This is a genomic window from Kineococcus haloalkalitolerans, from assembly GCF_050871905.1.
Classification (GTDB): domain Bacteria; phylum Actinomycetota; class Actinomycetes; order Actinomycetales; family Kineococcaceae; genus Kineococcus.
In genome coordinates, this window is sequence record NZ_JBJLSH010000003.1 from 56129 (window position 1) to 171471 (window position 115343).

Below are 115343 nucleotides of genomic sequence, written 5' to 3' on the forward strand. Positions count from 1 at the left end.
CACCTCGTCGGCGGAGGCGGCGATCTCCCGCGCGGTGCCGTCGAGGCGCTCGCTGGCGGCGTCCAGCACGGCGGTGGTGCGGGAGATGTCGCGGACGGTGTCGGCGACCTTGGCCACGAAGCGGTTGAAGGCGGCGGACAGGGCGCCGATCTCGTCGGTGCGCGACTCGTCCATCCGCACGGTCAGGTCGCCGTCGCCGTCGGCGAGCTCGGCCAGGCGGCCGGCCAGCTGCCGCACGGGGCGCACGACGGCGCGGGTCAGCAGCAGGCAGATGACGGCCAGCAGGGCCAGGCCGACGCCCGATCCCGCCAGGGCGACGGTCTTCGCGGTGGTACCGGCCGCGTCGGAGCGCTCGGTGCGCTCGGCGAGCAGCGCCTCCTCCTCGGCGGCCATCGCCCCGGTCAGCTCGCGGATGCCGTCCATGACGACCTTGCCCTGGTCGGTGAGCACGAGCGCGCGGGCGGCCTTGAAGCCCTCGGTGCGGCGCAGGTCGATCGTCTGCTGCATCTCGGCGAACTTGGCGTCCACGAGGGGGCGCAGCTCCTGGACGCGCTCCTGCTGGCCGGCGTTGTCGGCGGTCAGGGAGGCGACCCGGTCGAGCTCCTCGACGGCGGCGCGCTGGCCGGTCGTCCAGGGCTCCAGGTAGCGCTCCTCGCCGGTGACGAGGTAGCCGCGCTGGCCGGTCTCGGCGTCCTTGAGGCTGCCGGTGACGGCGTCCAGGGCGTCGAGGACCTCGTGGGTGTGCGCCACCGACGCCTCGCCGTCCAGCAGCGTGGACGTGGTGGAGAACGACACCGCGCTCAGGCCGACGAGGAAGACGCCCGCCACCCCGAAACCGGCGGCGAGCTTGTGCCCGATGGTCGCGCGCAGCGGCACGGTGGTCTCCTGGTGTCCTCGGCGACGTGCGTCGCGGGACGCACCGCGCGCGTCCTCCGTGTCCCCCATCGGTGGGGCGTGGACGGACCTTGAGGGGGTTCACACGTTTGCGCGCGGAAGAGGAGCGGAACCGTTCCCGCCCGGTGCGCGGACGACGGTCCCGCTCCACCGGGGAGGGTGTCAGGAGGGTCGGCGGTCCGGCAGCAGGTCGGCCAGCAGCGCCTCGACCCGTCCGCGGACCTCGTCGCGCACCTGCCGGACGACCTCGATGCCCTGCCCGGCGGGATCGGTCAGCGCCCAGTCCTCGTAGCGCTTGCCCGGGTAGAACGGGCAGGCGTCGCCGCAGCCCATGGTGATGACGGCGTCGGAGGCCTGCACCGCCTCGGGGGTGAGGACCTTCGGTTGCTCGCCGGTGATGTCGATGCCGACCTCGGCCATGGCCTCGACGGCGACGGGGTTGATCGCCTCGGCGGGCAGCGAGCCCGCGGAGCGGACCTCGACGGCGCCGCCGGACAGGGCGGTCGCGAACCCGGCGGCCATCTGCGACCGCCCGGCGTTGTGCACGCAGACGAAGATGACGCTGGGCCTGGTGGTCTCGGTCACGGGGTCCTCCGGGGAGTTCGGGACGGGGTTCACCGGCCGCCGCCGGAGCGGCCGTGCAGCAGACCGGTCGAGAAGCCGACGCCGACCGGCTGGGGCGCGCTGCTGCCGCAGCAGGAGCCGCTGTCGTCGGAGCCGTCGACCTCGGTGCTGCCGTCGGCGGCCACCGCCGGCGCGGCGGTGGAGCACACGCCGGTCGCGGGCAGGTCCAGCCGCACGTCGGCCGCCGCCCCGGCGTCACCGGCCAGGTGGGCGGCGACGGAGCGGACCTGCTCGTACCCGGTGGCCAGCAGGAACGTCGGGGCGCGGCCGTAGCTCTTCGTCCCGGCGACGAAGAACCCGGGTTCGCCGAGGTGGGCCAGGACGTCGGCGCCGTGCGGGGGCACGGTGCCGCAGGAGTGGAACTCCGGGTCGATCAGCGGCGCCAGGCGGGACGGGGCCTCCACGCCGGGGTCCAGGTCCAGCCGCAGCTCGCGCAGCACCTCCAGGTCGGGGCGGAAACCCGTGGCGGCCGCGACCACGTCGACGACCAGCCGCTCCTCACCGCGGGGGGTCGAGGCCACCACGGTGACCTCGGCGTCACCGGGTTCCAGCGCGCGGACGCCGAACCCGGTGCGCAGGTCGACGCGCCCCGTCTCCACCGCCTCGCGCAGCCGGGCGCCCAGCGCGCCGCGGGCGGGCAGGCCGTCGCGGTCACCGCCGCCGAAGCTGCGCTCGGCGGAACTCCCGCGCACCGCCCAGACGACGCGGGTGCCGGGGGCCTCGTCGGCCAGGGCGACGAGGTGCAGCAGCGTGCTCGTGGCCGAGTGCCCGGCCCCGACGACGAGGACGCGGCGCCCGGCGAAGCGCTCCCGGTCGGTGCCCAGGACGTCGGGCAGCGGCCCGGCGAGGAACGGCGCGGCCTCGGCCTCGCCGGGCGCCGGCAGGCCCGAGACGCCCAGCGGGTTGCGCTGCTCCCAGGTGCCGGAGGCGTCGACCACGGCGCGGGCGTGGTGGTCGGCGAGCGTGCCGTCGCGGTGCCGCACCCGCACGAGGAACGGGCGCTCGTCGCGGCCGAGGCTGTGCGTCTTGTCCATCCCCGCTCGGCTGACGGCCACGACGCGGGCGCCGGTGCGGATCCGCGGCGCGAGCTGCGCGGTGGCCGCCAGCGGCGCCAGGTACCGCTCGACCAGTTCGGCGCCGGTGGGCAGACCCGTGGGCTCCGGGTGCTGCCAGCCGGTCGGTGCCAGCAGCCGGGCGGCGGCGGCGTCGACGTCGTAGCGCCACGGCGAGAACAGGCGGACGTGCCCCCACGCCCGCACCGCGGCGCCGACCTCGTCGCCGGCCTCCAGCACGAGGGGTTCCAGGCCGCGCTCGAGCAGGTGCGCCGCGGCGGCCAGGCCGACGGGCCCGGCGCCGACGACGACGACGGGCAGTTCCGCGCGGCAGGTGGTCATCGGTGCTCCTCCTGGTTCAGCGGACGCGGCCGGTGGGGACGGTGGGGTCGCCGGGGAAGAACCGGCGGGCGGCCCACAGGGAGACGTAGACGAGGCCGACGAGGACGGGCACCTCGATGAGCGGGCCGACGACCCCGGCCAGGGCCTGCCCGGAGGTGACGCCGAAGGTGCCGATGGCCACGGCGATCGCGAGCTCGAAGTTGTTGCCGGCCGCGGTGAACGACAGCGTCGCGGTCTTCGCGTAGGTCATCCCCAGGGCGCGGCCGGTGACGAACGACAGGCCGAACATCAGGACGAAGTAGGCCAGCAGCGGCAGGGCGATGCGGGCGACCGCGCCCGGCTGGGACGTGATGGCGTCGCCCTGCAGCGCGAAGAGCAGCACGATGGTGAACAGCAGCCCGTACAGCGCGACCGGGCCGATCCGCGGCAGGAACCGTTCCTCGTACCAGGCGCGGCCCCTGGCGCGCTCGCCCAGCGTCCGGGTGAGGAAACCCGCCAGCAGGGGGATCCCGAGGAACACCAGGACGGACACGACGATGGCACCGATCGAGAAGTCGGCGCTCGTGGTGGGCAGCCCGAGCCAGCCGGGCAGGACCTGCAGGTAGAACCAGCCGAGGGCGGCGAACGCGAGGACCTGGAACACGGAGTTGATGGCGACCAGCACGGCGGCGGCCTCCCGGTCGCCGCAGGACAGGTCGTTCCAGATGAGGACCATGGCGATGCAGCGGGCCAGGCCGACGATGACGAGGCCGGTGCGGTACTCGGGCTCGTCGGGCAGCAGCAGCCACGCCAGGGCGAACATCAGCGCGGGCCCGGCCACCCAGTTCAGGACCAGGGACGTGATCAGCAGGCGGCGGTCGGAGGTCACGCGACCGGTCTCGGAGTAGCGGACCTTCGCCAGCACCGGGTACATCATCAGCAGCAGCCCGATCGCGATGGGCATGCTGACGTTCCCGACCTCCACCGCGCTGAGCGCCGCGTCCAGGCCGGGCACGAGCCGGCCCAGCAGGAGACCGGCGGCCATCGCCAGGACGATCCACACGGGCAGGAACCGGTCCAGCACCGGCAGCCGCGCCAGCACCGGGGTCTCCGCACCGCGGCGGGGGTTCTCCGCGACCAGGTCGCTCATCGGGTGTTCCCTCTCATCGACGACTGTCGATGAGCAACCGTGGCAGCAGGCGTCGACGGCTGTCAACATCGACACCGGTCGATGCCTGCGGCACACTGGTGCCGTGCCTCCGACGCCCACCTCGACGCTCCCCCTCGTCCCGTCCGCGGAGCTCGCGTGCTGCGCGCCGCTGACGCGCGAACCGCTGGGCGCCGAGGACGCGGTGCGCCTGGCCCGCACGCTCAAGGCGGTCGCCGACCCGGCCCGGCTGCGGCTGCTGTCGCTGGTGTCCGCGCACGAGGGCGGCGAGGCGTGCGTGTGCGACCTCACCGAACCCCTCGGCCTGAGCCAGCCGACCGTCTCGCACCACCTCAAGGTGCTCGTCGACGCCGGGCTGCTGACCCGCGACAAGCGCGGCGTGTGGGCGTACTACGCCGTGGTCCCGCAGGCGCTCGACGCCCTGGCCGCGGTCCTCGCCACACCCGCTGCCCCCGCCCGGCGGTGAACCCCGCCGCCCCGGTGGTCGTCGCGCCGATGACACCCGCCGACCACCCGCAGGTGCGGGCCGTCCACGCCGAGGGCATCGCCACCGGACACGCCACCTTCGAGACCGCGCCCGCCGCGAGCTGGGAGGAGTTCGACGCCGCCAAGCTGCCCGCGCACCGCCTCGTCGCCCGCGCGGTCGGTGCGGACGAGCTGCTGGGCTGGGCCGCCGTGTCGCCGGTCTCCGCCCGCCCCGTCTACGCCGGGGTCGTCGAGCACTCGGTCTACGTCGCGGCCGCCGCCCGCGGGCGCGGCGTCGGCCGCCTCCTGCTGGACGCGCTCGTCGCCTCCACCGAGGCCGCGGGCGTGTGGACGCTGCAGTGCTCGGTGTTCCGCGAGAACACCGCCAGCCTCGCCCTGCACGCCGCCGCCGGGTTCCGCGTCGTCGGCACCCGCGAGCGCATCGCCCGCGCGAGCACCGGCCCCCTGGCCGGCACCTGGCGCGACACCGTCCTGCTCGAGCGGCGCAGCACCACCGCCGGGCGCTGACCCCGCCCCGGAACCCGAGGAGACCGATGACCGCCCCCCGCGTCCTGTTCGTCTGCGTCAAGAACGGCGGCAAGTCCCAGATGGCCGCCGGCCTGATGCGCGCCGCCGTCGCCGCGCACCCCGACCGCCCCGTCGAGGTGTCCTCCGCCGGCACCCGCGCCGGCAGCGACCTCAACGCCCTGTCCGTGGACGTGCTGCGCGAGGTCGGCGTCGACATCGGCGACCAGCGCACCCGGCAGCTCACCGACGACGACGTGCGCGCCGCCGACCTCGTCGTCGTCCTCGGCGACGAGGCCCGCGTGGACCCCGTCGACGGCACCCCGGTCGAGGTGTGGGAGACCGACGAGCCGTCCGCGCGCGGCATCGAGGGCGCCGAGCGCATGCGCCTGGTCCGCGACGACATCGCCGCGCGGGTGGCGCAGCTGCACGGACGCCTGACGGGCTGACGCCCGCTCAGACCGCGGTGCCGGGGCCCTCGCCGCGGTACGGGGCGGCGTCGGCGCGCTGCACGACGGCGTCCAGGGCGGTGCAGCCGGGCAGGGCGACGGCGAACCTCCCCCCGCCCACCCCACCCGCACCCACCCTTCGTGATCTTGCAGGGATTCCCAGCAAGATCACGGTGATCGTGGACGGTGAGGGCCCGACCGTCCGTGATCACCGCGGGGGAGGGGTGCGGGGCGCCCGGTCCGCGACGACGCGGGACCGGTCAGGCTCGCGGACCCCCGGACGCCGCCGACCGCCGTCCCCGGACGCTCGCGCCGGCCAGCGCGACCCCGGCCGTCAGCAGCACCCCGACCGCGGTCTGCCGGTCGGCGCGGGCGTCGGCGCACGCGACGACGACCTCGATCGTCTGGTCGAGGGCACCGCCGGCGGCCAGCGCGGGCCGGCAGCCGAAGTCGGCCAGCGGCAGGGGCGCGGCGCCCAGGACGAGGCCGCCGGCGACCAGCGCACCGGCGGCCAGGCGGAGCGGGAGGGCGTGCACGGGGGACCACCTCCGGGACGGGGCTGGCGACGCTACCGGCTGGGCGCGGACGCCGGTGCGTCCGCGCCCCGGCGGTCAGGACCGCTCGACGTCCCCCGGGGCGTCGACACCCGTCTCCAGCGTGAGCGGCAGCAGGCGCTGCTCGCTGCCGCGCCGCCACTCCACCAGCAGCGCCGTCGCGTCGTCCTGCCACTGCTCGCGCTGGCGCTCGCGCACCGCCTGGCGCAGCCGGCGCAGCGTCTCCGGCGCCGGCTGCCCGCTCGCGGCCTGCTGCTCCAGGAACTCCGCCAGCCCCGCCGTGCCGAGGAACGCGCCGTCCTGGCCCCGCGCCTCGACGAGCCCGTCGGTGTACAGCAGCGCCATGTCCCCCGGCTGCAGGTCCTCCTGCCCGACCGTCACGGACGCGGCGGCGGCCCCGGCGTCGGCGTGGAACGGCCAGCCCATCGGGTAGGTGGGGCGGGCGTGCAGCGCCTTGACGACGCTCGCCTCCCGCAGCAGCAGCGGCGGCGGGTGCCCGGCGTTGACCCACCGCAGCCGCCCGCCCGCCACGTCCAGCTCGGCCAGGACGGCCGTCACGTGCCGCTCGCCGCCGAAGTGCTGCAGCACCGCCCGGTCGATCTCGGCGTAGGTCCGCTCCAGCGACAGCCCGCGGCGCCGGCTGTTGCGGTAGGCGGCCAGCGCGAACGTCGTCAACCCCGCCGCCGCCAGGCCGTGCCCCATCCCGTCGAACACGGCCAGGTGCAGCAGCCCGTCGTCCAACGCGTAGTCGAAGGCGTCCCCGCCGCTGTCGTAGGTGGGTTCCAGCACCGCCGAGACGACCAGGCCGGTCGTCGCGTACGTCAGCGGCGGCAGCATCGAACGCAGCAGCTCCGCGCCCACGCTCATCGGCCGGGTCCGCCGCACGAGCTCGAACACGTCGCCGTAGGCGTCCTTGGCGACGACCGTCTGCGCCGTCAGGTGCCCGTAGCGCTCGCACGCCGCCAGCACCGCCGTGCTCACCCGCCCGTCCGCGGTGGGCAGGGTCATCTCCAGCACGCCGAGCCGGTCGGTGCCGTCCAGCAGCGGCACCCACACCCGGCGCCACCCGCTGGGGGCGGCGCCGTCCCCGGGTTCCGGCTCGCCGGTGAGGATCGCGGCGCTGGTGTAGGCCCGCCCGGCCATCGACGCCTCGACGGGCTGGCGGGAGCGGTCCGGGGACCCGTCGGCGGGCACGGGCACCAGGTGCTCCTCGTCGTGGTCGACGAGGTACGTCACGACCGAGCGCGCTCCCAGCGCCGCCGACGCCTCCTCGGCGACCACCGTCGCCAGCTCCGACGGTGCGCACAGGTGGGCACGGCGCAGCAGCCCGCCGAACAGGCGGGCTGCTGCGAGGTCGACGTCGTCAGGCGGCGGCACCCGTCGATCATCCCCCGGCCGGAGGGTGGGACGGTCCACGGCGGTGTCGCACCCGCGGCGCAGACTGGTGCTGTGGACACGCGGGCGGTGCGGCGCGTCGAGCGGCGCCCGGACGCGGTGGTCGACCCGGAGGCGTGGCCGGCGACCGTGCCCGCCGTCGCGCACCTGCTCGCGCACGGCCTCGACCTGCCCGCGGGGGTGACGTTCCTCGTCGGGGAGAACGGCGCCGGCAAGTCGACCGTCGTGGAGGCCGTCGCCGAGCTGCTCGGCATCCCGCCCGAGGGCGGGTCCACCGCCCACCGCGCCGGCGCCGACCGCGGCCGCGGGTCCGACCGCTCCGGGCTGGCCGGGCTGCTGCGCGTGGTCCGCGGCGCCGGAGGCCGGCACGGCCGGCAGGGGTTCTTCCTGCGGGCCGAGACCGCCCACCGGTTCGTCACCTACCTGGAGGACGCCGGCGCCCGCGGCGACGGCCCGCCCGCCCCGCACCCGCTGCACCGCCTCAGCCACGGCGAGCAGTTCACCGAGGTGCTCGCCACGCAGCGGTGGACGGGCGCGGCCAGGGTCGTGCTCCTGGACGAACCGGAGTCGGCGATGTCGTTCCAGAACCACCTGGCGCTCGCGGGCACCCTGGCCGCGATGGCGCGGCGCGGGACGCAGGTGCTGTGCGCGACGCACTCGCCGCTGCTGACCGCGGTCCCCGGGGCGCTCGTGCTGCAGCTCGACGACGACGGGATCCACCGCGCGGAGTGGGAGGACCTCGACGTCGTGCACCACTGGCGGTTCTTCCTCGACGCGCCCGAGCGGTACCTGCGCCACGTGTTGCCGCCGGCTCAAGGTGCCCCCGACGAGGGCCGATGAGCAGGGGTGCTCAACCGTCTGCGCGACCTGCGCGTGTCCACCAAGCTGTTCGCCGGGTTCGGCGTCGTCTGCCTGCTGCTGGCCGTCGTCGTGGGGACGGGCATCGCCCGCCTGCAGAGCTCGCAGGCCAACCTCGAGTCCCTGTCCACCGACGGGGTCGCCTCGGTCGAGGCGGTCGGGGAGGTCAAGGCGGCCTTCCTGCAGGTGAGGCTGGACATCACCAGCGCCGCGCTCGCACCGGACGCGGAGTCGACCGCGGAGCAGCTGGACCGTCTCGCCGAGCACGACCAGGCGTACGACACCGCGTGGACGAGCTACCTGGGGGCTTCACCGTCGGCCTCCGCGGCCGAGCTCGGTGAGGTGGAGGACCTGCTGCAGGAGTACCGGACGAGCCGTGAGGCGCTGGTCGCCGCGGCGCAGGCCGGCGACACGGCTGCCTACATCGGTGCCCGTGACGCGACGGTGGCGCCGCTCGCCACCCGGCTCGCCGACCGGATCGACGCGATCAGGGACATCGAGGTCCAGGACGCCGCCGAGATCTCCGACGAGGGCTCGCACGACTTCCGCACCGCGGTGACGCTGCTGCTGGTGGTTGGTGCGGCCGCGCTGGCGTTCGCGGTCGTCGTGGCTGTGGCCATCTCCCGCTCGGTGGCCCGTCCCCTGGCCCGCACCCTGCACGTGGTCGAGGGCCTGGCCGCCGGCCGCCTGGACCAGCGGGTGGGCTACCAGGCCGAGGACGAGGTCGGCCAGCTGGCCGCCGCGGTGGACGCCACGATGGACAAGCTGACGTCCACGATGCGCCGCATCGCCGGTGCCTCCACCACCCTGGCCGCCTCCAGCGAGGAGCTGTCGGCGGTGGCCACCCAGCTGTCCTCCGGCGCGGAGGAGTCGGCCACCCAGTCCCAGGTCGTCTCCGCGGCCACGGAGGAGATCAGCGCGAACATCGGGACCGTGGCCGCCGCGGGGGAGCAGATGACGTCGGCGATCCGTGAGATCGCCACCTCCACCTCCGAGGCCTCCTCCACCGCGGCCTCCGCCGTCAGCGCCGCGACCAGCGCGGGGCAGACCCTGGAGCGCCTGTCCGCGTCCTCCCGCGAGATCGGGGACGTGGTCAAGCTGATCACCTCCATCGCCGAGCAGACCAACCTGCTGGCGCTGAACGCGACCATCGAGGCCGCCCGCGCCGGGGACGCCGGCAAGGGCTTCGCCGTGGTCGCCGGGGAGGTCAAGGAGCTGGCGCAGCAGACCGCGCGGGCCACCGAGGAGATCGTGGCGCGGGTGAACGCCACCCAAGCCGACGCCTCCGCGGCGGCCGGGGCGATCAGCGAGATCACCGAGGTGATCGCCCGCATCGACGGCCTGCAGGCCACGATCGCCGCGGCGGTGGAGGAGCAGTCGGCGACCACGAGCGAGATGGTCCGCAACGTCACCGAGGTCTCCACCGGCAGCCAGGAGATCGCCACGAACATCTCCGGGATCGCCGCCAGCGCGGACCAGACGACCTCGGGGGCCACGCAGACCGCGCAGACGGCTGGGGAGGTCTCGCGGGCCGCGGCGGAGCTGAACGACCTGGTGGCCTCCTTCACCCTGCCCCGCTGAGCCCTGCCCCGCTGAGCCCTGCCACCTCCGGCACCACCGCACCCCTCCCCGTGATCTTGCAGGGTTTCCCAGCAAGATCACGGGGAGCACGGGCGGGTGACGTCTCACCCGTCCGTGACCACGGTGGGGGGAGGGGGGCTGGGGCGGGAGGGGCGGGAACAGCGGTGCCGGGGACCGGGGTTGCTCCCGGCGTGGACACGCCGACGGCGGACGAGCGCCGCACCCGCCTGCTGCACCTGCTGACGACGACGCGGAACGGGGTGCTGACCACGCTCAAGCGCGACGGCCGCCCCCAGTTGTCGAACATCACGTACGTCTTCGACCCGGCGCGCGAGCTGGTGCGCATCTCGGTGACCGCCGACCGCGCCAAGTCCCGCAACCTCGAGCGCGACCCGCGTGCGAGCCTGCACGTGACGTCCGGCGACTTCTGGTCGTGGACGGTCGTGGAGGGCCACGCGGAGCTGTCCCCGGTCGCGGAGCGCGAGGACGACGAGGCCGTCGCCGAGCTCGTCGAGCTGTACCGCGCGATCGCGGGCGAGCACCCCGACTGGGACGACTACCGGCGGGCGATGGTCGCCGACCGCCGCCGCGTGGTGCGCCTGCCCGTCGCCCACGCGTACGGGCAGCTGCCGGCCTGAGCGCGCCTCACGTCCCGCAGAACGTGATGTGCGGGCCGGCGCCGGCCGGCGCGGGCTGCGCGTAGCGCTCCAGACCGGGACGCTCGGTGAACGGGGAGCTCACCACGTCCAGCAGCCGCTCGAACGGGCCGAGGTCCCCCGCGGTCGCGGCGTCCAGGGCCTCCTCGACGAGGTGGTTGCGCGGCACGTACACCGGGTTGGCGCGCTCGGCGACGGCCGCGTCCGGGCCCAGCGCCCGCCAGCGCTCCAGCCACCCGTCGAGGGCCGCCGCGTCGGGCACCAGCAGCCGCAGGGCGCTCTCGTCGCCGCGGGCGGCGGGGCCGAGCGCCCGGAAGCTGCCGGTGAGGTCGGCGCCAGCGGCGCGCAGCAGCTCGAACAGGTCGGCGGCCAGCGTCCCGGCGGTGGCGAGGTCGACGTCCTCGCGCAGCCCGAGCTTGGTGCGCGCCCCGGCCGACCAGGCGGTGCCGTAGCGCGCGCCGAAGCCGTCGAGGACGCCGACGGCCAGCCGGACGGCCTCCTCCTCGTCGTCGGCGAACAGCGGCAGCAGCGCCTCCGCCAGCCGGGCGAGGTTCCACTGCACGGCGACGGGCTGGTTGCCGTAGGCGTAGCGGCCGCCGTGGTCGATGGAGCTGTAGACGGTGGCGGGGTCGTAGGCGTCGAGGAACGCGCAGGGCCCGTAGTCGATCGTCTCCCCGGACAGGGTCGTGTTGTCGGTGTTGAGCACCCCGTGGACGAACCCGACGAGCATCCACCGCGCCACCAGCTCGGCCTGGGCGGCCACGACCGCCTCGAACAGCGCCAGGTGGGGGTGCTCGGCGTCCGCCGCGGCGGGGTGGTGGCGGGCGATCGCGTGGTCGGCGACCCGGCGCAGCAGGTCGGCGTCCCCGGTGGCGCGGGCGTACTGGACGCTGCCCACCCGCAGGTGCGACGCGGCGGTGCGGGCGAGGACCGCGCCCGGCAGCGGCACCTCCCGCTGCACGGTGGCGCCGGTCGCGACGACGGCCAGCGACCGCGTCGTGGGGATGCCGAGGGCGTGCACGGCGCGGCTGACGAGGTGCTCGCGCAGCATCGGGCCGACGGCGGCCAGCCCGTCGCCGCCGCGGGAGAACGGTGTGCGCCCGGACCCCTTCAAGTGCAGGTCGCGCAGCCGGCCGCGGGCGTCGGTGAGCTCCCCGACGAGGAGCGCGCGCCCGTCGCCGAGGCGCGGGACGAAGGAGCCGAACTGGTGGCCCGCGTAGGCCTGCGCCACCGGGGTCGCGCCCTCGGGCACCGCCCGGCCCACCAGCAGCTGCAGGCCCTCGGGGCCGCGCAGCCAGGAGGGGTCCAGGCCCAGCTCGGCGGCCAGGTCCTCGTCGAGGACGAGCAGCCGCGGGTCGGGCACCTCGGTGCCCTGCCAGGGGACGGCCATCTCGGGCAGCTCGCGGGCGAACCGGTCGGAGAAGGCGGTGGTCGGCGGGGGTGCGACGCTCACCTCCTCGAGGCTACGTCGCGGTCAGCCGGGCGGCGAACCCGCGCGGGACGACCAGGGGGGCGGCGGAGGCAACCTCGCGGGCCCGCGCGACGTCTCCCGGGAGGAGCCGGCGACAGGAGGAGCGGTGGAGGGGTCGTTCGAGGAGTTCGTCACCGCCTGGGGCGGGCGGCTCCTGCGGACCGCGGTCCTGCTCACGGGCGACCGCGCCGAGGCCGAGGACCTGCTGCAGGACGTCCTGGAGCGCCTGTACCCGCGCTGGCGGACGGTGCAGGACCCGCCGGCGTACGTGCGCACCGCCATGTCGCGGGCCGTCACCGACCGGTGGCGGTGGCGGGGCCGGCGACCGCGGCAGGTGCCGCTGGCCGACCACCATGACGTCGCCGTCGGCGACGGGACGGCCCACCGGGCGCAGCGCGAGGACCTGCTGGCGCACCTGCGCCGGCTGCCACCGCGGCAGCGCGCGGTGATCGTGCTGCGCTACTACGAGGACTGGTCGGAGGAGCGCATCGCGGAGGAGCTGGACGTCTCGCGGGGCACGGTCAAGAGCCAGGCGTCCAAGGGGCTCGCACGGCTGCGGGAGCTGGTCGGGGAGGCCCAGGAGAGGCGCGAGGGGGAGATGAGCAGGTGAGCGGGACGTTCGAGCAGCGGCTGCGGCAGGACCTGGCGGCGGCCGTGGAGGAGGTCCGGGCACCGGACGGGCTGGCGCCCGCGGTGCTGCGCGGCGGTCGGCGTCGGCTGCGGCGCCGGCGCGCCCTGGTGACGGCCCCCGTCGCCGTGGCCGCGGTGGGGGCGGTGGTCGCGGGTGCCGCGGGCGGCTGGGACGGGCGCGGCGACGGCCTCGTGGCGGCGCCCGCGCCGTCGACGTCGTCCACGTCGTCCGGGGGGCCCACCGGGGAGCCGGTGCCCGGTGACCGCGCCGAGCGCGCGGCGGGCGTCGCGGCGGCCGCCGAGCGGCTGACCCGGCAGCAGGAGGACCAGCTGCGCGAGCAGTCGGTGCGGGAGCTGACGGCGAGCGGCGACGACGAGCTGGCCGCCTGGTTCGGCGCCGGCTACGTCTACGACGACGCCGTGCGGCTGGGGGAGGTCTGGAGCGTGGACGCCGCGGAGGCGAAGGTCCTCGGCGGTGAGGACCTGCTGGCCGGCCGGACGCTGCCGGTGAGCCCGAGCGGGGAACTGCCGCGCACCTCCCCCGGCTGGGAGCTCAACGCGTTCACCGCGTGCGGGTACTCGCCCGCCGACGCGGAGGACCTGGCCGCGCAGTGGGACCTCGACACGTGGGACGCGCAGGTGGAGGCGGGCCGCCGCCTGCTGGCCGGGGAAGTCCTGCCCGTGTCCTCCCCGCGCCCGTGCGCGTGAACCTGCGCGGGCCCGCTGCCGCGCCGGGCAACCCCACCGGGCCGCGCGACGTCTCCCGGGGCATGAGCGATCAGCGAGCACGGAACTCCTCGTCTCCGGACCGGTCCCCGGCCGGCCGCCGCGCGCGGGCCCTCACCACGACCCTGCTGGTGGGCGGTGCCGTCCTGGCCGGCGGCAGCGCGTGGGCCGCCTCGGCCGGCACCCCCGCGACCGTCCCCGCACCGGCCGTCGAACCCGTCGCGGAACCCGTCGCGGTCGACGAGGCGGCGCTCGGCGCGTTCTTCGCCGCCGGGTACACCTACGACGACGCGGTCGCGCTGGGCGAGGCCTGGCACGTGGACAGCTTCGAGGCGAAGGTCGCCGCGGGGGAGGTGCTGCTCGCCGGGGACGAGCTGCCGATCGCCCCCGGCAGCGCCGCCCCGGCTCCGGGGTCGGAGCCGACGGGGGAGCACGCCGCCGTGGACGCGTTCTTCTCGGCCGGGTACACGTACGACGACGCGGTGGCGCTGGGCGCGGAGTGGGAGGTCGAACCCTACGAGGCGAAGGTCGCCGCGGGGGAGGTGCTGCTCGCCGGGGACGAGCTGCCGTTCGCCCCCGGCAGCGCCGCCCCGGCCCCGGGTTCCCCGTCGCTGGAGGAGTCCGCGGCCGTGGACGCGTTCTTCGCCGCCGGGTACACGTACGACGACGCGGTGGCGCTGGGCGCGGAGTGGGAGGTCGAACCCTACGAGGCGAAGGTCGCCGCGGGGCTGCGGCTGCTCTCCGGCGGCGACCTGCCCGCGCCCGGGGCCACCTCCTGACGGGCTCGCCCGTGGCCGGACGGTCGCGGTGAAACCGTTGCCGCGCGCCGGTTTCGAGGTCGAGCTGCTGGCTCCCGCGGGGTCCAGCCGGCTCGACCTCGCCCGCGACCTGGCCGCCCGCGCGGGCGGCGGCGTCCACCGCGTGTTCCACGTCGACACCGAGGGTTCCGCGGTCCCCGGGGTGCGGGCGTTCTGGAACCTCACCCCGGGTTTCGAGGTGCGGGGGAGTTCCGGGGAGCTCGTGTGCACGCTGGTCGACGACAGCACCATCGTCGACGACCTGGACGCCGGCGCGGCGCCGCGCCCCGGCTGGTACCGGGTCGTCAGCGACGACGCGCGCCTGCTGCGCCTGGTGCAGCGCCACGCCGACCCGGCGGAGGGGATCGGGTCGGTGCTGGACGGCGCCGCGGCGCTGTTCGGGACGCGGGTGCGGCGGGTCGGCGACGTGCACCGCCTCGACGACGCGGCCGGCGCGAGCGTGGCGATGGCCGCTCCGCTGCCGGGGGAGCGGGAACGGCCCTGCGAGGTGATCACCCCGCCGCTGGCCGCCGACCACGCCGCGGCGCTGGAGGCGCTGCTGGCACCGGCCCGCGCGGCGGGTTTCACGGTGCCCGCCGAGGCCGCCGTCCACGTCCACCTGGACGCGGCGCCGTTCCGCGACGTCGCCGCGTTCCGCCACGTCGTGCGGTTGTTCGGCGAGCACCGCGAACAGCTGCGGCGGACGTTCGGCACGAACCCGCGCTGCCGCAGGCTCGCTCCGCTGCCGCCGGACCTGGCGGAACTGGTTCGCCGCGACTGGCCGGACTGGCCGTCGCTGCGCGCGGCGGCCGCCCGCACCGCCGTGACGAAGTTCAGCGACGTGAACCTCACGCGGGTGCTGGGTCTGCGCCCCGGCCCGGACACCCTGGAGGTGCGGGTGCTGGCGGGTTCCGCCGACGGCGCCGCGATCGCGGAGGCGTTCGCGGAACTGGTGCGGTTGCTGGCGGCCCCGGCCGGCTGACGCGGCCGGGACCGCCGGGGTTCAGCCGGCGTCCTCCTGCAGGGCGACCACCGCGCGCACCACCCGGGCCCAGGCGAGGAGGGACACCGCGCAGGCGGCGAACGCCAGCAGGTGCAGGACGGCTCCGGCGGTCGGGAACCCCGCACCGGTGAACGGGGCGGTCACCTGCGAGGCGGCGTTCGCCAGGACGTGACCGGCCAGCCACGTCGCCCACCAGACGGCCAGCGGCGGCCGCGGCGCCGCGCGCCCGGGCGAGCCGGCCGCCGAGGCGCCCGCGGTGTCGCGCACCACCTGGTACGGGAACCAGAAGGACACCACGGGGACGAGCCAGCCCCACCACACCCACGCGCGACCGCGGACGTGGTGGTGCGCCGGCGACAGTTCCTCCGCGTTGCGGCGCGCGCGCCCCAGCCACAGGCACGTCACGACGAAGGAGACCACCCACGCGAGCCCCGTCAGACCGGTGGCGACGTCGTAGGTGCTCGGGAACCGCGCCGCGTCGTACCCGGGGGCGGTGAGCGCCGCGAACCCCTCGCCCAGGGTGACGACCGCCGCGACGGCGAGCGCGGCCGTGCCCAGGGCCCGCACGGGGCGCAGGCGCACCGGCGCCGGGGGCGGGCGCTCACCGGGCGGAGGCCCGAGGCCGCGGTCGCCGGGTCCGCCCGGTGCGGCGGGCAGGGTCCACGGGTCGTCCTGCGGTGCTCCGCTCACCGGGCGTCAGCCCCGCGCCGCCAGCAGCTGCCGCATCTCCTCGATCTCGGCGGTCTGCGAGGTGCCGATCTGCTCGGCCAGCGCGAGCGCCTGCGGGTTCGTGCCCTCCCGCAGCTGCGTCTCGGCCATCTCCACCGCGCCCTCGTGGTGCTCGACCATCATCTCCAGGAACATCCGGTCGAACTCGGCGCCGGTGGCCTCGCGCAGCTGCGTCATCTGCTCCGGGGTCGTCATCCCCGGCATCGAGGAGTGGTCCCCGTGCGCGCCGTGCGGGTCGGTGCCGCCCATCTCGGCGCCCCACGCCTGCAGCCAGCCGCGCATCAGCTCCATCTCCGGCTGCTGCGCCGCCTCGATGCGGGAGGCGAGGTCCAGGACCTCGGGGTCCTCGGTGCTGCCGGGTGCCAGCTGGGCCATCTCGACCGCGCCCTCGTGGTGCACGAGCATCGCCTGGGCGAACTCGACGTCCGCCTCGCTGTGCTCGGCGTCCACGGTCGCACCGCCGCCGGGCTGCTCGGTGGGGACCTCGGCCGGGGCCGCGGCCGGGGGTGCGGTGTCCGCGCTGTCGTCCCCGCAGGCGGCGACGCCCAGGCCGAGGACGGCGGCCGCGGCGACGGCGGCCAGGCGGGCGGGGGTGGGACGGGTGGGCACGGGCGCCTCCGTGGTGCGTCTCGGGTGTCCGGCTCGAGCACCCACCGTAGGCACGGGTCGTGCTCGGGCGCCCGTCGGCGGCGCCCGACCCGGCCCGCGCGGCAGGGCGCTCCGCGGTCCCGGGTCGGGGCCGGTCCCGCCGGTCTCAGCCGGCGTCGAACGGGGTGTCGCTGCCCCACACGCCCACGGACCAGCGCACGCCCTCGCCGGCCAGCACCCACAGCCGGGTGGGTTCCTGCTGCAGCCCATCGGCGGGGAACGTGTTCGTGACACCGCCGGAGTCCTCGGGCCCGCCGCACCCGCCGCGGAACTGCTGCTCGAAGACGAACCGCTCGTCGCCCAGGCCGACGGTGACCTCATCGGGGTCCTCCCCCTCCTCGCGGTCCCCGGCGTCGCGGCAGGACAGCCCCATCGTCAGGGTGGGGTGGTCGCCGGTGCCGGGCAGGTCGAGGACGGTGAACCCGGTGCCGCTCCCGTCCAGCAGTGCGGTGGCGCCGACGACCGGGGCCGGGGCCAGGCCGGGGTTCTCCTGCCAGTAGGCGACCAGGGACGTCTCGCCCTGCGCCGGCGGTGCTGCCGGGTCCTCGGCCCCGGTGGAGGTGCAGGAGGTGGCGCCCAGCAGGGCGAGGGCGCCGAGGACGGTGGCGGTGCGGTGGGCTCTCACCGGTCTCCTGCCTCGGGGTCGGACGGCCGTCCTGCCCCCTGCCCGCGCGGTGGGAGGCTGTCCCGGTGGGACTCATCGGGGTGACGGGCGCGACGGGCGGGATCGGCGGGCGGGTGGCGCGGCGGCTGACCGCGGCGGGGGTGGCGCAGCGCCTGGTGGTGCGCGACCCGGCGCGGGCGCCGGACCTGCCGGCGGACGTGCGGGTGGCGGAGTACGGCGACGCCGAGGCGCTGCGGCACGCGTTCGACGGGGTGGACGTGCTGCTGCTCGTCTCGGCCTCCGAGGACGCCGACCGGGTCGCGCTGCACCGCGCGGCGGTGGGGGCGGCGGCCGCGGCGGGCGTGCGCCGCGTCGTCTACACCTCGTTCCAGTCCGCGGCGCCGGACTGCACGTTCACCTTCGGCCGCGACCACGCCGCCACGGAGGAGCTGCTGGCGGCGAGCCGCCTGGAGACGACGGTGCTGCGGAACTCCTTCTACCTGGACGTGCTGCCGGAGTTCGTCACGGACGGCGCGCTGCGCGGGCCGGCCGGGGAGGGCCGGGTCGCGGCGGTCGCCCGCGACGACGTGGCCGACGTGGCGGTCGCGGCGCTGCTGGACGAGGAGCACTCCGGCCGCACCTACGACGTGACGGGCCCGCAGGCGCTGACGCTGGCCGAGGTCGCCGCGGAGATCACCCGCGCCACCGGCGAGGAGGTGACGTACGTGCAGGAGACGGTCGAGGAGGCGTACGCCTCGCGGGCGTCCTCGGGCGCGCCGCGCTGGGAGGTGGACGGCTGGGTGAGCACGTACACCGCGATCGCGAACGGCGAGCTGGAGGCCGTCTCGGACGTGGTGCCGCGGCTGACGGGCCGCCCGGCGACGAGCCTGCGGGAGCTCCTGGCGCGCCGCTGACACCGGCCGTCCGGGTCCGGACGCGACGGCGCCCCGCACCGGGGGACGGTACGGGGCGCCGGGCGGGGTTCAGGCGGTCAGACCGCGGGTGGGGCGCAGCAGCTTGAAGAGGAGCATGACGCTGGCGCACACGGTGAGGAACGCGAGCGCGTTCCAGCCGGCGGTGAGCACGACGCGCTGGGCCTCGACGCTGGCCTGGGTCAGCCACCACCAGGCGCCCACGGAGCTGACGATCGTCGTGCCGGCGAAGGCGGCGATGAGGGCACCGGAGCCGCTGCCGCCCTTGCCGCTCTCGGCGGCGGCCTGCGCGGCCCACAGGTCGCGGCGCTTGCCGAGCAGGTGGGTCACCCACGCCTTGGTCGTGTTCCAGCCGGAGAACCACAGCCACAGCTCACCGGGCAGCCAGGTGACGGCGAACAGGTAGTCGGCGCGCGTGCGGTGCGGGGACAGGTGCGCCATCTTCAGCTGGTACAGGGCGGCCAGGACGGTGGGGGTGATCCACCACCACGACCACACGAACTGCGAGACCGACAGGGACGCGGCGAGCAGGAACACGAACGCCAGGCGCATGAGCACGTTGAGGGCCAGGCCGATGTGCTGCAGCCAGAACGGCAGCGTCCGCTTGGACAGCGGCATCGTCGTCATGAGGGCGATGAGTCCGGCGTTCCACTTCGAGCGCTGCCCGGACAGGGCGCGCAGGGTGGGCATGGCGCCGACCTGGGCGCGGGCGGTGGTGGACATGACGGTGGTCCAGCCGAGCTCCTGCAGCTCCAGGCCGAGCTGCGCGTCCTCGGTCGCGGTCTCGTTCGTCCACGGCGCCGGGCGGCGGTGGTGGCGGACGACCTCGTCGATCGCGGTGAACCGGAACGCGGAGCACTGGCCGCCGACGATGGTGGTGCGCCGGCCCTTCTGGTTGGCGAGCATCTGGAACTGGGTGAAGTCCATCTTCTGCGCGCGCACCAGCTGGCGGTTGAACCAGCCGCCGGTGCCCTCGGCGAAGTGGTACTTGGCGGAGACGGCGGCGGCGCTGGGCGTCTTGAGCAGCTCGGCCTCGAGGTCGGCGAGGCAGCTGGGGGACAGGGCCACGTCGGCGTCCATGCTCACCATGACGTCGAAGGCGCCGCCGGCGAGGAACTCCTGGTAGCCGGCGGCGAGGGCGCCGACCTTGGCGTCGGTGTTGCCGGAGGTCTCGACGACCTTGACGCCCCGGTAGCGGCGGGCGATCTCGACGGTCGCGTCGGTGCAGTTGTCGGCGATGACGACGACCAGGTCGGGGGTGCGGGTCTGCGCCATGACCGAGTCGAGGCAGGCGGTGATGTCCGCCTCCTCGTTGTGCGCGGGGACCAGGACGGCCATGCGGGCGGTGCGCCGGGTGGCGGGGCGGTAGCGCAGCCGGTGGATGGTGACCTCGACGATGCGCCGCGCGGCCTGCGCCCGGGTGCTGACGGTGTCGGCGATGCGGTCGGTCAGCGGCTGACGGGGCTGGGGGACGAACGCCCGGGGGACGATCTCGCCCTCGATGACACGGGGGGCGGGCTGCACGAGCAGGGGGGCCAGTTCTGTGGTCGCCATGGTGGTGCGCTACCTCCGGTGATGGTGTGGACCGACACCAGTGACGTTAGGTAGCCGAATGATCCGCCGGGAGGCGCGTTGAGCCGCACGAGACAACTCTCCGCAGTCGGTTCCTCCGCTCAGCGCCGCTTCCACCACGAGGAGTGACGAGTCATCACGCGACGGTCAGTGGCGAACGGGTGACGGGGAGTTCCCGAGACGCACCCGGGAACCCGCTCGTAGGGTCGGCGCGTGCCCCGCCCGGACTCCGCCCACGACCCTGCCCCCGACCTCGCCGACGACCTGCACCGCCTGCACGGCGCCCCCTACGCCCGGTACCGGTCGCTGAGCGCCACCTACCCGCTGACGCCGGGCACGACGGTGCGGCTGCTGCGCGCGCAGGCCGACCCGTTCGCCCCGCCCAGCCGCCTGGAGGTGCGGGTGGACGCCGCCGCGAGCGGGCTGGCCGCGGTGGGCCTGGGCACCGAGCCGCGCCGGCGCGCCACGGCCTCGTTCCTGGCGCGCGCCGCGGCCCGGCACGGGCGCACGTTCCGCGTCGACGCCGGCGGGCAGGAGGTGCTGCAGCGCACCAGCTGCGAGGTCGCCGCCGACGGCGCCGTCGTCCTGCGCTGCGGCTACCACCTGCCCGGACCGCGGCGGCGGATCGACGGGCGCACCGCCGCGCGCGAGCTGACCGCCGAGCTGCCCGACCTGGTCGCCGCCAGCCTGCTGCTCGCCGCCCACGACGCGGCGGAGGTCACGGCGTTCGCCGACGCGGTGGAGGACGCCGGCGCCCTGCGCGCCGCCCTGGAGCCGAGGGGCCTGGTGGCGTTCGTCGCCGACGGCGCCGTCCTGCCCCGCCGCAGCGGCGTCGACGACCGCCCGGCCCTGGACGCCGTCCCGTTCACCTCCCCGGACACCGTGCGCGTCGCCGTCGACCTGCCGCACCGCGGCCGCACCACCGGTGCGGGCGTGGCCGCCGGGGTCACCGTCGTCGTCGGCGGCGGGTTCCACGGCAAGTCCACGCTGCTGCGCGCCCTGGAGGCCGGGGTCCACGACCACGTGCCCGGTGACGGCCGCGAGCTCGTCGTCACCCGCGCGGACGCCGCCGCGGTGCGCGCCGAGGACGGGCGCGCGGTGACCCGCGTGGACGTGGGCGCCTTCGTCACGGGCCTGCCCGGCGGGCTGGACCCCCGCGACTTCAGCACCCCCGACGCCTCCGGGTCGACGTCGCAGGCCGCGGCGGTCGTGGAGGCGCTGGAGGCGGGCAGTCGGCTGCTGCTGGTGGACGAGGACACGGCGGCGACGAACCTCATGGTCCGCGACGCGCGCATGCAGGCCCTGGTCGCCAAGTCCGCCGAGCCGCTGAACCCGTTCGTCGACCTGGTGCGTTCCCTGCACGCCGACCACGGCGTCTCGACGGTCATCGTCGTGGGCGCCTCGGGCGACTTCCTCGACGTGGCCGACCGGGTCCTGGCGATGCGGGAGTTCGTCTGCGCCGACGTGACCGACCGCGCCCGCGAGGTGGCGCGCACGCCCACCGGCCGGGTCGCGGAGGCCGGGTCGTTCCCCGTGGTGCGCCACCGGGTGCCGGACCCGCGCTCGGTGGACGCCACCGCCCGCGGCCGGCGCCGCGTCGGCGCCCGCGGCACCGACACCCTCCTGCTGGGCGAGCACGAGGTCGACGTGCGCGCGGTGCGCCAGTTCACCGACGCCGCGCAGGTCACCGGCGCCGGGCACGCCCTGGCGCGGATGGTCTCCGCCGGCCACCTGGACGGGCGGAGGACCCTGGCGCGGGCGCTGGACCTGCTGGAGGCCGACCTGGCCGCCGACCCGCCGTTCGGCTGGCTGGAGGGCGCCACCGCCGACGTGGCGGTGCCCCGCCGGCACGAGGTGGCCGCGGCCCTGGACCGGCTGCGGGCCCTGCGGGTGCGCGCGGTGGGCTGAGCCCTCACCCGGACGGCGGCGCAGCCGGGCGCGCCCCTGGCGCGGGCGGGTGAAACCGCCCGCCCGACCGGCGCGCCGCCTCCACCTCGGTGCTCCGCGCGCCGAGAGCAGGGACGTGCACGTGCGGCCCCCGGCGACCCCCGCCCCCGTGGTGCCGCGCGCCCTGGCCGCGGTGCTGCTGGCGGGTGCCCTGGCCGCGGTCGGCGCCCTCGCGCCCGGGCTGGACGCCCGGGTCGCCGGCGCCCTGCTGTTCGTCGTCCAGGGCACGGCGTGGGCGCAGCTGCGCCGCACCGCGCTGCTGCGGCCCGCCGAGCGGCACGTGTGGGGGTGGATCGCCGGCGGTGCCGGCGTCCTGGCCGCCGGTGCGCTGCTCGGTCTGACCGGGGACCTGCTGGACGCCGCGCCGGGCGCGGGAGGCGCCGCGGCGTGGCTGCACCTGGCGCCGCGGCTGTCGGCGCTGGCGGCCGTCCCGTTCCTCTACCAGGGCCTGGTGCGCTGGAACCCGCTGCGCACCTACACCTCCGACGCGGGCGACTGGGTCAACGGGATGAGCGCCGTCCTGACGCTGACGGCCGTGGGGGTCCTCGTCGTCCGCTGGGCGGGCACCGCGCAGGTGGCCTGGACGCTGCCGCAGCTGCTGGCGTGGACGGGCCTGGCCGCCGGGCTCGCGGTGCTCGTGGGCACCGCGGTGACGGTCGCGAGCGTCGGCGGCCTGCAGCGCGACCCGCGCACCTGGGCCGTCACGGCCGTCCTGCTGGCCCTGACCGGCGTGGTGCTGGTGGTGGGGTCGCGCTACCCGCTGGGCGGCACGCCGCTGCAGGTGGCGTGGGCGCTGGCCGGGCTGGCACTGGCGGTGACCGGCGTGACCGGGCAGCGCGTCACCCCGGTGCCGGCGCGGGCGGAGGTGCCCACGGCCGGCGCCATCGCCGTCCTGTTCGCCGCGATCGCCGTCCTGGTGCTGACGGGCTTCGCCCCCGCGAGCGGGGTGACCCCCACGGTGCTGGCGGGCCTGGCCGTGCTGGGGGTCGCGCTGCGGGTGGGGCACCTCGTGCACGAGACGACCCTGCTGGCCGAGACCCGCCACCTGGCGCTGACCGACGACCTGACGGGCGTGCCGAACCGCCGCGCCCTCGTGCAGCGGCTGGAGGACCTGGACCGCCGGTCCGGGACCGCGCTCCTGGTCGCCGACGTGGACCGCTTCAAGGAGGTCAACGACCGCTGGGGCCACCAGCGCGGCGACGAGCTGCTGCGCCTGGTCGTGGCCGCCGCGCGCGAGGCCCTGCCCCGCCGGGGTGTGCTGGCCCGCCTGGGCGGGGACGAGTTCGCCGTCCTGCTGCCGGGGCTGGGCGACGCGGCGGCCGTCGCGGTGGCGCAGCGGGTCCGCGAGGCCGTCCTGCAGCGCATCGCGCTGGCCGGCGGGCGCTACGACGTGGCGTCCGGCGTGGGCCTCAGCGTCGGCGTCGCCACCGCGGGGCCGGGTCCGCTGGACGCCGACGAGCTGCTGCGCCGCGCCGACGCGGCCATGTACAGCGTCAAGACGCGCTCGGGCCCGTCCGCGGCCAGCGGCGTGGAGCTGTTCGACCGGGCCGTGGACGAGCGGCTGCGCGACCGCGCCGCCCTGCTGGCCGACCTGCGCGTCCTGCTCGACCCGGCGCCCGGCGGGCGGGACGTGGGCGAGCTGGTCGTCGTCTACCAGCCGCAGGTCACCGTCCCGGACGCCGTCGTCGTGGGCGTGGAGGCGCTGGTGCGCTGGCGCCACCCGCAGCGCGGGACGCTGCCGCCGCCGGCGTTCCTGGACCTGGTGGAGGAGCACGGGCTGATGGACGCCCTGACCCGCGCCGTGCTGACCGCGGCCGTGCGCGACGCCGCCGGCTGGTCGGTGGACGGGCGGCCGCTGCGGGTGTCGGTGAACCTGTCGGCGTCCACGCTGGCCTCGCCGGGCCTGCTGGACCTCGTCGACGGGGTGCTGGCCGCCTCGGGGTTCGACCCGGCCCGCCTGGTGCTGGAGGTGACCGAGACGGCCCTCATGGCCGACCCGGAGCTGGCGCTCGCCGTCGCGCACGGGCTGACCGCGCGCGGGGTGCAGCTGAGCATCGACGACTACGGCACGGGCTACTCCTCGCTGGCGTACCTGACGGACCTGCCCGCCGCGGAGCTGAAGCTGGACCGCGCGTTCACCACGCGCCTGCTCTCGGAGCCGCGCACCACCCAGGTGGTGCACGCCACCGTGGAGCTGGCGCACCGGCTGGGCCTGCGCGTGGTGGTCGAGGGCACCGAGGACGCGGCGACGTTCGACCGCCTCTACGTGCTGGGCGCCGACGAGTCGCAGGGCTGGCTGCACGGGCGGCCCGTGCCCGCTGCGGAGTTCAGCCGACTGCTGGGTCGTCCGGAGCCCGCGTCCCCGTCGTCGGCGTCCCGCGTCCCGCCCGCTCGGCCAGCAGGTCGCGGATCTCGGTGAGCAGCAGCACGTCCTCGCCGGGGGCCTTCGGCTCCTCCACGGCGCCGGCCTTGCGCAGCGCCAGCAGCCGGTTCATCGGCGTGACGATGAGGAAGTAGACGACCGCGGCGATGACGAGGAAGTTGAGGACCGCGCCGACGACCGTGCCGAACTGCAGGCCGACGCGGGTGCCGTCCTCCAGGGTGCGCAGGGTCAGCACCCACGTGCCGTCGAGGTCGGGCGCGCCGCCGACGGCGGCGATGAGCGGGTTGACCAGCCCCTCGACGACGGCGGTGACGACGGCGGTGAAGGCCGTGCCGATGACGACGGCGACGGCGAGGTCGATGACGTTGCCCCGCAGGACGAAGTCCCGGAAACCCTTGACGAGCGACACGGCGGCCCCCTGCTCGAGCGGTCGGTGGTGATCGCGAGCCTAGGGCCGGGGGGCGCCCGCGGCGAGAGCCCGCGGTGGGAGCCCCGGCCGGGGGGGGCCGCGCGCCGGTCCCGGCCGGGCGGGGCATGCTGCGCGGGTGAGCGACGCGCCGCTGGACCTCGCCGTCGTCGGCCTCGGGGCGGCGGGGGCGTCGCTGGCGCACCGGCTGGCGGGCACCGGCGCCCGGTTCGCGGTGTGGGAGGCCCCGGCCTCCTCGGCGGCGCGCACGCAGGAGCGCACGTGGTGCACGTGGGGGCCGGGCGCGGGCCCGGACGCCGGGCCGGGTCCGTTCGGGCCGCTGGTGGCGGCGCGCTGGTCGCGGCTGCGGGTGATCGCCCCCGGTGGGGCGGTGCTGCACCTGGACCTGGGCGGCTGGCGCTACCGGATGCTGCGCTCGACCGACGTGGAGCGCGCGGTCCGCGCGCGGCTGGCGGCGGCCGGGGTGCCGCTCGTGGAGGCCGTCGTGGACGAGCTGGTGCCCGCGCCGGGCGGGGTCCGGGTGGGGGCCGGCGGGCCGCTGGCCCGCGCGGTGCTGGACACGCGGCCGGTGCCGCTGCCGCGGGCGCCGGGCACCACGACGCTGCTGCAGCACTTCCTGGGGCACCGGGTGCGCGCGGCGCGGCCGGTGTTCGACCCGGGGGCGGTGACGCTGATGGACTTCCGCGTCCCGCAGCCGGCGGGCGGGGTGGCGTTCGGCTACGTGCTGCCGACCTCCGAGCGCGAGGCGCTCGTGGAGTACACGGAGTTCTCCGCCGACCTGCTCACCGGGGCGCAGTACCGCGAGCGGCTGGACGCGTGGACGGAGCGGGCGGGGTTCGGCGCCCTGGAGGTGCTGGGCACCGAGCGCGGGGTCATCCCGATGACCGACGCCCCGTTCCCGGCCTCGGACGTGCCGGGGGTGGTGCGCTTCGGCGCGGCGGCGGGGGCGGTGCGCCCCTCGACGGGGTACGCGTTCAGCGTCCTGCAGCGGCAGGCGGACGCGCTCGCGGCCCGGGTGGCGGCCGGGGCGCCGCCGGTGCCGCCGCGCCCGCACGGGCGCCGGCACCTGCTGATGGACGCGGTGCTGCTGGCGGGGATCGCCTCGGGCTGGCTGGACGGCGCCGCGGTGCTGTGGCGGTTGTTCGAGCGCAACCCCGTGCAGCGGGTGCTGGGGTTCCTGGACGGCGCGACGGGACCCGCGGACGACGTGCGCCTCATGGCGTCGTCGCCGCGGGTCCCGATGCTGGCGGCGGTGGCGGAGCTGGGCCGCCGGCGCGCGCGGGGCGCCCTCGAGCGCTGAGCCGGGTGCCGCTCAGGAGTTGAGGACGGCCTCGACGTCGAGCTGCAGGTCGACCTCGTTGGCGACGACGAGGCCGCCGTTGTCGAGGCGGGCGTCGAACTCCAGGCCGAAGTCGCGGCGGTTGATCCGGCCGGTGGCGGAGAACCCGATCCGGGTGCCGCCGTAGGCGTCCGGGCCGAGGCCGGAGACCTCGACGGTGAGGACGACGGGGCGGGTGACGCCCTTGAGGGTCAGGTCGCCGGACAGGCGGAAGTCCTCGCCGTCGTGGGTGAGGCCGGTGGAGGTGAAGACGGCCTCGGGGAACTCCTCGGCGGAGAAGAAGTCGTTCGTGCGCAGGTGGGCGTCGCGCTGCTCGTTGAAGGTGGTGACGCTCGTGACGTCGATGGTGGCGCGCACGGTGGAGGCGGCGGCGTCCTCGGCGGTGACGAGCTCGCCGGCCACGGCGCCGAAGCGGCCGCGGACCTTGCTGACGGCCATGTGCCGCACGGTGAAGGACACCTCGGAGTGCGAGGCGTCGATGGTCCAGGTGCCGGCGCGCCAGCCGGGGACGGCGGGCAGGGCGGGCGTGGCGGGGGCGGTGGGCTCCAGCACGGCGGTGCCCGCGGCACCGGTGGCGGGGGCGGTGGTGTTCTTGCTGCGGCCGAACCAGGACACGGGGACCTCCGGGGAGAAGTGCTTGCAGCTTCAAGTGCTGACCTGACGGTACAGGTAAACAACTTGAAGCTGCAAGCATTCCCCGGGGCCCACCCGTCCGGCCCTGGCCCGCTCTCAGCCCCGGCTCACACCACCGTGCCCCGCTCGAAGAACCACGCCACCACCAGCGCCCCCGGGTCCACGACCCCGCGGGCCGCCTCCCCGACGTAGCTGGCCCGGCCCCGCGTCGCGCGCGAGGCCTGCGTGCCGCGCACCCCGTCCGCCGCCGCCCGGTACGCCGCGCTCAGCGCCGAGACCGCCGGCACGCCCGCGTGCGCCGCGTCCTCCAGCGCCCGCGCCGCCGGCTCCATCGCGTCGACCATCGTCTTGTCGCCCGGCTGCGCCCCGCCCAGGCGCTGCACGCAGTCCAGGCCCTCGCGGGCCGCGCGCGCCAGGTCCTGCGCGCCCGCGGTCTCCCCGCACGCGCGCGCGAACTCGCGGAACCACATGCCCAGCAGCGGCCCGCTCGTCCCGCCCGTGTCGAGGAACCCCAGCGACACCGCCTCGAACACCCCGCCCGCGGTGTACGGGCGGCCCTGGCGGATCCGCTCGTCGGCGCCGCGCACCGCCGCGCTGAGGTTGTGCCCGAAGTCGCCGTCGCCGGCCAGCCGGTCCAGCTCCGTCAGCTCGTCGGCGCGCGAGCGCACCTGCTCGGAGAACCCGCGCCACCAGGCCCGCGTCCGCCGCCCGTCCAGGTCCGCCGTGCGCGGCCCGCGCAGCGGCTCGACCTCACGGCCGTCCTCCAGCAGCGCCAGCCGGTCCGGCTCGCGCGTCGAGGTGCCCGTCGAGGTCCGCGCGGGGGCGCCGCTGCGCTCGTCCACCGCCCTCACCTCGTCCAGGCCGGGGTGCGCACGGGGGCGTCCCACAGGCGCACGAGCTCGTCGTCGGCCGGTACCAGGGCCACCGACAACCCGGCCGTGTCGAGGGCCGTGACGGGGGAACCCAGGTAGGAGCGGGCGACGCTGACACCGCGCCGGTCGAGCACGCGGACCACCTCCCGGTAGGCGAGGGACAGTTCGAGGGGGTGCGTGGAGCCGAGGCCGTCGACGACGAGCAGCACCGCGTCGCCGCGGGAGACCTCCACCGCTTCCGCGACGGGCCCGACCAGCTGCTCGACGAGCTCGGCGGCGGGGGCGAACGGGCGCCGGTCGACGCCGCGCTCACCGTGGATGCCGACGCCGAACTCCACCTCGTCCGGCGGCAGGTCGAACGACGGCCAGCGCTCCCCGGGGTGCGTGGGAGCGCTCAGAGCCAGCGACAGGCTGCGCGCGCGGGCCGCCACGCGCCGGCCCAGCGCGGCGACGTCGACCAGCGGCGCACCGGCCTCGGCCGCTGCGCCGCAGACCTTCTCGACGACGAGGACGGCTGTCGTGCCGCGCCGGCCCGGGCCGGAGTCCAGCCCCGTCACCGCCGGGTCGGTGGCCAGGTCGTCGGCGACGAGCACCTGCTCGACGTCGACGCCGTCGTCGTGGGCGATCTCGGCGGCGATCCGGAAGTTCAGGACGTCGCCGGTGTAGTTCTTCACCACGTGCACGACCCCCGCGCCGGTGTGCGCGGCGCGCGTGGCGGCCGCCACCTGCAGCGCCGTGGGACTCGTGAACACCCGCCCCGGCACCGCCGCGTCGAGCATCCCGACGCCGACGAAACCCGTGTGCAGCGGTTCGTGCCCGGCGCCCCCGCCGGCCACGAGCGCCACCTTGCCGGGCCGCCGCCCCGCCGGGGCGCGCAGCAGGAAGTCCGGGTCGGAGCTGAGGGAGACGAGGTCGCGGTGGGCGAGGGCGAAACCCTCCAGCGCCTCGTGGACGAAGCTGTCGCGGTCGTTGAGGAACTGCCGGCGACCGGGCACGTCGCGCGGCGGGCTGCGGTGCGTGCTGGTGACGCTCACGGGCGGACCCCCTCGCGGTCGGGGCGCTGCTCGTCCTCGGGCAGCGGACCGAGCGTGGCACGCGGCGCCCGCGCCCGCACGTCCACCGGCGCTCGCCCGCGCGTAGCCTCGGCGGGGTGGCGGTGCGGCTGGTGACGATCGGGGCGCAGCACTGGCGCGAGCTGCGCGACCTGCGCCTGCGGATGCTCGCCGACACCCCCCACGCCTTCGGCGACCGCCTCGAGCGCGCCGCCGCCTACGGCGACGCGGAGTGGCGCGCGCGGGCCGCCCGCTGGCAGGCGCCGGGCAGCCACGCCACCGCCGCGACCGAGCTGGCGACGGGCCGCTGGGTCGGGATGGTCGGCACCGTCGTCCAGGACGACGGCCGCCTGTTCGTGGTGTCGGTGTTCGTGGACCCCGCCCACCGCGGCCGCGCCGCCGGCACCGCGGACGCCCTCCTGGACGCCGAGCTCGAGCGCGCCCGGGAGCGCGGCTGGTCGCGGGTGCACCTGCACGTGCACGAGGACAACGAGCGGGCGCGGCGCTGGTACGCCCGGCGCGGCTTCACCGAGACGGGGGCGCGCGTGCCCTACCTGCTGGACGTCTCGCGGGAGGAGGTCGAGATGGTCCTCAACCTCACCGCTCACTCACAGTGATTGTCCAGCTCCGAACTTTGTCCTCAAGGGTGCCGTGACCTGCGCCGATGCTCGGGTTGTCAGTCACCCAGCGTCGCAGACAGCGACCGGAACGCCGGAGGAGTCCCTCGTGTCCACGCCCCGCGCCCTCACCGCCCTCATCGTCAGCGGGGCCCTGCTCACGGGCGCCGCCGCCCTCGCCCCCGCCGCCTCCGCGGCCACCAGCACCAAGACGACCGTCAAGGTCGTCACCAAGACCACGACGAGCACCACCGGGCACCTGCGCGTGTCCACCACCGGCCACCTGCGCTGAGGCGCCCGTCCCGGCCCGTCGCGGACCGGGACGCGCGCGGTCCAGCCGCGGGCTCAGCTGCCGGGGGTCAGCCCCGGGTCAGCAGGAAGTCCCGCAGCCCCGCCAGGTCGTCCGTGTTGACGTGGTCCACGCCCGCGGCCAGCAGCTCGGTCCACACCGCCTCGCGCGCGGGGCCGGGCTCGTCGGGCGTCGCCCAGAACCGCACGGCGCGGCCGTCCGCGTGGGCGGTGGCGGTGAGCTGCTGCAGCCGGGCGCGCTCGGCGGCGGGCATCTCGCCCTCCCCGGTCCACGTGAAGAGGTTCGTCCAGTTCTCGCTCAGCAGGGGCATGAAGTCCGGGTCGGCGCCGCTGCCCAGGTCGCCGGAGCGGCCGTCGTAGCCGGCCCACCGCACGGGCTGGCGGGCCATCAGGTCGACGGGCCGGTTGCCGGAGACGACGGCCGTCACGGCACCGGGACGCGCGTCGTAGCCGTCCTCGCCGACGCGGAACTCCGTGAGCAGCTGCGGGTAGCCGGACAGCACCTCGTGCAGGCGCAGGTACGTCGGGACCGCGAGCGTCTTGACGTCGACCAGCAGCTGCAGCGGCTCGTCGTGGCCGGGGTGGACGCTCCCGCCGTTCGCGGCCACCCGCTCGGCCAGCGGGTCCAGGTACAGCGACTGCAGCGTGCGGCTGCGGTCCAGGTCGACGGCGTCGTGCGCCACGAGCAGCTCCCCGTCGACGAGCCACACGTCGGCCTCGACGCTGGTGAACCCGTGGTCGAGGGCGTCCAGCAGCGGCCGCTCGTGCTCGTAGTCGTTGTGGGCGTGCGCCTGCGGCAGCGCCACCGCGGCGGCCGGGGCGCCGACCGCGGCCGGCGGATCCGCCGGCGCGGTCGCGGCCAGGGCCGGAGCGGCGGTCAGGGGCAGGACGAGGGCGCCCACGAGGGCGCCCAGCGCGCGGGGGGTCCAGCGGTTGACCATGTCGGGTGTCCTCCGGTCGGGTGGTCGGGGACGCCGATGCTGGGGGGACCCGGTGACGCGCCGTTGAACGACCGGCGGACACCGTGCGCCGGGCCGGTGATCCTCTCCGCGGAAGACGTACGACGCTCAACCAGGTGGCCCGCGGCGGCGCACACTGGACGGCGGCCCGGTCGCAGGTCGTGACGCCGGACCGAGGCGACGAACCGTCCACCAGGAGCCCCCGTGCCGCACCACTCCCTCCCCGCCGCGCCGCTGACGTTCGAGCGGGCGTGCGCCCAGGTGCTCGACCACCTGCAGCGCACCGTGCCCCTGGGCTACTGGGCGATCACCCGCTTCGACGGTGAGCGGCAGGTCTACCTGCAGGTGCGCGACACCGCCTACGGCACCGCTCCGGGCGGCTCGCACCCGTGGGAGGACTCGCTGTGCCGCCGCATGGTCGAGGGCGCGCCGCGGGTGGCTCCCGACGTCGCGGCCGTCCCCGGCTACGCGGACGCGCCCGTGACGCGCGCCTTCCCGATCGGCGCCTACGTCGGCGTCCCGCTGCAGGACGTCGACGGCGGCCTGTTCGGCACCGTCTGCGGCCTGGACCCGTCCGCGCGCGGTGCGGAGCTGGAGCAGCACCGGCCGCTGGTCGAGCTCCTGGCCGCTCTCCTGACGGGTCTGCTCCGTGCGGAGCGGGGCGAGCGCCGGACCGCTGAGCTGACCCGCTGGGCGCTGGAGGGCAGCGCGGGACGACCCCTCAGCCGCATCGCCAACCGCCGCGGCTGGTTCGACTTCCTCGCCGAGGCCGACGCCCACCACCGCGCGCACGGCGACCCGGCCCGCGTCGTCGTCTTCGCGCTGGGCGACGGCGACCGCGTCCCCGGGCGGCCGACCCCGGCCGCCCACGAGCGCCTCGTGCGCCGCGCCGCGGACCTGCTGCGCCGCGAGGTGCGCGAGCACGACTTCGTCGCCGACCTCGGCGGCGGCCAGCTCGGCCTGGTCCTGACCCGGGTGGCCCCGGCCGTGGCCGAGCTGACCGTCCGCCGCGTGCACCGGGCGCTTCTGGCCGGGGGTTTCCGGGCCGCGTGCGGTTCGGCGCAGTACTCCCTCGCGGAGGGGTTCGCCGCCGCCTGGGCCCGGGCGGAGGCCGCGGCGCTCCTGGACGCCGCGGTGGTCCCCGGCGCCGCCTGAGCGCGGACGGGACCGGGTGGGGGACCGGATGGGGGACCGGTGGGGGGGGCGGGCGAGCTGCGGACCGCCGCGCCGCGAAACTTTCGGGTCGTTGACCGCAAATGTCGGGACCCCCTAGCGTGGGCCGCGCCCGGCACGCGTCACCGCGACGACCCCCTGCCGGGTCCGACCGCCGACCCGGAGGACGCTGATGTCCCTGCCCGCTCCGCCCCTGAACGACCACCAGTGGCAGGACCCCGCCCTCCCGCTGTCCGAGCGCATCGAGAAGCTGCTCGCGGCGATGACGCTGGAGGAGAAGCTCGGCCAGCTCGGCAGCGTCTGGCTGCGCGACGCCGACGGCGCCAACGTGGCCCCCGGCCAGGACGAGTTCACCGTCGGCGCCACCTACGAGAACATCGCCCGCGACGGCCTGGGGCACCTGACCCGCACCTTCGGCACCCGCCCGGTCGAGCCCGCCGAGGGCGTCGCCCTGCTGCGCGAGCACCAGCGCTTCCTGCGCACCCGCACCCGCCTGGGCGTGCCCGCCATCGCCCACGAGGAGTGCCTGGCCGGGCTGACCGCCTTCCGGGCCACCATCCACCCCGTGCCGCTGGCCTGGGCCGCCGCCTTCGACGCCGAGATCGTGCGCGAGATGGCCGCCGCCGTCGGCGCCGACATGGCCGCCCTCGGCGTGCACCAGGGCCTGGCGCCCGTCCTGGACGTCGTGCGCGACTACCGCTGGGGCCGCGTGGAGGAGACCCTCGGCGAGGACCCGCACCTGGTCGCCGAGCTGGCCACCGCCTACGTCGCCGGGCTGGAGTCCGCCGGCGTCGTCGCCACCCTCAAGCACTTCGCCGGGTACTCCGCCTCCCGCGGCGCCCGCAACCACGGCCCCGTCTCGATGGGCCGGCGCGAGCTGCTCGACGTGGTCCTGCCCCCGTTCGAGCGCGCCCTGCGCGACGGCGGCGCCCGCTCCGTCATGCACTCCTACTCCGACGTGGACGGCGTGCCCTCCGCGGCCGACGAGTGGCTGCTGACCGACCTGCTGCGCGGGGAGTGGGGCTTCGAGGGCGTCGTCGTCTCCGACTACTGGGGCGTGCCGTTCCTGCAGCGCTCGCACGGCGTGGCCGCCACCGAGGGCGAGGCCGCGGCGCTCGCGCTGCGCGCCGGCGTGGACGTGGAGCTGCCGCAGACGGAGTCCTACGGCGAGCCGCTGGCCGAGCTGGTGCGCTCCGGCGCCGTCGACGAGGCCCTCGTCGACCGCGCGGTGCGCCGCGTGCTGCGCCAGAAGGGCGAGCTGGGCCTGCTCGACGCGCACGTCGAGGACGAGCCGCCCGCGGTCGTGCCGGACCTGGACGCCCCCGACCGCCGCGACATCGCCCGCCGCATCGCCGAGCGCTCGGTCGTGCTGCTGCGCAACGAGTCCGGCACCCTGCCGCTGGCGCAGGAGGTGCGCCGCATCGCCCTCGTCGGGCCGGCCGCGCACGACGCCTCGACGTTCTTCGGCTGCTACTCCTTCCCCAACCACGTGCTCAAGGAGCGCCCCGAGCTCGGCCTGGGCGTCGAGGCGCCCACGCTGCTCGACGCGCTGCGCGCCGAGCTGCCGGGCGCGGAGGTCGAGCACGTCGCCGGCTGCACCGTGCGCGGGGACGACCGCAGCGGGTTCGCCGCCGCGCAGGAGGCCGCCGCGCGCGCCGACCTGGTCGTCCTGGCCGTCGGCGACGAGGCCGGGCTGTTCGGCGCCGGCACCTCCGGCGAGGGCTGCGACGTGGAGGACCTGCGCCTGCCCGGCGTCCAGGCCGACCTGGTGGCCGCGGTGCAGGAGGCCGCGCAGCGCGCCGGGACGCCCAGCGTCCTCGTCGTCGTCTCCGGCCGCCCCTACGCGCTGGGCGCGGCCGCCGACGCCGCGGGCGCCGTCCTGCAGGCGTTCATGCCCGGCGAGGAGGGCGGGCCCGCGCTGGCCGGCGTCCTGTCCGGGCGCGTGGCCCCCTCCGGGCGCCTGCCCGTGCAGGTGCCCGCGCCGGACGCCCCGCACCCGGGCACCTACCTGCAGCCCAAGCTCGGCACGGACGCCGCGGGCGTCAGCTCGCTGCGCAGCGAGCCGGCGTTCTGCTTCGGCCACGGCCTGACCTACACGGAGTTCTCCTACGGCGACCTGCAGCTGGGCGCCGAGGAGGTGCCCGTGGACGGGGCGGTCACCGTCTCCCTGACGGTGACGAACACCGGCGGGCGCGCCGGCACCGCCGTCCCGCAGCTGTACCTGTCCGACCCCGTGGCCACCGTCGTGCGCCCGGTGCGCTGGCTGACCGGGTTCACCCGCGTCGACCTCGAGCCCGGGCAGTCGCGCCGCGTGACGTTCACCGTGCACGCCGACCGCACGGCCCTCGTGGACGCGCGCTACCGCCGCGTCGTCGAGCCCGGCCGGATCGACGTCCACGCGGGCGCCTCGGCCGGCGACACCCCGCTGACCGCCTCCTTCACCCTCGTCGGGGCCGCCCGCGTCGTCGGGCACGAGCGGGTGATGGACACTCCCGTGGAGGTGTCGTGACCGCTGGCCACCTCGGCCAGCGCGTCGCGCGGGAGGAGGTGGTCGCCGTGCCGCGCATGACGATCGCCCAGCTCGCCGAGGCCGCGGGGGTGTCGGTGCCCACCGTCAGCAAGGTCCTCAACGGCCGCAAGGACGTCTCGCCCGGCACGCGGGCCCGGATCGAGCAGCTGATCTCCGAGCACGGCTACCAGCGCCGGCGCACGGGGGCCCGCTCCGGGCCGCGGCTGCTGGACCTGGTGTTCAACTCCCTGGGCAACCCGTGGGCGCTGCAGGTGGTGCGGGGGGTGGAGGGGGCCGCCTCGGCGCAGGGCGTCGAGGTGGTCCTGTCCGAGTGCAGCGTCGGGCGCACCCCGCGCCAGGAGTGGCTGGACAGCGTCCTGGCCCGCCGGCCCACCGGCGTCATCATGGTGTTCTCCGACCTGGACCCCGACCAGCGCACGCAGCTGGAGGCGCGCGGCATCCCCTACGTCGTCGTGGACCCCGCGGGCGACGACGAGGGGGGTGCCCCCTCGATCGGGTCGGCGAACTTCGACGGCGGCCTGATGGCCACCCGGCACCTCGTGGAGCTGGGTCACCGGCGGATCGCCGTGGTCGGCGGCCCGCGGGACACCGTGCCCAGCCGCGCGCGCGTCGCCGGGCACCGCGACGCCCTGGCCCACGCGGGGCTGGGCGCCGACCTCGTGCGCTGGGGCGACTTCTCCGTCGAGAGCGGTCACGCCCACGGCCGGGAGCTGCTGTCGCGCCCGGACCGCCCGAGCGCCGTGTTCGCCGGCAACGACCTGCAGGCGATCGGCGTGTACCGGGCCGCGCACGAGCTGGGCCTGTCGGTGCCGCACGACCTCTCGGTCGTCGGCTACGACGACCTGCCGGTGGCCGACTGGATCATCCCGGGCCTGACGACCGTGCACCAGCCGCTGCTGGAGATGGCCGACGCCGCCACCAAGCTCGTGCTCGCCCTGGCCGAGGGCGAGCAGCCGCCCGTCCTGCGCATGGACCTGGCCGTGCACCTGGTCGTGCGCGGCAGCACCAGCGCCCCCGCGCGTCCCTGACGCGCCCGCGCGGGCGCGCTCGAACCCCCGCGCGCCCCGAACGCCCCGCGCGCCCCGAACGCCCACCCACCCCGACCGGGAGGTCACCCCGTGCCGACCCCGCAGCCCTGGTTCCCCGACACCCACCCCTGCTGGCTGCCCGCCGCGCGCGGGCGGCACCTGGCCGCCGCCCGCGTCGAGGTCGACGGCGGCGGGCCGGCCGGCGCGACGGTGCTGGAGGAGGTGGCCTCCCTGCGCGCCGAGCTCGGCCTGGGCGAGCCCGCCGCCGGCGCGCCCCGCTGGCTGTTCACCACGCGGGGAGCCCCGGACGGTCTGCGGCCCGGGGGTTTCGCCGTCCACCACGACGGCGCGGACCGGGTGGTGCGCGCCCCGGACGGCGCCGGCCTGCTGCACGGGTTCTACCGCGCGATCGTCGTGCCGGACGTCCTGGACGGCACCGTGGAGGACCCGGCGGTGGACCTGCGGATGCTCGACTCGTGGGACAACATGACCGCCGACGGGCCGATGGGCAGCGTCGAGCGCGGCTACGCGGGCGACTCGATCCTGTTCCGCGACGGGCGCGTGGTGCAGGACCTCACGCGCGTGCGGGGGTTCCTGCGGCTGATGGCCTCCGTCGGCCTGAACGCCTGGGCCCTGAACAACGTCAACGTGCACGACGCCGAGCGCGGGCTGGTCGACGAGCACCTGCCCGACGTGGTGCGCGTGGCGGACCTGGCGCGCGCGCACGGCGTGCGGGTGTGGCTCAGCGTCGACTTCAGCTCCCCGATCTCGCTCGGCGGCCTGGACGTCGCCGACCCGCTGGACGAGCGCGTCGCGGCGTTCTGGCGCGAGACCGCCGACCGCCTGTACCGGGCGGTGCCCGACCTGGGCGGGTTCCTCGTCAAGGCCGACTCCGAGGGCCGCCCCGGTCCGCACTCGTACGGCCGCGACCACGCCGACGGCGCGAACGTGCTGGCCCGCGCGCTGGCCCCGCACGGCGGCACGGTGCTGTGGCGCTGCTTCGTCTACGACCACCGCCAGGACTGGCGCGACCGCAGCACCGACCGCGCCCGCGCCGCGCACGACCACTTCGTCCCGCTGGACGGCCGCTTCGACGACAACGTCGTGCTGCAGGTGAAGAACGGGCCGATGGACTTCCAGGTGCGCGAGCCGGTGTCCCCGCTGCTGGGGGCGCTGCAGCGCACGACGACGGCCGTGGAGTTCCAGGCCACGCAGGAGTACACGGGCCAGCAGCGGCACGTGTGCTACCTGGCGCCGCAGTGGTCGGAGGTCCTGCGCTTCGACTTCGGCGAGGGCACGAGCGAGCCGCGCACCGTCGCCGACCGCGCGCGCGGCGGCGTGGTGGCGGTCTCGAACGTGGGCGACTCCTGGTGCTGGACGGGCCACCCGCTGGCGCAGGCGAACCTGTACGCGTTCGGCCGGCTGGCGTGGGACCCGCGGCTGGACCCCGACGCCCTGCTCCTGGAGTGGTCGCGCGCCACCTTCGGCGACGACGAGGAGCTGCTGGCGGGCGTGCACGACGTCGTGGCCGGCTCCTGGCGCACGTACGAGGACTACACGGCGCCGCTGGGGGTGGGCTGGATGGTCAGCCCGCACCACCACTACGGCCCGGACGTGGAGGGCTACGAGTACTCCGCGTGGGGCACCTACCACTTCGCCGACCGCGACGGCGTGGGCGTGGACCGCACGGTGGCCACGGGCACGGGGTACGCGGGGCAGTACCCGCCGGTGTGGGCGGCCCGCTACGAGGACCTCGCGACGTGCCCGGAGGAGCTGCTGCTGTTCTTCCACCACGTCGGCTACGGGCACCGCCTGTCCACGGGGGAGACGCTGGTGCAGCGCGTCTACGACACGCACTTCGCGGGCGTGGAGGACGTGCGCCGCCGGGCGGCGCGCTGGGAGGAGGTCGCCGGCCGCGTGGACGAGCGGACGGCGCAGGAGGTGCGCGCGCGGCTGGCCGAGCAGGTGCGCTCGGCCCAGGAGTGGTGCGACCGCATCACGACCTACTTCCGGCGCGCCAGCGGCGTGCCCGACGCGCAGGGCCGCCGCATCTACTGACAGCCCGCCTCTGACAGCTCGCAGCGGGCCACCCGGGAGCACGGGTGGCCCGCTGTCGCGCGTCCGCGCCCTGCGGGCGTGCCCGTCCAGCACCGGGTGTGCGGACGCTCAACCACTGTCCAGCGCTCTGGACAGTGTCTTGACGTGTCCGTGGCGGGGTGCCTAGAGTCCCCGCCTAGAAAGTGTCGATGCCGACACCGAAACTTTCGAGCGACTCACAGGGAGGTGAGGACGTTGGCGGTGCACGCCCCGACCGGCCAGCCACCCGGCCAGGCGCCCGTCCCCGCGGTGGGCGTACCCCCGAAGGGCTCCGGAGCCCCGCGCCCCACGTGGCGGCGCGCCATCGCCCGGGACTGGCGGCTGTACTCGCTGCTGCTGCTGCCCGTGGCGTGGTTCGTGGTCTTCAAGTACCTGCCCATGCTCGGCAACGTCATCGCCTTCCGGCGGTTCGTGCCCGGCGGCAGCGTCTTCGGCGAGGAGTGGGTCGGGCTGGACTACGTCCAGCTCTTCATCAACGACCCGACCTTCTGGAACGTCTTCCAGAACACGCTGGTCCTCGGCACCCTGACGCTCCTCATCGGCTTCCCGCTGCCGATCGTCTTCGCGCTGCTGCTCAACGAGCTGCGCAGCAAGAAGTTCAAGAAGTTCGTCCAGACGGCGTCCTACCTGCCGCACTTCATGTCGATCGTCATCATCGCCGGCATGGTGCTGCAGTTCGTCTCCCTGCGCGGCACCGCCAACCAGGTCATCGGCCTCTTCGACGCCGGCCCGATCCCCTTCATCCAGGACCCGGACTGGTTCCGCACCATCTACGTCGCCTCCGACGTGTGGCAGACGATGGGCTGGGGCGCGATCCTCTACCTCGCCGCCCTGACGACCATCGACGAGTCGCTGTACGAGGCCGCGCGCATCGACGGCGCCAACCGCTGGAAGCAGACCTGGCACATCACCCTGCCGGGCCTCGCACCCACGATCATCGTGCTGCTCGTCCTGAACATCGGCACGTTCCTGTCCATCGGGTTCGAGAAGGTCCTCCTCCTCTACAACCCCCTCACCTACCCCACGGCGGACGTCATCAGCACCTACCTGTACCGGGTCGGGCTGGAGTCGAACAGCTTCAGCTACGCCACGGCCATCGGCCTGTTCGAGTCGCTGATCGGCCTGTTCCTCGTCCTGTCGGCGAACGCCCTGTCGCGCCGCATCGTCGGATCGAGCCTGTGGTGAGCGCGCCGACGGTCGACCTCAGCGACGTCCGCGCGGCCCCGGCGTCCACCATCAAGGACTCCCGCGGCTATCGCGCCTTCCGGGTCCTCAACGTCGTCGTCCTGTCCCTCGTGGTCGTGGTGACGATGTACCCGTTCCTCAACATCCTCGCCCAGTCCCTGTCGGACGAGACGGCGATCAACGCGGGACGGGTCAACGTCGTCCCGCGCGGCTTCAACCTCGACACGTACGAGGTGGTGATGGGCGACCGCGCCTTCTGGCGGGGGTACGCCAACACGGTGCTCTACACCGTCGTCGGCACCGCCATCTCCATGTTCCTGACGACGTGCTTCGCCTACGCCGTCAGCCGCAAGCACCTCAAGGGCCGCACGTTCTTCATCACGTTCGCCGTCTTCACGATGTTCTTCAACGGCGGCCTCATCCCCAACTACGTGCTCGTCACCTCGCTGGGGCTGAACAACACCCTGTGGGCGATCGTGCTGCCCAACGCGGTCAGCGTCTTCAACCTGCTGGTCATGAAGACGTTCTTCGAGGCCATGCCCGAGGAGCTGGAGGAGGCCGCCGCCATGGACGGCCTGAACACCTACGGCATCCTGCTGCGCATCGTCCTGCCGCTGAGCAAGGCCGTCCTGGCCACCATGACGCTCTTCTACGCCGTGACCCACTGGAACGCCTGGTTCCAGGCGTTCCTGTACCTGGACCGCGCGGACATGTTCCCCGTGACCATCTACCTGCGGAACATGATCGCCGGCGTCACGACGGCGACCTCCATGGAAGCCAGCACCGAGAGCGCCGGGCAGGTCGCCGCGAACATCCAGTCGGTGACCATGGTCCTGACGGTCCTGCCGATCGTCATGGTCTACCCCTTCATCCAGAAGTACTTCGTGTCGGGCGTGATGCTCGGCTCCGTCAAGCAGTGATCCCCGCACCCGGCACCAGCACCCGTTCGACGACGAACCGGAGGACCCCCGTGAGCACCGAGAACACCACCCTCCCCGGCCTGCGCCCCACCCGCCGCCAGACCCTGCTGGGCCTGGCCGCCGCCGGCAGCGTCGGCGCGCTGGCCGCCTGCGGCGGCGGCGACGCCGGTGAGGACGTCAGCGACAAGACCAGGGGCGCGATGGACGGCTACGACGTCGGCCAGACGTTCCGCGCGACCGAGCCGCTGACCTTCACCACCCTGTTCAGCGACCACCCGAACTACCCGTACAACCCCGACTGGCTGTTCTGGTCGGCGCTGGCCGAGACGACCAACGTCTCGCTGGAGGCCACCATCGTCCCGATGAGCGACTACGAGCAGAAGCGCAGCCTCGTCGTCAGCGCCGGTGACGCCCCGGTCATCATCCCCAAGACCTACCCCGGCCAGGAGGCGCCGTTCGTCGCCTCCGGCGTCGTCCTCGCCGTCAGCGACTACACCGACCTCATGCCGCACTACCGGCAGAAGGTCCAGGACTGGCAGATGGAACCGGAGCTGGAGACGCTCCTGCAGGAGGACGGCAAGTACTACGTCCTGCCCGGCTTCCACGAGAACCTGTGGCCCGACTACACGATCCTCATGCGCACCGACCTGCTGGAGGAGAACGGCATCCCCGAGCCCACCACGTGGGACGAGTTCGCCGACGCGCTGCGGGGCCTCAAGGCGGCCTACCCGGACGTGATCCCCTTCTCCGACCGCTACGAGGGTCTGAACTTCCTCAACCAGGTCAGCACCGGCTACGGCACCGTGTCCGGGTGGGGCTACGGCGAGGGCCTGGTCCACGACGGCGACACCTTCCGGTTCGCGGCCGCCACCCCCGCGCACGAGGACTTCGTCGCCTACCTCAACGGCCTGGTGGCCGAGGGGCTCATGGACCCGGAGAGCTTCACCCAGACCGACGACCAGGCCACCCAGAAGCTGTACACCGGCCAGTCGTTCGCCATCAGCGGCAACTCCCAGGACCCGCCGAAGCACCGCCTGGCGATGGACTCCAGCCTCGGCGCCGGCAACTACGACATCCGCAAGATCGTCCTGCCGGCCGGCCCGGCGGGGAACGTCGTCGGCGGCACCCGCCTGGAGAACGGCATCATGATCTCCGCGGCGGCTGCCGAGCGCGACGACTTCCAGGCGCTCATGCAGTTCGTCGACTGGCTCTGGTACAGCGACGAGGGCCGCGAGTTCGCCAAGTGGGGCGTCGAGGGCACCACCTACACCGAGGAGCCCGACGGCCGCCGCGTGCTGATGCCGGAGGTCAGCTACCTGGACCTCAACCCGGGCGGCACGAAGGACCTGCAGACCGAGTTCGGCTTCATGGGCGGCAACTTCTCCTACGGCGGTACGACCGACCTCATCCGGTCGATGATGAGCCCGGAGGAGATCACCTGGCAGGAGGCCATGGCGTCCAAGGAACAGGTCGAGCCGCTGCCGCCGCACCCCTACAGCGCCACCGAGCGCGAGCAGGTCACCCTGCTGGCCACGCCGCTGAAGGACTACGTCGCCCAGGGCGAGCTGCAGTTCGCGCTCGGCCAGCGCGACGTGGCGCAGTACGACGCCTTCGTGCAGGAGCTCGAGGGTCGCGGCATGAGCCGCTACCTGGACCTGGTGAACCAGGCCGCGCAGGACGCCTGACGTGGACGGGGGTGCGCGCCGGCAGTTCGGTTCCGGGTGGCTGTTCCGCGCCTGCGAGCGGGTCTGGGCCACGGTCGTCCTGCAGCTCTGGACGACCGCCGCCCTGGTGCCGTCGGGGCTGGTGGCCGCCGCCCTGGTGCCGGACGTCTCCAACGCGCCCCTGTACGCGCTGGCCGCCGTGCCCGTCGGGCCGGCGCTGGCCGCCGCGCTGCACTGCGGCACCCTCCTGACCGCCGGGGACGACCCGGCGGTCGGGAGGGAGTTCCGCCGCCGCTGGTGGTCCGACGCCCGCGACGTCCTCGCCTTCTGGGTGCCGGCCGTCGCCGTCGTCACCGCCCTGCTGGCCGGGCGGGCGCTGGACCCCACCGGCGGCACCGGCCCGCTCGGGCTCGTCGTCGCCGCGGGTGTCGTCCTGTGGGCGGCGGTGATGCTCGTGCTGGTCACCGCCTTCAGCTTCCGCACCCGCGACGCGGCCCGCCTCGCCGTCCACGTCGCCGTCCGCTTCCCCGGCCTGACCCTCGTCCTGCTGGCCGTCGGCGCCGTCCTGGTCACCGTCAGCGTCACCGTCGGCTCCTGGGCCGCGGTCGGCCTGCTGGCCGTCGCCGCTCAGGTCGTCGCCGTCGCCGCCGGGCCCGCCCGCCGGGCCGTCCGCGCCGAGCACACCGAGAACACCGAACCCGTCGTCCCCGCTGGAGCCTGACCCACCGTGACCCGCCCTGCACCGAAGATCCGCTACGGCGGCGACTACAACCCGGAGCAGTGGCCGGAGGAGGTGTGGGCGCAGGACCTGGCCCTGTTCGACCGGGCCGGCGTCGACACCCTCACCGTCGGCGTCTTCGACTGGGCGCTGCTGCAGCCGGCACCGGACCGGTACGACTTCGAGCGCTTCGACCGGATCATGGGGATGCTGCGCGACGCCGGCAAGGACGTCGTCCTGGCCACCGCGACCGGCGCGCAGCCGCCGTGGCTGGCGCGCGCCCACCCGGACGTCACCCGCGTCGACTTCCACGGCCGGCGCCACCTGTACGGGCAGCGGCACAACCACTGCCCGAACTCCCCGTCCTTCCGGCGGTACGCCGTCGCGCTGGCGGAGCGGATCGCCCAGCGCTACGGCGACTGGGACAACGTCGTCGCCTGGCACGTCGGCAACGAGTACGGCGGCGAGGGCGGCGCCTGCTACTGCGAGCACTGCGCCGCCGCGTTCCGCGTCTGGCTGCGCGAGCGGTACGGCACGCTGGAGCGGCTCAACGAGGCGTGGAACGCGACGTTCTGGTCGCACACCTTCACCGACTTCGAGGAGGTGGTGCCGCCCAGCGCGATCAGCGAGCACTGGAACGGTCCCGACCACACGGCCTTCCAGGGCATCACCCTCGACTACCGCCGCTTCACGACCGACAGCATGATCGCCTCCTACCTCGCCGAGAAGGAGGCCGTCGAGCGGCACAGCAGCGGCAAGCCCGTCACCACGAACATGATGGGCCTGTTCCGCCCGCTGGACTACCACCGCTGGGCGCCGCACCTGGACTTCGCCTCCTGGGACAACTACCCGCCCGACGCCCGCTCGCAGGACCGCGTCGCCCTGGCCCACGACCTGATGAGGGGCCTCAAGGGCGGCGACCCGTTCTGGGTCATGGAGCAGACCCCCAGCGTCACCGCCTCCCGCGGCGTCAACCCCGTCAAGCGGCCCGGCGTGATGCGGCTGTGGAGCTGGCAGGCCGTCGCCCACGGCGCCGACGCCGTCCTGTTCTTCCAGTGGCGGCAGAACCGCGGCGCGTCGGAGAAGTACCACGGCGCGGTCCTGGACCACTCCGGCCGCGACGACACCCGCGTCTTCCGCGAGGTCGCCGCCCTCGGCGCCGAGCTCGAGGCCCTGCGCGGGGAGATCACCGGCGCCCGCGCCGACCACCGCGTCGCGCTGCTGTTCGACTGGGACAGCTGGTGGGCCGTGGAGATGTCCGACGGCCCCTCGCGGCTGGTGAAGTACGTCGACGTGGTGCGCCGCTGGTACGCCGCGCTGCAGGCCGCCGGTGCGGGCGTCGACGTCGTGCCCGTGGACACCGACCTGACGGGCTACGACGTCGTCGTCGCCCCGCTGCTGCACGTCGTCGAGGGCGATCTGCCCGCGCGGCTGGAGGGGTTCGTCCGCCGCGGTGGCCGGCTGCTCACCGGGTACCTGTCCGGGCGCAACGACGAGGACGACAACGCGCCCCTGGCCGACGTGCCGGGGTTCCTCGCGGACCTGCTCGGCGTACGGGTGCTGGAGACCGACGCGCTGCCGGCCGAGGAGCGCAACGGGGTCGCCGTCGACGGCCGCGAGCCCCTGGACTCCTCGCTGGTGTTCGAGGTGCTGCAGGCGCGCGGAGCGGAGGTCGTCGGCACCTACACCTCCGACTTCTACGCCGGCACGCCGGCGCTGACGCGGAACGCCGTCGGCGAGGGGTCCGCCTGGTACGTCGCCACCGACCTCGACGCCGACGGCTGCAGCTGGGTCGTCGCGCAGGTGCTGCGCGAGGCGGGCGTGACCTGCCCCTACGGCGGGGTCCCCGGACTGGAAGCCGTCGAACGGCACCGCCACGACGCCCGCTACCTGTTCCTGCTGAACCACGGCAGCGGCTCCGTGGAGGTCGTCGCCGACCGCGACGGGCTGTCCCTGCTGGACGGCCGCGCCGTGCGGGCCGGCGCTACCCTCGCGCTCGCGCCGGCGGACGTCGTCGTCGTGAGGTCCGAACCCCTGCTGCGAGACGGAGAGGTGCGCTGATGGCGTTCGTGGACATGCCGCTGGACCGGCTGCGGGAGTACGCCCCGCCGCGGGAGGAACCGGACGGCTTCGACGAGTTCTGGCGCTCCACCCTCGCCGACGCCCGCACCCGGCCCGCGGAGCTGACCGGCGAGCGCGTCGAGACGGGCCTGCGCACCGTCGACGTCCACGACGTCCGGTTCCCCGGGTTCGCGGGCCAGCCGATCGCCGGCTGGCTGCTCGTGCCCCGCGGCACGCGGGAACCCACCCCCGCCGTCGTGCAGTACATCGGCTACGGCGGCGGCCGCGGCGAACCGTGGATCAACCTGGTCCCCTCCGCGGCCGGGTACGTGCACCTGGTGATGGACAGCCGCGGGCAGGGTGGCGGCGGGCAGCACCGCGCCGTCACCCCCGACCTGGACGTCGACGGCACCGGACCCTCCACCCCCGGTTTCCTCACCCGCGGGGTCGAGGCGCCGGAGAAGCACTACCTGCGGCGCCTCGTCACCGACGCCGTGCGCGCCGTCGACGCCGTGCGCACCCACCCGCTCGTGGACCCGGCGCGCGTGGCCGTCATCGGCGGCAGCCAGGGCGGCGGCCTCGCGCTGGCCGTCGCCGGTCTGGCCGACGACCTGGCCGGCGTCGTCGCCGACGTGCCGTTCCTGTGCCACTACCGCCGCGCCAGCGAGATCACCGACGCCCAGCCGTACGCCGAGATCGCCCGGTACCTGTCCGGCGACCGCGAGCGCGTCGAGCAGGTGTTCCGCACCCTGTCGCACTTCGACGGCGTGAACTTCGCCGCGCGCGCCGGCGCGCCCGCCTGGTTCACCACGGGGTTGATGGACGCGACCTGCCCGCCGTCCACCGTGTTCGCCGCGCACCACCACTACGCCGGGCCCAAGCAGATCGAGGTCTACCCGTACAACGGGCACGAGGGCGGCGGCACCCAGGGCGTCGCCCGGACGCTGGCCGCGCTGGCGGAGTGCCTGGGGACGGCGGTCCCGGCCCCGCGGGCGGGGTGAGCCGCCAGGTGTGAACCAGTCCTGCGCTCATCGCGCGACACGCCGGTACGGGGACCTCCCGCACCGGCGTGCCGCGCGATGAGCGCAGGACTGGTTCACGCGGCCGTTCACCCGGACGGGCTACAGGCGGCTCCGGCACCGGCCGAGGGACAGGGGGTCAGCGCCCCCGGACCCGAGGACCGCCCCGATGAGCCCCGCCCGCCCCGCCGCCCGTCCCACCCGCACCCGCCGCGCGCTCGCGGTCGCCGCGCTCGTCGCCGCGGGAGCGCTCAGCGCGGGCACGGCGGTCGACGCGCGGCCCGCCGCGGCGTCGGCGACGGCGCTGACCGGTGACGGCGCGGCCGCCGCCCGCACGATCGACCTCGTCAACGACGCCCGCGCCGCCGAGGGCCTGGCGCCGCTGGGGCAGTCGCCGGAGACCGACCGCGTGGCGACCGACTGGGCGTTCCGGATGGCCGCCGCCGGGCGGCTGGAGCACAACCCCGACCTCGGCCGGCAGCTGACCGGCTGGTCGCTGGTCGCCGAGAACGTGGGCGTGGGCGCGGACGCCGAGCAGCTCGACGCCGCCTTCCACGCCTCGCCCGGCCACCGCGCCAACCTGCTGCGCGAGGACGTCACCCAGCTCGGCGTCGGCGCCGTCCGCGGCGGCGACGGGCGCCTGTGGGTCGTGCAGGTGTTCCGGCTCCCCGCGGGCGTCGTCGCCCCGCCGCGCGGCGCCGCTCCGGCGCCCGAGCCCGCCCCGGCCCCCGAGCCCGTCGCCGCCGCGCCCGCCGCCTGGGCCCCCGCCCCCGCCCTGCGCCGCGCGACCCGCGAGGTGGCCGCCGAGCGCTGACGGCAGCGTCTCGGGATCACTCCCGCGGACGCTCAACCTCCTGCACCTGTGCGTCGATGCACGCACGGTGACGACGAGGAGCGCGTGGAGGCGCCTGGGGGGCCGCCCGGTGTGGCAGCACCTGGCCGCCCTCGTCGTCGTGCCCCTGCTCGCGACCAGCGCCGTCGCCACCACCACCGTCGCCGACCGGGTCGGTGAGCTGCGCGCGACCGGTGAGGCCGTCGCGCTCATGCGCGCCGGCGCCGAGCTGGACGAGCTGCGCCGCGCCGTGGACGGCGAGCTGCTGCCGACGCTGACGCGCAGCGCCACCCGGGACCCGTCCTCCTTCGACATCGGCGCGTTCGGGGAGGAGCGCGGGCCGCTGAACCGGCAGGCCGAGAAGGAGGTGCGCTCGACGCGGGAGGCGACCGACCGCGTCCTGGCCGCCGTGCCCACCACCTCGGCCGCCTCCGTCACCGCCCGGCTGACGCAGGTGAAGCTGGCGACCGCCCGCTCGGCGGCCGACCAGGGCACCGCCAGCACGGCGGCCCTGGCCGACCGCTACCTGGAGCTGTCGGAGTGGCTGTCGGAGGTCGAGGACCGGCTGCTGGCCCGCACGACCGCGGCGGGCCTGAGCGAGGACAGCGCCCTGGCCGTCAGCGACGTCGTCGTCGTCGCCGGCCTCACCCAGCACGCCAGCCGCGCCCTGCCGACGACGTTCACGGCGCGCGTGCTCTCCGGCGACGAGCAGGTGCAGGTGCGTCGCCGCGCCGAGTACGCCATCGGCGCCTACGAGACGATGATCTCCGGGGTGCCGCCCCTGTCGGGGGCGGAGCAGCGCGTGGCCTGGTCGGAGGCCACGAGCAGCCCGCAGGCGCGGCAGCTGGCCGAGGCGCTGCACCGGGAGTCGCTCGTGCCGGGCTCGCTGAGCGGCCCGGAGCTGCTGCGCCTGCGCAGCGCCAGCAGCGCGCGCGACCGCGACCTGTCCGCCCTGCTGGGCGAGGCCGTCGACACCGCCGAGGCCGCCATCGAGGCCGAGCGCACCGCCGCCGCCCGGCGCGTGAGCACGACCGTCGTGCTGTGCCTGCTCGTCCTGGCGGGGGCGCTGGCCGCGGCGCTGGCGCAGGGGCGCTGGCTGTCCCGGTCGCTGCGGCGGCTGGCCGACGCGGCGAGCCGGGTCGGGGAGGGGCAGCTGGTCGACGTCCCGCGCGGCGGCCCGCGCGAGGTGCGGACGGCGGCCGCCACCCTGGCCGGGGCGGCGGCCGGGCTGCAGCAGGTGCGCGAGCAGGCCGACGCCCTCGCCCGCGGCGACCTGGCCGGGGCCGTGCGGGACGAACCGGCCCCCGGCCCGCTCGGGGAGGTCGTCCACACCTCCGTGCAGCAGCTCGTGCGCGCGGTGCAGCAGCGCGAGCAGCTGCAGGGCGAGCTGGCCCACCAGGCCGCCCACGACGCCCTGACGGGCCTGCCCAACCGGGCGGCGACGGTCCGGCTGCTGCAGGCGGCGCTGCACCGCTCGGCGCGCCGCGGCACCCCGGCCGGCCTGCTGTTCATCGACCTCGACGGGTTCAAGGCCGTCAACGACACCGCCGGGCACGCCGCCGGCGACGAGGTGCTGCGCGCGGTGGCCGCCCGCCTGCGCGAGGTGGTGCGCTGCGGCGACGTGGTGGGCCGGCTCGGCGGCGACGAGTTCGTCGTCGTCGCCGAGGACGTCGGGGACGTCGGCGGGCTCGTGGAGCTCGGCCACCGCGTCATCGCCGCGGTCAGCCGCCCCGTGCCCCTGCCGGCCGGATCCGGCACCGGCACCGCGAGGGTCGGCGCGTCCGTCGGCGTGGCCGTCAGCCGCGACGGCGCCGCCGGCGACGACGCCGGCGACGCCCTGCTCGCCGAGGCCGACACCGCCGTGTACCGGGCCAAGGCCCGCGGCCGCGGCCGCGTGGAGGTCTTCGACGACGACCTGCGGGCGGAGCTGGCCGCCCGCAGCGACCTGGAGGACGCGCTGCGCGCGGGCCTGGCGCGCGGTGAGCTGTCCCTGCACTACCAGCCGGTCGTCGCCGTCGCCGACGGGCGGCTGCTGGGGTACGAGGCGCTCGCGCGCTGGGACCGCCCCGGTGTCGGGCGCGTCCCCCCGGACGTGTTCGTGGCCGCCGCGGAGGCGTCGTCGCTGGTGTGCGACCTGGGCCGGTGGGTGCTGCGGGAGGCGACGGCGCAGCTGGCGCGCTGGCGCGCCGACCGGCCCGCCTCCTGGGGCGGGGCCGAGCCGACGGTGGCGGTCAACGTCTCCGGCCGCCACCTGGTGGACCCGCGGCTGCTCGACGACGTCGACGCCGCGCTGGCCGTGTCGGGCCTGCCGCCGTCCGCGCTCGTCCTGGAGATCACCGAGACGGTGCTCGTGGACGGCCCGCTGGCCCTGGAGCACCTGCGGGCGCTGCGCGCGCGGGGCGTGGAGGTGTCGATCGACGACTTCGGCACCGGGTGGACGTCGATCGGCCAGCTGTCCACGACCCCCGCGGACACGCTGAAGGTGGACCGCAGCTTCACGGCCTCCGACGACCCGGGCTGCCGGGACCTGGTGGCCCTCGTCGTGCACGCCGCGCACACGTTCGGGCTGCGCGTGGTGGCCGAGGGCGTGGAGGAGCCGGAGCAGCTGGCGTGGCTGCGCTCGCTGGGCTGCGACGCGGCGCAGGGGTACCTGTTCTCCCGCCCGCTGCCGGCGGCGGACGTGGTGGAGGTGGTGTCCGCGTCGTGGCGGTCCGCCTCACTGGTAGGAGACGAACACCGGTGACGGGTCGACGGCCACCGTCTGCTCGGGGGTGAACGTGGGGCGGTCCTCGTCGAGGAAGTTCTTCCACCCCCACCGCAGGTCCGGCGACGCGCCGGCGGTGAGGTTCTCGTAGGTGGCCCGCTTCAGCTCGGGCGTGCCGTGGCCGTCGGCGTGGACGAGGACGACGAGCTCGTCGCGGCCGGTGTCCACCAGCGGCCGGTCGCGCACCATCGAGGTGCGGAACTGGTGCAGCAGCAGGACCTTCTGCGGCAGGTCGTGGCGGCGGACCAGGTCCGCCAGCCAGTCCCCGACGCGGTTGACCTCCTCGGCGCTCACGGACCCGATCTGCTCCAGGTGCACCTGCCCGGGGGCGAGCCGCCACTCGGGGTCGAGGGCGAGCCCCACGTGCGGGCGCCGCAGCAGCGACTCGTAGCGCTGCGCCTGGGTGAGGAAGTCGGCCCGTCCCGGCTGCAGGTCCAGGAGCACCGCGATGCCCGCCGCCTCCGCCGCGTCCACCCACGGCTCCAGCTCGGCGGGGTCGGTCTCGAGGGAGTGGTCGCCGTCCGCGCCCGGTTCGCCGGAGGCGATCGTCGTGATGACCTCCAGCGCCGGCACGGGCGGCAGGCCGTCCAGCCCCTCGTAGCGGGCGGCGTTCTCGCGGGCGCGGTCGAGGGTCGCCTCCATCGACTGCTCGCCCAGCACGCCGAGGCTGGGGGCCCCCGGGTGGCCGTAGAGGGCGACCAGGCGGCGGTCCGCCAGGGGCAGCTGCCCGCCGCCGGGCACCTGCACCCCGGTGCGGGCGACCGCGACGCGGTGCTGGAGCACCTCGGGCGGCCCGAACGCCGGGCCGAGAGCCACGACGTGCCCGGCGCCCGCCGCGTGCAGGGCCTCCACGGCGGCGGGGTGGGCCCGCGGGTCGCCGCCGGGCACGACGACGACGCGGGCGCCGAGAGCCTCCGCGGACGCGGCGGCGGGACGGTCCGGCGGTGCCCCGGTCGTCAGCACGACGACGTCCCGGGCAGGTCCGTCCGAGGTGTCGGGTGCCCGTCCCGGCGCCTCGGCGTCCTCGACGTCGGGGGCGCCGGGCCCGGTGAACTCCTGCTCCGCCCAGGTGCGGGCCGCCTGCCCGACCGTGAGCACGGTGCCCGCCCCGAGGCGGCGGACCTCCGCGGCCGCGGCCGGTCCGGGCAGCAGCAGCGGGACACCGTCCTGCGCCGCGACGGTGGCGGCTCCCAGCACGGAGCGGGGGTCGTCGGCGGTGACGACCACGCTGCCGCTGCGCTGGAGCAGGTGCTCGCTGAGCGCGGCGGCGAGGTCGGCGGGCTGGACGGCGTCGAGCACCGCGGTCGGGCCTGCCACCGCTGCGGCGACGGCCCCGCCCGGCGCGGGGGAGGCGGAGCCGGCAGCCGGACCGCGCGACCCCTCCGTCCCGGCCGGGGTCCCGCCGGACCCCGGTACCGAGCACGAGGTCACCGCGGCCACGAGCAGGCAGGCGACCGCGGTGGTGGCGCGCGCGCGGAACGGGTTCTCCCGGGGCTGGGTCGGCACGGCGCTCGAGCCTGGCACACCGCGCGTGCGCGGGCCCGTGGAGCGCGGCCTCAGCCCCCGACGAACGGCGCGATCCGCACGCCCGCGGCGGTCAGCTCCTCGCGCACCCGCCGGGCGATGGCGACCGCGCCGGGGGTGTCGCCGTGCACGCAGATCGAGGCGGCGTCGACGGCGACGACGCTGCCGTCGACGGCCTCGACCTCCCCGGCCGTGGCCATCCGCACGCAGCGGCGGGCGATCTCGTCGGCGTCGTGCAGGACCGCGCCCGGCTCGCGGCGCGACACCAGGGTGCCGGCGGGGGTGTACGCGCGGTCGGCGAACGCCTCGGTGCGCGTGGTCAGCCCCGCCTCGCCGGCCAGCGCGAGGAACCGGGACCCCGGCAGCCCGAGGACGGGCAGCGCGGGGTCCCACAGCCGCACGGCCTCGACGACGGCGGCGGCCTGCTCCTCGTGGTGGACGATCGCGTTGTACAGCGCGCCGTGCGGCTTCAGGTAGGCGACGCGGGTGCCGGCGACGCGGGCGAACGCCGCCAGCGCGCCGAGCTGGTACAGCACGTCGTTGGTCAGCTCGGCCGGGTCGGCGTCGATGAACCGCCGCCCGAAACCGGGCAGGTCCCGGTAGCCGACCTGGGCGCCGACGACGACGCCGCGCGCGGCGGCCAGCTCGCACGTGCGGCGCAGCACCGTCGGGTCGCCGGCGTGGAACCCGCAGGCGACGTTGGCGCTGGTGACCACGCCCAGCAGCGCCTCGTCGTCGCCGAGCGTCCAGCGGCTGAAGCTCTCCCCGAGGTCCGAGTTCAGGTCCACGCAGGGTCCGGCGGTGGCGTCGGGGGTGGCGTCGGGGGTGGCGTGGGGGGTGGTCACGGTCAGCTCCACAGGGTCGGCAGGGTGGCCAGCGAGCGGTACGCCAGGTACAGGGCGACGAGCCAGGCGAGCAGGCCGGCGGTGACCAGCCAGCGCGGGTAGCGGTACCCGCCCAGCAGGTCGCGCCGGCGCAGCGCCACCCACAGGACGACGACGAGGCCCAGCGGCAGGACGACGCCGTTGAAGGCGCCGGCGAACACCAGCAGCTGCGCGGGGGCGGCGCCGGCGACGACGAAGAACCCGGCGCACACCACGATGAACGCCACCGTCAGCAGGTTCCGCGTGCGCACGGACGTGCGGGAGGTGGTGAGGAAGCTGACCGACGTGTACGAGGCGCCGATGACGGAGGTGAGGGCCGCCGCCCACAGCACCACGCCGAACACCCGCAGCCCCGCCTCGCCCGCCGCCGCCTCGAACGCGGTGGCCGCGGGGTTCTCCGTCGCGAGCGACACCCCGCCCGCGACGACGCCGAGGATCGCCAGGAACAGCACGGCGCGCATGACGGCCGTGATGACGATGCCGGTCACCGAGCTGCGGGTGATGGCGCCGACGTTCTCCGGGCCGGTGGTGCCGGAGTCCAGCAGGCGGTGCGCGCCGGCGTAGGTGATGTACCCGCCGACGGTGCCGCCGATGATGGTGGTGATGGCCAGAGCGTCGACCTGCTCGGGCAGCACGACGTTGCGCAGCGCCTCGCCCACGGGCGGGCGCGAGACGACCGCGACGTACGTCGTCATGGCGATCATCACCAGGCCGAGCACGACGACGATGCGGTCCAGCGCGGCGCCGGCGGCGCGGCTGAGGAAGATGCCGATGGCCAGCACGGCGGAGATCCCGGCGCCCCAGCGCGGGTCCAGGCCGACCATCGCGTTCAGCCCCAGCCCGGCGCCGGCGACGTTCCCGACGTTGAACACCAGACCGCCGAGGACGACGAGGCCCGTCAGCGCCCACCCGACACCGGGCAGGACCCGGTTGCCGAGCTCCTGCGCGCGCATCCCCGAGACGCCGATGACGCGCCACACGTTCAGCTGCAGCGCGATGTCGACGAGGATGCTGACGACGATGGCGAAGGCGAACGCGGCGCCCAGCTGCGCGGTGAACGTCGTCGTCTGGGTGATGAACCCCGGGCCGATGGCGCTGGTCGCCATGAGGAACATGGCACCCAGCAGCGTGCGGCGCGTGCGGCGCCGCTGGTCGACGGCGCTCTCGGTGCTCGCGGTACCGCCCGCGCTCCCGCCGCTCCCGCCGGTCCCGCCGGCAGGGTCCGCCGGGGTGCTCACGAGGGGTTCCCGGGCCGGTCGGCGCGCACGGCGGCACCGGCGGCGGTGACGAGCGCGACGGTCTGGTCGACGACGGCGGCGCGGTCGGCCTCGAACGCCGGGTCGGTCAGGACGGACTCGTCGGCGGGGTACTCCAGCGCCGAGACGTGCAGGTGCCCGCCGGGCACGTCCCACGCCTGCAGGCCGATCCGCAGCCGGTTCGAGCGGTACATGCTCTCGTTGGACAGGTAGCTGCCGCCGGGGCCGGAACCGGCGGTGCTGCCCGGCGAGGGGTCGTCGGCGCACACCAGCGCGGTCGGGTCGGGCCAGGTGCCGGCCGGCCACTCGCAGATCCCGTCGTTCAGCTGCACGGGCCACGGCCCGGTGCCCGCGGCGATCATCGCCTCGTACGGCAGGGTCGTCTCGATCCACTCGGGCGAGTCGAACGGCTGCGGCCAGTGCGAGGGCCGCGAGACGGGCCCGAACTGCTGGTTGCGGTTGTTGTCCGGGGAGCCGCCTCGGGCGTTGGCCGCCCACTGCTCCACGTCCATCCGGCCGCGGCCGGTCTGGCTGATCGTCATGATCATGTCGGCGCGCTCCTCGCCGGTGCGCAGCACCGGGCCGAACGCGTCCTCGACGACGCCCTGGTCGAAGTCGGTGTAGTTCACGGGCAGGACGACGGCCTCGACGGTCACCGGGCCCGCGGGGGTGTCGATCGTGCGCCCGTCCAGCTGCAGCGCGCTGGCCCCGGAGGGGTTGGAGTTCCGCAGGCTGGAGTCCAGGCTGTAGGTGTCGAAACCGCTGATGACCACGCGGGTCGCGTCCGGTTCCTCCTGCGACCAGCCCACCGAGGAGATCCCGCGGCTCGTGCGGTCCAGCAGGTGCAGCAGGCCCTGCCGCTGCAGGGGGTTCTCGATCCAGTCGGCGTCCAGCGAGCGCACCGCGGCGCTCATCGCCGTGCGGGCCCAGTACAGGGGCCGGTCGTCGTAGCGGTCGATCGTGCCGGACCCGCCGCGGCCCTGGGCGCGGGCGACGGCGGTGTCCCACAGCTCCTGCCCGGAGGCGCGGACGAGGTCGGTGGCCTCCTGCGCGCTGCCGGCGGCGCACAGGCGCTCGGCGAAGCTCGCGACGAGGCCGTCGAACCCGGCGGCGCGGACGAACCGCTGGGAGGCCGGCTCACCGCCGCCGGGCAGGGGCAGGCCGAGCCGGGACTCCTCGACGGTGAGCACCGCGGCGGGGTTCGCGCACGGCGAGACCGGCGCGGGGTCCGGCGGGGAGGCGGGGGAGGCGCTGGGCGCGGCGGCGGAGGGGGCGGCCAGGCCCCCGGCGACGAGGGCGGTGGCGCAGGCGCCGAGGACGGCGGCGCGACGGCGGGGGGAGCGGGGAAGGGCCACGACGACCTCACCAAGGGGTCTCGGGGGGAGTGGACGGGCGCCGACGCTAGCCAGTTGTTGAACGACCTGGCAACGGTTCCGGCGTTGCAGCTATGTTTCGCCGGTGGCCGCCCGACCCCGAGACGACGCCGACCGGTTGCAGGGGCGGCTGAGCCGCGCGGGTCGCGCGCTGGCCGGCGGCGGGGGCGCGGACCGGGTCGCCGAGGCGCTGCGCGACCTGGTGGCCGACGGCGCGCTCGTGCCCGGCACGCGCCTGCCGGAGGACGCGACCAGCGCCTCGCTGGGCGTCTCGCGCAACACGCTGCGCGAGGCGTTCCGCCTGCTGGCCCGCGAGGGCCTGCTGCAGCACGAGCTGCACCGCGGGGTGTCCGTGCGGACCCTGTCGGCCGCCGACGTGGCCGACCTGTACCGCTTCCGCCGCGTGCTGGAGTTCGCGGCGATCGACGGCCCGCACGGTCCGCTTGCGCTGCAACGGGTCCGCGCCGCCGTCGAGGACGGCCGGGCCGCCGGGCGGGCGGGGGACTGGGACGGCGTGGCCAGCGCCAACAGCCGCTTCCACTCCGCCGTGGTCGCGCTGGCCGGCAGTCCGCGGATGGACGAGAGCATGCGCCACCTGCTGGCCGAGCTGCGGCTGGCGTTCGCCGCCGCGGGCGACCCGCGCCCCTTCCACGAGCCGTACCTGGAGGACAACGCGCGCCTGGCCGAGCACCTGGAGGCGGGCGAGCGCGGCCGGGCCGGTCGGTTGCTGGCCGCCTACCTGGACCGGGCGGAGGCGCAGCTGCTCGCCGCGCACGGCTGACCGGGGGCGCCCGCCACCCGGTCGCGGGGGGCAGACAGATCGTTGAACGATCCCTACAGTGCTGCCTCCAGAGCGCGCACGAGACGACCGGAGCGACGGAGGCCCCGTGACCGGCACACGGCGAACGACCCCCGCGGGCACCCCGCCCGCCGCCGCCCGCGCTGCCTTCCGCGCCGGCACGGCGGTCCCCACGGCCGGCTGGTCGCCCGGGTTCACGCAGACGAACCTCGTCGCGGTCCCGCGCGCGTGGGCGTGGGACGTCCTGCTCTTCACCCAGCGCAACCCGCGCTCGTGCCCCGTCCTCGACGTCACCGAGCCCGGTGCGACGACGACGCCGCTCGCGCCCGGCGCGGACCTGCGCACCGACCTGCCCCGGTACCGCGTGTGGCGCGACGGGCAGCTCGCCGGCGAGCCCACCGACGTGCGCGAGCACTGGCGCGAGGACCTCGTGGCCTTCTCGATCGGCTGCAGCTTCACGTTCGAGACGGCGCTGGCCGCCGCCGGCGTCCCGCTGCGGCACGTCGAGCAGGGCCGCAACGTGCCCATGTACGTGACAGACCGACCCTGCCGGCCCGCCGGACGCGTGCACGGCCCTCTCGTCGTGTCGATGCGCCCGGTGCCCGCGCACCTGGTCCCCACGGCCGTCGAGGTCACCGCCCGGCTGCCCGCCGTCCACGGCGCCCCCGTCCACGTCGGCGACCCGGGCGCGCTGCTGGCCGGGTCGCTGGACGTCCCCGACTTCGGCGACGCGGTGGCGTTCGAACCCGGCGACGTGCCGGTGTTCTGGGCGTGCGGGGTCACGCCGCAGGCGGCCGTGATGGCCTCCGGGGTGCCGTTCGCCATCACCCACGCCCCGGGGCACATGCTCGTCACCGACGTGCCCGACAGCGCCCACCAGCTCGGGTCCCCGACGTGACCGCCGACGTGAGCGCCCCCCGCCTGCTGCCCGCCGGCGACCGCGCCTGGCTGCTGGAGGCCGCCGACGACGCCGGCGCCCGGCGTGCGCCCCGCTTCGCGCGCCAGCTCGCCGAGGACCCGCCCGGCGGCGTCGAGGACGTCCTGCCCGCCGCCCGCACCGTGCTCGTCACCCTGCTGCCCGGCGCCGACGCGACCGCCGTCGCCCGCGAGGTGCTGCGCCGCTGGGCCTCCCCGCCCGCCGGTGACGACGCCGCGTCCGCCGCGTCCGCCGACGTGGTCACCGTGCCCGTGCGCTACGACGGCGAGGACCTCGCCGACGTCGCGGCCCTGCTGGGCACCACCCCCGAGGACGTCGTCGCCCGGCACACCGGCACGACGTGGGAGTGCGCGTTCGTCGGGTTCGCGCCGGGTTTCGGCTACCTGCGCAGCCCCGACGGGCGCCTGGCGGTGCCGCGCCGCGCGCAGTCGCGCACCGCCGTGCCCGCCGGGGCGGTCGCCCTCGCCGACGGGTACAGCGCCGTCTACCCGCGCCGCTCGCCCGGCGGCTGGCAGGTCATCGGCACCACCGCGGCCGTCCTGTGGGACGTCGACGCCGACCCGCCCGCGCTGCTGCGGCCGGGCACCGCCGTCCGGTTCGTGCGCCAGGAGGACGCGTGAGCGCGCTGGAGGTGCTGGCGCCCGGCCCGCTGACCACCGTGCAGGACCGCGGTCGCGCCGGGGCGTTCCGCTACGGCGTGGGCGTGGCCGGCGCCGCCGACCGCGCCGCGCTCGCGCTGGCGAACCGCCTGGTCGCGAACCCGCCGGAGCGGGCCGGGCTGGAGGTGCTCCTCGGCGGGCTGGAGGTCCGCACCGAGGCCCCCCTCGTCGTGGCGGTCACCGGCGCGCCCGTCCCCGTGACCGTCGACGCCCGCCCCGCCCCGCACAGCAGCGTCCTGGTGCTGGACGCCGGGCAGGTCCTGCGGCTGGGGCAGGCGCCGGCCGGCCTGCGCGCCTACGTGGCCGTGCGCGGCGGGGTGGCCGTCGAGCCCGTCCTCGGTTCGCGCAGCCGCGACACCCTCGCCGGCCTCGGTCCCGAACCCCTCGCCGCCGGCGACCGGCTGCCCGTCGGTCCGGCCCCGGCCGGCCGCCCGCGCCTGCGCACCGCCCCCGTGGCCGGGCCCGCCACGGGGACCGTCGCCGTGGGCGTCGTCCCCGGCCCGCGCCACGACTGGTTCACCGACCCGGGCGTCCTGTTCACCGGTACGTGGACCGTCACCCCCGCCTCCGACCGCGTGGGCCTGCGCCTGGAGCGCCCCGCCGGCCAGCCCGGCCTGCAGCGGCGGCGCGAGGAGGAACTGCCCTCCGAGGGCGTCGCCGTCGGTTCCCTGCAGGTGCCGCCCAGCGGGCAGCCCGTGCTGTTCGGGCCCGACCACCCCGTCACCGGCGGCTACCCCGTCGTCGGGGTCGTCCGCGACGCCGACGTCGACCGCCTCGCGCAGGTCCGCCCCGGGCAGTCCCTGCGCTTCCGCCCCGTCCCCGCCCCGGAGGTCCCCGCGCCGTGAGCACGACCGAGAACCCCGCCCCGGACACCGGGCCCGGCGCCGTCCGGGAGTTCGCCGCCGCCCTGTTCGACGACGGCGCCGCCACACCCGCCACGCCCGTCGCGGACGGCTCGGCGGGCGGGTGGGGCGCCGTCGACGGCCGCGACGTGTGCCTGGCGGTGCTGGGCGAGGACCCCGGCGGGCGGGTGCTCGCCCTGGCCGCCCGCACCGGCCGGCCGCTGGTCACCGTCGTCCCCGACGGCGCGGCGGTGGACGCGCGCGCGCTCGGGGAGATCGCCCGCGCCGGTGTCGCCCTGTCCGGGGTCGTGCCGCAGGTCGCCGTCGTCCTCGGCGCCGCCGACGGGGCCGCCGCGCTCCTGCTGCCGCTGGCCGACGTCGTCGTCGCCGTCCGCGGCGCCCGGTCGGCGCTCGCGGATCCCGCTGCGGCGCAGGTGGTCACCGGCGTCGCGCGGGAGGCCGACGACCTCGGCGGCACCGACCTGCACGCGGCCGCGACGGGCCGCTTCGCGCACGTGGCCGACGACCCGGCCGCGGCGGGGGAGTTCGTCCGCGACCTGCTGGCGCACCTGCCGAGCAACAACCGCGCCACCGCCCCCCGCCTGCCCGGTGCGGTCCCCGACCCGTCGGAGGAGGACCCCGACCTCGCGGCCCTGCTGCCGGAGGACGCCGGCGCGCCGTACGACGTGCGGGACGTCGTGGCCCGCCTGGCCGACGAGCCGGAGGAGGGGGCGCCGGCGTTCCTGGAGCTGCGCGCCGCCCACGCCCCGCACCTGGTGACGGGCCTGACCCGCCTGGACGGCCGCAGCCTCGGCGTCGTCGCGCCGCAGCCGGCCGTGCGCGGCGGCGCCCTGGACGCGGCGGCCGCCGCCAAGGCCGCCCGGTTCGTGCGCTGGTGCGACGCGTTCGGGCTGCCCGTGCTGACGCTCGTCGACACCGCCGGCGCCGTGCCCGCCGGCGAGGACGATCCGGACGCGCCGACGTTCGCGCTGGCGCAGCTGCTGTACGCGTGCGCGGAGGCCACGACGCCGCTGCTCACCGTCGTCACCGGCCGCGCGCACGGGCCCGCCCGCACGGCGCTGGCCTCCCGGTACGCCGGCGCCGACCTCGTGCTGGCCTGGCCGCGCGCGCTGGTCGCCGACCGCGACGAGGTCGCCTCCGCGGCAGGTGCCGGGGACGAGGAGTGGACCGCCGCCCTGCGGGCCGCGCGCGAGGACGCCGGCCCCGCTCGCGCGGCCGGGCGGGGCGAGCTGGACGGCGTCGTCGAACCGGCCGCCACCCGCGCCCGGCTGGCCGCGTCGCTGCGCCTGCTGGAGCGGGTCACCGGCTCGCAGCCGGCCCGTCGGCACGGGAACCTGCCCCTGTGAGCGGCTGGCGCGTCACCGGGCACCCCACCCCCGGCGAGCTCGCCGCGGTGGTCGCGGCCGTCGACGCGCTGCGCGCCGCGTCCCGCACGGCCGCACCGGAGGCCCGCCCCGCGCACCGCGACGGCTGGGGCGCCCCGGCCGACCTGCTGCGCGCCCCGTTCCCGCCCGCCGACCTCGAGGAGGACCCGCGGTGACCACCCGCATCGAGAAGGTGCTCGTCGCCAACCGCGGCGAGATCGCCCTGCGCGTGCTGCGCGGCGCCCGCGACGCCGGCATCGCCGGGGTCGCCGTCTACGCCGACCCGGACGCGGACTCCCCGCACGTGGCCGCCGCCGACGAGGCGTTCGCCCTCGGCGGCAGCACGGCCGCCGAGACGTACCTGGACGCCGGCAAGCTGCTCGACGTCGCCCGCCGCGCCGGCGCCGACGCCGTCCACCCCGGGTACGGGTTCCTGTCCGAGAACGCGGAGTTCGCGCAGGCCGTCCTCGACGCCGGGCTGACGTGGGTCGGCCCGCCGCCGGAGGCGATCCGCCTGCTGGGCGACAAGGTGTCCGCCCGCCGCCTCGCCCGCGAGACCGGCGCGCCGCTCGTGCCCGGCACCGCCGAACCCGTCGCCGACGTCGAGGAGGTCCTCGCGTTCGCCCGCGAGCACGGCCTGCCCGTCGCGGTGAAGGCCGCCCACGGCGGCGGCGGCCGCGGGCTGAAGGTGGCCCGCACCCTGGAGGAGGTGCCCGAGCTGTTCGCCTCCGCGACCCGCGAGGCGGTCGCCGCGTTCGGGCGCGGGGAGTGCTTCGTGGAGCGCTGGCTGGACCGCCCCCGGCACGTCGAGGCGCAGGTCCTGGCCGACGACCACGGGAACGTCGCCGTCGTCGGAACCCGCGACTGCTCGCTGCAGCGGCGGTTCCAGAAGCTCGTCGAGGAGGCCCCCGCCCCGTTCCTCACCGACGAGCAGCGCGAGCGCATCACCACCGCCGCCCGCGAGGTGTGCCGGGCCGCCGGCTACCGCGGCGCCGGGACGGTGGAGTTCCTCGTCGGCGAGGACGGCACGACGACGTTCCTGGAGGTGAACACCCGCCTGCAGGTCGAGCACCCCGTCACCGAGGAGGCGTACGGCGTCGACCTCGTCGCCGAGCAGTTCCGCATCGCGCAGGGGCACCCGCTGTCCGTGGTCGACGACCCGGAACCCCGCGCCCACGCGGTCGAGTTCCGGCTCAACGCCGAGGACCCGGCGCGCGGTTTCCTGCCCGCGCCCGGCACCGTGACCCGCTGGGACCCGCCCGGTGGACCGGGCGTGCGCGTGGACTCGGGCGTGCGGCGCGGGAACCCCGTCGGCGGGGGTTTCGACTCCCTGCTGGCCAAGCTCGTCGTCACCGGCGCCACCCGCGAGCAGGCGCTGGCCCGCGCGCGCCGGGCGCTGGCGGAGTTCGAGGTCGAGGGCGTGCCGACCGTCCTGCCGTTCCACCGCGCCGTCGTCGACGACCCGGCGTTCACCGCGGCCGACGGGGAGTTCACCGTCCACACGCGGTGGATCGAGACGGAGTGGGCCGGGCGCGAGGGCGGCGAGGCGCAGGAGCCCGTCGCGCCCGAGCCGGCGGGCCAGCGGCGCACCCTCGTGCTGGAGGTCGACGGCCGCCGCGTCACCGTCACCCTGCCCGCCGACGAGCTGGCCGCGCCCGCCGCGGCGCCCCGCACCCGCCGGCGCTCGTCCAGCGGTGCCGCGGGGACGGACGCGGAGCCCGGCGCGGTGCCCGCACCGATGGACGGCACCGTCGTGCGCGTCGCCGTCGAGGAGGGCGCGGACGTGCAGCGGGGTGACCTGCTCGTCGTGCTGGAGGCGATGAAGATGGAGAACCCCGTCACCGCCCCCCGCGCCGGGACGGTGCGCGCCGTGCGGGTCGAGGCCGGGGCCGCCGTCGCCCAGGGCGCGCCGCTGCTCGTCCTGGAGTGAGCCCCGCGGCGGGTCGCGCGCTCGTCGGGGTGCGGTCCCGGGCCGCGTCGCCGCTAGCGTCGCCGCCATGGGGAACAGGAGCGCTCGAGCGCTCAGGACGGTGCGTCGCAGGATGTACCGCGAGCTGGACCGCGGTGGTGCGGCCCTGGTGCTGGGCGTGCTCGCCTCGGTGCCCGTCACGCGCGCCGTCGAGGTCGACCTCCCCTCGCCCACCGTCGAGCGCCTCGTCTTCCCCATGGTGGCCCTCGGCGGCTACCAGGCGGTGTACGTCCTGCTCACCGTCCTCGTCTACCGCGGGCTGGCCGGGCCGGTGCTGCTCGACGCGGCCCGCTCGCTCCCCGGGCGCAGCTCCGCGCGGGGTTCGCTGGCCGGCACCCAGCCGGGTGCGGGCGTCGCCGTGGCGGCGGGCCTCGTCGGGCTCGTCGCCGCGGGAGCGCTCCTGCCCCAGGCGGTCCGCTCCGAGGACCTCGCCTCGTCGGTGTTCACCCTCGTCCTGGGGCTCGTGCTCGTCGTCAGCGCCTGGGCGGCGATGACGACGACGTACGCCGTCGACTACGCGCGCCGGCACCTGCACGCCGACGGTGGCGGCGGTCTCAGCTTCCCGGACGAGCCGGCGCCGGGAGGGGCGCGCGGCGCGCGGGGACCCGACGTCCCGGGCGGCGGCCGCGCGTTCTCGGACTACGTGTACCTGGCCGTCGCGGTGTCGACGTCGTTCGGCTCGACCGACGTCGTCGTCACCTCGCCCGCCGTGCGGCGCACGGTCTCCGGGCACGCCGTGGTCGCCTTCGCCTTCAACACGATCATCATCACGCTGGCCGTCGGAGCGGTCGCGACGCTCGCCGGCTGAGGGCCTCGCCCGGGTCGCAGCCCTGGCGCGAAGGACCGCTGAGCGCTGGTGCAGCGCTCCTCCGGGGGAACCCGACCGCCCCGTGCCCGGACGGGCGCCGGGGCAGGCGGTGGGTCACCCCGCGCGGGTGGGAGTCCCGGCGGTGATGCTTGCACTCGGAGCAAGCTTGCACTGAGTGCATACTGATCGGGTGAGCGATCCCCCCGACCGTCGTGCCGCGGCGAAGGCCCGTCACCGCGCGGCCATCCTGGCCGCGGCCAAGGACCTGCTGGAGGAGCGCGGACCCGCCGGGCTGTCCGCCGACGACCTCGCCGCGCGCGCCGACGTGGCGCGGCGCACGCTGTTCAACCACTTCTCCTCCCTGGAGGAGGTCGTGGTGGCCTGCCTGGAGGCCGAGCTCAACGCGGCGATCACCTCCGTCGAGGTCGCCGCGCGCGCCACCGTCCCCCTCGGGGACCCCCTGGACGACCTCGAGGCCTCCCTGCGGGGCGCCGACCTCCTGGGGGTGGTCGTGCGCCTGGCGCGCATGACCACGGGGCCGGACGGCGCGGACCACCAGGAGCGGCTCCAGCAGCGGGCGATGCGGCACGTGGCCGACCCGATGGCCCGCCAGCTGCGGGAGCGCCACCCGCAGCTGGGCGACCTCGACGCCGTGCTGCTGACCACCACCGTCCTCAACGGCGTGTCCGTGCTCGCCGCGGCCTGGCTCCAGGAGACCGGCGGCGGGCTCGGGGACGCCGGGCGCCGGCGCTGGGACGAGCTCCTCGACCACCTCTTCACCAGTCTGCGGCGCGGTTTCGCGGCCCCGCAGCGCACCGCCCGCACGACCTCCCCCTCGACGGAAGGCGCCTGAGATGGCCCGATTCCTCCACCGGCTCGGACGGGCCGCCGCCCACCGGCCGCGCACCGTGATCGGCGTGTGGCTGCTGCTGCTCGCCCTCGGCGTCACCGGTCTCCTCACCCTCGGCGGGACGCTGTCCTCGCAGGTGAGCCTGCCCGGCACCGCCACCGCCCGGGTCGCCGACCAGCTGGCCGAGGAGTTCCCCGACGCCAGCGGCGGCAGCGGCACCGTGGTCTTCCACGCCGAGGACGGCGCCCCGCTGACCGGCGAGCAGCGCGCCGCCATCAGCGACCTGCTGGCCCAGGTGGCCGAGCAGGACGGCGTCAGCGGCACCGTCGACCCGTTCGCGACGGAGGCGCAGCGCCAGCAGCAGGCCGACCAGCTCGCCGGCGCCCAGCAGCAGATCGACGCCGCGCGCGCCCAGCTCGACGCCGCACCGGTCCCGCTGGTCGCCGAGCGCGCGCAGCTCGAGGCGCAGGCGGAGCAGGTCGACCTCGGCACGCGGTTGCTGGAGGCCGCCGAGGGCGTGCGCCAGGTCTCGGCCGACGGCAGCACCGCCCTCGGCGTCGTCCAGTTCACCGAGCCGGTCCAGGAGGTGGCGGCCGAGGTCAAGGAGGCCGTGACCGCCGAGCTCGAGGACGCCGCGATTCCCGGCGTGCAGGTGGAGCTGTCCAACGAGCTCGTGCAGACGACGCCGGAGATCTTCGGCCCCGGTGAGGCGCTCGGCCTGCTGGTCGCCGCGATCGCGCTGGTCGTCGTCCTGCGCACCCTGCTGGGCGCCGTCGTGCCCCTGGTCTCGGCCGTCGTCGGCGTCGGTGTCGGCGTCACCGCGGCGCTGTCGCTGTCCGGGGTCGTCGACATGCTCTCGATCACCCCGGTGCTGGGCGTCATGCTCGGCCTGGCCGTGGGCATCGACTACTCGCTCTTCATCATCAACCGGCACCGGGCGCAGCTGCGCGGCGGGACGGGCCTGGTCGACTCGATCGCCCTGGCCACCGGCACCTCGGGCAACGCCGTCGTCTTCGCCGGCCTCACCGTGGTCATCGCCCTCGCCGCGCTCAACGTCACGGGCATCGGCTTCCTCGGCCTCATGGGCACCGTCGGCGCCCTCTGCGTGCTGGTCGCCGTCGCGATGGCGGTGACGTTCACCCCGGCCGTGCTGTCCGTGCTGGGGCTGCGGGTGCTGAACCGGCGCGAGCGCGAGCACCGCGACGGCCCGCCCAAGCACCGGGCCTCCCCGAGCACGGCAGCGAGGCGCGGCGCCGGGTTCCTCGCGGGGCCGGCGAGCACCGCGCGGGCGGCGCTGACCCTGGTGGTGGGCGTGGTCGTGCTCGGCGTCGTCGCCGCCCCGGCGCTGTCGATGCGGCTCGGCCTGCCCGACGGTTCCGCCGAGGCGCGCGAGTCCACGCAGTACCAGGCGTTCGACCTGACTGCCCGGTACTTCGGGGAGGGCGCCAACGGGCCGCTGCTGGTGGTCGCCGACCTGGCCGAGCCGGTGGGTGAGGCCGACCAGCTCGCGGAGCAGGTCAGCGTCGTCGAGTCCGTCGCCGCCCAGCCCGACGTCGCCGCCGTCGCGCCCATCGGCTTCTCCGCCGACGGGCGCCTGCTGGCCCTCCAGGTGGTGCCCGAGGAGGGGCCGACCAGCGTCTCCACCGAGCAGCTGGTCCGCGACCTGCGCGACCTGACCCCGCTGGAGACCACCACGGGCGAGGCGACGGTCGGGGTCGCCGGCAGCGCCAGCGGCAACATCGACGTCTCCGAGCAGCTGGCCGACGCCCTGCCGGGTTACCTCGCCCTCGTCGTCGGCCTGTCCCTGCTGATCCTCGTGGTGGTGTTCCGGTCCCTGCTGGTGCCGCTGACGGCGACCCTCGGGTTCGTCCTGTCGCTGTTCGCCACCTTCGGCGCCATCACCGCGGTGTTCCAGTGGGGTTGGCTCAGCAGCGTCTTCGGCGTCAGCACGCCCGGCCCCGTGCTGAGCTTCCTGCCCACCATCGTCGTCGGGATCCTGTTCGGCCTGGCGATGGACTACCAGCTGTTCCTCGTCTCGGGGATGCGCGAGGCGTACGCGCACGGGCAGCCGGCGCGCGAGGCCGTCACCACCGGGCTGCGGGCCGGCCGCCGGGTCGTCGTCGCCGCCGCGATCATCATGGTGTCGGTGTTCAGCGGGTTCATCGGCTCGGACTCGGTGATCATCCGTTCCGTGGGCTTCGGGCTGGCGTTCGGCGTCCTCGCCGACGCCTTCGTGGTCCGGCTGCTGCTGATCCCCGCGGTGATGCACCTGCTGGGCCGCTCGGCGTGGTGGCTGCCGCGCTGGCTGGACCGGCTGCTGCCGGACGTGGACGTGGAGGGGGCTTCGCTGGAGCGCGCCCTCGCCCGCGCGGGCACGGCGGGCGAGCCGTCCTCGTCGGGGCGTGGCGACGAGGAGGCCGTCACCGGCGGCCGGTGACCCGGCGCTCCCGTGATCGGGAGTCGCCGTCGGCGGTGGTCGCACCGACTGGGTCACGAGCGTGAGGTGCGACCCGCTCACGCCGGGGGTCTCCTGCCGCGCGCGGAGAGGTCGGCGGCCGACCGGCCCGTCCACGTCGCCGACGCGTGGACGGGCCGGTCCTGGACCGGTCAGGTGGCGTCGCTCGGCAGCTGGTCGACCAGGGCGGCCAGCTGCTCGGGTGCCTCCAGGTGGGCCAGGTGCCCCTGTCCGGGCAGTTCGTGGACCTGGGCGGCGGGGACCAGACGTGCGACGTCCGCGAAGGAGGTCTCGTACGGCGCACGCCCGCGGTCGAGCCCGCCGACGACCAGGTCCACCCGGGCCGCCCGCGTCGCCAGCTGCGCCGGCTGCGGCGCCTCGTCGATGGCCAGGGTCTCGGCGTAGGCGGCAGCTCCCACGCGTCGCAACTGCTGCCAGGTGGCCCGATCGGCGCGCAGACGCGCGACGACGTCCGGGCTGGTGCCGGCGACCTGCTCGAGGGCGACGGTGACGGCGGCGTCCAGATCGCCGGCCTCGTGGGCGCGGCGCAGGTCCGGCAGGGCCGTGGCGCCGAAGGGCGCGGTGACCGGTTCGTAGGCGATGAGGTGGGCGACGTCCAGCGTGCTCGCCAGGTGCAGGGCGATCAGGCCGCCGTAGCTCCACCCGAACACCGCGCGCACGTCGCTGAAGGTGCGCAGGACCGCTGCGAGGTCCGCGACCTCGGTGGTCAGGCCGTACTCGTCGGTGAGCGGGCCCGAGGGTGCCCGGCCTCGCCGGTTGACGACGGCGACGGTCGGCCACCGCGTCAGGTGGCGCGCCACCGAGGCCCAGGCGGCGGCGTCGGCCATGGCGCCGGGGACCACGACGACGGCGGGCCCGTCGTCGTGACCGTGCACGTCGATGCTCAGCCAGCTGCCGTCGACGCCGACTCTTTTCTGGATCGGTTGCTCCACAACCCTGATTCTGGGGCGTGCGCTCTAGAATCGTCAACATGACCGCCGCGAAGGGCACGACGACACCGCAGGGGCCCGCCGGGCGACCGGCCGGCCGGCCTCGGGCCTTCGACCGCGACGACGCCGTGCGCCGGGCCGCGTGCCTGTTCTGGAAGCACGGCTTCTCCGGCACCTCCACCCGGGCGTTGAGCCAGGCCCTGGGGATCTCCGGCTCCAGCCTGTACGCCGCCTTCGGCAGCAAGGGCGAGCTGTTCGACGAAGCGGTGCGCACCTACGCGCTGCGCTACAGCGCGGTCTACGAGCGGGCCGTGGCCGAGCCGTCCATCGCCGGCGTGCTCGAGCGGGTGCTCGTGGAGTCCGTGGAGGAGTTCACCCGCGTCCAGGACGGCCACCCGGGGTGCCTGACCAGCAGCGCGGTGATGGCCGACACCTCCACCACGCTGGACGTGCGCACCTACGTCGCCGACCTGCGGCGGGTCGACGAGGCGAGGTTGCGGGCGCGCATCGAGCGGGCCGTGGCCGAAGGCGAGCTCTCGACCACGGCCGATCCGACCGTGCTGGCGGCTCTCGTGCAGACGCTGTGGCAGGGGCTCTCGGCCCGCGCCGAGCTCGGGGCAGGCCGTGATGAGCTGATCGCGGTGGCGGAGCTCGCGCTGACGTCCATCGCTCCTGGCGGTCGCGGGCCTGCCCGCCCCTAGGGGGCACCACGTCTCCGACCGCGGACTCGAGGAGTGCCCGTGACCCGTCCACCTGTCGAGCCGGTCGGCGACGACCGCGCGAGCAGGAGTTCTCCTGCGTCCGGGAAGGCACCGGGTCCCGACGCCCTGCGGCACGTGCGCTGGCTGGGCGGGGGCAGCGGCGCGGGGAAGTCGACCACGGCCCGACGCCTGGCCGCGCGGTACGGCCTGCGCCGGTACGGCACCGACGAGTCGATGGCCGACCACGTCCGGCGCTGCCCGCCGCAGCGCTGTCCGGCCCTGCACGCGTTCGCGGCGATGGACCGCGACGAGCGCTGGGTCCACCGCGGTCCCGAGGTGATGCTCGAGACGTTCGGGTGGTTCCGCGGCGAGGCGTTCGACCTCCTGGTGGACGACCTGCTCGCGCTGCCGGCGGACCGGCCCGTGCTGGTGGAGGGTCTCCGCGTGCTGCCGGACCTCGTCGCGCCGCTGCTCAGCGGTGCGCGGCAGGCGGTGTGGCTGCTGCCGACCCCGCGGTTCCGGCGGGCGGCGTTCACCTCCCGCGGTGGTCTGTGGGACATCGCCGGGCGGACGTCCGACCCGCCGCGCGCGCTGGCGAACCTGCTGGAGCGCGACCGCCTGTTCACCGACCGGTTGCGCGGGGACGTCGCGCGCCTCGAGCTGGGGTCCGTGGAGGTCGACGTGGGCCTGGGCGAGGACGAGCTGGAGGAGCGGGTCGCCGCGGCGCTCGGGCTGCCGGACGCCGCGACGGGGTGAACCCGGCCCGTCAGGCGAGGACCTGCGAACCGACCACGGACAGCAGCTGCAGCTTCTCGTGGCTCTCGCTGCCGGGGACGGCCGTGTAGACGAGCAGGCGGTGCGACTGCTCGGGGTCCAGCAGCGTCTGGCAGTGCAGTTCCAGCGCCCCGACCTCGGGGTGCACGAAGTGCTTCAGCTCGCCGGGGCGCAACCCGACCTCGTGGGTCTCCCACAGTCGCCGCAGCTCCTCGCTGCGCGTCAGCGCCAGTTCCGCCAGCCGCGCCGCGCGCGAACCCGGTCCGCGCAGCGCGACCACCTGGCGCAGGTGCGAGGCGTACAGCCGCGACAGGTACGCGTGGTCCTCGGGCCGGTACCGCGCCCGGCTGGCCGGGTCGGCGAACCACCGGTAACCCAGGCTGCGCTCCGGGCCGGTGTACCGGGTGGCGTCCCCGGTCAGCGCCACCCCCAGCGGGGTCTGCCGCAGCGTCTCGCCCAGCTCGGTGACCACCTCGGCGGGCGTGTCGGTCAGCCGGTCGAGGATGCGCAGCAGGCCGGGGCTGACGTGCTCGCTGGCCGCGCCGCGCGCCGGCGGCTGGTGCCCGGCGAGGCGGAACAGGTGGTCGCGCTCGTCCAGCGACAGGTGCAGGCCCTGCGCGATGGACGCGATCATCTGCTCCGACGGCTGCGGCCCGCGCTCGCGCTCCAGCCGCGCGTAGTAGTCGGTCGACATGTGGCACAGCGCCGCGACCTCCTCGCGGCGCAGCCCGGCCGTCCGGCGCCGCTGCCCGCGCGGCAGACCGACGTCCTCGGGCTGCACGGCCTGCCGGCGGTGGCGCAGGAACCCCGCCAGTCCCGCTCTGTCGATCACCGGACCACTCCCTCTCGATGGGTCCCGTCGTTCCTACCTCGCTGCCGTGCCCGGGAGCCACGGCCCGCCGATCCCCCCTTGCGGGCGCGCGTGGCGCGACGAGGGGACCGCTCAGGCACGGACCGGCAGGTCCTGGTTGCGGCCGGTGGACCGGGGTGAGGCTGGCGGCACGTCCCCACCGAGGAGGAACCGTGACCCACCCCGCACCCCCCGTGGACCACCGGCCCGGGCGCACCGGCCACAGCGCGACGGCCCGCCGGCTGCTCGGGATGCCGGAGCCCGAGGCGGCGTCCACCACCCGCACCGCCGGGCGCACCGCCCTCGACCGCGTCGGCGGGCCCGTCGGCCTGGCGGTGGCCGCGTCCCCGACGGTCGCGTTCGTGGCCGTCGACGCCACCGCCGGGCTCGTCCCGGCGTTGGCCGCCCTCGGCGTCACCGCGGTGGCCGCCGGCGCGGTGCGCGTGGCCCGCCGGGAACCCACCGGTGCCGCCGTCGCCGGTCTCGTCGTCGCCGCGGTCTGCGCGGGGTCGGCGGCGCTGGCGGGGGAGGCGCGCGCCTTCTTCCTGCCGACGATGCTGCTGCCGGTCGTGTTCGTCATCGCGTACGCGGTCACGTTCGCGCTGCGCCGGCCGCTGATGGGGCTGATGGTCAACCCGCTGGCCAGCGGCCCGCGGGACTGGCAGGGCCGTCCCGCCCTGCGCCGCGTCTACACCGTCAGCTCCGCGGTCGGGCTGACCCTGGCCACGGCGAACCTCGCCGTCCGGGTCGTGTTCTACGTCGCCGACCAGCCCACCACCCTGGGCGCGCTGCAGGTCGGTGTCCCCGTCCTGTTCGCCGTCCACTTCGCGGTCACGCTCGTGGCCGCGCGCCGGGCGGCGAACCCGTCGCCCGTCCTCGCCACCCGCTGAGAACCCACCACCGGAGGATCGTCATGTCCCGCACGCCCCACCTGGAACTGCCCGACCTGTCCGGCCGCCGCGCCCTCGTCACCGGCGCCAGCGACGGCATCGGCGCCGGCATCGCGCGCCGCCTCGCCGCCGCCGGCGCCGAGGTCCTGGTGCCGGTGCGCAACCGCGCCAAGGGCGAGGTGGCCGCCGCGCGGATCCGCTCCGCGCACCCCGGCGCCCGCGTCTCGGTGCACGACCTGGACCTGTCGTCGCTGCGGTCGGTGGCCGCGCTGGGCGCCGAGCTGCGCGCCGAGGGCGAGCCGCTGCACCTGCTCATCGGCAACGCCGGCGTCATGCGCCCGCCGGAGCGCCAGACCACCCTCGACGGTTTCGAGCTGCAGTTCGGCACCAACCACCTCGGGCACGTCGCGCTCGTGGCGCACCTGCTGCCCCTGCTCATCGCCGGCCGCGCCCGCGTCACCTCGCAGATCAGCGTCGCCGCCCGCGCCGGGCAGGTGAACTGGCGCGACCTGAACTGGGAGTCCTCCTACGACGGCATGCGCGCCTACAGCCAGTCGAAGATCGCCTACGGGCTCTTCGGGCTGGAGCTCGACCGGCGCAGCAGGGCCGCCGGCTGGGGCATCACGAGCAACCTGTCCCACCCCGGGGTCGCACCGACGAACCTGCTGTCCGCCCGCCCGGAGATGGGCCGCGACCGCGACACCCCGCAGATCGCCGTCATCCGCCGGCTCTCCCGCGCGGGGGTCGTGGTGGGGACGGTGGACAGCGCTCAACTGCCGGCGCTGTACGCGGCCACGCACCCGGGGGCCCGCGGCGGCGCGCTGTACGGGCCGGAGGGGTTCGGGAACCTCGGCGGCGGCCCGGCGGAGCACCGGCTGTTCCGGCCGCTGCGCGACGCCGAGGAGGCCGAGCGGGTGTGGCGGGTCTCGCAGGAGCTGGCGGGGTTCTCCTTCGCCGAGGCGGCGGCGGTGTGAGGACCGCACGCCCGGACGGGGCGGGACCGCTGCGGAGGAACCGCGGCGGTCCCGTCCCGCGTCACCGGACCGGCAGCTCCCGCGTCAGCTCCCACAGGCCGTACCGCACGACGTAGGAGTACTCGTCGTGCCGCCAGGCCGGCACGAACCGGTACGAGGACGGCGACAACCCCGCCGCCGTGACCGCCGCCAGCTGCGCGGTCACGTCGTAGCAGTGCATGTCGACCCCCGGCAGCCCGTCCTCGGAGAACGGGCGGCGGGAGCTCCCGGGACCGGTGCGGTCCTCGACGACCCCCACCAGCAGCCGCGCACCGGGCGCGCTCGCCGCGGCGAGGTGCCCCAGCGTCGCACCCAGGTCGCGGCAGAACTCCAGGCAGCCCACGGCGACGACCACGTCGAAGCGCCCCCAGTCCCGGGGCAGCGGGTCGTGGAAGTCGTGCCGCTCGTAGCGTCCGGCGGGACGCCCGGCGCGCGCCGCGTCGAGCATCCGCGGTGAGACGTCGACGCCGGTGACCTCCACGTCCGGGGCGAGGTCCCGCGTCAGCTGCCCCGGCCCGCAACCCACGTCCAGCACCCGGCACTCCGGCGTCACGGCGCGCAGCAGGAAGTCCGCGACGAGGGGGCCGTAGTGCTCCAGGGAACGCCACCCCGGCACGTAGTGCGGGGCGAAGTCGTCGTAGTAGCGCGCGACGTCCGCCGCCTCCCGCGGGTTCAACCGGTCGGCTCCAGCAGCAGGACGGGGATCTGCCGGGGCGCGGCCTTGACCTCGTACTCGGCGAAACCCGGGGAGGCGGCCTTCTGCCGCTCCCACACGGCGCTGCGCTCCTCGTCGTGCAGCTCGCGCACCCGCACCGCGACGGTGTCCGTGCCGACCTCGACGGTCGTCTCGGGGTTCGCGAGGAGGTTGTGGTACCAGTCGGGGTTGGTCGGCGCGCCGGCCTTGGAGGCGAAGACGGCGTAGGCGCCGTCGACCGGCTGGTAGACCATCGGGCTGACCCGCTCCGCGCCGCTCCTGCGGCCGCGGTGGTGCACGAGGACCATCGGCGCTCCCTCGAACGGCCCCCCGACCCGGCCCTCGTTCTGGCGGAACTCCTCGATGATCCTGGTGTTCCAGTCGTTCACCCTGGCCGTGTCCCGCACGAGGTCCTCCGAGCGCTCGCTCACCGCTGCCTCCCGTCCGCGGCCCGGGCGCTCCGGGCGGCGGGAGCCAGCCTGCCCCGAGGCACGGCCCCGGTCCAGACGGTGCCCGGGGACACCGTCAGCGGCCGATCGCGTCCAGCTCGGCGAGGTCCTCGCTGGACAGCTCCGTGCCTGCGCCGGCGATGTTCTCGTGTAGGTGCGCGACCGACGACGTGCCCGGGATGAGCAGGACGTTGGGCGAGCGCTGCAGCAGCCAGGCCAGGGCCACCGCGGCGGGCCGCACCCGGTGCCGGTCCGCCACGCGGGACAGGGCCGCGGACTGCAGCGGCGTGAACCCCCCGAGGGGGAAGAACGGCACGTACGCGATCCCGTCGCGGGCCAGGTCGTCGACGAGGTCGTCGTCGTGGCGCACGGCGAGGTTGTACAGGTTCTGCACGGCGACGACCGGGGCGGTGCCGCGGGCCTCGGCGACCTGCTCGGCGGTGACGTTGCTGACGCCCAGGTGCCGCACGAGGCCGTCGCGCTGCAGCTCCGCCAGGACCCCGAACGCCTCCGCGATCGAGCCCGGCTGCGGCCCGGTGGCGTCGCCCGCGCGCAGGTGCACGAGGTCCAGGGCGTCCACCCCGAGGACGTCGAGGTTCTCGCGCACCTGCCGGCGCAGGTCCTCCGGGCGCCGGGCCGTGGGCCAGCCCCCCTGCGCGTCGCGGTCGGCGCCGACCTTCGTGGCGATGACGAGGTCCTGCGGGTACGGGTGCAGGGCCTCGCGCAGCAGCGCGTTGACGACGTGCGGGCCGTAGGCGCCGCTGGTGTCGACGTGGGTGGTGCCGGCGTCCACGGCGGCGCGCAGGACCGCCAGCGCGCCGTCGCGGTCGGCCGGCGGGCCCATCACGCCGGGTCCGGCCAGCTGCATGGCGCCGTAGCCGAAGCGGGTGACCTCCCGGTCGCCCAGGAGCCAGGTTCCGCCGGGCAGCGCGGTGGTGGTGTTCACGGTGGGGACCTCCCTGGTGGGTTCTCGCGTCTTTGGCGCCCGGGGGCGCCGTGGGAGACACTGGCACCGCTGCTCTCCGACGGGAAGCAGGCACCTGGAAGTGCGTAGGGCACCGGGACGTGGGGAGCGGGACGTGGCGACGACGACGGCGGCCCAGCGCAGGGCGCGGGCGAAGACGGACCACGACGCGTTCCTGGCGGTGTGCCCGAGCCGGCAGTTGCTGGACCGCGTCGCGGACAAGTGGGTCACCCTCGTGCTGTGCGCGCTGGCCGGCGACGCGGCGGCGCAGGAGGGTTCCGGCCCCCGGCCGCTGCGGTACTCGCAGCTGGCGCGGCTGCTGGCCGGGGTCAGCCAGAAGATGCTCACGCAGACGCTGCGGAACCTCGAGCGCGACGGCCTGGTGACCCGCACCGTCGAGGCGACCGTACCCGCCACCGTGACCTACGAGCTCACCGCTCTCGGGCTGTCCCTGCACGCGGTGGTCCGCCACCTGCGGGAGTGGGCGCAGGAGAACATGGACGCCGTCGCCGCCCACCGCGAGGCCCACGACGCGGCGACCGCCTGAGGACGCCGGTCCGCCCCGTCACCGCGGTCCGGCCGTCACGGCAGGTCGTCCAGGAACCCCGCCGCCGCGGCCACGACCGCCCGCAGGGCCCGCGCGGTCGCCGCGGCGTCGCCGGGGACCTCGACCGAGTGGTCGGCGCCCTCCACCTCCAGCACGCGCCGGCCCGAACGCCGGGCGGCGTCGCCGTCCCAGTGCGGGTCGGCCGAACCACCGACCAGCAGCGCGGGCGCGGCGGACCGGGCGGCCCCGCGCACCCCGGGTTCGCGGAGCAGGGGGGTGAGCCAGACGCCGGGGAGGCCGCGCTCGACGGCTGCCGGCAGGAGCCGCGTGCTCAGCGACTTCGCGACCACGAGGTGCGTCCGCGCGCGCACCCCGTCGAGCAGGTCCGGGGCCAGACCGAGGAGTTCCTGCGGGGTCGGCGGCGTGGTCCAGCGCACCGTCCGGACCGTCCAGCCGCGCTGGCGCAGCAGCAGGCGCAGGTGGTGCAGCAGCGGCCCGTCGCACGTGTACCCGCGTCCGGGCAGCACGGTGGCGGTGCGCTCACCGCCCTCGTGGACGTCGACCACGACGTGTGCCACCGCTCCTCCTCCGCAGGGACGCGAACCCTACGCGGAGCGGCTCCCGCCGGCTCAGTCGTGGGAGCGTGCGGGGGTGGTGCCCGACGAACCCCTCGACCTGGCCGCCGTGCGGCACGCCTACGACACCGTCGCCCGCGACTACGCCACCCACCTGCCGGACGTGCGGGCCGAGGCGCCGCTGGAGCTGGCGGTGCTCGACGCCTTCGCCGCGGCGGTGACGGCGGGGTCCACGGCCGGTGCCGCGCCCGTCCTGGACGCCGGCTGCGGCACCGGCCGCATCACGCGCTACCTGGCCGAGCGGGGGTGCGCCGTGGAGGGCGTGGACCTGTCGCCGGGCATGGTCGCCGAGGCGCGCCGCCACCACCCGGGTCACCGCTTCACCGTGGGGACGCTGACGGACCTGCCGCACCCGCCGGGCGGCTTCGCGGGCGTGGTCCTCTGGTACTCGGTCATCCACACCCGGCCCGAGGAGCACCCGCGCGTCTTCGCGGAGGTCGCGCGGGTGCTGCGCCCCGGCGGGTACGTCGTCGTCGCGTTCCAGGCCGGTGAGGGGGTCCGCGACGTCTCGGCGGCCTACCGCCGGTTCGGGCACGACGTCCACCTGGAGCGGTACCTCGTGACGGCGGACGAGGTCGCCGCCGGTTTGCGGGACGCCGGTCTGCGGGAGGAGTGCCGGCTGGTGCGGCGGCCGCGCGGTGCCGAGCAGGACGACCAGGCGGTCGTGCTGGCCCGGGCGGTGTGAGCGCCGCGACGGGAGCGGAACCGTCCTCGACGCGCAGCCGGACGACGGTTCCGCTCCCGTCCAGGGCTCAGGCCGTGCGGGTGGTGACGATCCCCCCGTCCACCGCGATCTCCGCGCCGTGGACGTACGCGGACTCCTCCGACAGCAGCCACGCCACCGCGGCGGCGACCTCCTCGGGCCGGCCCGGGCGGCCGCCGGCCGTCCCGGCGGTCATCGCCTCGACGACGTCGGCGGCGGCGTCGTTGACCGGCGTGCGGGTCGCACCGGGGGAGACGGTGTTCACCCGCACCCCGCGCGGGCCGAACTCCGCCGCCCAGCTGCGGCCGAGCTGAACCTCCGCGGCCTTGGTCGCCGCGTACAGCCCGGCGAACGGGTGCCCGACGTGCGCCATCCAGGAGCCGACGACGACGACCGCGCCGCGTCCCCGCTCGGCCATCGCGGGCACCAGCGCGGCGGTCAGGACGTGCGGGGCGCGCACGTTCACCGCGAGCGCCGTCTCCAGGTCCGCGTCGCTGAGGTCCGGGGTGCCGACGGCGGGGCACACGGCGGCGTTGTGCACGAGGGCGTCCAGGCGCCCGCCGGCGGCCTCGACGGCGGCGCGGGCGAACTCCCGCAGCTCCTCCGGCGACGCGGACAGGTCGGAGGGCGCGAAGGCGGCGCGCCCGCCGGCGGCCTCGACCTCCTCGACGACGCCCTTGCCGCGCAGCGCGTCGCGTCCGGTGACGACGACGTGCCAGCCGGCGGCGGCGAGGACGCGGGCGGTGGCGGCGCCGATCCCGCTGGTGGAACCGGTGACGAGGACGGTGGGCCGCCCGGTGGTGGTGCCGGTGGTCTCGGTGGTGGTCATGGCGACCAGTGCAGCCCCCGCCGCCCGCGCCCACCAGGACGCGCCCAGCCGGGGCGCGGCGTGACCTGGTTCCGTCCCGCGGCCCGCTCCTACGCTGGTCCGGTGCCCGTCGACCGTTCCGCCCTGGGGGCGTTCCTGCGCTCGCGGCGCGACCGCCTGACCCCCGCGCAGGCCGGCATCGCGCCCTTCCCCGGACCGCGCCGGGTGCCCGGGCTGCGCAAGGAGGAGCTGGCCGTGCTGGCCGGGCTGAGCCCGGACCACTACAGCCGCCTGGAGCAGGGCCGCCAGCACACCGTCACCGAGGAGGTCGTCGAAGCGCTCAGCCGCGCGCTGCAGCTCGACGACGTCGAGCGCGCCCACCTGCGCGACCTGGCCGCCCCCTCCTCGCGCCGGCGCTGGGCCGGTCCCGAGGCCCCTCAGCGCCCCGACCCGGGGATGCTGCGGCTGCTGGACACCCTCGGCCACGTCCCGGCGCTGCTGCTGGGGCGGCGCTCGGAGGTCCTGGCGCGCAACACGCTGCTGGCCGAGGTGCTGGGGTTCCCCGCGGAACCGGGCTCCAACCTCGCGCGCTGGCTGTTCCTGGACCCCGCTGCGCGGTCGCGGCTGGCGAACTGGGCCGAGTTCGCCCCCGCCGCCGTCGGGGCGCTGCGCTACGAGGTGGGCCGCCACCCCGACGACCGCCGCCTGGCCGCCCTCGTGGACGAGCTGCGCCGCGCCGACCCCGACCTCGCCCGCTGGTGGGACGACCAGCGCGTCGCCTTCCGCACCTCGCTGACCAAGCACGTCGCGCACCCCGTGGCGGGCCCGCTGACCTTCGGCATCGAGACCGTGATCAGCCCGCTCGACCCCGAGCAGCACCTGGTCGTCTACACCGTCGAACCCGACTCGCCCACGGCGCGGGTGCTGCCGCTGCTGGCCGGGTGGGCCGCCACGCCGGAGCGCGCGGGCTGAGGGTCCGCCGGCGAGGGGGGCGGCGCCCGCGGACCCTTGTCACCCCGCGCCGCGGTCGCCATCCTGGCCGTCGACCGCACCAGCGAGGGCCGCACCGACGCGGGAGGCACCGCATGTCGCACGAGCGCACCCCCCACCGTGAGACCGGCCACCTGCCCGGGGCGACGGCTCCCGGCGCGCCGTGCGGGGTCACCGCGGCCGGCGACGTCGCGACCGTCGGCAGCAGCGCCGTGGTCGGCAGCGCCGCCACCGCTGCGAGCGCGGCGGCGGTGGGCAGCGCGGCCACCGCGGCGTCGGCCGCCGTCGTCGGCAGCGCGGCCACCGCCGCCAGCGCGGGCGTCGGGATGAGCGCCGCGGTCGCCGCGAGCGCCGCGGTCGTCGGCAGCGCGGGTGTGGCGCTCAGCCTCGGTGTCGTCGGCAGCGCCGGTGTCGTCGCCGGGATCGCCAACGTCGGCTGCGTCGCGTGCGTGGCGTGCGTCGGGTGCACCGACTGCGTGGGGTGCGTCGGGTGCATCGGCTGCTCGGGCCTGCGCGGGGCCGTGGGCGCCGTCGGCGTGCGGCGCTAGGCCTTGTCTGGTGGATCACAGCGGTGGTGATGTCCACTGCTGGTCATGAGTCCGTCGGAGGTGCTCACGGATCCGGCGTGGGCTCGGATCGAGGCGCTGCTGCCGTCGGTGGCGCCGCGTCGGGGTGGGCGCCGGCGCAGCCACCGACAGGTGATCGAAGCGGTGGCCTGGAAGTACCGCACCGGCTCCCCGTGGCGGGAGCTGCCTGAGCGGTTCGGGCCGTGGCAGACCGCCTGTGCCCGCCTGGCGCGCTGGACCGCGGACGGGACGTGGCAGCGACTGCTGGAAGCGGCACAGGCGGACGCCGATGCCGCCGGGGAGCTGGACCGGCTGGTCGCGGTCGGCCGCTCCCGCGGCGGATCGACCACCAAGACCCACCTGGCCGTCGACGGCCACGGTCGGCCACTGGCGGTCGTGCTGACGGCAGGCGACGTCGACGACACGACCGTGCTGCCCGCTCTGGTCGAGCAGATCCACGTCGCCCGCCAGGGCCGGGGCCGTCCCCGAACCCGCCCAGAGCAGGTGGTCGGCGACAAGGGCTGCAGCTCCCGCGCCGACCGCCGCTACCTGGCCGGACGAGGCACCGCCGTCACGATCCCCGAACGCGACGACCAACTGGCCAACCGCGCCGCCCGCGGCGCGGACGGCGGGCGCCCCTGTGCCTTCGACACAGCGATCCACCGGCGCCGCAACGTCGTCGAGCGCTGCTTCAACCGCTTGGAGCAGTGGCGAGGACTGGCCACTCGCTACGACGAGCACGCCCATCACCACCGCGCCGGACTGCTGCTGGCCTCGTCTCTGCTCTGGCTGCAGCAGAGATCCACCAGACATCTCCTAGAGGCGCGCCACGCGATCGGCTTGCGGGCCCCGGTCGCTCTGACGCACCGTGTACCGGACTCGGTCGCCCTGCTGCAGCGGTTCCGACCCTGCGACCACGGACACGTGGACGAACAGGTCGTCACCTCCGGCGTCCGGGGTGATGAACCCGAATCCGCGCTCGCCGTCGTAACGTGCGACGACGCCCTCACCGGCGCGTGCAGGCACGCCCCGTGACCCCGGCTCTCTCCTCCTGGTGTGTGCCGGCCCGGCCGGTGCCGGCTGTCGCGGTGGCGGTGCGGGCTCGGCCCCTCGGACGAGCTGCACGTCGCGGGCCTGCGGGCCCTTGTCACCGCTGACCACCGCGTACGCCACGCGGTCGCCCTCGGTCAACCAGGTCAGCCCCTCGGCCAGGGATCGGGCGTGGACGAAGACGTCCCCGGCGCCGGAGTCGGGGGCGATGAAGCCGAAGCCCTTGTCCTCGTCGTACCAGGAGACGGTGCCGTCCGCCCCGTCGGCACCGCCGGCCCCGACGGGCAGGCCGGCCCCCGGCCCCAGCGGGACCACGTGCGCCGCCTGCGGGCCGCGCTCGCCCTCGACGACGACGAAGGCCACCCGCTGCCCCTCGGTGACCACGCCGCCCGTGACGATGGCAGAGCTGTGCACGAAGATGTCGGGGCCTCCGCCGTCCGGCGAGGCGAACCCGTACCCCTTGGTCGGCTCGTACCAGTTGACCGTGCCGAGCAGGCCCACGGCGCCGCCGGCGGTCGTCTCGGAGGTGACGCGGACGCGCAGCGCCTGGGGACCGCGGTCGTTCTCGCCGGCCTCGAACTCGACGGTCTGGCCCTCGCGGAGCACCTTCGACCCTCCGTCCTCGACGATCGAGGAGGCGTGCACGAACACGTCCGGTGAGCCGTCCTCGGGCGCGAGGAAGCCGAACCCCCGTTCAGCGTCGAACCAGCGGACGGTCGCGTGCGGCATGGGAAGCTCCAGGTCGGAAGAGCGGGCGATGCTCTCAGTCTCGCTGACGGCGTCGGGGCCCGGGACCACCGGGACCGGCCACCGGTCAGCCCACGGTCAGGGCGTCGCAGGCGCGAGGAGGCGCGTGGCGGTCGCGAACGACCCGGACGCCGCCTCGTCCGCGCCGGCCCGCGAGCGCACCTCGTCCGGGACCACTCGTCACGGGCACAGTGATCGTCGTGAGCCCAGGTGTGCTGGCCGTCGAGCGACGCTCCGGAAGACCTACGACTCTCCGACCGACACCGACAGGCCCGTGATCTCCCAGTGACGAGGACGTGCTCGTGCTCGAGCTCGCCGGCCGCCCCGCCCGACCACACGGGCTCACGTCGGCCGATCGACCGCCCCGTGCCCCGTCATGACTTCCGCCGCGCCGCCGCCGCCCTCACCGAGCCCATCGCCGCTGACAGGGACCGTCCCCATGACCTACCAGACACGGCCCAGGGCGGTCAGCCGCGCCCGCGGCCCGGGGCCCAGGTGCGCACCTGGCCCTCGTGCAGGTCCGCGACCCACTCCCAGCCCGGTTCGGGCCGCAGGACGCGGGGGTCGTCGGTCGGGCGCCCGTCCCGCAGGGCCCGCACGTACGCCAGGTCCGCGGCGAGCCGGGCGCGCAGCTCCCGCGCGTCGCCCACCGAGCCGTGACCGGGCACCACCACGTCGGCCTCGCCGGCGACGTCCGCCAGCCGCTGCAGCCCGGTGAGGTGGTCCGCCAGCGGGTCGCTCCCCTCGCGCGGGTCGTCGAGCATCGGCACGAAGACGTCCGAGAGCATGTCACCGGCGACGAGGACCCGAGCCCGCTCGACCAGCAGCGCGGCGTGCCCCGGCGCGTGGGCGGGGTGCTCGAGGACGCGGACGCGCGGGCCGTCCCAGGGGACCTCGACGGCATCGGCGGGCAGGGCGGTGACCAGGCCGAACAGCTCCACGGGGGTCTCGTCGGCGATCTCGGGCGGCAGGCCCTGGACGAAGGTGTCCCGCCAGTCCGGTGCGGAGCGCAGCTGCTGCAGGGAGGCGGCGCAGCGCGCGGTGCCGTACCGGGGAGCGTCGCCGAGCCCGGGGTGCCACAGCGCGTGGTCCCAGTCCGGGTGCGTCGCGAACCCGGCCACCACCGCGTCGCCGAGGTCGCGCAGGTCGCTCGTCAGGCGCTCCAGCTCGGCGCGCGTGACGCCGGGGTCGACGAGCAGCGCGCCGGAGGGTCCCCGCACGACGACGGTGTTGTTCCGCAGCAGCTCGCTGCGGTGGACCAGGACGCCGTCGGCGACCTCGGTCAGCACGGGAGTTCCCCGGTGCTCGCGCGGTGGCCGCGCCGGTGCGGGTCCTCGATCACGTCCTCGCCCTCCTCCGCCGGGGCACCCACCGGACGGGTGTCGACGTCCTCCAGACCGCGGGGACGCCGAGGACTCACCGGTGACCGGAGTCCGGCGTGTCGGCACCACGACGACCACGCACGAGCGCCCGGGTCCCCGCCGGGGCCCGGGCGCTCGCCGGTCAGGGGTGCGGGATCAGGACTCCGCGCCGTCCTGCTCCTCGCGGCCGCTGCCGCGGCCCTGGTCGAGGACGTCGGTGCCCGGGCCGCCGACGAGCACGTCGTCGCCGTTCTCGCCGACCAGGCGGTCGTCGCCGAACCCGCCCAGCAGGACGTCGTTCCCGTTGCCGCCGGAGACCGTGTCGTTCCCGGCGCCGCCGCAGATCACGTCGTCGCCGTTGCCGCCGGTGATGACGTCGTTCCCGCCCAGGCCCATGATGACGTCGCGGCCGTTGGTGCCGGTGAGCACGTCGTCGCCGGCGGTGCCGCGGATCGTGGGCACCAGGCCCTGGCAGCGCTCGTCGAGGTCGATGCCGAACACGACCGGGTCGTGGTCGCTGGAGCGGTAGGGGTTCGCCGCGTACAGGGCCGGGTCACCGGCGTACTGGTAGGCGAAGGACTCCACCGAGTTGATGTTCCAGTGGGTCGCGTCCGTCACCTTCGCGGTCAGCTCGGCGCTGGCCAGCGCGTGGTCCAGCGAACCGGACAGCGCGTCGAAGACGTAGCTGTAGCGGCCCTCGTCGAACCGGGCGCCCAGGTCGGTCAGCCCCGCGCGGGTGCGCAGCACCTCGATCGGGTCCTCCTGCGTGTAGGCGTTGAAGTCGCCCAGCGCCACCACGTCCGGGTCGCCGGTGCTCTCGCGCAGCCGGGCGACGAAACCGGCCAGCGACTCGGCCTGTCGGACGCGGTCGCCGTTGAAGGAACCCTGGCCGGTGTCGGCGTTGTCGCCCGTGCCGGTGCCGCCCTTGGACTTGAAGTGGTTCGCCACCACGGTGAACGCGTCGCCGTCCTTGACGAACGTCTGAGCGATCGGCTCGCGGGCGTTCGACCAGACGCTCTCGTCGACCAGGCCGACCGGCGCGCCCACCGGCTGCACGACGTCGCGCCGGTAGATGACGGCGTTGCGGATGACGTCGCGGGGGACGCCGTACAGCTCCCGCGGCATCGGCGAGTACGCCCACTGCTCGGACCCGGCGGCGGCGTTCAGCCGGCGCACCAGGTCGGCCAGCGCGGTGTCGGCGTTCCCCGGCGTCAGGCCGCTGGAGTCGGTGTCCTCGATCTCCATGAGGGTCACGACGTCCGCGCCCAGCGCCCGGATCGCCGGCACGATCTTGCCGGCCTGCTCCTCGAGCTCGGCCTGGTTCGGCGCACCCCGCCCGGCACCGCCGAAGGTGAGGAAGTAGTTCAGCACGTTGAACGCGCCGACCCGCACGTCACCGCCGACGGCCTCGGGAGCCCGCGGCCGGGTGTCCTGCGCGGCGAAGACGCCGGCGGCGGTGCCGTCCGCCGGCTGCAGGCGCCAGGCGTCGAACCCGTAGCCGAGCACCAGCGGCTCGGTGAACGTCACCTCGTCGCCGACGCGCACCGGGGTGCTGGGGCTCAGGTACGGGCGGTTCGTGACGGAGGTGCGGGAGCTGACGGCGTCGTCCAGGACGATGCTGCGCAGCGCGTTCTCCGCGGCGATCGCCTGCGCGCCGGCGCCGGGGCGGGCCAGCTCGGTGGGCTGGACCAGCACGCCGCCGGCGGACAGGGTCAGCTCGCCGAAGCTCGTCAGGTCGTAGACCTCGCTGACCGTCAGGCGGTCGGCGGGGGCGACGAGCATCCCCTCCAGGCGCTCGCGGGCGGCGTCGTCGGCGGGCAGGTCCAGCACGGCGGGCGCGGGCAGGTCCGACGCGCTGCCCTCGGCGACGACCGTGACGCCGGCGGGCGCGGAGACCTGCGTCTGGCCGCCGAACTCCTGGACCTGGCCGGTGACGGTGACGGTGTCGCCGAGGTCGACGGCGGCGGGGCTGAAGACGAAGACGCCGTCGGAGGTGGCGGGGTCGCCGTCGCCGTCGGGGTCCTGCAGGTAGAAACCGGACAGGCCCGGGACGTCGCCGACGACGACGCCGGTCACGGTGACCCGCTGCCCGGCCAGCGGGCTGGTCGCCCCGGTGCCCTGCACCGCGCCGATCTCGACGGGGTCCGCCGGCGCCGGCGGCTGCGGGTCGGGCTCGGCGGGGGCGGCGGAGTTCACGGTGCCGCGGCTGGCGGGGGCGGGGCCGGACCACACCAGCGCGTCGGCGGCGGCGTCGTAGGTGCGCTGCAGCGACTGCCCGGCGGGCTCGTTGCCCGCCTCCGACACGCCGATGTCGGTGCTGGCGAGGCCGGAGGCCGGGCCGTTGGTGGCGGTGAAGACGCCCTCGTAGGACAGGAACTCCAGCACCTCGGTGCCGCGCACCAGGGCGATGCCGTCCGGGGCGCCGTTCTGGATGCCGGCGGCGGGACCGTCGACGGTCACCACCTGCGCCGCGCCGCCGGCGGTGGCCTCCGGCAGGGGCAGGGTCGCGTAGGACGCGCCGCCGCTGCCGTTGTAGAGCACGACCGACAACCCGGCCGAGCTGGTGCCGGCGGGCAGCTCGACCTCGACGAACTCGTCGACGTCGGCGCCGGCGTTGTCGTAGTGGACCTCGGAGACGAAGGGGACGGTCGGCGCGGCCGCCGAGGCGACGGGCAGGCCGAGCGCGGTGAACGCGGTACCGGCGACGCCGAGGGCGACGCAGCCGCCGGTCAGGCGCGTCGCACGGGGACGACTGGGCACGGGGATCCTTCCGGAAGGACACGGGGGTTCACAGACGGTAACCCGGTCCGGTGGGTGCTCGACGCCGTCGGGAGCCGTCCCCGGGTTAACTCCTGATGACGTCCCGGTGCTGGGGTGAGAGCGCGGTCACTCGGCGCGCGAACCGTTCCCGGAACCCCCCGGCGGGTGCGAGGATCCGCCCCGACAGCACCGCCGTCCCCCGGAGAGACATGCACCCCGCACCCGCGCGCCGCGGCGCGCTCGCCCTCGTCCTGGCCGCCACCCTCGCCGCGGCCCCCGCGACCGCCGTCGCCGCGCCCGGCCCGAAGGCGCCGAAGCCCGACTTCACCCTGACGATCCTGCACGCCAACGACCTCGAGTCGTCCCTGCTGCCCGTGACGGGCACCGACGGCAGCACCTACGGCGGGGCCGACCGCTTCGTGGCGCTGGTCAAGCGCGAGCAGCGCGCCGCCGTCACGGGCGCCCCCGGCCCCGGCCAGGCCGGCAAGCGCGGCGTGCTGACCGTCTCGGCCGGCGACAACTTCCTGCCCGGCCCGCAGCTCGCCGCCAGCGACGACCCCTCGCGGCCGGTCTACGACGCCACGGCGTTCAGCGCCGCCGGGTTCGACGTCTCGATCCTCGGCAACCACGACTTCGACCAGAACCCCGACTTCCTCGCCCGCTGGCTGGGCGACGTCTCCTCCGGCACGACGTTCGTCGCCGGCAACCTCGGGTTCGACGCCGAGCCGCGGCTGCTCGCCGAGGTCCGCGACGGCACGATCGTGCAGACGCACGTCGAGGAGATCAAGGGCGAGCGCGTCGGGATCATCGGCCTGACCACCCCCGAGCTGCCGCGCCTGAGCAGCTCGCGCGGCGTCACCGTGGACCCGGACCTGGCGCGGATCGCCAACGCGCAGGCCGCCTCCTACGCCGCCGCCGGCGTGGACAAGGTCGTGCTCGTCTCGCACCTGCAGGACATCGACAACGAGGTGGCTCTCGCCGGGCAGCTGCGCGGCGTGGACGTCGTCGTCGGCGGCGGCGGGCACGAACTGCTCGCCGACCCCGCCGACCCGCGCGTCGCCAACGGCGTCACCCCCTACGGGCCGTACCCGCTGACCCCCACCGACGCCGACGGGCGCGTCGTGCCGGTCGTGACGACGAACGCCCTGTACTCCTATGTCGGCCGGCTCGTCGTGAACTTCGACGACCGCGGCGACGTCTTGTCCGTCGACGAGGTGGCCTCGCGGCCGATCCCGGTCGTCGCGCAGGGCACCGACGCCGTCGCGCCCGACGCGCAGGTGACCCGGCAGGTCGTGCAGCCGGTGCAGCAGTACGTCGCCGACCTCGGCCGGCGCGTCGTGGCGACCTCGGAGGTCCCGCTGAACGGCGTGCGCAACGACGTGCGCAGCCGTGAGACGAACCTGGGGAACCTCGCCACGGACGCGGTGCTGGCCGCCGCGCGCCGCGAGGCCGCCGCGGCCGGGGTGACCGCGCCCGTGGTCGCCCTGCAGAACGGCGGCGGCATCCGCAACGCCTCCGTGCTGCCCGCCGGGAACCTGACGGCCCTGGACACCTACACGGTGCTGCCCTTCGCGAACTTCGTGGGCGTGGCCCCGGCCATGCCGGTCAGCACGTTCGTTGCCGGGGTGGAGCACGGACTGTCCGGCCAGGTGAGCGGTGGGGTGCTCCAGCCGGCCGGGTCGTTCGCGCAGGCGGCCGGCTACCGCGTCAGCTACGACCCGGCCCAGCCGGCCGGCTCGCGCGTCGTCGACCTCGTCCTCGACGACGGCACCGCCCTGGTGCGCGGCGGGGAGCCCACCGGCGCCCTGGAAACCCTGTCCGTGGCGACGATCGACTTCCTGCTGCGCGGCGGCGACGGCTACCCCTTCGACGGCGTCGCCTTCAGCGTGCTGCCGGTGACCTACCAGCAGGCGCTGGCGACCTACCTCACCGGTGAGCTCGGCGGGCGGGTCACCGCCGCCGACTACCCGGTGGGCGGCGAGGGGCGCATCACGGCCGTCTCCTGACCGCTGCGCGGGAGCGGAGCGGGACCGTCGTCGCCCGACGTGGCGGCGACGGTCCTGCTCCGCTCCTCGCGCGCGGCTCCTTCCTCGACCGGACCGGTCAGCGGACCCGGTCGGCAGCGGCGTCCACGAGCGTCTGCGCGCGCCGCAGCGCAGTGGTGCAGTTCGCGCGGGAGACGTCGCTCAGCCCGTAGTGCCCGGCGTCCTTCAGGTCGAGGACGTCGCGCAGCGCACGGGCGAGAGCCGCGTCGCCCGTCACCTCCTGCAGCAGCCCGATGGCCTGGCGGTGGTCCTGCCCGCGTGAACGGATGCCGGCTGCAGCGCAGCAGATGGCGTCCGCGGCGGCGATGGCGGCCAGCACCGCGTTGCCGGTCGCCACGGTCGCGGCCTCCGCCAGGTCCTCGGACTGCACGAGGAGGGCGGCTTCGAGGTACAGCTGCGCCTGCTGGCGCCGGTGCGCGCGTCCGCCGCGGTGCACGCGCTGGTGCGCACGGTCCGCCCGCTCACTCGTCGGCTCCGGCGCGCAGCAGTTCCCGCAGCGGAGGGCCGACGATGACCCGCCCGTCGGCGCGCAGGCTCGCCACGAGCGGCTCCTCGTCGCGGACCGCCTGCGCCAGCTGCCCGCTGGTGAGGTGGACGAACTGCACCGGGTTCCCCGTCAGCGCTTCGACCGCACGACCGGTGCGGTGCACCTGCTGCCCCCCACGGGCCGTCGAGGTCGACGCCGTCGTCGTGCACGACGAGCAGGTCCACGTCGCTGTCCGGACCGGCCTGGCCGCGGGCCCAGGAACCGAAGAGGACGACCGCCCGCGGACCGGGGGACCACTGGCCGAGGAGGGCGGTGAGGTGCCGTTCGACGCTGTCGGCCGCCGCGACCGCCTCCTGCACCGGACCGGCGAGGACGTGCTCGCGGTTGAGGCGGTAGAGCACGGCGGAGCCGGTGTCCTCGGCCAGCAGGAGTCCGTGGGCGACGAGCCGGTGCAGGCACGAGCGGGTGCGGGCGTAGGAGCGCCCGCTGAGGCGGGCGACCGTCGCCCCGTTGAGGGGGCGGTGGGAGCGGGTCAGCACCGCCAGGACGTCGGCGTCCACCGTCGGGGCGATCGTGCGGAGCGGGTTGCTGCCGTCCACAACTCTCCTATCGTCATAGCGATACGTCTATCGCTATGACGATAGGACCCACTGCGCTCGATCGGCGACTCCGACGCCCGTCCTCAGCCCTGACCGCGCAGGCGCTCCATCTCGCGCCGATCGCGCTTGGTGGGACGCCCGGCCCCGCGGTCGCGGGAACCGAACGCGCCGAAGAACTCGTCCTTCGGCGGGGGAGGGGGCGAGTTGTCCACGTAGGCCTGCTGCGCGAGCGGGGCGCCCACCCGCTTGGACAGCGGCTGCACGACCTCGAAGACCTTCTCGTACCCCTCCGCCCGCACCCGGACCTCGTCGCCGACGGACACCTTCGTGGCGGGTTTGGCCCGCTCGCCGTTGACGCGCACGTGCCCCGCCTTGACGGCCGCGGCCGCGAGCGAGCGCGTCTTGTACAGGCGCACCGCCCACGTCCACTGGTCGATCCTCGTCACCGCGGCGCCGCCCTCACGACCCCGAGAGCACCCCGTCCACGAGCTCCTGCGCCTCGTGCTGCACGCGGCGCAGGTGGTCGGCGCCCGCGAAGGACTCGGCGTAGATCTTGTAGACGTCCTCCGTGCCGGAGGGGCGGGCGGCGAACCAGGCGTTCTCCGTGACGACCTTCAGGCCGCCGATCGCCGCGCCGTTGCCCGGTGCCTCGGTGAGCTTCGCGGTGATGGGTTCCCCCGCGAGGGTCTCGGCGCTCACCTGCTCCGGCGACAGCTTCGACAGGACGGCCTTCTGCTCGCGCGTGGCGGGAGCGTCGCTGCGCACGTACTGCGGGCGCCCGAACCGCTCCACCAGGTCGCCGTAGTGCTCGCTGGGCGTGCGGCCCGTCACCGCGAGGACCTCCGAGGCCAGCAGCGCGAGGACGATCCCGTCCTTGTCGGTGCTCCACACCGACCCGTCGCGGCGCAGGAACGAGGCGCCCGCGCTCTCCTCGCCGCCGAACCCGACGGAGGCGTCGAGCAGGCCCGGCACGAAGTGCTTGAACCCGACGGGGACCTCCAGCAGCCGGCGGCCCAGCGACTCCGCGACCCGGTCGATCATCGAGCTGGACACCAGCGTCTTGCCGATCGCCGCGTCCTGCGGCCACCCGTCGCGGTGGGAGAACAGGTACTGGATCGCCACCGCCAGGTAGTGGTTCGGGTTCATCAGGCCGTAGTCGGGGGTGACGATGCCGTGCCGGTCGGCGTCGGCGTCGTTGCCGGTGGCGATCTGGAACTCCGAGCGGCGGTCGATGAGCGAGTGCATCGCCGCGGGGGAGGAGCAGTCCATGCGGATCTTGCCGTCGTGGTCCAGCGTCATGAACCGCCACGTCGGGTCCACCAGCGGGTTGACGACCGTCAGGTCCAGGCCGTGGCGCTCGGCGACCTCGCCCCAGTAGGCGACGCTCGCCCCGCCCAGCGGGTCCGCGCCGATCCGCACGCCCGCGCGCTTCACCGCGTCCAGGTCGAGCACCGAGGGCAGGTCGTCGACGTAGGTGCCGAGGAAGTCGTACCCGCCGGCGGCGGCGCGGGCCCGCGCGAACGGCACCCGCCGCACGCCCTCCAGGCCCTGCTCCAGGTACTCGTTGGCGCGGGCGGCGATCCAGCCCGTGGCGTCGGAGTCGGCCGGGCCGCCGTTCGGCGGGTTGTACTTGAACCCGCCGTCGCGCGGCGGGTTGTGCGAGGGGGTGACGACGATGCCGTCGGCGGTGCCGCCGCCGCGGTTGGCGGTGAGGATCGCGTGCGAGACCGCCGGGGTGGGGGTGTACCCGTCGCGGTCGTCGACCAGGACCGTCACGTCGTTGGCCGCCAGGACCTCCAGCGCCGACACCCACGCCGGCTCCGAGAGGGCGTGCGTGTCGCGGCCCAGGAACAGCGGACCGTCGTACCCCTGCTCGCGGCGGTGGTCCACGATCGCCTGCGTCGTGGCCAGGATGTGGTGCTCGTTGAACGCCCCGTCCAGGCTGGACCCGCGGTGGCCGGAGGTGCCGAAGGCGACCCGCTGGCCGACGTCGGAGGGGTCCGGCGTCGTCGCGTAGTAGGCGGTCACGACGTGGGCGACGTCGATGAGGTCGCCGGGCTCGGCGTGCTGTCCTGCGCGGGGGTGCGTCATGGGTCCTCTCCCGGGCCGTGCTGCTCGGTGCTGCTCGGTGCTGCTCGCTGCTCTGCGTCGTGCGTGCGGGCCATGCTCCACCCGCGGGCGCCAGCCTGCCAGGGGCGGCGGGGGTCGCGCGCGGACGGGACGCGCCGGGACCTCAGGCGGCCCGGCGCACGTGGGCGATCCAGTGCCCCAGCGCCGCCGCCACCACGAGCAGCAGCGCCGCGGCCCCCAGCCCCGCGGCGATGTGCCAGCGCAGCAGCGCCGCGCCCGCCGCGGCGCCCGCCCCGATGAGCACGACGGCTCCCAGCCGGCGCTTCCACCCGGTGCTGTCGCCGCCGGCCAGCCGCGAGTCGGCGGCCAGCCCCGTCAGCGTCGAGGTCACCACGACCGTCGTGACGTCCTTGACGGCCAGCCGGCGCGCCACCGCGGCCTGCGCGCCCATCAGCAGCCCCAGCACGCCCGTCACCGCCAGCGGCCCGGCCGGCGGGGTGGTGCCGACCTCCACGGGCACCTCGTCGCCCAGCGCGGCCGTCCAGCCCGCCAGTCCGGCCAGCCCCGCGCCGATGAGCAGGAAGAGCACCGTGGAGGCCGTCGTCCACCCGACCGCCGCCCGGCGCAGCACGCGCCCGGCCAGCGCCGCGCCCACCAGGAAGCCCACCAGCGCCAGCACCGGGCCGAGCACCGGCAGGTCGTCCGCGCCCACCAGCGCCATCCCGAGGATCACGACGTTGCCCGTCATGTTCGCGGTGAACACCCGGTCCAGACCGAGGTACCCGACGGCGTCGACGATGCCGGTGGAGAACGTCAGGACGAGCATCAGCGCCAGGTGGCGGGGGGCGGCGCGGCGGCGCGGGCGCGCGGGGCTCGCCCCGGCGGGGTCCTCGGCGGCGCCGGGCCCGGCGGGGGTGACGGCGGGTTCGCGGGGGGCGTCGGGCACGCGGGTCCTCCCGGTCGGGGAAAGAAACACCAGGGAAACATTCCCAGCGTACGGTTCCCGTGATTGTATACGTTCCGTTCGTCCGACCGCCCTCCCTGGAGGCTCGTGATGACCGCTCGCGCCGCACCGCCGCACCGCCCGACCGCCGCGCTCGCCCCCCTCGCGGGCGTCGCCGCCGCCCTCCTGCTCGCCGGCTGCGTCCCCGTCCAGACCGCGCAGCCCACCCCCGAGCGCACCGACGTCACCGGCGTCGCGATCGGCGACCGCGCCGTCGCCGAGGGCGGGGACCTCGTCATGGCCCTGTCGGCCGAACCCGACCGCCTGGACCCGACGACCTCCTCCTCGCTCTACACCCGCTACGTCATGCAGACCGTGTGCGAGAAGCTGTACGACATCGACGCGCAGGGGGACCTCGTGCCGATGCTCGCCGCGGAACTGCCGCGGGTCTCCGACGACGGCCTCACCGTCACGATCCCCGTGCGCACCGACCCGGTGTTCGCCGACGGCACCCCGTTCGACGCCGCCGCCGTCGTCACCACCCTCGAGCGGCACCTCACGCTGGAGGGTTCCTCGCGGCGCACCGAGCTCGGGCCCGTCGCCGACGTCAGCGCGCCCGACGAGTCCACCGTCGTCGTCACCTACGAGACGCCGTTCTCCCCGCTCACCGCCGCCCTCGCCGACCGCGCCGGGATGGTCATGTCCCCCACCGCGCTCGCCGAGCGCGGCGAGGACTTCGGCGACGCGCCCGTGTGCGTGGGACCGATGAAGTTCGCCGAGCGGGTCCCGCAGACCTCCATCACCGTCGAGCGCGACCCGCTGTACTACGCGGCCGACGAGGTCCACCTCGACAGCATCACCTATCGGATCATGACGGACGCGAACATCCGCGCCGCCAACCTGCGCTCGGGCGACGTGCAGGTCGCCGACACCCTGTCCCCGCAGGACGTCGACGCCCTCGTGCAGGAGGACGGCATCGGCCTGCTGCAGACCGGTTCCTTCGGGTACCAGGCCGTGACGTTCAACGTCGGCAACACCGACGGCGCGGGCCAGCCGCCCGGACGCATCGACACCCCGCTGGCCACCGACCCGCGCGTGCGGGAGGCGTTCTCCCTCGCCGTGGACCGCGAGGCGCTCGTGGACTCGGTGTTCAACGACTGGTACGAACCCGCCTGCTCGTTCCTGTCGCCCGACAGCGTCTACGCCACTCCGGCCAGTTCCGCCTGCCCGCCGCACGACCCGGCGCGCGCCCGCGAACTGCTCGCCGAGGCGGGCGTCGAGGTGCCGTACCGGATCGAGGTGCAGGTCTCCAACACCGCCGACTCGCTGCGGCTCCTGCAGGCGCTGCAGGCCAGCGTCCGCGACGGCGGGTTCGACGTCGTCGTGCGGCCCGTGGAGTACTCCACGCTGCTGGACGTGCAGACGCGCGGCGACTTCGAGGCCGTCCAGCTGGGCTGGTCCGGCCGCGTCGACCCGCACGGGAACTCCGCCAGCTTCCTGGCCACCGGCGGCAGCAACAACTACTCCGGCTGGTCGAACCCGGAGGCCGACGACCTCGTCGCGCGCGCCGCGCGGGAGACCGACCCGGCCCTGCGCGCCCAGCTGTACGGCCGGCTCGTGGAGGTCGTGCAGGCCGAGGACCCGATCGTCTACCTGTACCGGGTGCGCAGCCTCACCGGGTACACCGAGGACGTCGCCGGCGTCGAGACGTACGCGGACGGCGTCGTGCGCCTGGGCCGCGCCGCGTTCCTCGCGGACGGGGGTGAGTGAGCCGTGGGCCGCTACCTGCTGACCCGGTTGTGGCACAGCGCCCTGACGCTCGTGCTCGCCTCGATCGTCGTGTTCGCCGCCGCCCGGGCGCTGCCCGGCGACCCCGCCCTGGCCGTCGCCGGGGAGGAGGCCGACGCCGAGACCCTGGCCGCCGTGCGCGCCGACCTGGGCCTGGACCAGCCGCTGTGGGTGCAGTACGCGCGGTTCGCGCGCGGCCTGCTCTCCGGCGACCTGGGCACCTCGGTGCGCACCGGGACGCCCGTCACGGAGCTCATCGCCACGACGCTGCCCGTCACGCTGTGGCTGGCGACGTACGCGGTCGCGGTGGCCGTCGTGGTGGGGCTGGCCCTGGGCGTCCTCGCCGCGGTGCGCCGCGGCACGTGGGTGGACCAGGCCGTCGGCGGCGTCTCGCTGCTGGGGCTGTCGGTGCCCTCGTTCTGGATCGGCCTGCTGGCGATCCTCTACCTGGCCGTCGGCCTCGGCTGGTTCCCGGCCTCCGGGTACGTGTCGCCGGCCGAGGACCCGCTGCGGGCCCTGCACCACCTGACGCTGCCGGCGCTCATCCTGGGCGCCACCACCGCGGCCGTCGTCACCCGCCAGACGCGGGCGTCCACGCTGCAGCAGCTCGGCGCCGACCACGTGCGCACCGCCCGCGCCAAGGGGGCGCCGCGCTCGGCGGTCCTGCTGCGGTTCGCGCTGCGCAACTCCCTCGTCGTCGTGGTGACCCTCGTGGGCCTGCAGCTGGGCGGGCTGGTCTCCGGCGCCGTCGTCACCGAGCGGATCTTCGGCCTGCCCGGTTTCGGCAAGCTCACGCTGGACGCGGTGTTCAGCCGCGACTACCCCGTCATCCAGGCCGTCGTCCTCGTCGTGACGGTCGCGTACATCCTCATCAACCTCGTGGTCGACGTCCTCTACACGGTCCTCGACCCCCGGATCCGCGTCGCGGGAGGCACCCGGTGACCGACGTCCAGACCGCCCCCGGCACCCCCGCCCCCGGCGCGGCGGCGCCCGCCGACCTCGGCTCCAGCCGCGGCCTCGTCCTGCGCCGCCTGCTGCGCAGCCGCACCGGCGTCGTCGGCGGCGCCCTGCTGCTGCTCGTCGTGGCCGCCGCGGCCCTCGCGCCGTGGACCTCCCCGTACCCGCCCGCCGAGGTGCACTTCGACACCCCGTTCCAGCAGTGGCGCACCACGGGGTTCTGGCTGGGCACCGACGACCTCGGCCGCGACGTGCTCTCGCGGATCCTGCACGGCACGCGCGTCTCGCTGCTCGTGGGCCTGCTCGCCGTCGCCCTCGCCGTCGTCGTCGGCACCCCGCTGGGGCTGCTGGCCGGCTGGTGGCGGCCGCTGGACGCCGTGGTGTCCCGGCTGACCGACCTGACGCTCGCGTTCCCGTTCCTCATCATCGCCGTCGGCCTGGCGGCGGTCCGCGGGGCGAGCCTGTCCAACGCGGCCATCGCCCTCGGGATCGCGCACGTGCCGCAGGTCGTGCGCGTCGTGCGGGCGGAGACGCTGCGCCTGCGGGGCGCCGAGTACGTGCTGGCGGCCCGCTGCCTGGACGCCTCGGGCCCGCGGATCCTCGCCACCCACGTCCTGCCGAACGCCGTGCCGTCGATCGTCGTGCAGGCCACGCTGATCATGCCCGCGGTGGTCATCGGCGAGGCGCTGCTGTCGTTCCTCGGCCTGGGCATCCAGCCGCCCACCCCGAGCCTGGGCATCATGCTCAGCGACGCCCAGCAGTACCTGTACCGCGCACCCACCGCGGCCCTGTTCCCCGGCCTGGCGATCCTGCTCGTCTGCCTGGCCTTCAACCTCTTCGGCGACGCCCTGCGCGACGCCTGCGACCCCGGAGGCACCCGGTGAGCCCCTTCACGCCCCCGCCCGCGCACACCACGCGGCCCACCCTGCGCGGCACGTTCGGGATGACCGCCTCCACGCACTGGCTGGCCAGCGCCACCGGGCAGTCCGTCCTGGAGCGCGGCGGCAACGCCTTCGACGCCGCCGTCGCGGCCGCGTTCGTCCTGCACGTCGTCGAACCCCACCTCAACGGCCCCGGCGGCGACATGACCGCCGTGTTCGCCACGGCCGCCGACCCGCGGCCCGTCGTCCTCGACGGGCAGGGACCGGCGCCGCGCCGGGCGACGATCGAGCACTACCGCGCCGAGGGCCTGGACAGCGTCCCCGGCGCCGGCGGGCTGGCCGCCGCCGTGCCCGGCGCCGTCGACGCGTGGCTGCTGCTGCTGCGCGAGCACGGCACCTGGGAGGTCGCCGACGTCGTCGCCCCCGCGATCGGCTACGCCCGCGACGGGCACCCCGTCGTCGGCCGCGTCGGCACCACCATCGCCTCCGTCGCCGACCTGTTCACCGAGCACTGGCCCACCTCGGCGGAGCTGTGGATGCCGGGCGGGCGGGTCCCGCGCGCCGGGGAGCTCGTGCGCAACCCCGCCTGGGCGCGCACCCTGGAACGCCTCGTCGCCGCCGGCGACGGCGCCGGCGACCGCGTCGCGCGCATCGAGGCGTTCCGCCGCGAGTGGCGCACCGGCGTGGCCCGCGAGGCCGTGGAGTTCCTGCGCGCACCGCACCGGCACTCCTCCGGCACCGACCACGCCGCCGTCCTCGACGCCGACGACTGGGAGGCCTTCTCCGCCTCGTTCCAGCCCGCCTGGACCGTGGAGTTCCGCGGTACGACCGTCGCCAAGACCGGCCCCTTCGGGCAGGGACCCGTGCTGCTGCAGGCGCTGCGGATCCTCGACGGGTTCGACGACGCCGACCTCGACCCCTCCACCGCGCGCGGCGCGCACGTCGTCCTGGAGGCCCTCAAGCTCGCGCTGGCCGACCGCGACGCCCACTACGGCTCGCGCGCCGACGAGGACGTGCTGCGCGTCCTGCTGTCCGAGGAGTACGCCGCGCAGCGCCGCGCGCTGATCGGGGAGGACGCCTCGCACGAGTTCCGCCCCGGCCGCGTCGGCGGCGCCGAGCCGTTCACGCCGCCGCTGCGCACCGAGGCCCCCGCGGCCGTCGGCGTCGGGGAACCCACCGTCGGCGAGCCCACCGTCGAGGCCAGCGGCACCACCCGCGGCGACACCTGCCACGTCGACGTCGTCGACCGCTGGGGCAACGTCGTGTCCGCCACCCCCTCCGGCGGCTGGCTGCAGAGCTCCCCGGTCGTGCCCCCGCTGGGGTTCTGCCTCGGCTCGCGCCTGCAGATGACGTGGCTGGACGAGGACTCCCCGTCCGCGCTGCGGCCCGGCGAGCGCCCCCGCACGACCCTCACGCCCACCCTGCTGCTGCGCGACGGCGAACCCGTCGAGGCGCTGGGTTCCCCCGGCGGCGACCAGCAGGACCAGTGGCAGCTGCTGTACCTGCTGCGCCGCCTCGTCGGCGGGTACGAGCCCCAGCAGGCCATCGACGCGCCGGCCCTGCACACCACCTCCATGCCCGGCTCGTTCTGGCCGCGCACCTGGACGCCCGGCGGCGCCGTCGTCGAGGACCGCCTCGGCGAGGACGTCGTCGCCGACCTGGAGCGCCGCGGCCACCGCGTGACGCGCGCCGGGGACTGGACGCTCGGCCGCCTCTCGTGCGCCGGGCGCGACCCCGCCACCGGGGTGCTGCACGCCGCCGCGAACCCGCGCGGCGCCCAGGGCTACGCGGTGGGGCGGTGAACCCCGTGGAGAACCCCGTGGAGAGTTCGACCGCTCCCACCGACGAGCTGCTGCGCGTGCGCGACCTGCGCGTCGGGTACCGCACCGGCGCCGGCACCACCGAGGTCCTGCACGGCGTCGACCTCACCGTGCGCCGCGGGCACCGCGTCGCCGTCGTCGGCGCCTCCGGCTCCGGCAAGTCCACCACCGCCACCGCCGTGCTCGGCCTGCTGCCCGGCAACGGCCGCGTCACCGGCGGCACCGTCGTCCTGGCCGGCGAGGACGTCACCGACGCCCTCGTGCGCGGCGACGACCGGCGCCTGCGGCGGCTGCGCGGGCGGCGCGTCGGGCTCGTGCCGCAGGACCCGATGTCCAACCTCAACCCGTCGGCCCGGGTGGGCCGGCAGGTCGCCGAGACCCTGGAGTTCCACGGCCTGGCCCGCGGCGCGGCCGCCCGCGAGCGCGCCGTGCGGCTGCTGGAGGAGGCCGGCATCCCCGACGCGGCCCGGCGGGCGGGGCAGTACCCGCACGAGTTCTCCGGCGGCATGCGCCAGCGCGTCCTCATCGCGATCGCGCTCGCGGCCGAACCCGACCTGCTGGTCGCCGACGAACCGACCTCCGCGCTCGACGTGACGGTGCAGCGGCAGATCCTCGACCACCTCGAGGCGCTCACCGCCGCCCGCGGCACGTCGCTGCTGCTCATCACCCACGACCTGGGCCTGGCCGCCGACCGCTGCGACGACGTGGTCGTCGTGTCCGAGGGCCGCGTCGTGGAGACCGGCCCGGCCCGCGAGGTGCTGCGCGCCCCGCAGCACGACTACTCCCGCGCCCTCGTCGCGGCCTCCCCGGCCGGCGCCGTCGCCGCCCCGCCCCGCCCGCTGCCGGCGGGCGAGCCGCGCGAGGTGCTGCGCGTGGACGGCCTCGTCAAGGAGTACCGGGTGCGCGGGCAGCGCGAGGTCGTGCGCGCCGTCGACGGCGTCTCCTTCTCCGTGGCCGCCGGCACGACCACCGCCGTCGTCGGGGAGTCCGGCTCCGGCAAGACCACCACCGCGCGGCTCGTCCTCGGTCTGGAGGACCCCACCTCCGGCACGGTCCTGATCGGCGGGGAGTCCCTGACCGGCGCCGGCCGGCAGCGCCGGCGCGAGGTGCGCCGCGGCCTGCAGCCGGTGTTCCAGGACCCCTACGGCTCCCTGGACCCCACCAAGACCGTCGAGCGCCTCGTCGACGAGCCCCTGCGCGTGTTCGGGGTCGGCGACGCCGCCTCGCGCCGCGCCCGCGTCGCCGAGCTGCTGGACCACGTCGCCCTGTCCCGCGCGCTGGCCCAGCGCCGCCCCGCCGAGCTGTCCGGCGGGCAGCGCCAGCGCGTCGCCGTCGCCCGCGCCCTCGCGCTGGACCCGCAGCTCGTCGTGTGCGACGAGGCCGTCTCCGCCCTCGACGTCCTCGTGCAGCGGCAGGTGCTGCAGCTGCTGGACCGCCTGCAGCGCGAGCTCGGCCTGGCGTACCTGTTCATCACCCACGACCTGGCCGTCGCCCGCGAGATCGCCCACGACGTGCTCGTCATGCGTCGCGGGCGGGTCGTCGAGCAGGGCAGGATCGACGCCGTGTTCGACGACCCCCAGCACGAGTACACCGCCGACCTGCTCTCCGCCATCCCCGGACGGGCCGCGGCGTAGGGCGGCGGGCGTGGGTGCGTCCGCCGAGCGCGTCACCGCCGCGCTGCGCCGCGACGTCCTCGCCGGGGACCTGCCCCCCGGCGCGCGGCTGACCGAGGCCAGCCTCGTCGAGCGCTACGGCACCTCCCGGGTGCCCGTGCGCGAGGCGCTGCGGGCGCTGGCGGGGGAGGGGTTCGTCGAGCTGCGGCCCAACGCCGGCGCGCGGGTGGCCGACGTGCCCGTGGACGACCTGGCCGACCTGTACGCCGTCCGCGTCGTCGTCGAGGAGATCACCGCCGGCCGCTGCGCCCGGCGGGTCGCCGACGGCGACGCGGACGGCGTGGTCGAGGAGCTCACCGCGATCGTCGACGCCGGGTTCGCCGCGCTCGCCGACGGCCGCGCCGCCGACGGCGCCGAGCTGAACACCCGCTTCCACGACGCCGTCGCCCGGCTCTCGCGCTCGGCGAGCATGGCGATGGTGCTGCGCCGGGTCGCCGAGCGCATCCAGTGGGCGTACGCCACGACCGTGCCGCAGCAGGGGCAACGCGCGTGGACCGAGCACCGCCGGATCGTGACCGCCATCGCGAGCGGCGACCAGGCGGGCGCGGCGGACCTCATGCGCCGGCACGTGGAGAACTCCCGCCGCGCGTTCCGGCCCGCGCACCGGTGCTGACGCGCGGCGAGCTCGTCGCCCGGCTGCGCGCGGCCGGGTGCGTGCTGGCCGAGCGGGAGGCCGACCTGCTGCTCGCCGAGGGCCGCGGCCGGCGGTGGCTGGCGGACGCGGTCGCCGCGCGGGCCGGCGGGACGCCGCTGGAGCAGGTCCTCGGCTGGGCGGGGTTCGCCGGGCACCGCTGGCGCGTGCGGCCCGGCGTGTTCGTGCCGCGCCGGCGCTCCGAGCGGCTCGTCGCGGTGGCGCTCGGGCTGCCGCGCCCGGCCCTGGCCGTCGACGTGTGCTGCGGCAGCGGGGCCCTCGGCGGGGCGCTGGCCCGCGCGCTGGCCGGCTCACCCGGCCCGCCGCTGGAGCTGCGCGCCTGCGACGTGGACCCGGTGGCCGTCGCCTGCGCGCGCGAGAACCTCACCGCGCTCGCCGGCCCGCGCCTGAGCGTCGGCGTGCACCGCGGCGACCTCCTGGACGCCCTGCCCGCGCGGCTGCGCGGTCGCGTGGACCTGCTGCTGGCCGTCGTGCCCTACGTGCCGCGCGACGCCGTCGCGCTGCTGCCGCCGGAGTTCCGCGACCACGAACCGCGCCGCGCCCTCGACGGCGGCCCCGACGGCCTGGACGTCCTGCGCCGCCTGGCCGGGCAGGCCCCCTCGTGGCTCGCGCCCGGCGGTCACCTCGTCACCGAGGTCGGCGCCCCGCAGGCGCCCGCCGCTACCGCCGTCCTGCGCGGCGCGGGGCTGGCCGTCCGCACCGAGCCCGCGGCGGGTCCGGCCGACCCGGACGACCCGGACGACCCGGACGACCCCGTCCTCGTCGCCACCGTCCCCTCCCCGCCGTGATCTCGCTGGGAATCCCTGCAAGATCACGGCAGGGGTGGGGGAGGGGCGGTCAGGAGGGGCGGGGCGCGAACCACACGGTCTTGCCGGGGCCCGCGCCCGGCGGCGGCTCCCGCACGCCCCAGTCGCGCGAGACCGCCTCCACCACGCGCAGGCCCCGGCCCGTCGTCGCCGCCGACCCGTGCCGGCGCACCCGCACCGGGGCGGGGGAGGAGTCGGTGACCTCCACGCGCAGCGACCCGCCGGCCGGCGCGCGCACGGCGACGGTGAACCGCGTGCGCGCGTGCAGCACCGCGTTCGTCACCACCTCCGACACCGCCAGCTCCGCGGCGTCCTCCAGCTCCTGCGCCCCCACCTCCCGCAGCACCCCGCGCAGCCAGCGGCGCGCCGCGCCCACCGACGCCGGCAGCGGCTCCAGCACCAGCGGCTCCGCGACCGGCTCGCCGCCGTCGGTGGCCGGGCTCGCCGGTGCCGCCGCCGGGAGCCGCTCCTCCAGCGCCGCGCCCGCGCCCCCGGCCCACGGCCGCGCCGGTCCGCCGGCCAGCTGGTCGAGGACCTGCCCGAACAGCCAGTCGCGGAACGCGACCAGCTCCCGGTCCGCCGGCAGGGCCAGCAGGTGCGTGGACCGGCAGAACTCGTCCGCCTCCCGCAGCACCGCCAGCAGCCGCCGCACCCACGGCGCCGACGCCGTCGTCGTCGCGTACTCGGCGTCGAAGAACTCCTCGCCCGCCGCCAGCGCGTCGTCCATCGCCCGCGCCCGCTGCTCCCGGTACGGCGCCCAGGTGGTGTCCAGCTCGGCGGCCACCTCCAGCAGCCGCGCCGGCAGCGTGCCCGCGCTGGCGCGGGCCTCGCTGATGCGCACGAGGGCGAACTCCCGCAGCAGCCCCTCCACGTGCCGGTCCAGGCGCGCGCGGGTGCGCAGGGGCAGACGCAGCAGGCGCACCCGCGCGTCCACCGGCGTCGCCGCCCGCTCGTCCACCGGCCCAGCTCACCACAGCTGGGGCTCCCACGACCCCCCACGGACCGTGGCACGATGCGCGTCGGCCTCGACGTCGCGGCCGTCCGACGCCCCGCCCCCCACGCCCCCGAGGACGCTCGATGGCCCCGCGCACCCCCACGTCCACCCGGCAGTCCCGCCCGCGCTCCGCGGTCGACCGCTACTTCAGGATCAGCGAGCGCGGCTCCACCGTCGCCCGCGAGGTCCGCGGCGGCCTCGCCACGTTCTTCACGATGGCCTACATCATCGTGCTCAACCCGCTGATCATCGGGACGCAGCCCGACGGCACCGGCGGCTTCCTCGGGGGCGGTGACGCGCCCGCCCTCGCGGCCGTCGCCGCCGCCACCGCCCTCGTCGCGGGCGTCGCCACGATCCTCATGGGCGTCGTGGCCAACTACCCCCTGGCGCTCGCGACGGGCCTGGGCCTCAACGCGTTCGTCACCTTCGGCATCGCCTCGCTGCCCGGCATGACGTGGGCCGACGCGATGGGCGTCGTCGTCATCGAGGGGCTCATCCTCCTCGTGCTCGTCCTCACCGGGTTCCGCGAGGCCGTCTTCCACGCCGTGCCCGCCCAGCTGAAGACGGCCATCAGCGTCGGCATCGGGCTGTTCATCACGATCATCGGCCTGGTCAACGGCGGCATCGTCCGCTCCGGCGCCGGCACCCCGCTCGAGCTCGGCATCGGCGGCTTCCTCGCCGGCTGGCCCACCCTCGTCTTCGTCGCCGGCCTGCTGCTCATCGTCGTCCTCATGGCCCGCAAGGTCCGCGGCGCGATCCTGGCCGGCATCGCGGTCGCCACCGTGCTCGCCGTCGTCGTGGAGGCCGTCGCCCGGCTGGGTGCGCGCACGAACGCCGACGGCACGGTCCGCGACGAGCGCGCCTGGGGGCTCAACGTGCCCGCGCTGCCCGAGACGTGGATCAGCGTCCCCGACTTCACCACCCTCGGTCAGTTCAACCTGCTCGGCTCCTTCGAGGCCGTCGGCCTCGTCACGGTCGTGCTCCTCGTCTTCACGCTCCTGCTGGCCGACTTCTTCGACACGATGGGCACGATGGTCGCCATCGGCAAGGAGGGCGACCTGCTCGACGAGGACGGCAACCCGCCGGCCACCCGGCGCATCCTCGTCGTGGACTCCCTGGCCTCCGCGGCCGGCGGCGCGGCCGGTGTCTCCAGCAACACCAGCTTCATCGAGTCGGCCACCGGGGTCGGCGAGGGCGCCCGCACCGGCCTGGCCAGCGTCGTGACCGGGGTGGCGTTCCTGCTCGCCACGTTCCTCGCGCCCGTCGTCGCGATCGTGCCCTACGAGGCGGCGACCCCCGCCCTCGTCGTCGTCGGGTTCCTCATGATGACCCAGGTCGGCGGCATCGACTGGAGCGACTTCGAGATCGCGCTGCCGGCCTTCCTCACCATCGTCCTCATGCCGTTCGCGTACTCCATCAGCGCCGGCATCGGCGCCGGGTTCGTCGCCTACACGGTGCTGAAGGTGGCGCGCGGCAAGGCCCGCGAGGTGCACCCGCTCATGTGGGTCGTCGCCGGCCTCTTCGTCGTCTACTTCGCCATCGACCCGTTCCGCGAGCTCGTCGGCGCCTGAGGACGGGCCGGACGAGTCCGGGGAGGGGTGCAACGCGGCGGTGGGTCCACGGCGTCGTCCCGGTGTGCGCACCTCCTCCCCGCCCGCGGACCTCGCGGCGACCGACCCGGCCGCCGCGCCGGCGTCCGCGTGGCCGCCGGGAACGCCGCCGGGGACCCGGGTGCGCCCGGGGCCGGGCGCCGGGGGAGCAGGAGGGGACTCCCCCGCCGCCGGGCCGGACCCGGGCGGCGACGGCCTGGCCGAGCTCGTCGCCCGCGAGGGACCGCGCCTCGTGCGGCTGGCCCGCGCCCTGCTGCGCGACCCGCACCAGGCCGAGGACGTCGTGCAGGACGTCCTCGCGCGCGCCGTCGTCAAGCGCGACCGGCTCGCCGAGGTCGACGACCCCACCGCCTACCTGCACCGGATGCTCGTCAACGCCGTCACCTCCTGGCGCCGGCGCGCGTTCCGCCGCCACGAGCAGGCCGCCGACCCGGTCGCGCTGCCCGAGGACCCCGGCGCCGCGCGCGCTCCCGACACCGCCGAGCGGCACGCCGAGCGCGAGCGCTGCCTGGCCCTGCTGCGCCGGCTGCCCGACCGCCAGCGCGTCGTCCTCGTCCTGCGCCTGTACGAGGACCTGCCCGACGAGGAGATCGCCGCGCTGCTCGGCTGCACGACCGGCACGGTGCGCAGCAACGCCCACCGCGGCCTGGCCTCGCTGCGCCGGTTCCTCGCCGAGGAGGACGACCGTGGCTGACGAGCGCGACCCGGCCGCCCTGCTGCGCGAGGCCCTGCGCGCCGGGGACGGCGCCCGCGTCGACACCGCCGCTCTCGTGGACGGCACCCGTCGCCGCACCCGCGCCCGGCGCCGGCGCCGCCGCGCCGGTCAGGTGCTGCTGGCCGCCGCCGTCGTGGCCGTCGTGCCCGCGCTCGGCTCCCTGCTGCCGGACTCCTCGACCACCACGACGCGCGTGGCCACGGCCCCGCCCGAGGAACCCGCCCCGGCACCGACGGTCCCCGCGACCCCCACCGACGAGCCGCCCGGGCCGACGGCCGCGCCCGAGGACCCCGCCGACGTCGCCTACGACGTGCCCGACCTGCCCGGGGTGGCCGCCGTCCTCGGCGAGGACCACGCGCTGTTCAGCGACCTCGGCCAGTACGCCGCCACGGCCGTCGTCGAGGGGCAGATGTGCAACCAGGGCCTGACGGGGAACGCCGAGCAGGTCGCCGGCCGCTGGACCACCTGGCTGCCGGAGGGGGACACGTCCGGCGCCCGCGGCGTCGACGTCGTCGTCACCGGCTGGGTGGCCGGCAGCGGCCCGGCCGCCTTCGCCGACGTCGTCGAGGACAGCGGGGAGTGCCGGTGGCTGGACCCGCAGGAGCCGTTCGCGCTGACCGCCCCCGCGGGCGGGGAGGACGCCTGGGACGAGGCGTGGGCCGCGCGGTCGCGCGCACCCGGTGCGGAGGTCGTCTCCGGCGTCGCCCGCACCGGTGACCTCCTCGTCGGCGTGACGGTCCGCTCACCCGGGGAGGGCGGCGAGGCCGACGTGGCCGCCCTGCTGGCCGCCGCCGTCGCCGACCTGCGCGCCGCCGGACTGCCCGCCGCCCGCTGACCCGCCGCCGCGCCGGGGGAGCCGCGGGCGGCTCGTAGAGTCCTCGCGTGTCCGGAACGCTCGTCGCCGCCGTCTGCCTGCTGTCCCTGGCGATGGGCGTGTGGGCCGTCGCCCTCACCGCCCTCGACCGCCGCGTCGGACGCGCCTCGCTCGTCGCCCTCGCCGTCACCGAGCTGTCGGTGCTGGTCATGGTCGTGGCCGGGTTCGTCGACGTGGCCCGCGGCGCGCGGCCGGCGGACCTGGCCACCTCGATCGCCTACCTCGTCGTCGCGCCGTTCATGCTGCCCGCCGGCGCGTTCTGGGCGATGGCCGACAGGTCCCGGCCCAGCACCCTGGTGCTGGCCGTCGCCTGCCTGGCCGTCATCGTCCTCAGCTACCGGGTGTGGGTGCTGTGGCAGGTGCAGCGGTGAGCGCCGCGCGCGCGGGCGGGGGGACCACCACCGGGCTGGGCCGCGTCCTCGTCGCCGTGTACGGCGTCTTCGCCGTCGCCGCGACCTCCCGGGCCGCCGTGCAGATCGCCACCCGCTTCCACGAGGCGCCCCTGGCCTACGCGCTGTCGGCGCTGGCCGCCGTCGTCTACGTCGTCGCCACCCTCGGCCTGGCCCGCACCGGGCCGCGCTGGCGGGCGGTGGCGTGGGTGGCCGTCACCGTCGAGCTGGTCGGCGTCCTCACCGTCGGCACCCTCAGCCTGGCCGACCCGCAGGCCTTCCCCGACGCCACCGTCTGGTCGGTCTACGGGCGCGGGTACGTCTTCGTGCCCCTCGTGCTGCCCGTCCTGGGGCTGCTGTACCTGCGCTCCGAGCGGCGCGCCCGGCCCGCCGCGTGAGGCCCCGCGCCGCCGGCGCCCTGCTGGCGGGCGTCCTGCTCGTCGCCTGCGTCATGCGCTCGCCCATCACCGTCGTCGGGCCCCTCGTGCCCGCCGTCAGCGCCGACCTGCGGCTCAGCTCCACCGCCGCCGGCGTCCTGACCACGGTGCCGCTGCTGGCCTTCGCCGCCTCCTCCGCGGCCGTGCCGCGCGTGGCCGACCACCTCGGCCTGCGCCGCACCCTGTTCGCCGCGCTGCTGCTGCTGGCCGCCGGGTCGGGGCTGCGCTGGCAGCCGTCCGCGGCGGCCCTGTTCACCGGCACGGCGCTGCTGGGCGTGGCCATCGCCGTCGTCAACGTCCTCCTGCCGGCGCTGCTGCGCCAGGCGTTCCCCGACCGCGTCGCCCTGCTCACCAGCGGCTACGTCGTCGTCATGGGGCTGGCCGGCAGCGCCGCGTCCGGGCTGGCCGTGCCGGTGGCCGACGGCGTCCCGGGCGGCTGGCGCACCGCGCTGGCCGTGTGGGCGCTGCCCGCCCTGCTGGCCGCGGCCGTCTGGTCGCTGCAGCTGCGCCGCCCCGAGGCGCGGGTGCCGCGCTCGGCGCGCGCCCGGGCGCCGTGGCGCTCGCCGCTGGCGTGGGCCGTCACCGCCTTCATGGGCGCGCAGTCGGTGACGTTCTACGTGCTCATCGCGTGGCTGCCGACGGTGCTGGTGGAGCGCTCCGGCCTCGACGAGGCCGCCGCCGGCTGGCACCTGTCGCTCGTGCAGGGCGCCGGCGTGCTGGCCAGCCTGCTCGTGCCGGCGGTCGCCACCAGCGCGCGCCGGGCCCGCCGCACGGGCGTGGCCGGCTCGCTGCTGACCGGCGCCGGGTACGCGCTGCTGCTGCTGGCGCCGGGCTGGACGGTCGCCGCGAGCGTCGTCGTGGGGGCCGGGACGGGCGTCACGGTCGTCTCCGCGCTGGCGGCGATCTCCTCGCGCGCCGTGGACGCCGCGGGCGCGGCGGCCCTGTCGGGGATGGCGCAGTCCGTCGGCTACCTGCTGGCCGCGCTCGGCCCCGTCGCCGTGGGAGCCCTGCACGCCGGGACGGGGTCGTGGACGCTGCCGCTGGCCCTCATGAGCGTCGTGGGGCTCCTGCAGGCGCTCGTGGCGCGCGCCGCGGGCCGGGACGCGGTGGTGCTGCCCGCCCGCTGAGGGCGCTCCTCAGGTCGGCAGCTCGAACCAGACGGTCTTGCCCAGGGGGCCGACGTCGAGGTCGGTGCCCCAGCGGCTGGAGAGCATCTCCACCATCGCGATGCCGCGACCGCTCTCGGCGTCGTCGCGCTGGGCGCCGATGAGCGGCAGGCCGCCGCCCTCGTCGGAGACCTCCACGCGCAGGGCCGTGGTGTCCACCCGCCGCAGCGCCACGTGGACCATCCCCTCGCCGTGCACGACGGCGTTGGTGATGACCTCGCTGGCCAGCAGCAGCGCGGCCTCGACGGTGTCGTCCTCGACCTCGGACGCCTTCACCCACGGCGCGCACCACTCGGTGATGAGCCAGCGGGCCACGCCGACCGAGCGGGGGGAGGGCGGGAGGACGACCTGGAACACCGGCCCCCCACCCCCCTGACTCGCCCTCGTCCGCCCCCGTCGTGCGGTCACCGTTCTGTGACGCACAGTCAATCACCCGGACCACGGCTTGTCCTCGCAGTCGGGCGGGTCCGTCGGGACGGCTACCCCCGGGCGGGGGTCACACGGGCAGGTCGACCCCCAGCGCCTCCAGCAGCGTGACGACGGCCAGCAGCGCGCACACCACCCCGCCGACGCGGCTGACGGTGGCCACGCTGACCTTGCGCACGATCGCCGCGCCCGCCGCGGCCGCCAGCCCCGAGACCACCAGCAGGGCCGCCCACGCCCCCGCGAACACGGACAGCGGGTCGTCGAAGCGCGCCGCCAGGCCCGCGGTGAACAGCTGCGACAGGTCGCCCCACTCGGCCAGGAACACCACCCCGAACGAGGCCCCCACCGCGCGCAGGCCGCTGGCGCCGCCGCGCACCTTGCGCTGGTACTCCGCCAGCGCCTCCTCCTCCGCGGCGGCCGCCCTCGCCGCGCCCCGGAACAGGGTCACCGCGCCGATCGCGAACAGCGCCGCCGCCACCGCCGCCACCGGCCGGTCCGGCAGCCGCGCCAGCAGGCCGCCGGCCGTGACCGCCACCGCGCACTGCACCGCGAACGCGAGGCCGACGCCGATCCACGCGGTCAGCGGCCGGAACCGGGTGGCGAGCACGAGGGTCGCCACGAACGTCTTGTCGGGCAGTTCCAGCAGCAGGATCGGCAGGAAGCTGGCAGCGAGCACGCTGGGGTCCACGAGGGTTTCCTCTCGGCGCCGGGAGTCGTCGTCGGTGCCGAAGGTCTCGCCCACCCGCCGCGCGGCGGGCCCACCGACCGGGCCGGGGCCAGGATGTCGACCGGTGGTGCTCGGGCTACTCCCCCTCAGTCGCCGCCAGTGAAGCACGCCGCCGCGCGCGGGCCAAAACCCTGTCGGAACCCACGAACAGGCAGGCCAGCACGGCGAACGCGGGCAGCAGCGCCGCGAACGCCAAACCCACTCCGTCCCAACCGATCTGGGTGGGGTCGAGGAACCAGTAGGGGTACCGCACGGAACTGTCCACGAGGCCGCCGCGGACGATCGCGAACACCGAGTACGCGAACGGGTAGACCAGCCACACGAGACTTCGGCGCACCGACAGGAGGCCGTGCGGGCGGAACAGGACCCAGTCCAGCAGCGCCAGCGCCGGGACCACCGCGTGCAGCAGGTCGGAACTCGGGCGGCCCGCCAGCAGCAGCACCGCGTCCGGCCCGCCGCCCGGCACCAGCAGCGTGTTGTAGACGACGCCGGTGATGGTGACGAAGAACGTCGCCCCGCCCACCAGCCACGGCGACGGGCCCGCCCGCGAGCGCAGCCGGGCCACCACGTCGGCGGCCAGCACCGCCGCCAGCAGCAGGTTCGACTGGATGGTGAAGTACACGAGCTTCGTGCCGATCCCCGACAGCGTCAGCTGCGGGTCGTCCCAGCGCGCGGCCGGCACCCACAGGACGCCCAGCACGACGAGGACGACCACGAGGGCGCGGACGGCGGTCAGCAGGTGGCGCACCCGGCAGATCGTGCCGCACCGCGCACCCCGCGCCAGACTGGGCGCGTGCCCGAGCTGCCCGAGGTGGAGGCGCTCGCCGCGTTCCTGCGCGAGCGCCTGAGCGGCCGCGTCGTCGCCGACGTCGAGGTCGGCGCCCTGTCCGTCCTCAAGACCGTCGACCCGCCACCGTCCGCGCTGCACGGCCTCGCCGTCACCGGCGTCGTCCGGCGCGGCACGTGGCTCGACCTGGACGTCGACGGGCTCCACCTGCTGGTCCACCTGTCCCGCGCCGGCCGGCTGCGCTGGTCCGACGCTCTGCCCACCGCCCCGCTGCGCCCCTCCGGGAAGAACCCCGTCGCGCTGCGCGTGCGGCTGGCCCCCGAGGACGAGGACGACCCGGCGCGCCCGCCCGGCTTCGACCTCACCGAGGCGGGGACGCAGAAGCGCCTGGCCGTGCACGTCGTGCGCGAGCCCACCGACGTGGCCGCCGTCGCCGCCCTCGGCCCGGACCCGCTCGCCGAGGACTTCGGCCCCGCCTCCCTCGCCGCGCTGCTCGCCGGCTCCCGCCGGCGCGTCGAGGGCCTGCTGCGCGACCAGTCCGTCCTGGCCGGTGTCGGGAACGCGTACTCCGACGAGGTCCTGCACGCCGCCCGCCTGTCCCCGTACGCGCTCGCCGGGAACCTCTCGCCCGAGGAGGTCGAGCGGCTGCACACGTGCCTGCGGGACGTCCTGCGCGCGGCGGTGGCCGCGGCCGCCGGCCGGCCCGCGGCGCAGCTGGAGGACGCGGAGCGCGCCGGGACGCGCGTGCACGGGCGCACGGGGCAGCCGTGCCCGGTGTGCGGGGACGTCGTGCGCAAGGTGTCCTTCGCCGAGCGCTCCCTGCAGTACTGCCCCACCTGCCAGACCGGCGGGAAGCTCCTGGCCGACCGCCGCCTGTCCCGCCTGCTGAAGTAGCCGAGGAGTTCACGACCGGTTCACCGCCGGGTCTTCCGCCCGCGCCCGCCGCGGGGGTTGGGTGCTCCCCGTGACCACAGCACCCGCGCGCCGCGCCCGCCTCGCCGCCGCGACCCTCGCCGCCGCCGTCGCCCTGCCGCTGACCGCCCTGTCCGCGGCCGCCGACCCCGCGCACGACCCCGCCCACGACGAGGTCCCCCTCGTCGTCGGCCACCGCGGCGCCTCCGCCTACGTGCCCGAGCACACCCTCGCCGGGTACCGCCTCGCCGCCCGCACCGGCGCCGACGTCATCGAGCCCGACCTCGTGCCCACGAAGGACGGCGTCCTCGTCGTGCGCCACGAGAACGAGATCTCCGGCACCACCGACGTCGCCGAGCACCCCGAGTTCGCCGACCGGCGCACGACCAAGACCGTCGACGGCGTCGAGCAGACCGGCTGGTTCACCGAGGACTTCACCCTCGCGGAGCTCAAGACCCTGCGCGCCGTGGAGCGCCTGCCCGAGCTGCGCCAGGAGAGCACGGTCTACGACGGGTTCTACGAGGTCCCCACCTTCGAGGAGGTCCTCGCCGAGCGCGCCGCCCTGTCCGAGGAGCTCGGGCGCGACATCGGCGTCATCCCCGAGATCAAGCACTCCACGTACTTCCAGGAGATCGGCCTGGGCATGGAGGAGTCCGTCGTCGCGCTCCTGGCCGAGTTCGGCCTCAACACCCCGGACTCGGGCGCCACCGTGCAGTCCTTCGAGCTGACCAACCTCGTCGACCTGCGCACCCGGTACGGCCTGCGCGCCGACAGCGTCTTCCTCACCTCCGCCGAGGGCGCCCCGTACGACCTCGTCGCCGCCGGCGACCCCCGCACCTACGCCGACCTGCTCATCCCCTCCGCGCTGCGCGACCTCGCGCGCCACGTCAACGCCGTCGGCCCCGCCCTGACGCAGGTCGTCCCCCTGGAGGAGGACGGCACCCTCGGCGAGCCGACGACCCTCGTGCGCGACGCGCACCGCGCCGGGCTGGAGGTCGTGCCCTACACGCTGCGCCCCGAGAACCAGTTCCTGCCCGTGGACTACCGCACCGGCGAGGACCCGGCGGACTTCGGCCGCGTCGTCGACCTCGCGCAGGAGTACTTCGCCACCGGCATCGACGGCATCTTCACCGACAGCCCCGACGTGGCCGTCGTCGCCCGCGACCGCTGGCTGGCCGAGCGCGACGGGGAGGGCTGAGGCCCCGCCCGTCAACCCCCGGGACGAGCACCGCCCCGCCGGGATCCCCCGGCGGGGCGATGACCCGGCGGGGGTCGGCGGCGCACCCTCGGAGCATGGACACCGTGCTCCTGGCCGCCACCGCGGCCCTGACCCTGCTCACCCTCGCGCTGGCCGTCCTCGGCGCGCGCTGGGCCCGCGCCGGCCGCGCGGGCGGTGGACCGGCCGGCGCGCCCGAGGGCGCTCCGCTCGTCGCCCCGCGCGGCACCCGCTACGGCGGCGCGACCCGCCTGGCCGGCCCCGGGCACCGCCTGGCGGCCTGAGCCCGCCCACGCCGGCCCCCGGACGGCTCAGACGCCGCCCGCGCCGCTCCCGGCGGGCACGCCCGGCTGCAGCAGCGGCGCCAGGCGGTCCCAGCGGGCGATCTGGCAGCCGTCCGTGCGGTCGAAGGACGCCCGCACCGGTTGCCCGGCCCACGTGCCCTCGACCGTCGCGGTCTGCGGACCGCCCCACACCTGCGTGCACATCATGTCCGCCGGCACCGGCCGGAACGGGTCCCGCTGGCCCTGCAGCGCCGCGCACGCGCCCGCCGCGTCCGGGTGGTCCCCGCCGGCGCTGCCGTCCTCGCCGCACACCAGCGTCCACGTCGACACCGCACCGGCGCCGTCGTCGACCGTGACCGTCAGCTCACCCGCGCGCACGCCGTCCTCGCCCCCGTCGTCGTCCTGACCGTCCGTGCCGTCCGTCGCGCCCGGCTCCGCGGGCGCGCTCGTGCTCGGCGTCGTCACCGGGCCGCCCGCGTCCTGCTCGCCGCAGGCCGCCAGCCCGCCCAGCGCCAGGGCGCCGAGGAGGACCGCCGCCGTGCCCGTCAGGAGCCTGCTGGTCGTCACCCGGTGTTCGACGGTCCACCGCCCGTGACGGTTCCGCCCCGCCCCTCCCTCCGTGATCTTGCAGGGGATCCCAGCAAGATCACGGAGGGAGGGGGTTGGCGGGGGAGGGGCGGGAGGGTGGGGCGGCGGGACGGGGGTGCGTAGGCTCGCGGGCATGAGCGACGTGCCCCAGGTCCCCGCCGCCGACGTGCCCGCCGACGCCGCCGTCCTCGACGTCCGCGAGGACGACGAGTGGGACGCCGGGCACGCCGACGGCGCCCTGCACATCCCCATGAGCCAGGTCCCCCAGCGCCTCGGCGAGCTGCCCGAGGGGGAGCTGCACGTCGTCTGCCGCGCCGGCGGCCGCTCCCAGCGGGTCGCCGAGTGGCTGCAGCAGAACGGCTACGACGTCGTCAACGTCGAGGGCGGGATGGGCGCCTGGGCCGACGCGGGCCGGCCGCTGGTCTCCGAGACCGGCCAGGAGCCGTTCGTCCGCTGACCACGGCCCCCGGCCCTGGGAGCCGCCGCGTCAGGAGACCTTGAGCTCCCGGCTGCGGTAGCCCTCCACGCTCGCCATCGGCGGGCGCTCCTCCAGCGCCAGCGAGTGCGTCACCGGCGCGTAGCGGCCGTAGCCGTCGCGCTGGAACTGCGTGAGGGCCGGCGCCTCCAGCCGCGCGCCCGTGGCCCGCTCGTGCACGACGTTGGTGATCTGCGCGGCCATCCGGCCCAGCGCCGCGGTGCCCTGGTGGCTGTGCTGGCGCCGGCCCAGGTCGACCTGGGCGATGGCCTGCAGCCCGCGCAGGCGCAGCGTGTCGATGAGCATGGCGATCTCCACGCCGTACCCGCCGCAGAACGGCACCGCCTCCAGCAGCCGCCGCCGGCCCGCGTACTCCCCGGCCAGCGGCTGCACCACGCCCGTCAGCTCCGGGAAGTGCAGGCTCAGCAGGGGCCGCGCCACCAGCTCGGTCACCCGCCCGCCCGCCGTGCTGCCCGCGCCCGCCAGCGGCCGGTCGTAGCAGCCCTTGACCAGCTCGACCCCCGGGTCGGTCAGCAGCGGCCCCAGCAGGCCCGTCACCAGCTGCGGCTGCGGGTCCACCAGGTCGGCGTCGACGAAGACGACGACGTCGCCCGTGGTCACCGCCAGCGACTTCCACAGCACCTCGCCCTTGCCCGGGCGCGAGCCCACCTCCGGCAGGACGTCGTCGCGGTGGTGCACGACCGCGCCGGCCGCCTCGGCCACCGCGGCGGTGTCGTCGCTGGAGCCGGAGTCCATCACGACGACCTCGTCGACCAGGCCCGTCTGCTCGGCCAGGCGCCGCACCATGGCCACCACCCGGCCCACCGTCGCCTCCTCGTCCAGCGCCGGCAGGACCACGCTGACCCGGGTGCCCTGCTTGTGGGCGCGCAGCCGGTCGATGGGCCAGTCCCGGGCGCGGGACGTCGACCGGTCGAACCACGTCTGCACGGGCAGCTTCACGGGGCCCTCCTCGGGCGTCGGGGCGCGATCACCGTGGCACGCGGGCCGCGGGGGCGACAGCGGCCGGCGCAGAGTTCACGCAGGCGTCACACGCCGCGCCGGTGGAGCGGTCCGACGTTTCCGGCACGTGTCCGCCGGCTCGCAGCCGGTGCCCGCCCGCCGGCCCCCGGGGGGCCGTCCGGGGGACCCGCCGGACGGGCAGGTTTCGCCCCCGGCGCCACCGGGTACCCCGAGTTCGCCATGTCGACGACCGCGGAGGACCCGATGCCCACCGGTGCTCGTCCGGTGCCGGAGTGCCACTGGGCGTCGTTCGCCCACGACGCGGCCTCCGTGCCCCGCGCCCGGCACGTCGTGCGCCGGGTGCTGGACAGCGCGGGCTTCGACGAGATGGCCTCCGCCGAGATCGAGATCGTCGTCTCCGAGATCGTGGGCAACGCCGTCCGGCACGCCCGCCCCCTGCGCAGCGGGGACATCCACGTCCAGTGCGAGGTCGTGCCCGACACCCGCCCGCACGTGGAGATCGCCGTGACCGACGGCGGGTCGGCCAGCCGCCCGGCGGCACCGGTGGACGCGGAGCGGCCGGACTGGACCGCGACCTCCGGGCGCGGCCTGTTCATCGTGGACGGCCTGGCCGACGAGTGGGGGGTCGTGGAGAACCTCGACGACCTCAGCCGCACCGTGTGGGCGTCGTTCGGCGGTCCCACCCGCCACCACCCCCACTGACGGCGCCGCTGACGGCCGCGCGTCCGCTGTCACCCGTCCGGCCGTGACGCTCCGCCACGGTTAAGCACCTCAGCGCGATATCTTGCCGAGGTCCTGGACGGGCCGGGACGCGACGTCCGACGTCCGGAGGGGGTGCTGAGCCCGATGCGCTCCAGTCCCGCGCCCGGGACCCCCGGGCACGCCCCCCTCGACCTCACCGCCCTGCGGTCCCTGCAGCGCAGCGCCGTGCACCTCGCCGGTGCCCTCGAGGTCGAGGAGGTCGTCACCGTCGTCCTGCGCACCGGCCGCGACGTCCTCGGCTGCAGCTCCTGCAGCGTCTTCCTGCTCGACGAGGCCGCCGGCGTCCTGCGCCCGCGCACCGGCCGCGACGCGGGCGTCTCCCCCCTCGGTGCCGCCCCCGAGGTCCCGCTGACCTCCTCCACCCCCAGCGCGCACGTCGCCCGCACCCGCCGGTCCCTGCTGCTGCGCACCCCCGAGGAGCTGCTGTCGCGCTTCGACGGCGCCCTCAACGGGCCCCTGCTCACCCTCGGCGAGCGCTCCTGGGCCATGCACCCCCTCACCGCGCGCGGGCGCCTCGTCGGCGTCCTGCGCTTCGGCTTCGACCGCCCCGGCTCGCTGGACGCCGCCGGGCAGGCCTTCGCCGAGGCGCTCGCCGGCCAGTGCGCCGTCGCCCTCGAGCGCGCCCAGCTGCTCGGCACCGCCCGCGAGGCGCTGGCCGCGGCCGCCCGCAGCGAGCAGCGCTACCGCACCCTCGCCGAGGCCGGCAGCCTCGACGTCTTCACCGTCACCCGCGACGGAGGCCTGCAGAGCGACCTGCCCGGCTGGCGCGCCATCACCGGCCGCGAGGGGGAGGTCACCGCCCAGGCGTGGCAGCAGGACGTCCACCCCGACGACCTGCCCGGCGTCCTGGCCGCCTGGCAGCGCAGCCTGGAGACCGACACCCGCTTCAGCGCCCGCTACCGCGTCGGGCGGCCCGGCCGCTGGCGGTGGATCTCCGCCGTCGTGGTGCCCGTGCGCGAGGACGGTCGCACCGTGGAGTGGGTCGGCTCCAGCAACGACGTCACCGAGCGGGTCCTGGCCGCGCGGCGCTCCGGCGCCCTGCAGCAGCTCACCGCGGCCCTCGCGCACGCCGGCAGCCACGCGCAGGTCGCCGAGGCCGTCGTCGGCGTCGCCGTGCGCGGCACCGGGGCCCTGCGCGCCGCCCTCGACCTGCACCCCGTCGAGGGCCTGCCGCTGCCCGCCCCCGCGCCGCGGGCGGGGGACGGGCCCTCCGGCGCGCCCGCCGTCACGCTGGAGCTGCCCCTGACCACCGCGCGCGGCGAGCTGGGCACCCTCGTCCTGGACTTCCCCGAGACCGTCGCCGAGGACGACGGCGAGCGCGACTTCCTCCTCGCGCTGGCCCGGCAGTCCGCCACCGCGCTGGAGCGCGCGCAGCTGCTGGAGGCCCAGCGCAGCACCGCGTCGATCCTCCAGGAGGCCCTGCAGCCCGGCCCGCTGCCGCGCGTGCCGTGGCTGGCCGCGCACCGGCGCACCGCCACCGCCGCCGGCAGCGACGTCGGCGGCGACTGGGCCGAGCTGATCGTCCTGGACGAGGACCTCGTCGCCGTCGTCCTCGGCGACGTCGTCGGCCGCGGTGTGCGCGCCGCCTCCGTCATGGGCGAGGTCCGCACCCAGGTGCGCACCCTCGCCCTCGTCGACCCCCACCCCGGGGCCGTGCTGCGCGGGCTGGACACGTGCGCGGCCGTCGCCGACCGCGACGAGGACCTCGTCACCCTCTTCTACGGCCTCCTGCGCCGCGACGGGCGGCTGCTGGCCGCCAGCGCCGGGCACCTGCCGCCGCTGTCGTGCACCGGCACCGGACCCGCCTACCTGGACGTGCCGCCCGGCGTGCCCGTCGGCGTGCCCGGCGACCCCCGCCACGACGTCCTGGACCTCCACCTCGACCCCGGCAGCGGCCTCGTCGTCTTCTCCGACGGCCTCGTGGAGACCCGCACCCGCTCCCTGACCGACGGCATGGCCGCCGCGCTGGACGTCTTCCGCTCCACCGCCCGCGACACCCCCGCCGCGATCGTCGACGAGCTCGTGGACGTCCTGACCCGCGGGCAGCAGGGCCACGACGACGTCACCGTCCTGGCGCTGCGCCTGCTGCCGGGCGCGACGCGCTGCTGAGCGGCCGGCCTCCGGGGCACCCGCTACCGTTCCGGGCGTGCCGCCGCCCAGCCCCTCCCGCACCGTCGCGGTGGTCGTCCCCGCCAAGGACGAGGAGGAGCGGATCGCCGAGACGGTCCGCGCGCTGCGCGGCCTGGAGGTCGCCGACCTCGTCGTCGTCGTCGACGACGGCTCCACCGACGCCACCGCGGCCCGCGCCCGCGACGCCGGCGCCCTCGTCGTCGCCCACCGCCGCAACCGCGGCAAGGCCGCCGCGATGCGCACCGGCGCCCGCGCCGTCGCCGCCCGCGAGCACGCCGCCCCCCGCCCCGGCACGGGGCCGCGGCCGCTGCTGTTCGTGGACGCCGACCTCGCCGGCAGCGCCGCGCGCACCGAGCCGCTGACCGGTCCCGTCCTGGCCGGCGAGGCGGACATGACGATCGCCGTCCTGCCCCGCCAGGCCACCCCCGGCGGCGGGCGCGGCCTCGTCGTGGGCCTGGCCCGCCGCGGCACCTGCGCGGCCGTCGGCTGGTCCCCGCAGCAGCCCCTGTCGGGGATGCGCTGCCTGACCCGCGGGGCGTTCGAGGCCGCGCTGCCGCTGGCCCGCGGCTGGGGCGTGGAGACCGCCCTGACGATCGACCTGGTGCGCGCGGGCTTCCGCGTCACCGAGGTGCCCTGCGACCTGCACCACCGCGTCACCGGCACCGACTGGCGCGCGCAGGCCCACCGCGCCGCCCAGTACCGCGACGTGGCGCTGGCCCTGGCCCAGCGGCGGGTGCGGGTCCGCCCGTGGTGACGTCCGCGGTGGCGTCCCGGCGGTGAGCGGCACCGCCGCGCGCGGCGGGCCGGCGGGGCGCCTGCCGCTGCTCGCCGGGGGCCTGGGCGCGCTGGCCCTGCTGGCGTGGGCGGCCGTCGCCGTCGCCGGACCCTCGGCCGCCGCTCCCGGCCTGGGCCCGGGCCGGGTGCCGTTCGACCTGGGCCTGCGCCCCTCGTCCGCGCTGGTCAGCGCCCTGCTGGCGACCACCTGCCTGGCGGGCGGGGCGGCGGCGCTGACCGGCCTCGCCGCCGTCGGGCGCGGCTGGCGGCCCGCGCCGCGCCTGGTGCTGCGCGCCGGGCTGGGCGCCGCGGTCGTCGTCTGCCTGCTGCCGCCGGTCGGGTCCGCCGACCACCTCAGCTACGCCGCCTACGGGCGGATCGCCGCCCTCGGCGGCGACCCGTACACGGCCTCCCCGGCCGCGTTCGCCGGCGGGCAGGACCCCGTCGCGTCCGCGGTGCGCGACCCGTGGCGGGAGACGCCCTCGGTGTACGGGCCGGTCGCCACGCTCCTGCACGCGCTGGCCTCGCTGGCCGGCGGGGACTCCGTGCGCGCCACCGTGTGGGCGGGGCAGCTGGTGCTGCTGGCGGCGTGGGCGGCCGCCGCGGTCGGCCTGGAGCGCGCGCTGCGCCACGACGACGCCGCCCGCGCGCGCGCCGCCGTGCTGTGGACGCTGAACCCGCTGCTGCTGACCGTCGGTCTGGGCGGCGCCCACGCCGACGTCCTGGCCGGCGCCGCCGCCCTCGGCGCGCTGCTGCTGGCGCCCCGCGCGCCCCTGGCCGCGGGGCTGGTCCTGGGCGTGGCGGCGGGCACGAAGCTGCCGTACGCGGCCGCGGGGGCGGGGCTGCTCGTCGCGCACGTCCTGCTGCGCCGGGCCGGGTGGGGACCGGGCTGGCTGCTGCGCGGCGTCGCGGGCGCGCTGCTCGTGCTCGTGCCGGCGCACCTGTGGGCCGGCGCCCACGCCTACGACCAGACGCGCACCGCCAGCCGCTACGTGTCCCTGGCGACGGTGTGGCGCCCGCTCGTGGACGCGGGGCTGCCGCGCGGGGCGCTGCTGCCCGGCACGCTGGTGCTGGCGGCGCTGCTGGTCGCGGTGCACGCGCGCCGGCTGGCCGGTACGGCGACGACGCTGGAACCGGACGACGAGCTGCGCCGCACCGCCGCCGGCGCCACCTGCCTGCTGGCGCTGGGCTACCTGCTCGCGGCGCCCTACGCGCTGCCCTGGTACGACCTGCTGCTGTGGGGGCCGCTGGCCCTGGCCGTCACCGCCCCGGCCGCCCTGGACCGGCTGCTGCTGGTGCGCCTGTCGCTGCTGGCGCTGGCGTACGTGCCGGGGCTGGTCGACGGCATGTCCCCGGCCGTGGAGGCCCTGACCCTGGGCTACCGGCGCGAGGTCGGCCCCTGGCTGGCCTGGGTGTGGCTGCTGGCCGCGCTGGCGCTGCCGCCGCTGCTGGCCCGGCGGCGGCGCACCAGCACCAGCCGGTAGGCGACCCCGACGGCGAACACGGCCACGCCCGCCAGCACCGACGACGGCGGCAGCGCGAGGACCAGCACGACGCAGCCGACCGCGCCGAGCGCCTGCACGGGCCGCGGCCAGCGCCGGTGCTCCCCGGTCTGCGTCCACGCCGCGAGGTTGGCGACGAGGTAGTACAGGAGCACCCCGAACGAGCTGAACCCGATGGCCCCGCGCACGTCCACCGACAGCACCACGACGACCACGACGACGGCCACCGCCACCTGGGCCCGGTGCGGCACCCGGTACCGGGGGTGCACCGCGGCCAGCGCGCCCGGCAGGTCGCCGCCGCGGGCCATCGCCAGCGTCGTGCGGCCCACCCCGGCCACCAGCGCCAGCAGGGCGCCCAGCGCCCCGGCCGTCGCGCCGACCCGCACGAGCACCTCCGCCCAGCCCCAGCCGGCCGCGGCCACGACGTCCACCAGCGGCGCCGTCGAGGCCGCCAGCCGGTCCGGGCCCAGCACCAGCAGCGCGGTCGTGCCGACGGCGGCGTACACGGCGGCCGCGCCCGCCAGCGCGCCCAGCACCGCCCGCGGCAGCGTGCGCGCCGGGTCGCGCACCTCCTCGGCGAGCGTGGCGATGCGCGCGTACCCGGCGAAGGCGAAGAACAGCAGGCCCGCCGCCTGGAGCGTCCCGTACCAGCCGCCGGCGCCCACGTCCCAGCCGGTCGTCCCGGCCCGCCCGCCGGTGCCGCCCAGCCCGGCGGCCACGACCACCGCCAGCGCGAGCAGCACGACGACCAGCAGCACCTTCGTCAGCCGGGCCGTGCGGGTGATCCCGCGGTGGTTCACGGCGGCCAGCGCCGCGACGGCGGCCACCGCGACGGGGCGCTCCCAGCCGGGCGGGGCCGCGTACGCGGCGACCACGAGGGCCATCGCCGCGCAGCTGGCCGTCTTGCCGACGACGAACCCCCAGCCGGCCAGGAACCCCCACCACTCGCCCAGCTGCTCGCGGCCGTACACGTAGGTGCCGCCGGCGGCGGGGTGCTGGACGGCCAGCTGCGCGGAGGAGGTGGCGTTGCACCAGGCGACGACGGCCGCGACGGCGAGCCCGGCCAGCAGTCCGGCGCCCGCGGCGGCCGCCGCGGGCGCGAACGCGGCGAACACGCCGGCGCCGAGCATCGAGCCGAGCCCGATCGCGACGGCGTCGCCGGTGCCGAGCCGCCGCGCCAGGGACGCCGGGAGGTTCGCCGGGGGGTTCGCGCTCACGCGGCGGACGGTAGGGGCCGCGGGTGACCGCGCGGTGAACACCCGGGCGGGCCCGGCCCCCGGTGCGGTGATCGCCGTCTTCCCTAGATTGGTCCCGTGGTCGTGGCACGTGGCTCCTTCACCGCTCCGCTGGACGACGTCGAGGCGTCGTCGCCCACGGCGGCGGTCGCGGTGTTCGCGCAGGAGCTGCGCGAGCAGGTCGGCGCCCGGCAGGTCAGCTTCCTCATCACCGACTTCGCCGGGAAGGCGCTGGTGCGCCTGCGCCACCCCGACACCCGCG

General features: G+C 76.4%; 112 protein-coding genes and 2 pseudogenes (2 of these 114 running past the window's edge). 70 read left to right on the top strand and 44 right to left on the bottom strand.

What is annotated here, in order from left to right; all coding sequences use genetic code 11:
- The 4 genes from ACRYMY_RS02260 to arsB all read right to left on the bottom strand — a co-directional run.
- Positions 1-876, bottom strand: partial view of a methyl-accepting chemotaxis protein gene (locus tag ACRYMY_RS02260; RefSeq protein ID WP_432545642.1) — the 5' portion only. The gene continues 702 nt to the left of window position 1, outside the view; the window shows 876 of its 1578 coding nt (coding positions 1-876); its start codon is at positions 874-876; its stop codon lies off the left edge, out of view.
- Positions 877-1056: 180 nt separating this feature from the next.
- A complete protein-coding gene (locus tag ACRYMY_RS02265) occupies positions 1057-1479 on the bottom strand; it encodes an arsenate reductase ArsC (RefSeq protein ID WP_432545643.1) in 423 nt (140 codons plus the stop codon).
- Positions 1480-1508: 29 nt separating this feature from the next.
- Positions 1509-2912 carry an FAD-dependent oxidoreductase gene (locus ACRYMY_RS02270; RefSeq protein ID WP_432545644.1) on the bottom strand — a complete coding sequence of 468 codons (1404 nt, stop codon included), beginning with the start codon at positions 2910-2912 and terminating at the stop codon, positions 1509-1511.
- Positions 2913-2928: 16 nt separating this feature from the next.
- Positions 2929-4041, bottom strand: coding sequence for an ACR3 family arsenite efflux transporter (gene arsB, locus ACRYMY_RS02275; protein ID WP_432545645.1), 1113 nt, complete (start codon positions 4039-4041; stop codon positions 2929-2931).
- A 103-nt stretch (positions 4042-4144) separates the two neighbouring features.
- Here arsB and ACRYMY_RS02280 point away from each other — a divergent pair, with 103 nt between their 5' ends.
- Genes ACRYMY_RS02280 through ACRYMY_RS02290 form a run of 3 tightly spaced genes read left to right on the top strand, consistent with a single transcriptional unit; the run spans position 4145 to position 5498 of the window.
- Positions 4145-4525, top strand: coding sequence for an ArsR/SmtB family transcription factor (locus ACRYMY_RS02280; RefSeq protein ID WP_432545646.1), 381 nt, complete (start codon positions 4145-4147; stop codon positions 4523-4525).
- Positions 4526-4554: 29 nt separating this feature from the next.
- Positions 4555-5052, top strand: coding sequence for a GNAT family N-acetyltransferase (locus tag ACRYMY_RS02285; RefSeq protein ID WP_432545771.1), 498 nt, complete (start codon positions 4555-4557; stop codon positions 5050-5052).
- Between the two features lie 26 nt (positions 5053-5078).
- A complete protein-coding gene (locus tag ACRYMY_RS02290) occupies positions 5079-5498 on the top strand; it encodes an arsenate-mycothiol transferase ArsC (protein WP_432545647.1) in 420 nt (139 codons plus the stop codon).
- A gap of 7 nt (positions 5499-5505) precedes the next feature.
- On the opposite strand, the gene ACRYMY_RS02295 is transcribed toward ACRYMY_RS02290, so the two are convergent.
- The 3 genes from ACRYMY_RS02295 to ACRYMY_RS02305 all read right to left on the bottom strand — a co-directional run bounded on the left by ACRYMY_RS02295 (position 5506) and on the right by ACRYMY_RS02305 (position 7429).
- Positions 5506-5634 (bottom strand): hypothetical protein, encoded by a 129-nt coding sequence (locus ACRYMY_RS02295; RefSeq protein WP_432545648.1) that lies wholly within the window; start codon positions 5632-5634, stop codon positions 5506-5508.
- 124 nt (positions 5635-5758) lie between these two features.
- On the bottom strand, positions 5759-6034 hold the full coding sequence (locus ACRYMY_RS02300; RefSeq protein WP_432545649.1) for a hypothetical protein: 276 nt from the start codon (positions 6032-6034) through the stop codon (positions 5759-5761).
- A gap of 75 nt (positions 6035-6109) precedes the next feature.
- Positions 6110-7429 (bottom strand): PP2C family protein-serine/threonine phosphatase, encoded by a 1320-nt coding sequence (locus tag ACRYMY_RS02305; RefSeq protein ID WP_432545650.1) that lies wholly within the window; start codon positions 7427-7429, stop codon positions 6110-6112.
- 72 nt (positions 7430-7501) lie between these two features.
- On the opposite strand from ACRYMY_RS02305, the gene ACRYMY_RS02310 reads away from it, so the two are divergent.
- From ACRYMY_RS02310 to ACRYMY_RS02320, 3 genes are all read left to right on the top strand, one after another.
- Positions 7502-8287, top strand: coding sequence for an AAA family ATPase (locus ACRYMY_RS02310; RefSeq protein WP_432545651.1), 786 nt, complete (start codon positions 7502-7504; stop codon positions 8285-8287).
- A gap of 6 nt (positions 8288-8293) precedes the next feature.
- Complete coding sequence (locus ACRYMY_RS02315) at positions 8294-9886, top strand: methyl-accepting chemotaxis protein (protein ID WP_432545652.1); 1593 nt, start codon at positions 8294-8296, stop codon at positions 9884-9886.
- Positions 9887-10077: 191 nt separating this feature from the next.
- Entirely contained in the window at positions 10078-10524 is a 447-nt protein-coding gene (locus ACRYMY_RS02320) for a PPOX class F420-dependent oxidoreductase (protein WP_432545653.1), read from the top strand.
- A 7-nt stretch (positions 10525-10531) separates the two neighbouring features.
- Here the strand turns inward: ACRYMY_RS02320 and ACRYMY_RS02325 are convergent, their stop codons facing one another.
- Positions 10532-11995, bottom strand: a complete 1464-nt coding sequence (locus ACRYMY_RS02325; RefSeq protein WP_432545654.1) for a protein adenylyltransferase SelO — start codon at positions 11993-11995, stop codon at positions 10532-10534.
- 124 nt (positions 11996-12119) lie between these two features.
- Between ACRYMY_RS02325 and ACRYMY_RS02330 the strand changes: the two genes are divergently transcribed.
- The 4 genes from ACRYMY_RS02330 (at position 12120) to ACRYMY_RS02345 (ending at position 15148) form a co-directional block, all read left to right on the top strand.
- Positions 12120-12623, top strand: coding sequence for a SigE family RNA polymerase sigma factor (locus ACRYMY_RS02330; RefSeq protein ID WP_432545655.1), 504 nt, complete (start codon positions 12120-12122; stop codon positions 12621-12623).
- Positions 12620-13351: a hypothetical protein gene (locus ACRYMY_RS02335; RefSeq protein WP_432545656.1), complete on the top strand. Its 732-nt coding sequence runs from the start codon at positions 12620-12622 to the stop codon at positions 13349-13351. Before ACRYMY_RS02330 ends, ACRYMY_RS02335 begins: the two co-directional genes overlap by 4 nt.
- A gap of 62 nt (positions 13352-13413) precedes the next feature.
- Positions 13414-14148, top strand: coding sequence for a hypothetical protein (locus ACRYMY_RS02340; protein ID WP_432545657.1), 735 nt, complete (start codon positions 13414-13416; stop codon positions 14146-14148).
- 28 nt (positions 14149-14176) lie between these two features.
- Positions 14177-15148, top strand: a complete 972-nt coding sequence (locus tag ACRYMY_RS02345; protein WP_432545658.1) for an amidoligase family protein — start codon at positions 14177-14179, stop codon at positions 15146-15148.
- 21 nt (positions 15149-15169) lie between these two features.
- Here the strand turns inward: ACRYMY_RS02345 and ACRYMY_RS02350 are convergent, their stop codons facing one another.
- The 3 genes from ACRYMY_RS02350 to ACRYMY_RS02360 all read right to left on the bottom strand — a co-directional run bounded on the left by ACRYMY_RS02350 (position 15170) and on the right by ACRYMY_RS02360 (position 17171).
- Entirely contained in the window at positions 15170-15859 is a 690-nt protein-coding gene (locus tag ACRYMY_RS02350; RefSeq protein ID WP_432545659.1) for a DUF4328 domain-containing protein, read from the bottom strand.
- 6 nt (positions 15860-15865) lie between these two features.
- The gene (locus tag ACRYMY_RS02355) at positions 15866-16507 is read right to left on the bottom strand and encodes a DUF305 domain-containing protein (protein ID WP_432545660.1); all 642 of its coding nucleotides are present in this window, start codon (positions 16505-16507) and stop codon (positions 15866-15868) included.
- Positions 16508-16652: 145 nt separating this feature from the next.
- Positions 16653-17171: a hypothetical protein gene (locus ACRYMY_RS02360; protein WP_432545661.1), complete on the bottom strand. Its 519-nt coding sequence runs from the start codon at positions 17169-17171 to the stop codon at positions 16653-16655.
- A gap of 65 nt (positions 17172-17236) precedes the next feature.
- Here ACRYMY_RS02360 and ACRYMY_RS02365 point away from each other — a divergent pair, with 65 nt between their 5' ends.
- Positions 17237-18064, top strand: coding sequence for an NAD(P)H-binding protein (locus ACRYMY_RS02365; protein WP_432545662.1), 828 nt, complete (start codon positions 17237-17239; stop codon positions 18062-18064).
- Positions 18065-18133: 69 nt separating this feature from the next.
- Here the strand turns inward: ACRYMY_RS02365 and ACRYMY_RS02370 are convergent, their stop codons facing one another.
- Positions 18134-19636 carry a glycosyltransferase family 2 protein gene (locus ACRYMY_RS02370; protein WP_432545663.1) on the bottom strand — a complete coding sequence of 501 codons (1503 nt, stop codon included), beginning with the start codon at positions 19634-19636 and terminating at the stop codon, positions 18134-18136.
- A 231-nt stretch (positions 19637-19867) separates the two neighbouring features.
- Here ACRYMY_RS02370 and ACRYMY_RS02375 point away from each other — a divergent pair, with 231 nt between their 5' ends.
- Positions 19868-21562, top strand: a complete 1695-nt coding sequence (locus tag ACRYMY_RS02375) for a P-loop domain-containing protein (RefSeq protein WP_432545664.1) — start codon at positions 19868-19870, stop codon at positions 21560-21562.
- Positions 21563-21677: 115 nt separating this feature from the next.
- Positions 21678-24020 carry a putative bifunctional diguanylate cyclase/phosphodiesterase gene (locus tag ACRYMY_RS02380; protein WP_432545665.1) on the top strand — a complete coding sequence of 781 codons (2343 nt, stop codon included), beginning with the start codon at positions 21678-21680 and terminating at the stop codon, positions 24018-24020.
- Here ACRYMY_RS02380 and mscL read toward each other — a convergent pair.
- Entirely contained in the window at positions 23929-24393 is a 465-nt protein-coding gene (gene mscL / locus ACRYMY_RS02385) for a large conductance mechanosensitive channel protein MscL (RefSeq protein WP_432545666.1), read from the bottom strand. The genes ACRYMY_RS02380 and mscL overlap by 92 nt on opposite strands.
- Before the next feature lie 136 nt (positions 24394-24529).
- On the opposite strand from mscL, the gene ACRYMY_RS02390 reads away from it, so the two are divergent.
- Entirely contained in the window at positions 24530-25711 is a 1182-nt protein-coding gene (locus tag ACRYMY_RS02390) for a lycopene cyclase family protein (protein WP_432545667.1), read from the top strand.
- A gap of 12 nt (positions 25712-25723) precedes the next feature.
- Here ACRYMY_RS02390 and ACRYMY_RS02395 read toward each other — a convergent pair whose 3' ends face one another.
- From ACRYMY_RS02395 to ACRYMY_RS02405, 3 genes are all read right to left on the bottom strand, one after another.
- Positions 25724-26365: a YceI family protein gene (locus ACRYMY_RS02395; protein ID WP_432545668.1), complete on the bottom strand. Its 642-nt coding sequence runs from the start codon at positions 26363-26365 to the stop codon at positions 25724-25726.
- Between the two features lie 125 nt (positions 26366-26490).
- The gene (locus ACRYMY_RS02400; RefSeq protein ID WP_432545669.1) at positions 26491-27225 is read right to left on the bottom strand and encodes a DAK2 domain-containing protein; all 735 of its coding nucleotides are present in this window, start codon (positions 27223-27225) and stop codon (positions 26491-26493) included.
- A 5-nt stretch (positions 27226-27230) separates the two neighbouring features.
- Entirely contained in the window at positions 27231-28289 is a 1059-nt protein-coding gene (locus tag ACRYMY_RS02405; protein ID WP_432545670.1) for a dihydroxyacetone kinase subunit DhaK, read from the bottom strand.
- A gap of 116 nt (positions 28290-28405) precedes the next feature.
- On the opposite strand from ACRYMY_RS02405, the gene ACRYMY_RS02410 reads away from it, so the two are divergent.
- Together ACRYMY_RS02410 and ACRYMY_RS02415 are read left to right on the top strand one after the other, a co-directional pair.
- On the top strand, positions 28406-28924 hold the full coding sequence (locus ACRYMY_RS02410) for a GNAT family N-acetyltransferase (protein ID WP_432545671.1): 519 nt from the start codon (positions 28406-28408) through the stop codon (positions 28922-28924).
- 109 nt (positions 28925-29033) lie between these two features.
- Positions 29034-29216: a hypothetical protein gene (locus ACRYMY_RS02415; protein ID WP_432545672.1), complete on the top strand. Its 183-nt coding sequence runs from the start codon at positions 29034-29036 to the stop codon at positions 29214-29216.
- Between the two features lie 67 nt (positions 29217-29283).
- Here ACRYMY_RS02415 and ACRYMY_RS02420 read toward each other — a convergent pair whose 3' ends face one another.
- Complete coding sequence (locus ACRYMY_RS02420) at positions 29284-30174, bottom strand: phosphatidylinositol-specific phospholipase C/glycerophosphodiester phosphodiesterase family protein (RefSeq protein ID WP_432545673.1); 891 nt, start codon at positions 30172-30174, stop codon at positions 29284-29286.
- A gap of 222 nt (positions 30175-30396) precedes the next feature.
- Here ACRYMY_RS02420 and ACRYMY_RS02425 point away from each other — a divergent pair, with 222 nt between their 5' ends.
- The 12 genes from ACRYMY_RS02425 to ACRYMY_RS02480 all read left to right on the top strand — a co-directional run bounded on the left by ACRYMY_RS02425 (position 30397) and on the right by ACRYMY_RS02480 (position 48162).
- Complete coding sequence (locus ACRYMY_RS02425) at positions 30397-31347, top strand: GAF domain-containing protein (protein WP_432545674.1); 951 nt, start codon at positions 30397-30399, stop codon at positions 31345-31347.
- Positions 31348-31537: 190 nt separating this feature from the next.
- Positions 31538-33874, top strand: a complete 2337-nt coding sequence (locus ACRYMY_RS02430; protein ID WP_432545675.1) for a beta-xylosidase/alpha-l-arabinosidase — start codon at positions 31538-31540, stop codon at positions 33872-33874.
- Positions 33875-33930: 56 nt separating this feature from the next.
- Positions 33931-34923 (top strand): LacI family DNA-binding transcriptional regulator, encoded by a 993-nt coding sequence (locus ACRYMY_RS02435; protein WP_432545772.1) that lies wholly within the window; start codon positions 33931-33933, stop codon positions 34921-34923.
- A gap of 90 nt (positions 34924-35013) precedes the next feature.
- Positions 35014-36981 (top strand): alpha-glucuronidase, encoded by a 1968-nt coding sequence (locus tag ACRYMY_RS02440; protein WP_432545676.1) that lies wholly within the window; start codon positions 35014-35016, stop codon positions 36979-36981.
- Positions 36982-37215: 234 nt separating this feature from the next.
- Positions 37216-38205 carry an ABC transporter permease gene (locus ACRYMY_RS02445; protein ID WP_432545677.1) on the top strand — a complete coding sequence of 330 codons (990 nt, stop codon included), beginning with the start codon at positions 37216-37218 and terminating at the stop codon, positions 38203-38205.
- Positions 38206-38255: 50 nt separating this feature from the next.
- Positions 38256-39125 carry a carbohydrate ABC transporter permease gene (locus ACRYMY_RS02450; protein WP_432545773.1) on the top strand — a complete coding sequence of 290 codons (870 nt, stop codon included), beginning with the start codon at positions 38256-38258 and terminating at the stop codon, positions 39123-39125.
- 50 nt (positions 39126-39175) lie between these two features.
- A complete protein-coding gene (locus tag ACRYMY_RS02455; protein ID WP_432545678.1) occupies positions 39176-40810 on the top strand; it encodes an ABC transporter substrate-binding protein in 1635 nt (544 codons plus the stop codon).
- A 1-nt stretch (position 40811) separates the two neighbouring features.
- Positions 40812-41510: a hypothetical protein gene (locus ACRYMY_RS02460; protein WP_432545679.1), complete on the top strand. Its 699-nt coding sequence runs from the start codon at positions 40812-40814 to the stop codon at positions 41508-41510.
- 6 nt (positions 41511-41516) lie between these two features.
- Positions 41517-43568: a beta-galactosidase gene (locus tag ACRYMY_RS02465; protein ID WP_432545680.1), complete on the top strand. Its 2052-nt coding sequence runs from the start codon at positions 41517-41519 to the stop codon at positions 43566-43568.
- Entirely contained in the window at positions 43568-44569 is a 1002-nt protein-coding gene (locus tag ACRYMY_RS02470; protein WP_432545681.1) for an acetylxylan esterase, read from the top strand. Before ACRYMY_RS02465 ends, ACRYMY_RS02470 begins: the two co-directional genes overlap by 1 nt.
- Before the next feature lie 187 nt (positions 44570-44756).
- Positions 44757-45401, top strand: coding sequence for a CAP domain-containing protein (locus ACRYMY_RS02475; RefSeq protein WP_432545682.1), 645 nt, complete (start codon positions 44757-44759; stop codon positions 45399-45401).
- 67 nt (positions 45402-45468) lie between these two features.
- On the top strand, positions 45469-48162 hold the full coding sequence (locus tag ACRYMY_RS02480; protein WP_432545683.1) for a putative bifunctional diguanylate cyclase/phosphodiesterase: 2694 nt from the start codon (positions 45469-45471) through the stop codon (positions 48160-48162).
- On the opposite strand, the gene ACRYMY_RS02485 is transcribed toward ACRYMY_RS02480, so the two are convergent.
- Genes ACRYMY_RS02485 through ACRYMY_RS02500 form a run of 4 tightly spaced genes read right to left on the bottom strand, consistent with a single transcriptional unit; the run spans position 48136 to position 53202 of the window.
- Positions 48136-49689, bottom strand: coding sequence for a hypothetical protein (locus tag ACRYMY_RS02485; protein WP_432545684.1), 1554 nt, complete (start codon positions 49687-49689; stop codon positions 48136-48138). The genes ACRYMY_RS02480 and ACRYMY_RS02485 overlap by 27 nt on opposite strands.
- A 50-nt stretch (positions 49690-49739) precedes the next feature.
- Positions 49740-50552 carry a LamB/YcsF family protein gene (locus tag ACRYMY_RS02490; RefSeq protein ID WP_432545685.1) on the bottom strand — a complete coding sequence of 271 codons (813 nt, stop codon included), beginning with the start codon at positions 50550-50552 and terminating at the stop codon, positions 49740-49742.
- Positions 50553-50554: 2 nt separating this feature from the next.
- Positions 50555-51829: an NRAMP family divalent metal transporter gene (locus ACRYMY_RS02495; RefSeq protein ID WP_432545686.1), complete on the bottom strand. Its 1275-nt coding sequence runs from the start codon at positions 51827-51829 to the stop codon at positions 50555-50557.
- Positions 51826-53202: a hypothetical protein gene (locus ACRYMY_RS02500; RefSeq protein WP_432545687.1), complete on the bottom strand. Its 1377-nt coding sequence runs from the start codon at positions 53200-53202 to the stop codon at positions 51826-51828. The genes ACRYMY_RS02495 and ACRYMY_RS02500 overlap by 4 nt, the downstream gene beginning before the upstream one ends.
- A 103-nt stretch (positions 53203-53305) precedes the next feature.
- On the opposite strand from ACRYMY_RS02500, the gene ACRYMY_RS02505 reads away from it, so the two are divergent.
- From ACRYMY_RS02505 to ACRYMY_RS02550, 10 genes are all read left to right on the top strand, one after another.
- Positions 53306-54001, top strand: a complete 696-nt coding sequence (locus ACRYMY_RS02505; protein ID WP_432545688.1) for a GntR family transcriptional regulator — start codon at positions 53306-53308, stop codon at positions 53999-54001.
- Between the two features lie 106 nt (positions 54002-54107).
- On the top strand, positions 54108-54917 hold the full coding sequence (locus tag ACRYMY_RS02510) for a putative hydro-lyase (protein ID WP_432545689.1): 810 nt from the start codon (positions 54108-54110) through the stop codon (positions 54915-54917).
- Positions 54914-55576 (top strand): 5-oxoprolinase subunit B family protein, encoded by a 663-nt coding sequence (locus tag ACRYMY_RS02515; RefSeq protein WP_432545690.1) that lies wholly within the window; start codon positions 54914-54916, stop codon positions 55574-55576. The genes ACRYMY_RS02510 and ACRYMY_RS02515 overlap by 4 nt, the downstream gene beginning before the upstream one ends.
- Complete coding sequence (locus ACRYMY_RS02520; protein ID WP_432545691.1) at positions 55573-56460, top strand: 5-oxoprolinase subunit C family protein; 888 nt, start codon at positions 55573-55575, stop codon at positions 56458-56460. The genes ACRYMY_RS02515 and ACRYMY_RS02520 overlap by 4 nt, the downstream gene beginning before the upstream one ends.
- Positions 56457-57824, top strand: coding sequence for a carboxyl transferase domain-containing protein (locus tag ACRYMY_RS02525; protein WP_432545692.1), 1368 nt, complete (start codon positions 56457-56459; stop codon positions 57822-57824). Before ACRYMY_RS02520 ends, ACRYMY_RS02525 begins: the two co-directional genes overlap by 4 nt.
- Positions 57821-58018: an acyl-CoA carboxylase epsilon subunit gene (locus tag ACRYMY_RS02530; protein WP_432545693.1), complete on the top strand. Its 198-nt coding sequence runs from the start codon at positions 57821-57823 to the stop codon at positions 58016-58018. The genes ACRYMY_RS02525 and ACRYMY_RS02530 overlap by 4 nt, the downstream gene beginning before the upstream one ends.
- The gene (locus tag ACRYMY_RS02535; protein WP_432545694.1) at positions 58015-59772 is read left to right on the top strand and encodes an acetyl/propionyl/methylcrotonyl-CoA carboxylase subunit alpha; all 1758 of its coding nucleotides are present in this window, start codon (positions 58015-58017) and stop codon (positions 59770-59772) included. The genes ACRYMY_RS02530 and ACRYMY_RS02535 overlap by 4 nt, the downstream gene beginning before the upstream one ends.
- Positions 59773-59872: 100 nt before the next feature.
- Positions 59873-60619 carry a DUF1345 domain-containing protein gene (locus ACRYMY_RS02540; RefSeq protein ID WP_432545695.1) on the top strand — a complete coding sequence of 249 codons (747 nt, stop codon included), beginning with the start codon at positions 59873-59875 and terminating at the stop codon, positions 60617-60619.
- A 190-nt stretch (positions 60620-60809) separates the two neighbouring features.
- A complete protein-coding gene (locus ACRYMY_RS02545) occupies positions 60810-61472 on the top strand; it encodes a TetR/AcrR family transcriptional regulator (protein WP_432545696.1) in 663 nt (220 codons plus the stop codon).
- Between the two features lies 1 nt (position 61473).
- Positions 61474-63906 carry an MMPL family transporter gene (locus tag ACRYMY_RS02550; RefSeq protein WP_432545697.1) on the top strand — a complete coding sequence of 811 codons (2433 nt, stop codon included), beginning with the start codon at positions 61474-61476 and terminating at the stop codon, positions 63904-63906.
- Positions 63907-64076: 170 nt separating this feature from the next.
- Here ACRYMY_RS02550 and ACRYMY_RS02555 read toward each other — a convergent pair whose 3' ends face one another.
- The gene (locus tag ACRYMY_RS02555) at positions 64077-64877 is read right to left on the bottom strand and encodes an alpha/beta fold hydrolase (RefSeq protein ID WP_432545698.1); all 801 of its coding nucleotides are present in this window, start codon (positions 64875-64877) and stop codon (positions 64077-64079) included.
- 38 nt (positions 64878-64915) lie between these two features.
- On the opposite strand from ACRYMY_RS02555, the gene ACRYMY_RS02560 reads away from it, so the two are divergent.
- Together ACRYMY_RS02560 and ACRYMY_RS02565 are read left to right on the top strand one after the other, a co-directional pair.
- A complete protein-coding gene (locus ACRYMY_RS02560; RefSeq protein WP_432545699.1) occupies positions 64916-65575 on the top strand; it encodes a TetR/AcrR family transcriptional regulator in 660 nt (219 codons plus the stop codon).
- A gap of 39 nt (positions 65576-65614) precedes the next feature.
- Complete coding sequence (locus tag ACRYMY_RS02565; protein WP_432545700.1) at positions 65615-66331, top strand: hypothetical protein; 717 nt, start codon at positions 65615-65617, stop codon at positions 66329-66331.
- Positions 66332-66341: 10 nt separating this feature from the next.
- Here the strand turns inward: ACRYMY_RS02565 and ACRYMY_RS02570 are convergent, their stop codons facing one another.
- Entirely contained in the window at positions 66342-67181 is an 840-nt protein-coding gene (locus ACRYMY_RS02570) for a helix-turn-helix transcriptional regulator (protein ID WP_432545701.1), read from the bottom strand.
- A 191-nt stretch (positions 67182-67372) separates the two neighbouring features.
- On the opposite strand from ACRYMY_RS02570, the gene ACRYMY_RS02575 reads away from it, so the two are divergent.
- Positions 67373-68089 carry a DUF3159 domain-containing protein gene (locus ACRYMY_RS02575; protein WP_432545702.1) on the top strand — a complete coding sequence of 239 codons (717 nt, stop codon included), beginning with the start codon at positions 67373-67375 and terminating at the stop codon, positions 68087-68089.
- Positions 68090-68112: 23 nt separating this feature from the next.
- Positions 68113-69063: an SDR family oxidoreductase gene (locus ACRYMY_RS02580; RefSeq protein ID WP_432545703.1), complete on the top strand. Its 951-nt coding sequence runs from the start codon at positions 68113-68115 to the stop codon at positions 69061-69063.
- Positions 69064-69124: 61 nt separating this feature from the next.
- Here ACRYMY_RS02580 and ACRYMY_RS02585 read toward each other — a convergent pair whose 3' ends face one another.
- From ACRYMY_RS02585 to ACRYMY_RS02595, 3 genes are all read right to left on the bottom strand, one after another.
- The gene (locus ACRYMY_RS02585) at positions 69125-69778 is read right to left on the bottom strand and encodes a class I SAM-dependent methyltransferase (protein WP_432545704.1); all 654 of its coding nucleotides are present in this window, start codon (positions 69776-69778) and stop codon (positions 69125-69127) included.
- On the bottom strand, positions 69775-70185 hold the full coding sequence (locus ACRYMY_RS02590) for a nitroreductase/quinone reductase family protein (protein ID WP_432545774.1): 411 nt from the start codon (positions 70183-70185) through the stop codon (positions 69775-69777). Before ACRYMY_RS02590 ends, ACRYMY_RS02585 begins: the two co-directional genes overlap by 4 nt.
- A gap of 136 nt (positions 70186-70321) precedes the next feature.
- The gene (locus tag ACRYMY_RS02595; protein WP_432545705.1) at positions 70322-71191 is read right to left on the bottom strand and encodes an oxidoreductase; all 870 of its coding nucleotides are present in this window, start codon (positions 71189-71191) and stop codon (positions 70322-70324) included.
- Between the two features lie 133 nt (positions 71192-71324).
- On the opposite strand from ACRYMY_RS02595, the gene ACRYMY_RS02600 reads away from it, so the two are divergent.
- Complete coding sequence (locus tag ACRYMY_RS02600) at positions 71325-71756, top strand: winged helix-turn-helix transcriptional regulator (protein ID WP_432545706.1); 432 nt, start codon at positions 71325-71327, stop codon at positions 71754-71756.
- 35 nt (positions 71757-71791) lie between these two features.
- On the opposite strand, the gene ACRYMY_RS02605 is transcribed toward ACRYMY_RS02600, so the two are convergent.
- Positions 71792-72334 (bottom strand): alpha/beta hydrolase, encoded by a 543-nt coding sequence (locus ACRYMY_RS02605; protein WP_432545707.1) that lies wholly within the window; start codon positions 72332-72334, stop codon positions 71792-71794.
- Between the two features lie 76 nt (positions 72335-72410).
- Between ACRYMY_RS02605 and ACRYMY_RS02610 the strand changes: the two genes are divergently transcribed.
- A complete protein-coding gene (locus ACRYMY_RS02610; protein WP_432545708.1) occupies positions 72411-73076 on the top strand; it encodes a class I SAM-dependent DNA methyltransferase in 666 nt (221 codons plus the stop codon).
- Positions 73077-73143: 67 nt separating this feature from the next.
- Here ACRYMY_RS02610 and ACRYMY_RS02615 read toward each other — a convergent pair whose 3' ends face one another.
- Positions 73144-73923 (bottom strand): SDR family NAD(P)-dependent oxidoreductase, encoded by a 780-nt coding sequence (locus ACRYMY_RS02615; RefSeq protein WP_432545709.1) that lies wholly within the window; start codon positions 73921-73923, stop codon positions 73144-73146.
- 102 nt (positions 73924-74025) lie between these two features.
- Between ACRYMY_RS02615 and ACRYMY_RS02620 the strand changes: the two genes are divergently transcribed.
- The 3 genes and pseudogenes from ACRYMY_RS02620 to ACRYMY_RS02630 all read left to right on the top strand — a co-directional run.
- Positions 74026-74874, top strand: a complete 849-nt coding sequence (locus tag ACRYMY_RS02620) for a helix-turn-helix transcriptional regulator (RefSeq protein WP_432545710.1) — start codon at positions 74026-74028, stop codon at positions 74872-74874.
- A 113-nt stretch (positions 74875-74987) separates the two neighbouring features.
- Positions 74988-75440, top strand: a complete 453-nt coding sequence (locus ACRYMY_RS02625) for a hypothetical protein (protein WP_432545711.1) — start codon at positions 74988-74990, stop codon at positions 75438-75440.
- 45 nt (positions 75441-75485) lie between these two features.
- Positions 75486-76253 (top strand): annotated as a pseudogene (locus ACRYMY_RS02630) (IS5 family transposase); the annotation flags it as partial.
- Positions 76254-76274: 21 nt separating this feature from the next.
- On the opposite strand, the gene ACRYMY_RS02635 reads toward ACRYMY_RS02630, so the two are convergent.
- From ACRYMY_RS02635 to ACRYMY_RS02645, 3 genes are all read right to left on the bottom strand, one after another.
- Entirely contained in the window at positions 76275-77237 is a 963-nt protein-coding gene (locus ACRYMY_RS02635; RefSeq protein ID WP_432545712.1) for a cold-shock protein, read from the bottom strand.
- Between the two features lie 485 nt (positions 77238-77722).
- The gene (locus ACRYMY_RS02640) at positions 77723-78544 is read right to left on the bottom strand and encodes an MBL fold metallo-hydrolase (RefSeq protein WP_432545713.1); all 822 of its coding nucleotides are present in this window, start codon (positions 78542-78544) and stop codon (positions 77723-77725) included.
- Between the two features lie 228 nt (positions 78545-78772).
- Positions 78773-81376, bottom strand: a complete 2604-nt coding sequence (locus tag ACRYMY_RS02645) for an ExeM/NucH family extracellular endonuclease (RefSeq protein WP_432545714.1) — start codon at positions 81374-81376, stop codon at positions 78773-78775.
- 209 nt (positions 81377-81585) lie between these two features.
- Here ACRYMY_RS02645 and ACRYMY_RS02650 point away from each other — a divergent pair, with 209 nt between their 5' ends.
- Positions 81586-83382, top strand: a complete 1797-nt coding sequence (locus tag ACRYMY_RS02650; RefSeq protein WP_432545715.1) for a bifunctional metallophosphatase/5'-nucleotidase — start codon at positions 81586-81588, stop codon at positions 83380-83382.
- Between the two features lie 97 nt (positions 83383-83479).
- On the opposite strand, the gene ACRYMY_RS02655 is transcribed toward ACRYMY_RS02650, so the two are convergent.
- From ACRYMY_RS02655 to ACRYMY_RS02680, 6 genes and pseudogenes are all read right to left on the bottom strand, one after another.
- A complete protein-coding gene (locus ACRYMY_RS02655; protein WP_432545779.1) occupies positions 83480-83857 on the bottom strand; it encodes a hypothetical protein in 378 nt (125 codons plus the stop codon).
- 25 nt (positions 83858-83882) lie between these two features.
- Positions 83883-84026: a hypothetical protein gene (locus ACRYMY_RS02660; RefSeq protein WP_432545780.1), complete on the bottom strand. Its 144-nt coding sequence runs from the start codon at positions 84024-84026 to the stop codon at positions 83883-83885.
- A gap of 115 nt (positions 84027-84141) precedes the next feature.
- Positions 84142-84507: pseudogene (locus ACRYMY_RS02665) on the bottom strand (hypothetical protein); the annotation flags it as partial.
- An 83-nt stretch (positions 84508-84590) separates the two neighbouring features.
- On the bottom strand, positions 84591-84953 hold the full coding sequence (locus ACRYMY_RS02670; protein WP_432545716.1) for an RNA-binding S4 domain-containing protein: 363 nt from the start codon (positions 84951-84953) through the stop codon (positions 84591-84593).
- 13 nt (positions 84954-84966) lie between these two features.
- Positions 84967-86598 (bottom strand): phosphoglucomutase (alpha-D-glucose-1,6-bisphosphate-dependent), encoded by a 1632-nt coding sequence (pgm, locus tag ACRYMY_RS02675; protein WP_432545717.1) that lies wholly within the window; start codon positions 86596-86598, stop codon positions 84967-84969.
- A 142-nt stretch (positions 86599-86740) separates the two neighbouring features.
- Complete coding sequence (locus tag ACRYMY_RS02680) at positions 86741-87403, bottom strand: DUF1275 family protein (protein WP_432545775.1); 663 nt, start codon at positions 87401-87403, stop codon at positions 86741-86743.
- Between the two features lie 228 nt (positions 87404-87631).
- On the opposite strand from ACRYMY_RS02680, the gene ACRYMY_RS02685 reads away from it, so the two are divergent.
- From ACRYMY_RS02685 to ACRYMY_RS02715, 7 genes are read left to right on the top strand one after another with little or no spacing between them, the layout of a single operon-like run.
- Complete coding sequence (locus ACRYMY_RS02685) at positions 87632-89290, top strand: ABC transporter substrate-binding protein (protein ID WP_432545718.1); 1659 nt, start codon at positions 87632-87634, stop codon at positions 89288-89290.
- Positions 89291-89293: 3 nt separating this feature from the next.
- Positions 89294-90250 carry an ABC transporter permease gene (locus tag ACRYMY_RS02690; protein WP_432545719.1) on the top strand — a complete coding sequence of 319 codons (957 nt, stop codon included), beginning with the start codon at positions 89294-89296 and terminating at the stop codon, positions 90248-90250.
- On the top strand, positions 90247-91149 hold the full coding sequence (locus ACRYMY_RS02695; RefSeq protein WP_432545720.1) for an ABC transporter permease: 903 nt from the start codon (positions 90247-90249) through the stop codon (positions 91147-91149). Before ACRYMY_RS02690 ends, ACRYMY_RS02695 begins: the two co-directional genes overlap by 4 nt.
- Positions 91150-91208: 59 nt before the next feature.
- On the top strand, positions 91209-92948 hold the full coding sequence (locus ACRYMY_RS02700; protein WP_432545776.1) for a gamma-glutamyltransferase family protein: 1740 nt from the start codon (positions 91209-91211) through the stop codon (positions 92946-92948).
- 17 nt (positions 92949-92965) lie between these two features.
- On the top strand, positions 92966-94600 hold the full coding sequence (locus ACRYMY_RS02705) for a dipeptide ABC transporter ATP-binding protein (RefSeq protein ID WP_432545721.1): 1635 nt from the start codon (positions 92966-92968) through the stop codon (positions 94598-94600).
- A gap of 10 nt (positions 94601-94610) precedes the next feature.
- Complete coding sequence (locus ACRYMY_RS02710; RefSeq protein WP_432545722.1) at positions 94611-95252, top strand: GntR family transcriptional regulator; 642 nt, start codon at positions 94611-94613, stop codon at positions 95250-95252.
- Positions 95246-96079: a putative protein N(5)-glutamine methyltransferase gene (locus ACRYMY_RS02715; protein ID WP_432545723.1), complete on the top strand. Its 834-nt coding sequence runs from the start codon at positions 95246-95248 to the stop codon at positions 96077-96079. The genes ACRYMY_RS02710 and ACRYMY_RS02715 overlap by 7 nt, the downstream gene beginning before the upstream one ends.
- A gap of 49 nt (positions 96080-96128) precedes the next feature.
- Here ACRYMY_RS02715 and ACRYMY_RS02720 read toward each other — a convergent pair whose 3' ends face one another.
- On the bottom strand, positions 96129-97055 hold the full coding sequence (locus ACRYMY_RS02720) for an ATP-binding protein (protein ID WP_432545724.1): 927 nt from the start codon (positions 97053-97055) through the stop codon (positions 96129-96131).
- A 119-nt stretch (positions 97056-97174) separates the two neighbouring features.
- On the opposite strand from ACRYMY_RS02720, the gene ACRYMY_RS02725 reads away from it, so the two are divergent.
- From ACRYMY_RS02725 to ACRYMY_RS02750, 6 genes are all read left to right on the top strand, one after another.
- Positions 97175-98662: an NCS2 family permease gene (locus ACRYMY_RS02725; RefSeq protein WP_432545725.1), complete on the top strand. Its 1488-nt coding sequence runs from the start codon at positions 97175-97177 to the stop codon at positions 98660-98662.
- 64 nt (positions 98663-98726) lie between these two features.
- Positions 98727-99395 carry an RNA polymerase sigma factor gene (locus tag ACRYMY_RS02730; RefSeq protein ID WP_432545726.1) on the top strand — a complete coding sequence of 223 codons (669 nt, stop codon included), beginning with the start codon at positions 98727-98729 and terminating at the stop codon, positions 99393-99395.
- On the top strand, positions 99388-100251 hold the full coding sequence (locus ACRYMY_RS02735; protein WP_432545727.1) for a hypothetical protein: 864 nt from the start codon (positions 99388-99390) through the stop codon (positions 100249-100251). The genes ACRYMY_RS02730 and ACRYMY_RS02735 overlap by 8 nt, the downstream gene beginning before the upstream one ends.
- Positions 100252-100298: 47 nt before the next feature.
- Complete coding sequence (locus ACRYMY_RS02740; RefSeq protein WP_432545728.1) at positions 100299-100661, top strand: hypothetical protein; 363 nt, start codon at positions 100299-100301, stop codon at positions 100659-100661.
- The gene (locus ACRYMY_RS02745) at positions 100658-101077 is read left to right on the top strand and encodes a hypothetical protein (RefSeq protein WP_432545729.1); all 420 of its coding nucleotides are present in this window, start codon (positions 100658-100660) and stop codon (positions 101075-101077) included. Before ACRYMY_RS02740 ends, ACRYMY_RS02745 begins: the two co-directional genes overlap by 4 nt.
- Entirely contained in the window at positions 101074-102243 is a 1170-nt protein-coding gene (locus ACRYMY_RS02750) for an MFS transporter (protein WP_432545730.1), read from the top strand. The genes ACRYMY_RS02745 and ACRYMY_RS02750 overlap by 4 nt, the downstream gene beginning before the upstream one ends.
- 9 nt (positions 102244-102252) lie before the next feature.
- On the opposite strand, the gene ACRYMY_RS02755 is transcribed toward ACRYMY_RS02750, so the two are convergent.
- The 3 genes from ACRYMY_RS02755 to ACRYMY_RS02765 form a co-directional block, all read right to left on the bottom strand.
- Positions 102253-102639, bottom strand: coding sequence for an ATP-binding protein (locus ACRYMY_RS02755; RefSeq protein WP_432545731.1), 387 nt, complete (start codon positions 102637-102639; stop codon positions 102253-102255).
- A 139-nt stretch (positions 102640-102778) separates the two neighbouring features.
- Positions 102779-103396, bottom strand: a complete 618-nt coding sequence (locus ACRYMY_RS02760; protein ID WP_432545732.1) for a TMEM165/GDT1 family protein — start codon at positions 103394-103396, stop codon at positions 102779-102781.
- A 115-nt stretch (positions 103397-103511) separates the two neighbouring features.
- On the bottom strand, positions 103512-104183 hold the full coding sequence (locus ACRYMY_RS02765) for a Pr6Pr family membrane protein (protein WP_432545733.1): 672 nt from the start codon (positions 104181-104183) through the stop codon (positions 103512-103514).
- Between the two features lie 45 nt (positions 104184-104228).
- On the opposite strand from ACRYMY_RS02765, the gene ACRYMY_RS02770 reads away from it, so the two are divergent.
- The 3 genes from ACRYMY_RS02770 to ACRYMY_RS02780 all read left to right on the top strand — a co-directional run bounded on the left by ACRYMY_RS02770 (position 104229) and on the right by ACRYMY_RS02780 (position 106634).
- A complete protein-coding gene (locus ACRYMY_RS02770) occupies positions 104229-105116 on the top strand; it encodes an Fpg/Nei family DNA glycosylase (protein ID WP_432545734.1) in 888 nt (295 codons plus the stop codon).
- Positions 105117-105186: 70 nt separating this feature from the next.
- Entirely contained in the window at positions 105187-106332 is a 1146-nt protein-coding gene (locus ACRYMY_RS02775) for a glycerophosphodiester phosphodiesterase (protein ID WP_432545735.1), read from the top strand.
- 95 nt (positions 106333-106427) lie between these two features.
- Positions 106428-106634, top strand: a complete 207-nt coding sequence (locus tag ACRYMY_RS02780) for a hypothetical protein (protein ID WP_432545736.1) — start codon at positions 106428-106430, stop codon at positions 106632-106634.
- Positions 106635-106661: 27 nt separating this feature from the next.
- Here ACRYMY_RS02780 and ACRYMY_RS02785 read toward each other — a convergent pair whose 3' ends face one another.
- The gene (locus tag ACRYMY_RS02785; RefSeq protein ID WP_432545737.1) at positions 106662-107201 is read right to left on the bottom strand and encodes an SSI family serine proteinase inhibitor; all 540 of its coding nucleotides are present in this window, start codon (positions 107199-107201) and stop codon (positions 106662-106664) included.
- A 154-nt stretch (positions 107202-107355) separates the two neighbouring features.
- Between ACRYMY_RS02785 and ACRYMY_RS02790 the strand changes: the two genes are divergently transcribed.
- Entirely contained in the window at positions 107356-107679 is a 324-nt protein-coding gene (locus ACRYMY_RS02790; protein ID WP_432545738.1) for a rhodanese-like domain-containing protein, read from the top strand.
- A 30-nt stretch (positions 107680-107709) separates the two neighbouring features.
- Here the strand turns inward: ACRYMY_RS02790 and ACRYMY_RS02795 are convergent, their stop codons facing one another.
- The gene (locus ACRYMY_RS02795; RefSeq protein WP_432545739.1) at positions 107710-108657 is read right to left on the bottom strand and encodes a glucosyl-3-phosphoglycerate synthase; all 948 of its coding nucleotides are present in this window, start codon (positions 108655-108657) and stop codon (positions 107710-107712) included.
- 240 nt (positions 108658-108897) lie between these two features.
- Between ACRYMY_RS02795 and ACRYMY_RS02800 the strand changes: the two genes are divergently transcribed.
- The 4 genes from ACRYMY_RS02800 to mptB all read left to right on the top strand — a co-directional run bounded on the left by ACRYMY_RS02800 (position 108898) and on the right by mptB (position 113828).
- On the top strand, positions 108898-109380 hold the full coding sequence (locus ACRYMY_RS02800) for an ATP-binding protein (RefSeq protein WP_432545740.1): 483 nt from the start codon (positions 108898-108900) through the stop codon (positions 109378-109380).
- 144 nt (positions 109381-109524) lie between these two features.
- The gene (locus ACRYMY_RS02805) at positions 109525-111549 is read left to right on the top strand and encodes a GAF domain-containing SpoIIE family protein phosphatase (protein ID WP_432545741.1); all 2025 of its coding nucleotides are present in this window, start codon (positions 109525-109527) and stop codon (positions 111547-111549) included.
- 37 nt (positions 111550-111586) lie between these two features.
- Positions 111587-112324, top strand: coding sequence for a glycosyltransferase (locus tag ACRYMY_RS02810; RefSeq protein ID WP_432545742.1), 738 nt, complete (start codon positions 111587-111589; stop codon positions 112322-112324).
- Between the two features lie 22 nt (positions 112325-112346).
- Positions 112347-113828 carry a polyprenol phosphomannose-dependent alpha 1,6 mannosyltransferase MptB gene (gene mptB / locus ACRYMY_RS02815; protein WP_432545743.1) on the top strand — a complete coding sequence of 494 codons (1482 nt, stop codon included), beginning with the start codon at positions 112347-112349 and terminating at the stop codon, positions 113826-113828.
- Here mptB and ACRYMY_RS02820 read toward each other — a convergent pair.
- Positions 113723-115063, bottom strand: a complete 1341-nt coding sequence (locus tag ACRYMY_RS02820) for an APC family permease (protein WP_432545744.1) — start codon at positions 115061-115063, stop codon at positions 113723-113725. The two genes, mptB and ACRYMY_RS02820, sit on opposite strands and share 106 nt — an antisense overlap.
- Positions 115064-115159: 96 nt before the next feature.
- Between ACRYMY_RS02820 and ACRYMY_RS02825 the strand changes: the two genes are divergently transcribed.
- A protein-coding gene (locus ACRYMY_RS02825; RefSeq protein WP_432545745.1) for a PP2C family protein-serine/threonine phosphatase crosses the window boundary here: on the top strand, positions 115160-115343 show its start. 1040 nt of this gene lie beyond the right edge of the window; the window shows 184 of its 1224 coding nt (coding positions 1-184); its start codon is at positions 115160-115162; its stop codon lies beyond the right edge, outside the window.

Coding starts and splice junctions, on each gene's coding strand:
- ACRYMY_RS02270 (WP_432545644.1), bottom strand. CDS start 2,912: ATGACCACCTGCCGCGCGGAACTGCCCGTCGTCGTCGTCGGCGCCGGG.
- arsB (WP_432545645.1), bottom strand. CDS start 4,041: ATGAGCGACCTGGTCGCGGAGAACCCCCGCCGCGGTGCGGAGACCCCG.
- ACRYMY_RS02285 (WP_432545771.1), top strand. CDS start 4,555: ATGACACCCGCCGACCACCCGCAGGTGCGGGCCGTCCACGCCGAGGGC.
- ACRYMY_RS02290 (WP_432545647.1), top strand. CDS start 5,079: ATGACCGCCCCCCGCGTCCTGTTCGTCTGCGTCAAGAACGGCGGCAAG.
- ACRYMY_RS02340 (WP_432545657.1), top strand. CDS start 13,414: ATGAGCGATCAGCGAGCACGGAACTCCTCGTCTCCGGACCGGTCCCCG.
- ACRYMY_RS02370 (WP_432545663.1), bottom strand. CDS start 19,636: ATGGCGACCACAGAACTGGCCCCCCTGCTCGTGCAGCCCGCCCCCCGT.
- ACRYMY_RS02420 (WP_432545673.1), bottom strand. CDS start 30,174: ATGGTCAACCGCTGGACCCCCCGCGCGCTGGGCGCCCTCGTGGGCGCC.
- ACRYMY_RS02430 (WP_432545675.1), top strand. CDS start 31,538: ATGTCCCTGCCCGCTCCGCCCCTGAACGACCACCAGTGGCAGGACCCC.
- ACRYMY_RS02435 (WP_432545772.1), top strand. CDS start 33,931: ATGACGATCGCCCAGCTCGCCGAGGCCGCGGGGGTGTCGGTGCCCACC.
- ACRYMY_RS02470 (WP_432545681.1), top strand. CDS start 43,568: ATGGCGTTCGTGGACATGCCGCTGGACCGGCTGCGGGAGTACGCCCCG.
- ACRYMY_RS02475 (WP_432545682.1), top strand. CDS start 44,757: ATGAGCCCCGCCCGCCCCGCCGCCCGTCCCACCCGCACCCGCCGCGCG.
- ACRYMY_RS02550 (WP_432545697.1), top strand. CDS start 61,474: ATGGCCCGATTCCTCCACCGGCTCGGACGGGCCGCCGCCCACCGGCCG.
- ACRYMY_RS02560 (WP_432545699.1), top strand. CDS start 64,916: ATGACCGCCGCGAAGGGCACGACGACACCGCAGGGGCCCGCCGGGCGA.
- ACRYMY_RS02580 (WP_432545703.1), top strand. CDS start 68,113: ATGTCCCGCACGCCCCACCTGGAACTGCCCGACCTGTCCGGCCGCCGC.
- ACRYMY_RS02615 (WP_432545709.1), bottom strand. CDS start 73,923: ATGACCACCACCGAGACCACCGGCACCACCACCGGGCGGCCCACCGTC.
- ACRYMY_RS02625 (WP_432545711.1), top strand. CDS start 74,988: ATGTCGCACGAGCGCACCCCCCACCGTGAGACCGGCCACCTGCCCGGG.
- ACRYMY_RS02635 (WP_432545712.1), bottom strand. CDS start 77,237: ATGCCGCACGCGACCGTCCGCTGGTTCGACGCTGAACGGGGGTTCGGC.
- ACRYMY_RS02650 (WP_432545715.1), top strand. CDS start 81,586: ATGCACCCCGCACCCGCGCGCCGCGGCGCGCTCGCCCTCGTCCTGGCC.
- pgm (WP_432545717.1), bottom strand. CDS start 86,598: ATGACGCACCCCCGCGCAGGACAGCACGCCGAGCCCGGCGACCTCATC.
- ACRYMY_RS02680 (WP_432545775.1), bottom strand. CDS start 87,403: ATGCTCGTCCTGACGTTCTCCACCGGCATCGTCGACGCCGTCGGGTAC.
- ACRYMY_RS02685 (WP_432545718.1), top strand. CDS start 87,632: ATGACCGCTCGCGCCGCACCGCCGCACCGCCCGACCGCCGCGCTCGCC.
- ACRYMY_RS02700 (WP_432545776.1), top strand. CDS start 91,209: ATGACCGCCTCCACGCACTGGCTGGCCAGCGCCACCGGGCAGTCCGTC.
- ACRYMY_RS02725 (WP_432545725.1), top strand. CDS start 97,175: ATGGCCCCGCGCACCCCCACGTCCACCCGGCAGTCCCGCCCGCGCTCC.
- ACRYMY_RS02780 (WP_432545736.1), top strand. CDS start 106,428: ATGGACACCGTGCTCCTGGCCGCCACCGCGGCCCTGACCCTGCTCACC.
- ACRYMY_RS02790 (WP_432545738.1), top strand. CDS start 107,356: ATGAGCGACGTGCCCCAGGTCCCCGCCGCCGACGTGCCCGCCGACGCC.
- ACRYMY_RS02800 (WP_432545740.1), top strand. CDS start 108,898: ATGTCGACGACCGCGGAGGACCCGATGCCCACCGGTGCTCGTCCGGTG.
- ACRYMY_RS02805 (WP_432545741.1), top strand. CDS start 109,525: ATGCGCTCCAGTCCCGCGCCCGGGACCCCCGGGCACGCCCCCCTCGAC.